Below are 115,343 nucleotides of genomic sequence, written 5' to 3'. Positions count from 1 at the left end.
TTGCAATTAGTTCTATATTGCATTCTCCACCTGCAGTAGATAAATGAAGATGTGCTAATTTATATTTTCTCATTATGAATCCTTCTATGACTTCTATATTTTGTATTCTATAAAACGGTATCATATCTGTTTCAACAGTTATGATACCTTTTCTAATATGAATCTCGTTTTCATCATAGTAATAACTGAAATAATGATATCTCAGAAGCGGAATAACAATAATAAATAGTATGATATAAAGCAATATAATGACTATAGAAATAATGATATTAATTGAAAGTTTTGATATATGAGTAAAATAAACATCTATCATATTGAGTAGAAATAAAAAAACAGTAATAATTATAAGCCCTATCAATGATGTGATTCTCATCACCTTTAGACCACTCGTGTTCATAAAACTATGTTCATTCAATCTTAGACCCTCCTAAATAGGTCTCAATATTTAATTGAACCTGTTTTTCAGAAGCATATTTAAGCTTAATATCTTCATTTACCGCACCCTTAGCTATAATAAAATGTAAATGTGCTAAATGGCTCTTTTCTAACAATGGATTTTGATTAACATTCATACCAATAATTTTATCCTTTTTAAAATAATAAGAATTAATATGCATGATACTTACTTGACGAAGTGCAATTTCATTTTTTCTATTGCATAATCCAGAAACAGATATATACACATACGCATGAATTGCCATAAAGATAATCATAATTATCGCTATCATATAACTCCATATACTCCAATAGTAAGCACCTATAGTTGCACCAAGAATTAATATGATACTAGGTATAAAAAAATGTCGATGATATCCTCGTTTTGGTACATTTTCAGTAATAGAGTTAAATTGCATTTCAGGAATTAATTTTCTAATAATAGAATATGCCTCTTTTTTATTAATAAATGGAAGAATCATAATTTTTCCATTTTCACTTACATCTTCATTAGATTTAACTTCTAAATCACTTGTAATAATAAAGTATATAGAGGTATATCCAAATAACTTTCTAATAAATGACTGTTTTTCTACAACTGCTTGTAATCGTTCAGTAGGCACTGTGACATTTTTTACATTTAGTAATCCATAAGTAATTTTCAACTCATTATCACGTTGTGTGATTGTATAGTTATAATAACGGAGAAAAACAATTAGAGTACCTATAACATAACAAAATATAAGTACAGTCAATATAATAATAGTCACTAAAAACGTCACTGACTGTATCCATTGAAAAAGACGAGACGTCCATTTTTCCCATGGGATAACATCTTCAAATGCACCTATAATAGGGGAAATAGTGGCGAATGCTACACCTATCACGCCACTGGTCAATGACATAAAAATCAACAGTTTATTAGACATTTTAAAAATTACTTTATTATTACTATTATCTTCAGATATTAATTCTTGTTCGCTATTATTGGGCTTATGATTAGTCTCTATTTCTTGACTATCTAACTGAAGTTGTCTTTTTTTAATTGTACGTTCAATCAATTCACTTTGTTGTTTCGAAATCGTTTCAAGTTCAATACCATCACTCGGCGTTTTAATTTGTAGTCGTACTCCACCTACTAATTGATTAATCAGTCCTTGTGTGGTATCTAAGGATTGAATTCGATTCAAATTTAATTCTTTGCGTTTTTTATTTAACCATCCAGATGTGACTATAAATTGATCATTTTCTATCCAATAACGCGTTAGACGTACTTTTTGAAATTGATTAATCATAGAAAAAAGAATAATCAATAAAAAGATACCTGGTCCAATATAATGTCTAATATTTGTAAAATCAAAATTCCATATATTAAATCCAATAAACACGATAATGACAAAAATGTTTTGCTTTATAACATTTATTAGACCCGTGAAATAAGAAATCGGATGTAGTTTTTGAGGTTTAAATATCATCATTACTACCTCGCATTTGTGATAAGATATGTAATATTAATCGTTCTGCTTCTTTATTAGAAACAACAGGTGTTGTGAGTTCATGACCTGCAGTTACAACAATGATTCTCTTAAGATTAAACTGTTTTAATAACGGATTTGTTTTAACCTTTAAAAGTTGTAACCTTTCAATTTTTGTTGTTTTGTACCTTTTAAAAATAAAAGTATTTAAAATTTCTATGTTCTTATTTTCTATATTATAAAATCTATAAGAGTATCTATTGATAGGTTGGAGAATAAAACGAATAAGAGAACAAATAGTTAACACAAGTAGAATATAAAAAATAAAATGTGGCCAGTGAAATGCTTTCCAACAACACAACCCACCACCCAAAATAATGAGCTCTATTAGTAACGTGACTCCACTTACTAACCAATGATATAAAAATGCGGATTTAGGACTTTTATGAAAAGAGTGATGTAATTGCACAATAAACTCCTTAACAATTTTTTTATATTATATCATACTATTTTTTAAAAATAATATGATAGATATTAATGTAAAAACCAAAACTGAATACTATCTATTTAAATACGATCAATTATCCTCTTTTTCTTTAAAATAATATTAGTATAAGCATTTATAAATTTAATAGGTAACTTATAATCAAAAAGAGCTTGAGACATATGTTTATATCTCAAGCTCAATCAAGCAAATTTATTCTTATCTATAACAACTATTTTTGTAAATCAGCAAACGTACGACCTTTGATAGATGTTTTTCTTTTATCTTGTCTATCTCGACGATCTTGTTTTTTACCTTTTTTCTTGTTGAAATTACCTTTTGATCGTTTATTTTTGTTATCAAATTTATTATTTCGTTTACCACCACGTCTTGATTGATTACCTTTATTATTACGACTCTTTCTTGCAAGTGGCTTTTCGAAAGTTAATTGAACTTCAACTTCATCGTTTGCTTCGACAAGTTCTTGTAATAATGAAGCTACTAATTCAGTACTATCATATTCTTCTAATAATTCACTAGAAATACGTTTTAAACGATCTTCACTCTCACGTGACATCCAGTTTTTAACTTTGTCTTTAATATCTTCTTCACGTGCTTTAAGCACTTCTTTACGATGAGGTGGTCTTAAAGCTTTCATTCTTCTGTCATTTACTTCTTCAATTTGACGAATGTAATCCATTTCAATTGGGTTAACAAACGTAACAGCAATACCTTCTTTACCTGCACGACCTGTACGTCCAATTCTATGTGTATAACTTTCAGTATCTTGAGGTATATCAAAATTATATACGTGACTTACACCTGAAATATCAAGACCACGTGCTGCAACGTCTGTGGCAACTAATATATCAATTTGATCGTTTTTGAATTTTTTAAGTACTTCTAAACGTTTGGCTTGTGTAATGTCTCCATGTAATCCTTCTGCTTTGTAACCCTTAGTAAGCAATGCACTTGTTAACTCATCCACACGACGTTTAGTTCTACCAAATACAATAGCTAACTCAGGTTGATGTACATCTAAGAAATTAGTAAATGTATCAAATTTTTCTAACTCTTTAACAATTGTATAGTATTCGTCGATTTGAGGATCAGACATTTCATTGTTCATTGTTTTAACAATTTGTGGTGACTTCATAAATTGTTGTACTAATGTCTGAATAGCTTTAGGCATTGTCGCTGAAAATAACATTGTTTGTCGTTGTTCAGCAGGGATTTTATCCATAATAAATCTCATATCATCAATGAAGCCCATGTTCATCATTTCGTCCGCTTCATCTAAAATTAAAGTATGAATATCATTCGTTTTTAATGTACGACGATTTAAATGATCGATAACACGTCCTGGTGTTCCTACTACAATTTGAGGCCCACGTTTTAACGCTTTAATTTGTCTATCAATTGGCATACCACCAAAGACAGTAACAACTTGAATATTTTGTCCACGACTGAATTCGCGTAATTGTTCAGCAACTTGCATTGCTAATTCTCTTGTAGGTGCTAAAATTAAAGCTTGAACGCCTGATTTTCCAACAACTTTTTCTATTAAAGGGATACCAAAAGCTCCTGTTTTACCCGTACCTGTCTGAGCTTGACCAAGGATATCTTTTCCTTCTAATGTATAAGGGATACTTTCTTTTTGGATCGGTGTTGGTTCTTTAAAACCCATTTCTTCTAGGGTTTTTACCGTTTTATCCGAAATCCCTAATTCTTTAAAATTTTGCAATATAATTCTCCTTTTAATTCTTTTATTTATCAATATACGTTTTTGTATATAAGGTCTTCTTATTACGTCAACTTCTATATAGTACCACCTAAAAATAGTTATAGCAATAAAGCAATTTTCATATCTACAGCAAATAACATTTTTAAGTAGAGTATTGGTTCTATTAAAATAATAAAAAGAAGTTGCTTTGAAACCTTTCATTTCTAAGCAACTCTTAATTATTATTAATAATTAAATTAAAGCATTTACTACTTCTTCAAGTTTATTACCACGTGACCCTTTAATTAACACTTTGTCATCAGGTTGTAAAATAGACTTTAAATAATGAGTCAGTTCATTTTTATCTGAAAAATAAGCTACATCTTCCACAAACTGGCCACCTGTACGACTTATAAACTTAGCATCATTACCGTAAGTAAGTAACGTATGAATACCTTTATTGTCCAAATAAGCACCTACATCTTCATGCATACGTTGACTATTTTCACCTAATTCTAAAGAATCAGCGAGTACAATGATTTTACGTCCATTCATATTACTTAATGTATCAATAGCAGCTTTCATACTTGTTGGACTTGCATTGTAAGCATCATTAATAACCGTAATTTGATTATTAGTAACATGTCGTTCCATACGCATACCTGTGAGTTGTACATTACTTATATTCTTTTGAATTGTGTCGTAATCTAAACCAAGTTCATGTCCAATTGCAATAGCGATAGTAGCATTTTTCATGTTGTGAATACCTAAAATTGGTAATTCATAATGTTCCTTGTTATTTATCGTAAATGCTATACCATCATTTTTACTATTTTCCACTTTACATACTAATGTATTGTCATGATTTAAACCAACACTAACAAGTTTAGCATCTTTCACATTTTCAACATGCGGTTTTAGAAGTGGTTCATCTCCATCATATATAAATGTGCCATCAGATTTAAGACCAATAGTAATTTCAGATTTGGCTTTAGCAATACCTTCTCTAGAACCTAAATCTTGCATGTGAGATTCACCAATATTTGTGATAACCGCAATATCAGGTTCCGCAATTTTAGATAACAATTCAATTTCATGGAATCCTGACATACCCATTTCCAAAATAGAAATTTCTGTGTCTTTGTCTAATTGAAGAATGGTTAAAGGTAAACCAATTTCATTGTTATAGTTACCTTGTGTTTTTTTGACTCTAAATTCGGTATGTAACACACTTTCAATCATATCTTTTGTTGTGGTTTTACCATTAGAGCCGGTCACTCCAATTACTTTTGGATTAACATGCTTTAAGTACGCTTTAGCTAATTGTTGTAAAGCAGTTAATGTATCATCTACCCATATAATAGGTCCTTGAATTGAATCGCTAATATCCTGTCCTTTTTCATAAAATGAAGCACCAGCACCATCTTTTAGTGCTTGTTCTACAAAACGATGACCGTCTACATTTTCACCTTTAAATGGAACAAATAACATCTCTTTTTCTACATGACGAGAATCGATAGTGACTCCTTTAATTTGATGTTCTAAATATGCTTCATCAATATCGCAAGATATCCATTTTTGAATTTGTTTTAAAGAAACTTCAATCATACTTAGGCTCCTCGCTTAATCGATAGTATATTTATTTTTCTTTTTATCTTCGTAACGTTCTTTAGCTAAATCAATTAGTTTAGTGATTAAATCAGAGTATGATAATCCCATATTTTCCCATAAACTTGGATACATGCTAAATGCTGTAAAACCAGGCATCGCATTTGTTTCATTAATGTAGATTTGATTATCTTCCGTCACAAAGAAATCGGCACGTACTAATCCAGAACAATCTGTAGCTTTAAATGCTTCTAATGCCATATTACGTAACGTCATTTGAACCTCTTCATCTAAATCTGCTGGAATTTGTAAACTGATTTTACCGTCTTTATATTTTGACTTATAGTCATAAAATTGAACATCTTTAATTACTTCTCCAGGCCATGTTGTTTCAGGATAATCATTACCTAAAACTGCGACTTCCACTTCACGTGCAATAATACCTTGTTCAATCACTAACTTACGATCAAATTGAAATGCTTCTTCAATCCCTTTTTTAAGTTCATCTTCATTATTACATTTACTAATACCCACACTAGATCCAAGGTTAGCAGGTTTTACAAATACTGGGTATGTTAATTTATCATTAACGAGTTTAATAATATTACCTTCATATTTTTCATATTCACTTCTTAAAAAACTAATATAAGGTAGTTGTGGTAAACCGCGATGTTCAAACAATTGTTTCATTACTAATTTATCCATCGAACTTGATGCAGCTAATACACCATTTCCTACATATGGTAAATCTAGCACTTCAAATAAACCTTGAATGGTACCATCTTCACCATTTGGTCCATGTAATAATGGGAAAATAGCATCATATTTACTTCCTTCCCCATTTTCTTTTAAAAGTAATGTAATTTCTCCAGGACTTATGTCTTCTAAATGTAATTCTTCAACAGTTTTAATATTTTTTGTAATATTTTCTTTTTTCTTCCATTGACCATCATTTGTAATATATATAATATCTACAAGATACTTGTCTTTATTAATCGCATTTAATACATTTTGTGCTGTTAAAATTGATACATCATGCTCAGCACTTTTACCACCATATACGATACAAATATTTTCTTTTACCATGTTTTATATCCTCCATCGAGAAAAATAATGACAAAAGCCATTTATAAATTGAAGTTTAATTACGCTTTTGTTTCTCTCATCATAATTATAATACTATAATGTATTAAGTTTAAATTGTTAATTATACTTTTCATTAACGATATGTAATTTAAATTATTCTTTCTAAATGTCCATATTATCACAGTATCAGTGTTTTTTGCATTTACCAATAAATAAAAATATGTATATTTCTTAAAGAATAGTCCATTCATGTTAATTGTTATTTTTTAGATTAAACTGCTTCGACTTTATATCATCTTCTATATTTTGTAGCATAATCATATAAAGTCATGTAAAATCTATATATACTATTCCATAGAATTTAAGGAGTTTTTTATGAAATATTCATCCCGTCAACAGCCTACAACACATTGGCTTCGAAAAATTGACTGGATACTTATAGCATTAATAATGATTTTAGCCATCATTAGTGTGACTACAATCAGTTCTGCTATGGGTGGCGGCCAATATAGTGCCAATTTTGGTATTCGTCAAATTATCTATTATATTTTAGGAGCAATACTAGCACTTATTGTGATGATTTTTTCTCCCAAAAAAATAAAAAATAATACATATATATGGTATATCTTCTTTTGTATCTTACTACTAGGTTTATTAATCATTCCTGAAACACCTATTACGCCTATTATTAATGGCGCTAAAAGTTGGTATGCTTTTGGTCCAATTAGTATTCAACCTTCAGAATTTATGAAGATTATTTTGATACTTGCATTGGCTAAAATCGTTTCTAATCATAATCGATTTACATTTAATAAATCTTTTCGTACTGATTTAATCTTATTTTTTAAAATCATTGGCATATCCCTGGTACCTATGATATTAATTTTACTTCAGAATGATTTAGGAACTACATTGGTTCTGTGTGCCATTATTGTTGGAATCATGCTAGTGAGTAGTATTACATGGCGCATTCTTGCTCCTATCTTTATTACTGTAGCCGTATTAGGAAGTAGCATTATTTTAGCCATTATATATAAACCCTCTCTGATTGAGAAAACGTTACATATCAAAATGTACCAAATGGGTCGAATCAATTCATGGTTAAATCCTTATGCTTATAGTAATGGAGATGGCTACCATTTAACGGAATCGTTAAAAGCTATAGGATCCGGTCAATTATTTGGTAAAGGTTATAATCACGGAGAAGTATACATTCCAGAAAACCATACCGATTTTATTTTTTCTGTCATTGGAGAAGAAATTGGATTTATTGGAGCAGTGATATTACTTCTTATATTCCTAGCTTTAATTTTCCATCTTATCCGTTTAGCTATAAAAACAACTTCATCATTTAATAAGGTATTTTTAATTGGTTATATTTCTTTACTCGTCTTCCATATTTTGCAAAATATCGGTATGACGATTCAACTCTTACCTATTACAGGTATACCACTACCATTTATTAGTTATGGTGGTAGCGCATTATGGAGTTTAATGCTAGGTATTGGTGTTATACTTTCTATTTATTACCATCAAAAGCCAGCGTCCAAAGATGCTTAGTGATAAATATATTTTAATTCAGTTAATAACATGAAAATAGTATAAAAGAGAATGGGACAAAACTCATTTTGACATTATCGTTCCACTTCGATAATGTATCTCCAACATATAAAAAAGTCTGAGACAACTAATAATGTCTCAGACTTTTTTCAATCACATATTATTTAAGTTCTTGAGTAACGGTTTTTGTGGTAGGCAAAGTATTAATAATGTCGAAACGAGATTTTGTTTTTTTGATATTGACGCCTAAAGATGATAATAATTTGACTACATTTTGTAACTTATCTGATTTGTTCATGGTATCTCACCTCGTTTTTTGACCTTCAATGATATACTACCCTAATTAGTCATGCTTTACTACCATATTTGAAAATTATTTTAAATTATTTAAGTTACACTAAAGCTTTTTATTATGAAAGTACTTTAAATCCAGCGTCATAAATTTCTTTTTCAATACTATTTAAATTAGTAGGTGTTTCATATTCAACATTAACCTTATTTCTTTCTATATCGATTGATACTGTATGTACTCCAATCATATTTAACAAACGTTCATTTAACATTTGTGCTTGTTCTTCTGTTTCAATGTTATCTATAAATACAATATTACTGTTTAACATATTACAATCTCCTAACTAATCTTTCACTAGTTTTTGAAATGTCACTAGTAGTTCTTCCATTGCTTCTTCTTCAGTACCTTGATTTATTTTTTCCATAATACAACTTTTCATGTGATGTTCCAGTAACTTAGTAGCAACACTATTAAGTGCTGAACGTGTTGCTCTTATCTGAGTTAATACATCATCACAGTAGACGTCTTCATCAATCATTCGATTAATTGCTTTAACTTGTCCTTCTATTCGATTTAATCGAGATTTTAAATTTAATTTAACTTGCTCAGAATGATGGGCATGATTTTGATTTTCCAACTAATTCACCCTTTCATAACTTCTATATCATCGTATAATTTCCTCTTTATTACGTCAATTATACATTTTTATTTTAAAAATTAATCATACCATTTATTATAGTGCATGGTACAATATTTGTTAGTACATTAATTTTAAATGATTTAGGAGGTTCAATTAATGAATATGGTAGAGATCGTGCAATTATCTTTTTTACACTCTTCTTTAATTATTAACATCATATTAATCACTGCCTTTATATTAAACTTGATTTTCGCATTTATCATTATCTTCATGGAACGTCGTAGTGCAGGTTCCATTTGGGCGTGGCTTTTAGTTCTTGTATTTCTACCGATAGTAGGATTTATTTTATATCTATTATTAGGGCGTCAAATACAACGCAAACATATTTTTAAATTAAAAAAAGAAGATCGTAAAGGTTTAGCTATGATCGTTGATGAGCAATTAAATGCACTTGAAAAAGATGATTTTTCTAAAGGTAATCATCAAATTGTTAAGTTTAAAGAAATGGTGCACATGTTACTCTATAATAATGCTGCATTTTTAACTACTGATAACAGTATAAAAATCTTTACAGATGGTCATGCTAAATTTGACGCATTAATTGAAGATATTCAGAATGCTAAAGATTATATACATATTCAATACTATATTTTCAAAAGTGATGGTCTTGGACGTCGTATTTTAAAGGCACTCGAAGACAGACTTGAAGATGGTATAGAAGTTAAAATGTTATATGATGATATGGGTTCAAGAACATTACGCAAGAAAGATTTGAAACAGTTTAAAGACAAAGGTGGACGCGCAGAAGCCTTCTTCCCTTCCAAATTGCCCTTAATCAATTTAAGAATGAATAACCGTAATCATAGAAAAATTGTAATTATAGATGGCAAGATTGGCTATGTTGGGGGGTTTAATGTTGGTGATGAATACCTTGGTAAAGGTAAAAAATTTGGTTATTGGAGAGATACTCATTTAAGACTTGAAGGTGATTCTGTCAATGCATTAGAATTAAGATTCATCTTAGATTGGAATTCACAATCAACACGTGACAATATCAGCTATGAAGATAGATATTTTCCTGATGTAGATTCAGGCGGCGAGATTGGTGTTCAAATCGCTTCAAGTGGTCCTGATGAAGACTGGGAACAAATTAAATATGGCTATTTAAAAATGATTATGTCAGCAAAACATTCTATTTATATTCAATCACCTTATTTTATTCCTGATCAAGCTTTTATTGATGCCATAAAAATTGCCGCTTTAGGTGGAGTTGAAGTTAATTTAATGATTCCTTGTAAACCCGATCATCCTTTTGTTTATTGGGCTACATTAAAAAATGCCGCTTCTTTATTAGACGCAGGTGTTAAAATTTATCAATATAATAATGGATTTCTACATTCAAAAACACTCATTGTCGATGATGAAATCGCTACTGTAGGTACAGCAAATATGGATAATCGTAGTTTTACATTAAATTTCGAAGTGAATGCGTTCATTTATGACGAAGATATTTCTCTTCAACTTAAAAAAGCATTTATTAAAGATATGAAAGTCTCATATGAGTTGACTAAAGAATTATATAATCAACGTAGTACTTGGATTAAGTTTAAAGAAGGCATATCTCAATTATTATCACCTATTCTTTAAACGCATTCAATACATGTTTTTAAAGGAGTAGTTTATGAATCAAGCAGAACAAATATTATTAGCTAAAGAATATATGTACCAATTTCATAAAAATGATTACTCTGGACATGATATTGCACATATTGAACGTGTCACATTATTAGCTAAATACATTGCCAAACAAGAACATCAAGGCGATTTTCTTACAATAGTATTGTCAGCTTTATTGCATGACGTCATAGATGATAAATTGACTGATAAACACCATGCTTTAAGCGAATTACATCAATTTTTTAAAAAAATAGAATTGGATGATACTGTTCAAAAGAATATTATTTTTATTATTAAACATTTGAGTTATCGAAATGGTAGAAATAACGATGTTACACTTCCAATCGAAGGACAAATCGTTAGAGATGCTGATCGCTTAGATGCTATTGGTGCTATAGGTATAGCAAGAACGTTTCAATTTTCTGGACATTTCAATGAGCCGATGTGGACAGAATCTCCCTATCATTCAATTCCTTCAGAAAAAGATATGGTTGATTTACCTCCTTCTGCTATTAGACACTTCTATGATAAGTTATTAAAATTAAAAAAATTAATGCATACACAAACAGGATTTCAACTAGCTGAAGAACGTCATCAATTTATGAAACTATTTTTATCTCAATTTTATAGCGAGTGGCACTTAGAAGAATAAAAAAAGTAGGAAAAGATCATCTATCTTTTCCTACTTTTTTATCGTATTATGCTTATATTATTTTTTCTTCTTATTATTTTTAGAAACAACTTGCGTATTTTTACCTTTTTTATTTGAATTATTTTCTTTATGTGCCTCAACCATAGGTCCAATTTCTTGTTTTGCAACTTTTTCATAATGTTTATTTGCAAAGAATGTTTGAATAATTAAGAATGCCGCACTGACAGACCAATATAAACCTAGTGCTGAAGCTGAACTTAATGAAATCCAAATAATCATAATAGGTGAAACAATCATCATCATATAAGTCATTTGACGTTGTTCTTCAGGCATTTGTTTACTTGACACCCATGCTTGAATAAAGTATAACACACCGGCAATAATAGTAATCCAAATATCAGGATGTACTAAATTAAACCATAAGAAATGTGGATGTTCTGTAATACCGCCACCAATACGATAACGCAATACGAAATATAATCCCATAACAATAGGCATTTGAATTAAAACAGGTAAGCAGCCTAAAGCACTCTTCATAGGATTGATATCATATTTCTTATAAACTTCCATCATTTCCTGATTAGCAGCCATTTTTTCTTCTTGAGTACGTGCACGTTTCACTTTTTCTTGTACACCTTCTACTTCAGGTTTAGCAATTTTCATTTTTTCACGCATCATATGGCTATTTTTATAGTTTGATAGCATGAAAGGCAATAAGATAATACGAATAACTAATACTAAAACGATGATTGCAATACCATAATCATCATGAAAAACAGAATGGCCTAACCAATGTAGAATTTTAGCCATTGGTTCAACGAATGTATTGTAGAAAAATCCATTTCTATTACTAGATTTGGAATAGTCACATCCAGCTAAAAAGACCATTACCCCTAATAACAAAGGTAGTAGCGCTTTCTTCTTCATTTTTACACCTCTATTGATATATTCACGTAGAAATAATTTTATCATAGATAGGGTGTACTAGAAAACAAAAACTGAAAAAAAGAGATATTTATTTGAAATAGTGCTTTAATTTATTAACAGTCTTGTCAATATTTTGACTATGTGTAATGACTGAAATAACTGACACACCATCAGCGCCTTCTTTAGCTATAGGTTCACAATTGTCTTCAGTAATACCACCTATAGCAACCATAGGTAAGCTTGGATTAATATTTTTTAATGTTGCAATCATTTCAGGACCTACAGGGGCACTTGCATCAGATTTTGAAGATGTCTCATACATTGGACCTACACCTATATAATCTACGTGTTCTAAATCTGATTGTTGATATTCCTTTACGTTTCCTACACTTAACCCTATAATTTTATTTTTAAAACGATTAGCAAAAGAAGCAATTATTTCGTCATCTTGACCTACATGTATACCATCTGCATCAATTTTTTCAGCTAAATCCACATCATCATTAATTAGAAAAGGTACTTTATACTCATGACAAAGTGTTTTTAATTCCTTAGCTAAGGCTTCTTTTTCATCCCCTACTAAAGCATTTGGCCCTTTTTCTCGAAATTGAAATAATGTAATTCCTGATTCTAATGCTGCTTTTAAAACATCTTTAATATTTTGATCACCGATGATGTCTTGTGTTCCACATATAAAATAGACTTGTAAGCTTTTTGAATCAAACATATTTAAACCTCTTCACGTTTTACAAATTGTTTATAAGTATCATAGTTAAGTTGATACATTTCATCAAGTAATTGAGATAAAAATGTTCCAGGTCCATTAACCTTTTCACTTTTTTCAGCAATCTCTGCAGCGATATTATAATAACTTACTGATTCTTCTAATACTTGTAATGATGGATGTGTATTTCTAAATAAAAATCCAGCAACTAAACCGCCTAATAAACAACCAGCGCCTGTGATTTTTGCCAGTAATGGAGAACCATTTGATAGTTTGACAATTTGATTATCTTGAATAATAACATCTTCTCTACCTGTAATAACAATTGCTGTTTGATATTTTTCATAAGCTTTTTTAGCAATTGTCACTACATCTAAGTCTGTTTCCCCATCAGTGCCTTTCATTGTAGTATTTGAATCTACTAAAGTAAGAATTTCAGATGCATTTCCTTTAATCACAGAAACATTTATTTCAGAAAGAAAAGTTTCACAGAATTGTTTACGATATGTTGATGCGCCTACAGCAACTGGATCAAATACAATGGGTGTACCTTGTTGATTAGCAATTTTTCCAATTTCTAAAATATCTTTTTCATTTGCTTTAGTTAATGTTCCAATATTTATAAGCAGTGCCCCTGCTACTTTATAGAACTCTTCTGCTTCTTCTGGAGCTTCACTCATTGCTGGACTTGCACCAATACTCAAGAGTCCATTCGCAGTGAAGTTTTTAACCACATCATTGGTATAACAGACTACTAGTGGATTCTCTTGTCTTATCTTTTCTAAACTATTCATCGTCTAAACCTACTTTCTTCATATAAGCAAAATGGTTTACCGGGCCGCGTCCTTGACCGATTTCAGGTGTATGTTCAATACTTAATGAAATAAATTTTTTAGCTTTTTTTACAGCTTCATAAATTGTTTTACCTTTAGCTAGTTCGGCTGTGATAACAGCTGAAAATGTGCAACCTGTACCATGAGTATGTGGCGTATTAAATCGCTTCTCTTCAAAAGTATAGACATCATCTTTAGTAAATAAAAAGTCTTTAGCATTATTTAAATCAGCAGAATGACCGCCTTTAATTACTACACCTTTACTTCCTATTTCATTTATAAATATATGACCTGCTTTACGAATATTATCTTCAGTATCAATTTTCAAGCCAGTAATTTCTTCAGCTTCTGGAATGTTAGGAGTAACGACATCCGCTAATGGTAAGAGCGTTTTCTGAAGATGTTTTTTTGTTTCATCATCCATTAAGGAATCACCACTTTTTGCTAGCATAACTGGATCGATAACATAGGGAATATTGCTATGATTTTTTAAATACGTTTGAATCAGTTCCATCGTTTCATGTGTAGCAATCATTCCAGTCTTAATTGCGTGAGGTAATTCATCATCAAATACGCTATCTAATTGTTCTTTAACCCAACTAGTTTCTAGATTATGGATATGTTGAACTCCTTTAGTATTTTGAGCCACAATACTTGTAATAGCAGCCATTCCATATACGCCACAAGCATGGAATGATTTTAAATCTGCCATAACTCCTGCGCCACCAGAAGGGTCAGTACCAGCAATTGTTAACGCAATCTTAGGTTTATTCATGATTTGCTCCTCCAAAATCCCATTCTTCATCAATGTATGCCATATTAAAGAAGTGACGTTCATGTACAGTACTTTGTAAAAATGCTTCTTTAATTTCTCTTTTTTCCTGTTCGGTACAATGTTCTGTAAGTTCATTTAACAAACGGTCAAATACTTCAATTAAAGGTGCCATTTCAGTGCTATAAAAATCAAACCACTTAGCAGTAAGTGCATCTCTATTAAGATTTGAATCTTCTAATCCCCATTTAGCAACCACTTCATATACGTAAGGACATGGTGCCATTGCAGCTATAGTGTATGCAGCATTTTCGTGTGTATAAGCATGATAATACATATGTTTAATGTAATGATCTCCACTAGGTGGCCACACTTTTTCTTTTACAATTTCTTCATAAGGTTCATTAATATAGTCCGCTAAAATTTCATGGGCTTCTACTTCGCCGTCTAACATAAATTCAATTTGCTCTACTAAGAATTTCACTTCTTTCATAGTAGGTGCTTTAGGAATAAGTAAAGCATATAAATTAGTAAATTCTTTTAAATAAGAAGCATCAGCACGTAAGTATTGGCGTACTGCTTGTTTTGATAATTTTCCCTTTAATAAATCTTGAATAAAACCATCATTATAAATCTCTTCAATAATTGGCTTTGACGCTTGCTTTAATTCATCTGAAAAACTCATTAACTATTCCTCCTTAAATAAAAAAACTACATTTCAACGTAGAAATGTAGTCAATATTCAAAAAAATAGAATGAATGAATATGTATTACTACTTTCCTACGTTGGCATTAACCAAATCAGGTTATAAGGGTCTGAATGCTTCATCTCAGCCATGTTCCATGGCTCCCCTAGTAGTCTTTAGTTTAATTTAACCATAACAAAACCATTGTTATAATTCAAATAAAAAAGATATTCATTGAAATAAGTTTAATTCATACAACTATTATTATAAATATAATAAATAAAGAATAGTACAGAAATCTTTCTAAATTCAGTCATTACTATCAATATATATAAAAATGCCTAAGACAACTCATATTGTCTCAGGCACTAGTAAATTATTTATTAAGTTTTACGCTGTAACCCATTGAGATGGACCTGCAGTATTATAAAGTTTTACTGCCGCAGCATCTTGAACACTTTCAGGTACTTGTGCTGGTGATACACCTTTATATTGTGCTGGTGCTACTGAATCCCAAGTAGATTGTAAGAATTGATATTTACCTGCTGCACCAGAAGAAGGGTTGATGGCATGAATATCTCCACCTGATTCGCGTTGAGCGATTTGTTGTAAATGACTATTTACATTTACAGATGAACCACTTGTTGATTGTTTAGGTTGATTTGTAGTTGCATTAGCAGGTGCTTGTTGTGTTTGAGTTGCTTGTTTAGTTTGTGTTGTTTTTGGTGCTTGTTGTGTTTGAGCTTCATTTGCATAGTGTTGACTTACATTTGAAGTTGAAGCTGATTGATTTATATGATTATAATTATTATTTTGGAAAGATACATTTTGTGCTGATTGAGTTGAAGCTACATTTTGATTAGCACTATTTACAGTTGAACCGTTTGATGGATAATATTCCCATTTAAAATATGTTCCATCTGACCAAAAATGATAAGTTTTACCATTTAAATTAAATTGGTAATTATAAGCTCCTTCTTGAATAGGATGTTGATTTAATGATTGATCGTTAGATTCCGCTAATTGAGCTAATTTTTCTTTATTAATTTGATTTTCACTTGCATCAGCATGACTTACGTTTCCTGCTACTAATCCTAAGCCTACTGCTAATGAAGATGCAATAATTGTCTTTTTCATAATAGTATAATCCTCCTAAGTCATTTGTTTTCTTAAATATTTTACGGATACTACTCTAACATCTAAAAAAGCTTAGCAGGTTACAGTGAAATAAAAAAAATATACTTATTTTACATTAAAATTACATAGATTTGTAAATAATTTTTCTTATATATATACTATAAACACTTTAATGGCAGTGTTTATTAGATATATAATAAAAGAACCAACTGTAATTACTTTGTAATATTTCAGAAAAATACACTGTCTTTTTTATCATTCAATGAATGAGTTGTATCTAATGTCTTATACATAGTTAAAGAGGTCGGAATATTTATACCGACCTCTTGAGTATATTTGAGTATAATTGAAAGACTTATTTTATATTAATTGGAAAGGTTTGGAGTATTAAAAATAGAGAGTTTTATTTTATATTCATTAATTCGAGATTATCAAATGGATAAGTGTCTGTATTTAGTGAGCTATCTGAGAGTTTTTCATTATTTAATTTAGGGGACATAAATTTAATTGTTTCAACATATAATTCTGTAACAAAGTGAGTTTGTTTTTCCTTTTCATATTTACGAGAACGCATTTGGCCAGTAATACCTACTAAAGATCCTTGAGAAGTATATTTTTCAATGTTGCTAGCCATCTTACCAAATGCTTTACAAAATATATAATCACACGCTATTTCATCATTTTCATCTTTATAATTACGTTCAGTAGCCACACTAAACGTTGCGATTTTCACCTCCTCATTATCATAAATTTTTGCATCTTTAGTCATACGACCAACGATTACTATCTTATTTAACATGTGTCACCTCCTTATATCGTTATATTAAATAGAATTGAATATAACGTCAAAAAGCTATTTTTTTAGATTTCTTCCCTTTTTAGTATTAATATCTGATATATTTAAGTAAAATATTAAGATATGAGACGACTTATTTAACAAAAAAACAATAATCATATAATTTAAAAATGTTTAAGAGTATGGGAGACATGTTATGAAGACTTTTAAAGCAGTTCGATTCCAAATAGTAAGCGATGATAACAGGATTTCAGAATTTGAACTTTATGATGGTGTTATTATAAATAAAGAGAATAGTGGTACAGGTTGGCTCCTAGAAATTGTAATTTCAGATACACATTATGATATCATGCAAAAATTTTATGAATCACAAACAGTATTAGATATCAGAGTGGTAATTACTAGACCTTCTAACGATCCAGCATTGTTTGATGCAACAATAAAACATATCTCTCTATTTGAAAAGAAAATATCAATTATTTTCGATTGTCATATTTATACACATCGTCAGGTATACGCAGAAACACTATTAGAACAACTTATTGATGAAGGATTATCAGGAGAAGAATTAAAAATTACATTTAACAGAATGATGCAATCTAAACCGAAATTAAAAGAAGAAAAATTTGAAAGATAAAAATAGAGTAGTAACGAAACGAATGATTTCGCTACTACTCTTATTTTAATTACGCATCTTGAATAGCAAAAGTAAGTTCACAACTACAAGCAAGTTGTCCATCAACAGTAGCTTTTGCTGTACCTTTTCCAATAGGACCTTTAATTTTTGTAATTTCAACTTCTAACATTAAAGTATCACCAGGTGTCACTTGTTTTTTAAATCTACATTTATCAATCCCAGCAAATAATGCAATTTTACCTTTATTTTCTTCACTATTTAACATAGCTACCGCTCCAGTTTGTGCCAAAGCTTCTGTAATGAGAACACCAGGCATAACTGCATAATCAGGAAAATGTCCTTGGAAAAACGGTTCGTTTCCTGAAACTTGTTTTAAACCTACACAACGCTTTCCTTCTTCATATTCAACAATACGATCAATAAGTAAAAAAGGTTGTCTATGAGGAATGATTTTTTTTATTTCATTATAATCAAAAATTGTTTCCATAACTATTACCTCAAATCTATTTAAAAATTAGTCATCGACTCTTTTGATATCTGCACCAAGTGATTTTAACTTCTCATGGAAATTAACATAACCACGATCTAAGTGTTTAAGTTCTGTTACTTGAGTTGTACCTTCTGCCACTAAACCAGCCAAAATAAGAGCTGCGGCTGCTCTTAAATCCGTAGCTTTTACTTGAGCACCTTGTAGTTGACTTTTACCTTCTATTTTAGCACTTCTACCTTCTACATTAATATTAGCATTCATTCTTCTAAATTCTGCAACATGCATAAATCTATTTTCAAATACTGTTTCAGTTACCACTTTATGGCCTTCAGCTGTTAATAATAATGCCATCATTTGTGATTGCATATCTGTAGGGAAACCTGGATGAGGCAGTGTTTTAATATCTACAGGTTGAAGTTCACCATTTGTAGTAACATGTACACCTTCCTCATTAAAATCGAGGTTAACTCCCATTTCTTCTAATTTATAAATTAAACTTGTCATATGTTCTTTAACAGCACCTTTTACAAAAACATCTCCTCTTGTAATTGCTGCTGCGATAATAAGTGTACCTGCTTCAATACGATCAGGTATAATTGCATGTTCAACGCCCGTTAATTTTTCAACACCATGGATAGTAATGGTATCTGTACCAGCACCAACAACGTTACCACCCATTTCATTGATATAATTAGCTAAATCTACAATTTCAGGTTCTTTAGCTACATTTTCGATAACTGTTTTTCCTTGTGCTAAAGAAGCACCCATTATAATATTTTGAGTTGCACCTACACTTGGAAAATCTAGATGAATATTTGCACCTTTCAATCCCTCTTTAGTGCTTGCGTATATATTTCCGTTTTCTAAATGAATTTCTGCACCTAAGGCTTCAAAACCTTTGATATGTTGTTCAATTGGACGAGCACCAATTGCACAGCCACCTGGTAATGCAACGATTGCATGACCTAAACGTGCTAATAAAGGTCCCATTACTAACACACTTGCTCTCATTTTACTCACATATTCATAAGGCGCTTCTTCATTTAGTGTAGCAGAAGCATCAACTGTAACTGATCCGTTTTCTTTATCATAATCCACTTTAGCATTTAAAGTAGATAAAACATTATTGATAGTAACAACATCACTTAAATCTGGCACATTGGTTAATTTACTTTGTCCTTCAGACGCTAATAACGATGCTGTAAGGACAGGTAATACAGCATTTTTAGCTCCTTCTACTTGAACTTCACCAGTAAGGCGATTGCCTCCATTTATAATTATCTTATCCATATTAATCCTCCACATTAAACTCCTATTTCTTATAACATTTCCCATTTTGAATTACTTATTTAATTAGTATATCTACATTTTTAGTTAATTAGTAGAAATTCATTTTTTAAAATAAATATTTAATTTGTGTAGAATACTGTAATAAATCCACGATAAAGTTACTTACTGCAGTACCCATTAAAATTGCTAAGAAAATCATACACACTTGTAGTTGTGTTGAATATCCTTTTTTAAAAAATTGATCTAATCTGAGAGAATGTAATGCCCAGTACGCAATACATATACATATTACATGTAAAAATAGATGTATTATTGCAAATTGTCCAACATATTCCATTCTTTTCTCTCCTTAAAGATTTCTGTAATATATTGTACATTAAAAAAGTTAATAATGATACATAAGAACGTTACGATATTTAATAAAAGTAACTAAAATAAAAATTTAAAGTTATTATCATTCTAAGTTCTTTTATGTACAATAAAAAAAGAGCTTGAAACACCATTAAATGTCTCAAACTCTTTTAATATATTAAGAATAATTAACTAAACCAATAATATTTTAATATCTGTTACTTTTTCATTAACCATTCTCACTAAATTGAAATAATATATTCATCATAAATATTATCCCACATCATTTAATTTAATCATTATTTTAATTCAGCTACACGCAGACGGTTTTCCGCTCTAGCTAATGCGCGTTTAGCTCGGTTAATGTCACTGTTATCCTCTTCATCTAAATGAGACTGAGCTCTTTGACGAGCCAACTTAGCTCTTTCTACATCAATCTCACTAGCTGTTTCAGCTGTTTGAACAATGACAGATACTTTATGTTGTCTAATTTCAACAAAGCCACCACTAACAGCTATATACTCAGTACCATTCTTAAACTTAACTTTAATATGGCCTATCTTTAATGCGGCAACTGTCGGAATATGTCCACTCATGATACCTATTTCGCCCGCAGTAGTTTGAAATACAACGAGTTCAACATCATCTTTTTCGTAGACTGAACCATTAGGAGTGACAATATCAAGATTTACTGTGTTCATTATCTTTACCTCCTAATTAGTTTAAACTTCAACACCCATATCTTTAGCTTTAGCAATAACATCATCCATACTTCCAACTAAACGGAACGCATCCTCAGGAATATGATCATATTTACCATTTAAGATATCTTTAAAGTCCGCTACAGTTGTTTTAACTGGAACATAAGAACCTTTTTGACCAGTAAATTGTTCAGCCACATGGAAGTTTTGTGATAAGAAGAATTGAATTCTACGCGCACGTTCTACTGTTAATTTATCTTCTTCAGATAATTCATCCATACCTAAAATTGCAATGATATCTTGTAATTCTCTGTATTTTTGTAATGTAGATTGAACTTCACGTGCAACTTCATAATGTTCTTGTCCAACAATAGATGGTTCTAAAGCTCTAGAAGTTGAAGCTAATGGGTCTACCGCAGGATAAATACCCATTTCAGTTAATTTACGTTCTAAGTTTGTTGTTGCATCTAAATGCGCGAACGCAGTTGCTGGTGCTGGGTCAGTATAGTCATCGGCAGGAACGAATACTGCTTGAATTGAAGTGACTGAACCTTTATTAGTAGATGTAATACGTTCTTGTAATTGACCCATTTCAGTTGCTAATGTTGGTTGATAACCTACAGCTGAAGGCATACGTCCTAATAATGCTGAAACTTCAGAACCAGCTTGAGTAAAGCGGAAAATATTGTCAATGAATAAAAGTACATCTTGACCTTGTTCATCACGGAAATATTCAGCCATTGTCAATGCAGATAAAGCAACACGCATACGCGCACCTGGTGGCTCATTCATTTGTCCAAATACCATGGCAGTTTTATTGATAACGCCACTATCGCTCATTTCATAGTATAAGTCGTTACCTTCACGAGTACGTTCACCTACACCAGCGAATACAGAAATACCACCATGTTCTTGAGCGATATTATTGATTAATTCTTGAATTAATACAGTTTTACCTACACCGGCACCACCGAATAAACCAATCTTACCACCCTTAATATAAGGTGCTAATAAGTCTACAACTTTGATACCTGTTTCAAGGATTTCTACTTCAGTAGACAATTCATCAAAATTAGGTTGACGACGATGAATTGGATCACGTCTAACAGAACTATCTATTTTTTCATTTAAATCTATTGTTTCTCCTAAAACGTTAAACACACGTCCAAGTGTTTCTTCACCTACAGGAACACTAATATCTTTACCAGTATTCACAACCTGCATACCACGTTGAACACCATCAGTTGAATCCATTGCAATAGTACGAACAACATCATCACCTAATTGCAATGCAACTTCTAATGTTAATTTGAATGTGCCATCATTTTTAGGGACTTCAATAATTAGGGCATTATTAATTTCAGGGACTTCATTATGTTCGAATCGAACATCAATTACAGGACCCATAACCTGAGTTACACGGCCATTACCCATGTTGTTTCCTCCTTTAAAATATTATTCAAGTGCGGCAGAACCACCAACAATTTCTGTAATTTGTTGAGTGATTTCAGCTTGTCTCGCTCTATTATATTGTAATGATAAGTCATCAATAAGTTCAGTTGCATTATCAGATGCATTTTTCATTGCAGTCATACGTGCTGCATGTTCACTAGCCTTAGCATCAAGAATCGTTCCATAGATTAAACTTTCAACGTATTGTGGAAGAATAACTCTTAAGATTGAGTCTTTATCTGGTTCAAATTCATATGACGACATTTGACCTTGGCCTTGACTAGAATCTTCTTGAGATAATGGTAGAACTTGTTTAACAGAAGGTTTATTTTCAAGAACACTAACATAGTGGCTATAATAAATCTTAAGTTCATCAATATGTTCTTCACTGAATAAGTCAATCGCATGCTTAGCGATAGCTTGTATTGATTTAAATGAAGGTTGATCAGGTACATCAACAAGTGAACTTTCAACTTCATAACCTCTATTTTTAAGGAAATCAACACCGGATTGACCTAAAACAATGATGCTATATTCATCACTATTTGTATGTTTTTCTTTAATGTCATTGACTAGTCGTTTAAGCACATTCGAACTATAAGCACCCGCTAATCCTTTGTCACTTGTAATAACCAGGTAACCACTACGTTGAATGTGTCTTGGTCTTAACATTGGATGACTTGAATTTTTACTTGCGCCTGCAATAGCAGTTATCGCATCTTGCATTTTTTCCATATAAGGTTCGAATTGCTTAGTATTTTTTTCAGCTCGACGTAATTTAGAACTTGAAACCATGTTCATCGCTTTAGTAATCTGTTTCATTTTTTTCGTCGATTTAATACGACTATCTATCTCTTTAAGAGAAGCCATTATCTCACCACCTTTTTGATTTAAAGTTTAGTTATTCAGACTTGCTAAAACTTTTCTTAAATTCATTAATAGCTGATTCAAATTTAGCATCATCAGGAAGGTTACCAGTTTCTCTGATTTCTCCTAATAATTCTGAAGCATTTGATTTAGACCAACTATTTAATTCATCTTCAAAACGTGTAATGTCTTCTACAGGAATGTCATCTAAATAACCTTTTGTTAAGGCATAAATAATTAACACTTGATTTTCAACAGGAAGTGGTTTGTTTTGATCTTGTTTTAAAACTTCAACCGTACGTTTACCACGTTCTAATTTTCTAGCAGTATATTCGTCTAAATCAGAACCAAATTGTGCAAATGATTCTAACTCACGATAAGATGCTAAATCTAAACGTAATGTACCGGCAACTTTTTTCATTGCTTTAATTTGTGCTGAACCACCAACACGTGATACAGACTGACCGGCATTGATCGCAGGTCGTACACCTGAGAAGAATAAATCAGATTGTAAGAAAATTTGTCCGTCAGTAATTGAAATTACGTTAGTTGGAACATATGCAGAGATATCTCCAGCTTGTGTTTCAATGATAGGTAAAGCTGTAATTGAACCGCCACCTAATGCATCGCTTAATTTAGCTGCTCTTTCTAACAATCTACTGTGTAAGTAGAAGACGTCCCCTGGATATGCTTCACGACCTGGAGGTCTGCGTAATAATAATGATAATTCACGATAAGCTGCTGCTTGTTTAGTTAAATCATCATATACAACAAGTACATTTTTTCCATTAAACATGAACTCTTCACCCATTGTTACTCCTGAATAAGGGGCAATGTATAATAATGGTGCTGGTTCCGCTGCTGATGCAGATACAACAATTGTGTAGTCTAAAGCACCAGCTTGACGTAATTTTTCAACGTTTGCACGTACTGTTGAATCTTTTTGACCAATAGCTACATAAATACAAATTGTATCTAAACCTTTTTGGTTTAAAATTGTATCAATACCAATCGTTGTTTTACCTGTTTGTCTATCACCAATGATTAACTCACGTTGTCCACGACCAATTGGTACTAATGCGTCAATCGCTTTAATACCAGTTTGTAATGGTTCATCAACTGATTTACGATCCATAACACCTGTTGCTTTTTGCTCAACAGGGCGTGTCTTAGTTGAATTGATAGGACCTTGTCCATCAATTGGTTGACCAAGTGGATTTACAACACGTCCGATAAGTTCTTCACCTACTGGCACTTCCATGATACGGCCAGTACGTTTAACTTCGTCGCCTTCTCTAATTTCACTATAAGGTCCTAAGATTACGACACCCACATTTGATTCTTCAAGGTTTTGTGCTAAACCAAGCACTCCATTTGAAAACTCTACAAGCTCACCAGCCATACAATCATTTAATCCGTGAATTAATGCAATACCATCACCAATTTGAAGGACGGTACCTACATCATCAACAGACATTTCTGACTCATAGTTTTCAATTTGTGAGCGAAGTAATGCACTGATTTCTTCAGCTTTGATGGCCATCTATGTCACTCCTCTTTTTTAATTAACTCTTTTAAATTTACGCTCTATTTGTTCTAAATCATTTTTTATACTGCCATCTAATACAGTAGTCCCAACTTTTGCTCTAAAACCGCCAATTAAGTTAGGATTTATTTTAGTTGTAATATGTACTTTAGACAATTTAGTTTTGTTAAGAATTACTCTTTCAATACGAGATAATTCTTCTTCATTCAATTGATATACAGATTCAACCAAAGCATCACCTTGATTATAATGATGGTCATACAAATGTTTAAATTCTTTAAAGATAGAATGGATAAGCGCTAAATGACGATTATTTGCTAAAATCATTAGCATATTTTTTAAGTAATAGTTCGCATCCCCAAATACAATACCTGCGAATTTACGTCGTTCAGAAGCAGGCTGATTAGGATTTGAATCAATTGCTTTTAAATCATCAATGTAATTTAAAGTTGCATGACTAACTTCTTGTAATTCTTCATACATTAAATCTAATCGATCTTTATCTATAGAGACATCAAATAAAGCTTTAGCATATTTTTTTGCTACATCTGCCATTATTTATCGCCTGCCTCTTTAAGATACTTATCAACGAGACCTTTTTGATCTTGTTCTGAAATTTCTTTTTGTAAAACTTTAGAAGCTATTAAAACAGATAACTCAGAAACTTGATTATTAATATCTGCAAGAGCGCGTTCTTTTTCACTGTTGATTTCACTTTGTGCTGTTTCAATCATACCGTTTGCACGTTCATGTGCATCTTTAATAATTTCTTCATGTTGTTTACGTGCTTGAATTCTTGCATCTTCAAGAATATGATGAACTTCATCTTGTGTTTCTTTAAGTGTCTTTTTATTTTCTTCTTCAAGTTTTTGTGCATTCAATTTTGCTTCTTCAGCTTCGTCAATATCTCTATTGATATCGCGTTCACGTTTATCCATTACTTCTTTTAATGGACCCCAAGCAAATTTTTTCAATAACGCTAATAGGATTATAAATGTAATAATTGTAACAATTGTTGTTCCCCATTCAACGCCACCTGTAGTTGCACCTAAAACAAATGAATTAGTTAATGCGTTCACTGGCATTTGACACTCCTTTCATTATTAATCATCACTTTGCCACTAAATAAAACGAATGGCGAAGATCAAAGAGACTTCGCCTCGAACATTTCTTATCTGAATAATGTCATGAATGAGATAACAACGCCGATGATTGGTAATGCTTCAACTAAACCAATACCAATGAACATAATACTCATTAATTGACCACGTGCTTCTGGTTGACGTGCTACACCTTCAACTGTTCTAGAAACAATAAGACCGTTACCGATACCAGCACCTAATGCTGATAAACCGATTGCAATTGCTGCTGCGATTAAACCCATATTAATAATTCCTCCTAAAATGTTTGTTTATGTTAATGTGCGTCCGCAACTTTATGGGACATGTAAACCATAGATAGCATAATAAAGATATATGCTTGGATTGTACCGACAAAGATTGAGAATCCTTGCCATATAATTAAGCCAGGAATACTAATTATCCAGCCCCAGCCGTTTTGGAAAAACAGGCCAGCTAATAGTGATAATAGTAACTCACCAGCAAAAATATTACCGTAAAGACGTAAACCTAGTGTTAATGTTGAAGAGAATTCTTCAAAGACATTAATAATTGCTAATGGCCAGAAAGGTTTAAAGTAATTACCAACATATGCTTTTGTTCCACGCATTTTAACACCATAGTAATGTGTTAATAAAATCATCATCGTAGATAACGTCAACGTTACAGTCGCGTCAGCAGTTGGAGATTTCCACCATAAATAATGATCATGTGTAACAATTGCAAATGGTAAACCTAGCATATTGGCAACAAAAATAAATAAAATTAATGTTACCGCCAAGAAGTGAAATTGACCACCTTTTTTCCAAGCCATGTTACTCTCAATAATGCCTCTTACAAAATCGAAAATCCATTCGATAAAGTTTTGTTTGCCACTAGGTCTTTTCTTAAGATTACGCGTACAAACAATAGCTATTATAAAAACAATAATAGCAGTAATAATAAGCATCATAATACTTGCTAAGTTGAAAACAATATCAAATCCAAACACATTCCAACTTACGAGTGGGGATTTGTGATCCATGTACTCACCTCTTTCTGTATATAGTTTACTATTTTAGCAAGAGAGGGCGAAAAATGATTAATACATAAGAAATCATAAGGCCTATCATTATACCAATGATATTTACATTCTCTTTAAAGACAACCCATACTATACATGCAATAATTGCGACTAAGTATCTCCATACATTACCTGTAGAAATATGTATATTATCTGGTTGTTTTGCCCTAGAAAGATATATCTCAAAAATGTATGTGTTGATTAGAGACCCAAGTGTCCCAATTATTAAGCCTAATAAAAAAGAATTAGATTTAATAAAATACAAAATACTTAACAATATTAAAAAATAAATGTAATATTGAATGAATTGTCTAAATATGATGCTGAACCGTTTCATTCTTTGTGCCTCCAAAACTTATGACAATCATGGAAACCGTTCCACTCATACAATTTCAATAATAATATAGGGTAATTTATGTGTCAATTCTATTCAAATTGTTGTTTAAATTAACACCAATATTGTCATAAAATGTTCACAAATAAATCAACAATTTTTTAACTTTTCAAATTCTTTAGGTATTTCTTCAGTTAATCCTAAATAGTATTTAATACTATCACATATACGTTCAGATGCCTTTCCATCTCCATAAGGATTTTGAGCATAGGCCATATTATTATAAACTTGTTTGTTCTTTAATAATTTTCTTATTTCTTGATACACATGTGTATACTCTGTTCCAATTACTTTTAATGTTCCAGCTTCTACACCTTCAGGTCTTTCAGTTACATCTCTAAGAACTAAAACTGGTTTATTTAATGATGGTGCTTCTTCTTGAATGCCTCCAGAATCAGTCAAAATTAAATAAGCATGATTAGCAAAATTATGAAAATCGACAACATCTAATGGTTCAATAAGCTCTATCCTTGGATGATTTTCTAAATAAGCGTATGATAGTTTTCTAACTTCGGGATTCATATGTAAAGGAAAAACTACTACAACGTCTTCAATATCTTCAACGATATCTCTAACTGCTTTGAAAATATGTTCCATAGGTTTTCCAATATTCTCTCTACGATGAACGGTCAGCAATACAATTTTTTTATTTTTATGCTTTTCTATCAACTCAGAAGTATAATTTTTATTAATTGTAAAATTTAGTGTATCAATGGCAGTATTGCCAGTAATCACTATAGATGTCTTATCTTTATTTTCTTGAATTAGATTGCGTTTTGCACCAATAGTAGGAGCAAAGTGTAAATCGGCAATGTTACTAACCATCTGCCGATTTATTTCTTCTGGAAAAGGCGCATATTTATTCCCACTTCTAAGACCAGCTTCTACGTGGCCTACAGAGGTATGATTATAAAATGCTGCTAATGCGCCAGAAAAAGTAGTTGTTGTATCACCATGAACAAGTACCATATCTGGACATTCTTTTTTCATAATTTGCTCAAGTTGAATAATAGATTTAGCTGTTATTTCTGAAAGAGTTTGCCCTTTTTTCATAATATTCAAATCATAATGTGGTTTTATGTTGAATGTTTTTAAAACTGAATCAAGCATTTCTCTATGTTGAGCAGTTACAACAATAATTGGTTCTAGCATTGAATCTTTTTCAAGTGCTTTAACTAAAGGTGCCATTTTAATTGCTTCCGGTCTTGTACCAAAGACTGTCATAATCTTTCTCATAATATTTACTCCTATAGTACTATTTAGTACCAAATAATCTATCCCCAGCATCTCCTAAACCAGGTGTAATATATGCTTTTTCATTAAGTTTTTCATCTAAAGCTGCAATATAGATATCAACATCTTCATGCGCTTCTTGCATTTTTTCAACACCCTCAGGTGCGGCAATTAAACACATAAAACGAATATTCTTTGCACCTCGATTTTTTAGTGAATTGATTGCTTCGATTGCTGAAGCGCCTGTAGCTAACATTGGATCAACTACTATAATTTCACGTTCATCGATATCTTGAGGTAATTTAGCAAAATATTCTACTGCTTTTAATGTTTTAGGATCACGATACAAACCAATATGTCCTACACGAGCAGCTGGAACTAAGCTTAATACACCATCTGTCATCCCTAATCCTGCTCTTAAAATAGGTACAATTGCTAATTTTTTTCCAGCTAATCGTTTTGCTGTCATAGTTGTTACAGGTGTTTCAATTTCTACATCTTGCAATTGTAAATCTCTTGTAACTTCATATGCCATTAGCATACCTACTTCATCAACAAGCTCTCTAAATTCTTTTGTTCCAGTATTTTTATCACGAATGTAACTCAATTTATGTTGAATGAGTGGGTGATCAAATACATGTACTTTACTCATAATTCATTTCCTCCATTTATGTTGTTATTCATATAGCGGATATTGTTGAGTCAATTGTTTTACTCTATCACTAGCTTCTTTCAATTTTGCTTGGTCATTTGAATTTTTTAATGCTGTACTGATAATTAAAGCAACTTCTTTAAATGCTACTTCATCAAAACCACGCGTCGTTGCAGCAGGAGTGCCTAGTCTAATTCCACTTGTAACGAATGGTTTCTCCTGATCAAAAGGTATTGTATTTTTATTACATGTAATACCAATTGAATCTAATGTTTCTTCAGCCTGTTTACCCGTTAAATTAACTGATTGTTTCACATCTACTGAAATTAGATGATTATCTGTACCTCCTGAAACAATTCTAAATCCTTCATTTTGAAGTGTTTCAGCTAAAGTTTTAGCATTTTTAATGACTTGTTCTTGATACACTTTGAAATCTGGTTCTAAAGCTTCTCCAAAAGCAACAGCTTTTGCAGCAATCACATGTTCTAGTGGTCCACCTTGAATTCCAGGAAATATTGTCTTATCTATCTCTTTTTTATACTTTTCCTTGCAAAGAATCAGGCCTCCACGTGGTCCTCTCAACGTTTTATGAGTTGTACTGGTAACAAAGTCAGCATATTCTACAGGATTAGGATGTAATCCAGTTGCTACTAAACCTGCAATGTGTGCCATATCAACCATTAATTTAGCACCAACTTCATCAGCAATTTCTTTAAATTTCTTAAAATCTAATTGTCTAGAATACGCTGACGTACCAGCTACAATTAATTTAGGCTTATGTTTCTGTGCCAATTCACGAATTTCATCATAATTAATTCTTTCAGTTTCTTTATCTACGCCATAATCGATAAAGTTATAAAACTTACCACTAAAATTAACTGAAGCACCGTGAGTTAAATGACCACCATGACTTAAATTCATTCCAAGCACAGTATCTCCCATCTCTAAAGCAACTAAATACACTGCCATATTAGCTTGAGAACCTGAATGGGGTTGTACATTTGCATGTTCAGCTCCGAATAAAGCTTTGATACGTTCAATAGCTATTGTTTCCGTAACATCAACATATTCACAACCACCATAGTAACGACGACCTGGATAGCCTTCTGCATATTTATTTGTCATTACAGATCCTTGCGCTTCCATTACCGCTTCTGAAACGAAGTTCTCTGAAGCAATGAGCTCAATATTATTGTTTTGACGGTTGTATTCATTTTGAATCGCTTCATAAATAATGTGATCTTGTTCTTTAATATAAGACATATATTCCCCTTCTTCCTTTAGAACTTATTCATATTTAGCTCTTTCTCCACCAATTTTTTTTGGTCTTGAAGTAGCGATTGTAACTGTAGCTTCACCAACTTTTTTAACGCTTGTTCTCAACGGAACACAAACATGATTAATGTGCATTCCAATAAGCGTTTGACCAATATCAATACCTTTAGGCACTTTTATATATTCAATGACTATTGGATCTTTCATATGTTGATAGGCATATGTAGCAAGACTTCCTCCTGCATGAACATCTGGTACAACAGTTACTTCTTCCATAGTAAATGGATTATAATCTTCACGCTCAATTGTAATCGCCCTATTAATATGTTCACAACCTTGAAACGCAAATGAAACGCCCGTTTCACGTTTTATACGTTCCAATTCATTAAAAATAGTTTCAGCAACTTCCATTGAACCAACTGACCCAATTTTTTCCCCAATTACTTCAGAAGTTGAACATCCTATCACACAAATCTCATCTTTTTTGAAAAACGATTGAGTTTTCAATTCATCCAGTAAAGTTGTAAGTTCTTGCATATTATTTCACCTCACTTACAAAGATAAAAAGAAGCATAGCTGACAAGCTATACTTCTTTATTATAACTTATTTATTACTCAACTTATACTATTAGCGTAATATTTCTCTTTATTCTTCGTGTTTCAATTTGCTAATAAGAGAATATAATTGATTAAATGTGTGACGATAGGTATCTATGCTACCGCCAAATGGATCATCTATTTCACCTGTTTCTGATACATACTCACATAATGTATAAATAGGATATTCTGTCCCAAATTGACTGATTAACTGTCGTTTATGACTATTGGTCATCGTTAAAATTAAATCACTTTTTAAGTCATCTTGACTGAATATTTGAGATACAGAGGGTTCTGGTAAATTATTTTCTAAAATAACTTCTAATGCTTCAGGAGTAATGGATTGTCCATTCATTGCAAATAATCCACGTGATTGAATAGAATCGTTAGGTAGAAGCGCTGTAGCTATACTTTCAGCAATAGGACTTCTACAAGTATTTCCAGTACATACAAATATTATCTTCATAATTCTCTTCCTTTAACTATTTGATTTCCCGTTGCTTTTAGCATACGATTCATAACTGCTTCAGAACCTTCAATATTATCAAAAGTATAAATAAATGCTTTTTTTATTCGTTCATCATCATCAATGTCATGTAAAATTTTATATAAGTTATGATTAGCCCCTTTAACATCTCTTTGATTTTCACAAAGAGAGATAAATATACCATCTTTAGGTACATACTTTTTCATACTAGAAGGTAAAACAAATGCTAACCCTGATTCATTTAACTCAGAAATAGGTTGTGTCAATTCAGTTAACATATATACAGGTGTTTTAGGTGCATAGTGTTTATATTTCATACCTGGTGCTATGGGACGTTCTAATTGATTATAATCATATTGAATGACGCAGTGAGGTACCACCTGATTAAGCATTGTTTGAGTAATTGATCCTGGTCTTGCTATTCTAAAAGGAAATTGGGTACAATCTAAAACTGTACTCTCCAAGCCTTCTTCACTTTGATCGCCATTCACAATACCATCTATTTTTCCATTTAAATCATTATAAACATGTTGAAATGTCGTTGGAGAAGGTCTTCCACTTATATTTGCACTGGGTGCTGCGATTGGTAAATCAACATATTCTAATATTGCTCTTCCAATTGGATGACTTGGCATTCTTACAGCAATAGAATTAAGACCACCTGTCACTTTCTCACATAAATATCCTTGTTTTAAAGGAAGAATAAACGAGATTGGGCCAGGCCAAAATGCATTCATTAATTTCTTAGCTTTCTTAGGGATAGTTGATACAAATGCATCCATTTGTGATTGCTTGTAAATATGAACAATCAGTGGGTTATCAGACGGGCGTCCTTTGGCTTTATAAATGTTTTCTACTGCCTGTTCATTTTTAGCATTGGCACCTAAACCGTACACTGTTTCAGTAGGTATCGCAATTAGGCCACCATTTTCATAAATAGTTTTTATTTCTGCTAATTGAGAAAACGTGTGGGGATCTTGACTATAATCTTTCATATTCCATATATTTGTTTTCACTTTGATCACACCTTTCACATATGTGAAATTATTAAAGAAAAAGAAGTGGGTTAGAAAATAATACATTTCTTTCCCACTCCACTATTACCACTTAAATGAAATCATTCTATTTAATCCGTTAATATCTTTCAAGAGATTTACATTCACATGCGGATATTTATTTATAATACGTGCTTTTAATATTTCTCCTTGATTATATCCAATTTCAAAAGTTACATAAGCCCCTTTATTAAGTACTTTTGGTAAATCATCTAGAATCATCTCATAAATTTCATACCCTTCATCCTCAGCAAATAACGCGATATGAGGTTCATACTTTACTACCGTATCTTCCATATCTTTCATCTCAGTTTGATCAATATAAGGAGGGTTTGAAATTAAGCCATCTAATTTAATATTTTCTTTAATAAGTGGTTTAAGGGCGTTACCTTTTAGAAATCTGATATCTGCTTTTAATTGATGTGCATTATCAGATGCTACCTCTAGAGTATCTTCAATAAGATCTGTGGCTATTACATTTAAGGTTGGATTTAGTTTTTTAAGTACAATTGCAATCGCTCCACTGCCTGTTCCTATATCAGCAATTGTACTTCCATCTTTACAATGCTCTAAAAAATGAAGCATAACTTCTTCTGTTTCTGGACGTGGAATAAGACATTGAGAATTTACTTGTAATTGATATCCATAAAATGATTGAAAACCAACAATATATTGAATAGGCTCTCCTAATAACATACGGTCTAATGCAAGTGAAAATTTTGCTTCTTCAGCTTGAGACATCTCATCATACATATGCATTAAATAATCTGTCCTAGACCATTTAAATAAGTCTAACATCAGCCATTCCGCTCTAGATTGCTCAAATCCTTTTTCTTTTGTTAATTCAATCGCTTCTTGTAAGGTATCTTTAAAGCTCGCCATTATTTAGTTCTTTCAGTTTTTCAGTTTGCTCAGAAAGTGTTAATGCATCAATAATTTCATCCAATTTACCTTCCATAATTTGGTCGAGCTTTTGTAAAGTTAAGCCAATTCGATGATCTGTCACACGACTTTGAGGATAATTATAAGTTCGTACACGTTCAGAACGATCTCCTGTCCCTACAGCTGATTTACGTTGAGCTGCATACTTTTGCTGTTCTTCTTGTAATTTCATATCATATAATCGTGCTTTTAATACTTTTAATGCTTTTTCACGGTTTTGAATTTGTGATTTTTCTGAAGACGTTGCAATAATACCGGTTGGAATATGCGTAATACGCACAGCAGAGTCTGTAGTATTAACGTGTTGACCACCAGCACCACTTGAACGATACGTATCAATTTTCAAGTCTTCATTACGCACTTCAATTTCTACATCTTCAACTTCAGGTAATACAGCTACAGTCGCTGTAGATGTATGAATACGTCCTCCAGATTCTGTTTCGGGCACACGTTGTACACGATGAGCACCATTTTCAAATTTCAACTTACTATAGGCACCATTACCTGAAACTGAAAAACTGATTTCTTTATATCCACCATGATCACTTTCTGCCGCTTCAACAATTTCAGTTTTAAAATTTTGAGATTCCGCATATTTTGTATACATTCTTAATAAATCGCCTGCGAAAATAGCTGCTTCATCTCCACCAGCTGCTGCTCTAATTTCGACAATAACGTCTTTTTCATCGTTTGGATCTTTAGGAATTAACAAGAATTTAAGTTGTTCTTCTAATTCAGGAAGTTCACTTTTTAATCCAGATGCTTCTTCTTTTAACATTTCAATTTCTTCTTTATCATCTGTTTCAGTTAGCATTTCATCTATTTCTGCTACTTCTTCTTTTTTACTTTTGTAATCTCTATAAACATCTACTGTTTTCTGTAAATCAGCTTGCTCTTTAGAATATTTTCGTAATTTATCTGGATCGTTGACGATTTCTGGATCACTTAACATTTCATTTAACTGTTCATATCTTTCTTCAACAATATCTAATTGATCAAACACTATATTTCCTCCTTGTCATTGATGCTAGGTGCTACAATATGATGTGCTCTGCATCTTGGCTCATAACTTTCATTTGCTCCTACTAATATAATTGGGTCATCAATTCTTGCTGGTTGTCCATCGATTAAACGTTGCGTCCGACTTGATGACGAACCACATACTGCACAAACGGCTTGTAATTTGGTCACTTGTTCACTTACAGCCATAATTTGAGGCATGGGGTCAAAAGGTTCACCTCTAAAGTCCATGTCTAAACCTGCTACTACAACTCTATGACCCTCTTCAGCTAGCTTTTCTACTATATGTACAATTTCATTATCAAAAAATTGAATTTCATCTATCCCTATGACATCAAATTGAGATAAATTTTGTAATAGTATTTCTCTAGCTGTTGAAATATTAATGGCTTCTAGTTCATTACCATCATGTGATACAACTTTTTCTTTATGATACCGGTCATCAATAGCCGGTTTAAATACGATTACTTTTTGTTTAGCATAAATTCCTCTTCTTAATCGACGAATTAATTCTTCCGATTTACCACTAAACATACTTCCAGTAATGCATTCAATCCAACCAGAATGGTAAGTTTCATACATTATAAGTTCCACCTTTTTCAAAACATAATCGCTTAATTATATCATATTTTCGTTTATTATAAATGAGTTTATTACTGGGTTATCATTGAACAAATGAATAAAATAGTTTAGAAATAAAAAAATACCTGCTTAATTCTATACATAATAGATTAGGCAGGCATTTTAAGTTCAAAATTAATTGTTGTTTGATTTGAGACCAAACTTTTTGTTGAAACGTTCCACACGACCATCCGCAGCAGCGAATTTTTGACGTCCTGTGTAGAATGGATGTGAATCAGATGATACATCTAAGCGAATAACTGGGTATTCGTTACCATCTTCCCATTCCATTGTTTCTGAAGAAGTTTTAGTAGAACCACTTAAGAATTTAAAGTTAGTTGTTGTATCTAAAAAGATGACTTTGTGGTAATCAGGATGAATTCCTTGTTTCATTTTTTTCAGCTCCTTTGCCCTGAACCATCTGGAACAGAGTTATTTGTGAGTTTTTACCCAATACTGTGTAATTATAATAGTTATTGAAGGAAAACGCAACCCTCAATCATATATTTTAGATAATTGGTTTTCCTGTTTTTGTACTTTCAGCGGCTGCCTTTTGCAATTGTTCAAAAAATTCTTTGTTATTTTCTGAACGTTTTAATTTTCTTATAAAACGCTCTGTAAAATCGGTAGAATCAGTAAACATATTTCTAAGTTGCCATAATGAGTCTAATTCGGACTTGCTAATTAATAATTCTTCTTTACGTGTAGAACTACGTCCAATATCAATAGCTGGGAATATTCGACGTTCGGATAATTTACGATCAAGATGAAGTTCCATATTACCTGTACCTTTGAACTCTTCATAAATCATATCATCCATACGTGAACCTGTATCTACTAAAGCTGTTGCTAAAATAGTTAGGCTACCACCTGCTTCAATATTACGCGCAGCACCGAAAAATGCTTTAGGCTTATGTAAGGATGCTGGATCCAAACCACCTGACAATGTTCTACCACTAGGCGGGATAACAAGATTATATGCTCTTGCTAAACGCGTAATAGAGTCCATCAAGATAATGACATCTTGTCCTATCTCTACAAGACGTTTTGCTCTTTCTAGTAATAACTCTGCTACCTTAACGTGGTGTTGAGGAGGTTCATCAAAAGTGGAATGTACTACTTCTGCTGACTCTACTGAACGCTCTATATCAGTTACCTCTTCAGGTCGTTCACCTACTAATAATATAAATAATTTAGCATCTGGTTTATTTGTACTAATTGCATTTGCAATTTCTTTAAGTAATGACGTTTTACCAGCTTTAGGAGGAGCAACAATAAGACCACGTTGACCTAAACCAATTGGAGTAACTAAATCCATAATTCGAGTAGAATAGTTTTGAGGCTCTGTTTCAAGAATAATTCTTTCCTCTGGGTATAACGGAGTAAGTGCTTGGAAATGAGGACGTTTTTTTACAACTTCTGCATTTTCATCATTAACAAAGTCAACTTGTAGAAGTCCATAGTATTTTTCATTGTCTTTAGGCTTTCGTACTTTTCCAGTTACTTTATCGCCTCGTTTAATTTCAAAACGTCTAATTTGACTCGCTGATATATATATATCTTTTTCACCTTTAGAATAATTAACGGTTCTTAAGAAACCATATCCATCAGGTTGTATATCATCTAAAACACCCTCCATATAGTAATTTCCATCTTTTTCCATTTGAGCTTCCATAATTGCCAAGACAAGCTCACTTTTATTCAATTTACTATAATTAGTTAGTTTTAATGATTTTGCTTTTTGCGTAAGTTCTTTTGTCGTATAATTTTTATACAATTCATGAAAAGATTCATATTGTGGTGATGTTCGTTCTCTTTCAGGCATAAATTGCACCCATTTCTTATATTTTTATAAAAATCATCTAGCTACTAGCATTGTCAAATCATCTAAATGATTATAACTTAAATGTTTTAAACGTTAGCATCTTAAATACTAGAATTAATATAGCAAATTTTTAATTTAATTACAAAATGATTTTATTAAATTTCAAAAAATAAAACAGCTCATGGAACTAAAACAATTCCATGAACTGTATTTATATTAAAATATTTCATTATACTTAATTATTTAAAATAACCAGCAATTGATTTTACTTCTAAGAACTCTTCAATTCCGTAGTCGCCCCATTCACGACCGATACCAGATTGTTTATAACCACCAAATGGTAAATAAGGTTCGTTTGGAGATTCATTAATTTGAATTCTACCTGCCTCAATTGAACGTGCTACTTTTTGAAGTGTTTCTTTATCTTTACCAATTACATATCCTGCTAAACCATATTTAGTATCATTAGCAATTTCGATTGCTTCGTCTAAATCATTATATGTGATTACTGAAACAACTGGACCAAAAATTTCTTCTTGTGCAATAGTCATATCATTTTTAACATTTACAAAAATAGTTGGTCTAGCAAAATAACCTGTATCTAATCCTTCTGGTTTACCTGGACCGCCATATAATAATTCAGCGCCTTCTTCAATACCTTTATCAATATAAGATTGTACTGTGTCGAATTGTTTTTTACTAATGATTGGTCCTACTTGAGTATTTTTATCAAGTGGATCGCCAACTTTAACATTACTAAACTCTTCTTTTAAGGCAGTTAAGAATTCTTGTTTAATACTTTCTGGAACTAAGATTCTTGTTCCTGCAGTACATACTTGACCAGTATTATTAACAACCTTTCCAGTTGTAGCTTTTGCAGCTTCTTTAATATCTACATCGTCAAGTACGATATATGGTGATTTGCCACCTAATTCAAGAGATACTTTTTTGATATCTTTAGCTGCTTTTTCCATAATTTTAGAACCTGTAGCTCCAGAACCAGTGAATGACATCATTCTAACTTTAGGATGTTCGCTTAATGGATTACCTACACCTTCACCATCACCATTAACTAAGTTAAATACACCTTTAGGAACGCCTGCTTTTTCAAAGATTTCAGCTAAAATTATTGCAGCAAATGGTGTTTCTTCAGAAGGTTTTAACACAACTGGACTACCTGCAGCAAATGCTGCTGCTAATTTAAGAGATGTTTGATTAGTTGGGAAATTCCATGGTGTAACTAATCCAGAAACGCCAATCGCTTCTTTAGTTACCAAATCATCTCCACGACGTTCTTCAAATTCAAATGAATCTAAAGCTCTACGTGCTTCTGAAAAGTGTTGTAAACCCATTTGATAATGAACATTTTCTGAAACAGTTAGTGGAGCACCTAACTCTGCAGTAATTGCTTCAATAATATCTTGTTTTCTATTTTTATATTCTTCTACTATTCTATCTAGTAGTTGTTTTCTTTCTTCAACTGAACTATGGCGAAATTCTAAATATACGTCATGAGCAGCTTGAACCGCTTTTTCTACGTCTTTTTCATTACCTTTTGCAACTTTTCCAATAACTTCTTCTGTTGCTGGATTAATTACATCAATTGTTTCGTTACTTTCACTATCAATCCATTCACCATTAATATATTGTTGAGTATAATTTCTCATCAATGATTCACTCCTTAAGAATGTGTATGTCTAATATATATCCGATTTGATGTTATTTAAACATAATTAAAAGGTTAAAGTTTATATAAACTCCAACCTTTTAACTATATTATTTAACTGAATCGTTATGTTCTAATGTGACGTAATCTCTAGCCCATGCTTCAATTGGTCTTAAAGCCTCAGCAAGTGCTTTTCCTTTATCGGTTAACTCATAAACGATAGAAACAGGACGTGTAGAAATGACTTTTTTGTCTACTAATTCCCACTCACCTAATTCTGTAAGCTTAATACTTAATGCACGTGGAGTAATTGTTTTTAAATCCCTTTTCATATCGGAAAAGTGTGCAGTATAATCAGCGCATCGAGATAGGTAATTAATGATTAAACCGTTCCAACTTCTACCAACAATTTTAAAGGTTTCTTCGAGATATGGACAGATTTCCATTGTCTTCACCTCTATTCAAAACTTCTTAAACATTGCAGGTATTTAATATACTTCAGCAATTAATATATTTAAGTATATCAAAAATAATTAAACTTGTTCAGTCCAAATATCCGCACCTAAATCTTTAAGATGTTTAACGATATCTGTATATCCTCTATAAATATGTTTAACATTATAAATTGTTGTAACACCTTCTGCTAGTAATCCAGCAATAATCAAGCAAGCTCCTGCACGTAGATCACTCGCATATACTTTGGCACCTTGAAGTTTAGAAGGTTTAATTGTTGCAGTACCAGTAGACGTATCTGCTTCAATACTAGCTCCCATATTTTTGAGCTCTTCTACATGGCGGAAACGAGCTGGATATATCGTTTCTGTAACGAAAGATGGACCATCTGTCATAAATAATAAAGGCGTAATAGGTTGTTGTAAGTCAGTAGCAAATCCAGGATATACTAATGTTTTAATATCTACATTTTTATATGATGATTTACCTTTAATTACTATTTGTTCTTTATCATCATCGATATCAATATCAACACCTAATTCATTTAGTTTAACTGTGAGCGCTTCTAAATGTTTAGGTACAATATTTTTAATTGTTACTTCGTCACCACAAGCAGCGGCAATACACATATACGTTCCCGCTTCAATTCTATCAGGAATCACTTGATATTCAGCTCCATGTAACTCTTCAACACCACTGATTTTTAGAGTACTCGTACCGGCGCCTTTGATATTTGCGCCTAAGCTATTTAAAAAGTTTGCTACATCTACTACTTCTGGTTCTTTGGCAGCATTTTCAATCGTTGTTTGCCCTTTTGCATGAACAGCTGCAAGCATAATGTTGATGGTTGCACCAACACTTACCATATCTAAAAAGATGTTGGCTCCGTGCAATTCTTTTGCTTCTATTTTCATTGATGTATCACTTGATTCATCAATTTCAGCACCTAAAGCTTTAAATCCTTTAATGTGTTGATCAATTGGACGTGGGCCCAATGGACAACCACCTGGTAAACCAATCACACATTTTTTAAAGCGACCTAACATGGCTCCCATCATGTAATAAGAAGCACGTAAAGATTCAACTTTGTTATTTGGTAACGGTGCATTTTTAATGTCTGTTGTATCAACTTCTAATGTTTTACCATTAAGATTTGTTTTAATATTTAAATCTTCTAATAAACTCACTAGTGTTTCAACATCTGAGATTTGCGGTAAACCGTCAATTTTCACTTGTCCTTGCGCTAATAGAGTAGCTGGAATAATAGCTACGGCACTATTTTTTGCACCACTAATTGTAACTTCACCCTTTAGTGGTTGACCACCTCGGATTTTAATTACTTCTTGACTCATTTATTTTTTCTCCTTTATTCGCCTTTTGTAAAATTATACATAATTCGCATTATAAATTATATATTATTTATTTGTAAAATACTAACTTTTAAAAAAACTTAGCAATTATAATATTAATATCCAAAAATCTAATATTTCATATAACGGATTGATAACACTATTATAAATCAATTTAAACAATTATTTAATTCTGTTTTTTCATAAATTTTAAAAAGAGATAATTTATTTTTTATAAATCATGAGTCAGTAATTGATTAACATTCAGCATGACTAACTTTATACAAATACTTTAATAATATATCGTAAAATTTTTGTATAAAATAAAAAAACTGTCAACAAAGCGAACACTTTGCTGACAGTTCAGGTTGCCTTAACCTTTAATAATAATTATTTTATTTAGCGCGATTAGACGTACCAAACTCTCTAATTTTGCCTTTTACTGTTTCTTTAATAGCTTCACGTGCTGGACCTAAGTATTTGCGAGGATCGTAAACTTCTTTATCATTGTTCAATACATCTCTAACAGCTTTAGCTGAAGCAATTTGATTTTCAGTATTTACATTAATTTTTGCAGTACCATAAGGGATTGCTTTTTGAATATCTTTAGTTGGAATACCTGTACCACCATGTAAAACAAGTGGTAATCCAGTTGATGCACCAATTTCTTCCATTTCTTTGAAGCCTAATTTAGGTTCGCCTTTATAAGGACCATGTACTGAACCTAATGCTGGTGCTAAAGTATCAATACCAGTTCTTTCGACTAATTCTTGACATTCTTTAGGATCAGCATAGATGATACCGCCTACAACATCATCTTCTTGTCCACCCACTGTTCCTAATTCAGCTTCAACTGACACGCCATGTTGATGTGCATATTCTACTACTTTAGAAGTAATTTCAATATTTTCTTCAAATGGACTATGTGAAGCATCAATCATTACTGAAGTAAATCCAGCATCAATAGCTTCTTTACATTTTTCAAAACTTGAACCATGATCTAGGTGGATAGCTACTGGTATAGTAATGTTTAAATCATGCATTAAACCTTCTACCATTTTAACTACTGTATAAAAACCACTCATATAACGTGCAGCACCTTCGGAAACACCTAAGATCACTGGCGCGTTCTCTTCTTGAGAAGCTTCTAAAATAGCTTGTGTAAATTCTAAGTTATTTAAGTTGTATTGACCAACCGCATAACCATTTTCTTTCGCATCGATTAACATTTCTTTCATTGAAACTAATGGCATGAAAGTTCCTCCTTGTATCCAATTACATAAATTTTCAAAAATTATTATAGCAGATAATATTTTTTATTGCATGCTTAATTTAAAAATAATTGATAACTTTTGAAGCTTCATTGCATAAAATATTATATTTCATTACAATACTAATGAAATGGAGGATAATCATGTCAAAGATACTACAAACACAATTAACGGGTATATTTAATCGTTTAGAAGACCAAGCGTTAGACATACAAATGGCTGCTCAATGTTTAATCCAAGCTATTGGTGGAGAAGGATATGTATATATTAATGGTTATGGAGATTTAAAATTTTTTGAAACTTTTATATTAGAAAGTGATGAAAAATTAAATTCTAGTAAAAAATTGAGTGAATTAAACAGTTTAAATGATTTAGACACAACTGATCGTGTATTTTTATTCTCTCCTTTTTATACTAAGGAGGTTGCTCAAGATGTTCAACAATTAATAGACAAAGATATTGATTTTGTATTAGTATGCAATCGTCCTAAACAAGAAGATTTCCCTGAACATCTTATGCATTTTGTAAACTTATCAACTCCGCGTCCGATTGTATATACTGAGGATTACGATAAAATTGTACAACCTCATACAATGGCGTTTAATTACATTTACTATGATATATATACACAAATGATTGAAATGACTAGAGACTTGGAATTATAAATTAACTTTATAATCATTAGCGCCTAACATGTACAACCTTTATCTTCTATATAAATTGATATAAATGAAGCGGAATAGACTACTTTTAAAGTCTATTCCGCTTCTATTTTGATATTTTAATTTTGTTGGTGTTTATAAGCAGCTTCTACAAAAGCTTTGAAAATTGGCTGTGGTCTATTAGGTCTAGATAAGAATTCCGGATGGAATTGACAAGCAATGAAGAAATCATTTTCTGGAATTTCTACCATTTCCACTAAACGACCATCTGGACTAGTACCAGAAAAGACCATTCCTTTATCTTCTAATTGTTCTCTATAAGCATTATTAAATTCATAACGATGACGATGACGCTCTTCAATATTTGTTTCATTATAAATGTCATGTGCCAAAGTATGATCTTTAATAGTACATGGATAAAGACCTAAACGTAATGTGCCACCTAAATCTTCGATATCTTTTTGTTCAGGTAACAAATCAATAATTGGATATGGTGTATTTGGATCAAGTTCTGCTGAATGAGCATCTTTAAGTCCTACAACATTTCTTGCAAATTCGACAGTTGCTAATTGCATTCCTAAGCAAATACCAAAATAAGGTATATTATTTTCCCTTGCATATTTGATAGCTGAAATTTTACCTTCACTTGCTCTAAAACCAAAGCCACCAGGAACTAAAATTCCATCAACATCACTTAAATAACTCTCTACATTTTCGTCTGTCACTTCACTTGAATCAATCCATTTTACTACAACATCTTTTTTCAATGGATAACCTGCATGTTTTAGTGATTCCACCACTGACAAGTATGCATCTTGTAAACTTACATATTTACCAACTAAGCCAATAGTAATCGTACCATCTAATGAATTAACGGTATCTAATAAATATTGCCATTCATCTAATTGTGTATCGTATTTAGCATCTAAATCTAAGCGTTTAATTACAATATCGTCCATATTTTGAGCACTTAATTGTAATGGGATTTCATATAATGACGATGCATCTCTACATTCAATAACACTTTCTTTATCTATATCACAGAATAAAGCAATTTTATCTTTTAAATCTTGAGTCATTTCATATTCTGTTCGAACAACAATTAAATCAGGTTGAATACCTAAACCACGTAATTCTTTTACACTATGTTGTGTTGGTTTAGTTTTCATTTCTCCAGCTGCTTTAATGTATGGAAGTAATGTACAATGAACATACATAACATTCTCACGGCCAAGGTCACTTCTAATTTGGCGAATAGCTTCAATAAATGGAAGAGATTCAATATCACCTGTTGTACCGCCTATTTCGGTAATGACCACATCCGCATTTGTACTTTCTCCAGCTAATAATAAGCGTTCTTTAATTTCATTTGTAATGTGTGGAATCACTTGAACTGTTCCACCTAAATAATCTCCACGACGTTCTTTTTTTAGCACATGTGAATATACTTTACCTGCAGTGACATTCGAATATTTATTTAAATTGATATCTATAAAACGTTCATAATGTCCTAAGTCCAAGTCAGTTTCAGCGCCATCATCTGTAACAAATACCTCTCCATGTTGATAAGGACTCATTGTACCAGGATCAACATTTAAATATGGATCAAATTTTTGAATTGTTACTTTAAGTCCTCTGTCTTTTAACAATCTTCCTAGAGAAGCGGCTGTAATACCTTTACCTAAAGATGAAACTACTCCGCCGGTTACAAAGATAAATTTTGTCATTGTCTGACCTCCTAATTTATTAAGGGTTGCTTCCTTACTCTATCTCTACAAAATTTAAACATTTCCTAAAAATAAAAAAATCGCTCCCTCTCACAAATTTGTAAGGGGAGCGTATAACATTTATACACGTGTCCTAATTAAAGGAGCCCGAATAAAATTTTAACATTTTTCATTCAAAAGTCAATTAAAACTAATATTTAGTCATTAAAATCTTCTGCGTCTTCAAATGCTTCTTCTTCACCTTCAGCGATGTCATCATCTTCATCTTCTTCAATAACGATATCTGAACCGTCAATATCTTCTTCATCATCATCAGCATTATCTAATGTTTCTTGGTCATCCGTTTGAGCTGGAATATCATCATCATCATCCATTTCATCCTCACCAAGTAACTTAAGATTTTCATCTTCTTCATCATCGTCATCAAGAATATCAAATTTTTGAATTGTTGGTGCAATTTTTTCTTCAATATCATCTACTGAATACCAATCACGTAATCCCCATTGATTTTCACCAACATTTAAGAAACGTCCATCTGTATTTAAGTCAGTATAAAATTGTACAATACGATTTTCAATTTCATCATATTCATAATTACCGAGACTTTTAAATTCGTCAATAATATCATAGAGATTCATTGTTGACCCTTTATCGTGTAATAAAGTATAAGCCATATCGATAAATGATTTTTCATCAACCATTTCTTTAGTATAATCTTGAATTTTCATTATAACTAAACTTCCTTTCAAAGGATTTTATTATCTTTACATTGCTTTTATTAATAGTAACAAAGATAAATTATAAATGACATTTTATGATTTCGCAATTGCTATTCAATTAGTAATTAATATATTTTTTGAAAATAACTAAGTCATCTGATTGATCTGTCTCAACAAAGCCGCTACTAATACATAATGGCTTAAGTTCATTATTTTCCCCAAATAATGTAATACCTATACTTCTTATTTCTTTAAAATGTTTACGTACATATGTAGGAAGTTGTCTTAAAGCACTCCCAGCAATCCCCTCTTTTCTTTGATCTTTATAGACTTCTATTGCAGCGATGTTTAGATGAGTATCTAGATGTTCGAGTGCAATAAATCCAACTTTTTGATCATCTTTTAATAAATCAATAATTTGATACATTGCAATATTTGAATTTTTATTCTCAACTAATTTCAATGACGATACATGTTTAGAATCCAAATCTAAATAGTATAAACGTTCTTTACCGATGGGTCCTTCTTCTTTAGTAGCAGTATGCATGAATCCAGCACGTTCATATACATTCCATGCCCCTTCATTTTCAGTATCAACAACTAAATATAAATGATTGAAATCTGGAAATAATAGTTGAACATATTGAGGTAAATACATCATCATAGTTGTACCATAGCCTTGTCCTTGAAATTTTTCATTAATAGACAATGATCGAACATAAACGACATGCTCAGGTGTATCATATCCTTCATGTTGATAATACTGATGAAGTATGAAGAATCCTACTACATCTCCATTTTCATTAATGGCAATATTAGCTACTCGATTTTCATCTTTTAAAGCATCTTCTAATACAGATTTAGGTAATGATGAATAAATTTGTTGTCGTTCGCTTAATTCAAAGTTTAAGACATCATCGCGATATTGTTCTTCAAATTCCTGAATTGTAATATTTTCAAATTGCTTTACTATACTCATAAAATTAACCCCTATATCTCAAAGTTGTTTTAATAATATCATATATAACCTTTAAATCTTATAAAATAATCTATTTACTCTAATATTTACTATTTATTTTATAATATTGTAAAATAATTGCAATTCGTCAAAATTATTATAGTATTAACATGTCATATATTAATTTTAGAGGTGAAAAAAATGAGAGTAGGTATCGATGCCGGCGGTACATTAATTAAAATAGCAATGGAAGATGATACACACCGTACATTGTCAACTGAATTAACAACAGATATAAATAAAGTCATTCAATGGTTAAACCAAAATGAATTCGAAAAAATCAATTTAACAGGTGGTAACGCAGGCGTTATTGCTGAAAACATCAAACAATCATCCCAAATATTTGTTGAATTTGATGCTGCTTCAAAGGGATTAGGTATTTTACTTAAGGAGCAAGGCCATCATATTAATCAATACATATTTGCAAACATAGGTACTGGTACATCTTTACACTATTATAATGGTCACCATCAAGAACGTGTAGGCGGAATTGGTACGGGTGGCGGAATGATTCGAGGTTTAGGTTATTTATTGACTGAAATATCTGATTATGAAACACTTACAAATCTCGCTCAATCTGGAAATAGAGATATTATCGATTTAAAAGTTAAACATATATATAAAGATTCTGAACCGCCTATTCCTGGTGAACTCACTGCTGCAAACTTTGGCAATGTACTAAATAATATGAATGAACATTTTACTAACTCAGATAAATTAGCATCTGTCGTGGGTGTCGTTGGCGAAGTGATTACAACGATGGCGATTACAGTAGCTCGTGAATGTCAAACAAAAAATGTTGTTTATATTGGGTCTTCTTTTAATAATAATCCCTTACTACGAAAAGTTATTGAGGATTATACTGTTTTACGAGGATGTCATCCTTTTTATATTGAAAATGGTGCATTTTCAGGTGCAATCGGTGTCCTTCATTTAAGCTAATTCAAACTAAAAACATTAACATAAAAATCCCAATAGATTTCTTAAAAAAGAAACCTATTGGGATTTGATTTAAAATGATAATTCATTAGATACTTTTTGTGGAGAAACAATGGTGCCTACGACTCCAGGTTTTAAGTCTACTGCGACAGCTTGATCATTATCTCTTAATTTATCAAGCCATTCACTAAATACACTACCTTCAATTTCGATTAAATCACATTCTTCAAAATCTTTATCACGAACTTTTCGTGCCCGATTTTTAATACTCCATACAGGCATAATATTAGGTTTTTGATTTTCTTTATCACTAATAAGAATAAATCTTTTTTCCCCTTTACGTGTTAAGCCAAAAACATGATTTTCTTTTGAAATATCTTTTGCAAATTCTTTAAGACGAATTTTGTCTAATTCAGACATGAGTTCATTCATCATGTCTACAACTTTGACAATATGTCCCTCTTCTTTACTTGAAGTATTGATTAAAATTTTATCACTTTCATCAAACAATTCATCCATATCATACGTAACGAACGTATCAATATCAATATTTAATAGTCGATCAAATTGAATGTCTGAGTGATTTAAATACTCTTTTGCGATGTCTTCATTCGTCCACATTCCTGTGTAATCACCATCTTCATGATGAATACGAATTAATTTTTTATTTTTACTAGCCAAAATAATGACTTCATTAATTAATATCTCTTTGAAATAGTCATTATGCTTATATTCCATTACAAACCCTCTCTCTTAATATACTAATTAAATGTTAAATTATATTAAAATTAACGTCAAACATCCATATTTTTTTTTATAATTAATTTAACCTATACTCTAACTTAATTAGTATCATCAAGTTCACTAATAAATGCTTGTTCTAATTGTTCAACTTCTTCTTTAGAATCAGCATTCCATATACATCCAAAGCGAGAATTCACTTCATCTTTACCAAACCAATCACCGTCATAATACGAAAGAGGATAAAGCACGCCTTGTTTAACATATTTTAAAATAACATTGAAGAAACGAGTATTATCTCCTCTTGAAAAATAACTATAAAATTTTTGATAGTTAGGATTTAATTCATCTTGTAATAGTAGCATGCTTGTCGAACCATTTTGTCTAAAATTCAAATCTATAGCAAATACATTATCATTTTCATCTAATAATAAATCAAATCCTGCCACACCAATAAAGCCTAAGTTCACTCCATTTTGCATAATTTCACGACCAGCTTGAATCACTTTTTCTGGAACATCATGCACATTTTCATTTCCTGCGTATAGACCATATTTATCAGTAATTTGATGGGCAGTACCTAGATAGGTGATACCTATTTCTTTAGAATATGCAAATTGGACACAATAATTTTTAACTGCTTCTATTTTTTGTTCAATGATTAAATTATCGGTAGCATGGGCCGCTTCAAATATTCGTTGAGTTGCTTTTTCTAAGTCTTCGTCGTTATAGCAAATCATTACGCCATAACCACCTGCAGTTGGTAATTCATCTCCTGGCTTAATTACAAAAGGATAATCCCAATCTTTGATACGACCTTTGAAATCTCTAATTGACACAATTTCACGGTCTGGTAAATATTTATGATTTGTCCATTCAGGAATACGTGATTTATTATTTAAAGCTACAAAAACGTCTTTATCAATGGCATACGCTTCGTCATCTACTATGTCATTGTTTTCGATATATTGAAAATATATTTTTTTCCCTTCTTTATTGATAATCTCTTGTAACAAGCGTTCATACGTTTCACGATCTCTAAATGTATAAAGATGCTTTGGTATTTTTTTACCAATAAAATCAAATAGTTGTTGTAACTTATCTGTAATACTCGCTTCGTGTACAACAATCGGCATATCCTTAGCGATAATCATTTCACGACCAGTCAAAAAATTAGACTGATGCTCTTCTGTTGTGAGCCAAGGATTCAATGCATAAGAAGGCCTTGAATTATATACAATATTTTCATTATACAAATCACTTAACGTTAACTTTGGAACACTATATTCATTTTTCATTTATTTACCCCTTTATTTGAGAATGTTGCTCTACAACCTCATCAAATAGTTTTTTATTTTCAATTAATTCTAGTCCCATAAGAGCAATAATTTTTGCGCCTCGAATCAAAGCTTGATCACCATGAACACTTGCAGCTGCTTCTCTAAAACGGTGTGTATGACCTACTAAATTTCTTGAACCAATTTTAACATGTGGATGAATCGTAGGAACTATATGACTAACATTTCCTGTATCTGTCGAACCAAAACCAAAATCATCATAACTTACTTCTTCGCCAACTTCTATGGCGTATTTTTCAAATAATTCGTCTAGTTTAGGTGTTTTTATAAATTCATTTACACCATTTTGAATAGGACCAAATTCATAGTCACAACCCGTTTGGATGGCTGCACCTCTTGCAATTTGATTAACACGTTCTGTTAAAATATCAAGTTCTTTTCTAGTAGTGGCACGTGTATAAAATCTCGCATGTGTATAATCAGGTATAATATTAGCAGCTTTACCTCCATCTAAAATTACACCGTGTACACGATGACTTTTCTTAATATGTTGACGTAATTGAGCTACACCATTGAAATAAGAAATCATCGCATCTAATGCATTTAAAGCCTCATCCGCATTTTCTGAAGCGTGGGCGCTTTTACCATAAAATTTAATATCAAGCACATCAACGGCTAATGTATTTATCGTTGGATATGTTTCATTTCCAGGATGAATCATAAGTGCAATGTCAATATCATCAATCACACCGGCTTTTACATATGAAGCTTTTGCACTTCCATTTTCTCCACCTTCTTCGGCAGGACATCCTAATACAACTACTTTTCCACCAACATGATCGATGACTTGTTTAAGTGCTATTCCTGCTAATACACTTGCTGTCCCAATGATATTGTGGCCACATGCATGACCTAAACCAGGTAAAGCATCATATTCAGCTAAATATCCTATAGTTGGTCCTTCTTTTTCAGACTGGTAAGTTGCAATGAACCCAGTAGCATGTCCGGCAATATCCGTTTCTATCTCAAAATCATTTGCTCTTAATTGATCAATCAATGTTCTTGATGCAAATATCTCTTCATTGCCTAACTCAGGACGCTCGTGTATACGATGGCTTATTTCGACATAATCGTACTTTTTATTCTCTATATAGTCTAATATCTCTTGTTTACTACTCATCAATCTATACTCCTTTTATACACGAATATTAATATCCATATTTATTTAGACATCAAGTCAATCCATTTCTTGATGTATCTTTAAATTTAATTATTACTTATTTTATCGGATTTACTATAGATTGTCATCACATTCATTTGAATTTACAAAATTTTCTTACAATAAGCATTTGAATTACTTGATTAAGAAAATTGTAAATGATTAGCACTCTTGTTACAATCATATTATTCAAGCAATGTATTTATAGGAGGAAATAAATATGACTAAAATGAACGTTGAAAGTTTTAATCTTGACCATACAAAAGTAGTTGCACCATATATTCGCTTAGCAGGCACAATGGAAGGGATTAATGGAGACGTTATCAAAAAATATGATTTACGTTTTAAACAACCAAATAAAGCGCATATGGATATGCCAGCGCTACATTCATTAGAACATTTAATGGCTGAAAATATTAGAAATCATTCTGATAAAGTTGTAGATTTAAGTCCTATGGGTTGTCAAACTGGTTTTTATGTTTCATTTATTGATCACGATGATTATGAAGATGTATTAAATATTATTGAAAAAACTTTAAATGATGTGTTAGAAGCTACAGAAGTTCCTGCTTGCAATGAAGTTCAATGCGGTTGGGCTGCTAGTCATTCTCTTGAAGGTGCTAAAGCACTCGCAAAAGAATTCTTAGATAAGCGTAATCAATGGGACGACATTTTTGGTGAAGGCAAATAATTAATAATTAAATAAACAATACCCTACCTAAATGCTTTAGGTAGGGTATTGTTTATTTAAGTTTTATTATAATTTTTTTACAATAGCTATTAAAATGAATTGAAGTGGTAATCTTAAGTATAATGCCCACTTAGGAATAGATTTATTTCCTAATGGTAATTGCTTTCTTGCCATGTAAATGTTTCCTGGAAAAACCGCAAGTAAAAATGCATTAATACCTTTTTTCAACCAATCCGCAGGTTTTTTAGCTAATAACATAACTCCAAAGAACATTTCAAATACGCCTGTCACTAAAACTGCTGTTTTTCGTAATGGTAAATACTCCGGTACAATCGATCTAAATTGACGTTCCTTTGTAAAATGTAGTATTCCTGCTGTTCCAAATGCTAAACCTAACAAATATCTCATTATTTTCATAATTATTCAACTCCCATTTCTTTTAAATAACTTTTTCCGTATTTTGGCAATTCAACATTGAAATTATCTGCAATTGTTGCACCAATAGAACTAAATGTTGTATCTCCTGATAATTCATGGTATGCATCTATTTTAGGGCTAAACATAAGCACTGGAATATATTCTCTAGTATGATCTGTTCCCTCTGCAATTGGATCATTACCATGATCAGCAGTAATAATCACTAAATCATCTTCTTGTAAATTATCAATTAATTCTGGTAAGCGTTCGTCAAAATCTTTAATGGCTTGTGCATAACCTTCTTTATCACGACGATGACCATATAAAGCATCAAAATCAACAAGATTTAAGAAACTTAATCCATTAAAGTCTTTTTTGACAACTTCTATTAACTTATCCATTCCATCCATATTATTTTTTGTACGAATGGCTTCAGTTACACCTTCGCCATCATAGATGTCATTGATTTTACCAATAGCAATAACATCATAATCACTATCTTTTAATGTATTCATAACAGTTTTACCAAATGGTTTTAAAGCATAATCATGACGATTAGATGTACGAGTAAAGTTTCCTGGTTCACCAACATATGGACGTGCAATAACACGGCCAATTAAGTACTTAGGATCCTTAGTTAATTCACGAACCTTTTCGCAAATATCATACAATTCTTCAAGTGGGATAATATCTTCATGTGCAGCAATTTGAAGTACTGGGTCTGCACTAGTATAAACAATTAAATCCCCTGTTTTCATTTGATGTTCGCCTAATTCATCAATAATTGCAGTACCTGAAGCAGGTTTATTTGCTACAACTTTTCGACCTGTCATTTCTTCAATCTCTTGAATTAATTCGTCAGGAAATCCATTTGGATAAACTTTAAATGGTTGCATGATATTTAGTCCCATAATTTCCCAATGTCCTGTCATCGTATCTTTTCCAACAGAAGCTTCACTTAATTTAGTATAAAAAGCACCTGGTTGTTCAACTTTATTGACTACTGGCAAATCTTCAATATTACCTAATCCTAATTTTTCTAAATTAGGTAATGATTGGTTAAAACCTTCTAACGTGTGTTTTAATGTGTGTGAACCTTCATCATTAAAAGCTGCAGCATCAGGTGCTTCACCAATACCTACTGAATCCATGACAATTAAATGTACTCTTTTAAATGGTGTCGTCATATTTAACACTCCTACTCTGTAATTATTTTATGAATTAATGTTGGTGTTTTTGCTTGCGCTTTAATTTCGATACTTTCGTCAAGTTTCTTAATTACATCATCAACATTTTCACGATTACTGTGAATCGTTAATAAAGACTCTCCTTCATTGACGTTGTCTCCTACTTTCTTATTCAACACAATGCCAACACTTAAATCTATGTCATCTTCTTTCGTTTGTCTTCCCGCACCTAACATCATTGAAGCAACGCCAATTTCATTAGCAATAAGCTCTGAAACTACACCACTTGATTTTGCTTTATAATCAATTTGATATTCGGCAGTCGGTAATAACTCCGGTGAATCGACAACTGAAGCATCGCCACCTTGATTTTCTAAAAATGTTTTGAATTTATCTAATGCTGAGCCATTTTCAATGGCTTCATTGAGCAATTGACGCGCCTCTTCAAGTGTACTTGCTCTTTCAGCAAGTACGACCATTTGTGAACCAAGCGTTAATACTAATTCAGTTAAATCTTCAGGTCCTTGACCATTTAATGTATCAATCGCTTCTTTTAATTCTAAAGCATTCCCAATCGCACGACCAAGTGGTTGGCTCATATCTGAAATAATAGCCATTGTATTTCTACCAACATTATTTCCTATGCTAACCATAGCATGTGCTAAAGCCTCGGCATCTTCTAATGTTTTCATGAATGCACCATTTCCAGTTTTAACATCTAGGACGATTGCATCAGCACCCGCGGCAATTTTCTTACTCATGATAGATGATGCGATTAGAGGAATAGAGTTAACTGTTCCTGTAACATCTCTTAATGCGTATAGTTTCTTATCTGCAGGTGTTAAATTGCCTGTTTGTCCAATCACTGCAACTTGATCTTCATTAACAAGTTTAATGAAGTCCGCTTCAGAGATTTCAACATGAAACCCATCAATAGATTCTAATTTATCAATCGTACCACCCGTATGTCCTAAACCACGGCCACTCATTTTGGCAACTGGCACTCCCACTGCAGCTACTAATGGTGCCAACACTAATGTCGTCGTATCTCCAACGCCACCAGTTGAGTGTTTATCTACTTTAATACCATTGACTTTTGATAAATCAATAACATCACCTGAATTAACCATTGCCATAGTTAAAGCTGCACGTTCTTCTTCATTCATATCTTGGAAGAAAATCGCCATAGCTAAACTTGAGGCTTGATAATCTGGGATATCTCCTTCCGTGTAGCCTTTGATAAAGAATTCAATTTCCTCTTTAGATAATGATTTTCCATCGCGTTTCTTTTCAATAATATCTATCATTCTCATCATTCTGAACTCCTCTCAAAATAAGCTGTTGTATCTGTATGCTGTTACATCAACTGCATGATTAATAATCAGAATCTGACTCTAAACCTTGAATAATTTGGACACCAGCACTCGCACCTATACGTGTAGCGCCTGCGTCAATCATTTTATTGAAATCTTCTAAATTACGTACGCCACCTGAAGCTTTAACCTCTAATTCGTCTCCCACAGTGTCTTTCATTAATTTCACATCTTCTGGTGTAGCGCCTCCCCCAGCAAAGCCAGTTGATGTTTTAACGAAATCTGCACCAGCAGCTTTTGCTAGTTCACTTGCTTTCACTTTTTCATCGTCTGTTAAAAGAACAGTTTCAATAATAACTTTCACTATTTTTCCATTAGCTGCGCCAACTACGCCTTCGATATCTTTTTGAACGTCTTCATATCTTCCATCTTTAAGTGCGCCTATATTGATAACCATATCAATTTCTGACGCGCCATTTTTAATCGCATCTTCTGTTTCAAAAATCTTTGTAGCGGTTGTTGTAGCTCCAAGTGGGAACCCAATCACTGTACATACAAGCACATCAGAATTCACAAGCTGTTCAGAAGCATACTTAACGTGGGTTGGATTAACGCAAATCGATTTAAAATGATACGCCTTAGCTTCAGAAATAATTTTATCAATCTGTTGACGTGTTGATTCCGGTTTTAAAAGTGTATGATCAATATATTTTGAATATTCCATAAAAATTTCCTCCAATGTATTGCTCGAAAGCCAACTGTATTAACATAATTTATATGTTTCTCTCATTTATATAGTACAAAAATTCGCAAAAATTTTAAACAAATGTTATCTTTATTTTGAATAAAAATGTTAAGGAGAAGATATTCATGACAAACGGTACACCTCATATTCAACCTAATGGAACTAAAATTGCTAAAACAGTATTAATGCCTGGGGATCCATTACGTGCAAAATATATTGCTGATAACTTTTTAGAAAATGTTGAGCAATTTAATGAAGTACGTAATATGTTTGGATACACTGGCACATATAAAGGTAAAGAAATCTCAGTAATGGGTTCAGGTATGGGTATTCCAAGTATTGGAATTTATTCGTATGAGCTTTATAATTTCTTTGATGTTGATACAATTATTCGAATTGGTTCATGTGGTGCATTACAAGAGAATGTGAATTTATATGATGTCATTATTGCTCAAGCTGCTTCAACTAATTCAAATTATGTAGATCAATTTAATATTCCTGGTCACTTTGCTCCAATTGCAGATTTTGAGTTAATTACTAAAGCTAAACAAGTTGCTGATGATATCGGAGCAGTTACACATGTTGGAAATATTTTATCATCAGATACGTTTTATAATGCCGATAAACATTTTAACGATAGTTGGAAGAACATGGGTATCTTAGGTATTGAAATGGAATCAGCTGGCTTATATTTAAATGCAATTCATGCTGGTAAAAAAGCATTAGGTATTTTTACTGTAAGTGATCATATCTTAAGAGATGAAGCTACATCAGCTGAAGAACGTCAAACATCATTTACTCAAATGATGGAAATTGCTTTAGAAATCGCTGAATAATCACTTATCAATGTTAATATTAAAAGTTAAAAGAGCCATTGTAGACGTTTTATCGTCCACAATGGCTCTTTTTAAAATAGAATATTTAAACTAAATAAGATTTAAACATCCAATTATGTTTATCTACTGATGTTTGCATGCCAATAAACATATCTTCTGAAACATCGTCTCCTGCTTCTCCTGCAACTTCAATTGCTTTTCCAAGTTGTTTAGAAATTTGAGTTAAATCTTCAGAGAAAGCTTTAACCATTTCTTCAGCAGTGTAATGTGTTTCTGCTTCTTTTACAATTGAAAGTTCTAAACTTTCTTTTAATGTTGCTACTGGGTTACCTCCAATTGCTAAAATACGTTCTGCTAAATCGTCTACATATTGACTAGCTTCATTGTATAATTCTTCAAATTTTTCATGTAATGAGAAGAAATTAGGACCTTTAACATACCAATGGAAGTTGTGTAATTTTGTATATGCTACTGTCCAGTTTGCTACTTGTTGATTTAATTCTTTTACTACATCTTGTTGAGTCATCGAATCTCTCCTTTTTTGTACTTTTATACAGTCAAGTCTCTCTTTTACAATCATAATTATATTATAATAATTATAATCTGTAAAGTCATTTTACACACGCAATTAAAAAACATTAATACTTATGAATAAATATATAGAATCATTATCAAAAGCTTTATAATATATAATCAAAATATATAGATATTATCAATTAAAAAATAGTTTTCTCATTTATTGTCTATCATCATCAATAAAGAATGATTTTTCATATGCGTTTGGTTTATGCCAATGTGTTTTCCACATTTTATCTCTATTATTAGCAAACAGTCGATAACCTAAATTTCTTATTGGTAATGGCATTACTCTAAGTAGTATGCCTAACCATTTTTTACTACTTAATGTTGTGATTAATTTTGCTACTGCAGTAGTCTCGTAATATAAACGATCTCCTTCTTGTAGTATCACACTATTTTTATTTTTAGCTTCGGGATGTTGTTTAAATAAATGTTGTCCCGCCTCTCCTTTTAAAGTCGCAAACTCATAATTTTTAGGTAAACCATGTTGTATTAGCCAAATACAATAATTATAACAATACACACAATTTCCATCGTAATAAACGATTGGCATGTTCCGTCACCTTCCTTTTTAACCTATTTAATATATTCCTTTTACAAGGACTCATTAAACACAGAAAAAGTGGATATAGAATTTATTTCAAATTCTATATCCACTTTAACTAATTATACATTATGCTGTTTTTATCTAACTTGTTTGACATTATGCATCATGGTTCACTTTTACAATACGTGTATATTTTAAAAATTGTTGTGAATATTTATTTTTGATATCTTCTAACTTTTCGTATGTTACGCCAATAATATGCCAATTAGGATTAAAATGATAAAAAGAATTTTTTTCACGAGACCAAGTAATCATGTTACCGTCTTTATTATATCTAGGTAATGTAACTTCGTACCCTTCTAAAACATTAATATAAGTTTGAAATATATCTGGATCAAGTCTATTAAAGTTATCAATCACTAAGTAACTTTTGTCATTTTTAGGCATAAGTTGTGTAATAAAACCTTCTCTATAATATAAAGCACCTGTCTCATTAGGTAGATATTTGCCATATAACATATCTTCACTAAAGTCAGGGTGACCACTAGTAATAACTGGATTAGCATTCGTTTTTTGTAAAAGATTATTGGCTGCTTTCAAACCTTCTTCACGTTTATCTACAACGAGTAAAATAAAAGGTTTAATGGTCTCATCATGATCCGTATTGAATCCTGGTTTTTTAATAGTCTCAAATGGTGTTCTAATCCCATCATTTTCACTCATGTCTATAATAGCATCGTATTGTGCTTGACTCATACTTGCTATTGCTTGCTTAGCATTTTCTTGTAAAAAGTATAAGTTCTTTAATTTAGGATGTTTATTTAGTGCTCCTAATGTAACAGGAGTGATATTCTTTTCATAATAAATCTCAATTGCAGTACTATTAGTACGACCAGGAATTGGAGGTTTTTCATGAATATGACGAGATACTTCACCAATTCCTACGACCGATTGATTACTATTCTTATCATAAAATATTAAATTATCCCCTACTTCTAATTGGTTATAAAAATGATAACCATTCCGTTTAATTCCATTATAAGTATGTGTAAAAATCGTATAATGGGTATCAGGTTCAAATTTTTCAGTTTCAGATAAAAAGAAATATCGAGGTAATTGAATGTTACCTTTTCCTAACTCAACGATTAATTGAAACTCCTCTTTTGTGAGTTGATTTATTAACGTTTCTCGCATATTATTCATTCGATAATCTAGCACTTCACTACGTTTTAAATAGTCAGTAGTTAAAGGCTTTAACTCTTCATTAAATTTAAATTCAACTCTAATTTTATTTTGTGCTCCTGTTTGAACACTAATAATTTCCCCAATTCCTAATAATCCAGTATCTGTTTGTACTTGATAAAAAATCACTTGATCGCCAATTTTAGCTTTTTTGAACGCTCGAAAACCCTGAGTAGGATTGAACTGTGCTCCAGACTCAAATAAAGTTGTTTGTCCAACTAATGGTTCATTATGGTTCCATCTTGTATATCCACAATTTAACCAAAAGTAATTTACTTCTTCTGCCATCTAGAATCTCCTTCTTACTTATTTTAAATTTAGCATCTTTATTCATGTATATATTAATATTAATTTTAGCACCTATTAGTCATTTTTAGATCGCTTAAATTTAAATATATGAATAGTCTATAAGATTTCGTTTTTTTTATTTTATCATATTTTTTTAATAGAGTTGACGTATTATTAAATCACTTTTTAAATTCAAAAAAGTGAAATAGAATCATATGAATCCTCACAAAATTCCATTTCACTATTAAAATATACTATCTCATTATTTAAACATTATTAGATTTCCGATTAACAGGAAGCGGAAGATAAAAAACTTCTAGATTCAGCTATCACACAAGAAAATCATGCTAGATATAGAAATTATTCCAACACGTCTGCTTATAAATTAAATTGATTAACTAAATATAACTTATAATTAGAGTGAACTCTCCTTCAAATACGCTATCTAAATCTTCAGAAGTTAAAATAAAATTAGATCCCTTTTCTAGCTTAAAGATTTCACCATCTGTAATCACTTGTCCACGACCTTCTAATACAGAAATAAGACAAAATTCACGAGGCTTCATATAATTAAGCGTTCCACTTATTTCCCATTTAACCATTGTAAAAAAGTCATTAGATACAATTTGGCTACGTTTATGATTTTCTACAATTGTAGTTTCAGGTACTATAGTAGGTGCATTTGCAGTAAATTGAATCACGTCTAATGCTTTGCTAACTTCTAATGATGATCCATCAGTTCGATTACGTTCATAATCATATACTCTATATGAAATATCAGATGATTGCATTGTTTCATATACTAAAACGCCAGAACCTATAGAATGAAGCATTCCAGCTGGTATAAAATAAAACTCACCTGGTTTAACTTTGATTCTTTCTACTGCATCCAACACCGCGTCTTCTTTTATCTTATTCTCAAATGTTTCTTTTGAATCAGCAGAAGTACCGAGTATAATTTCAGCGTCTTCTTCTGCATCAATAATATACCAACATTCAGACTTACCATATTGACCATTTTCAAATTCATATGCATACGAGTCGTCAGGATGAACGTGAATAGATAGAGGATGTCTTGCATCCACTATTTTACATAATAAAGGGAAATCTTTACTTGGAAAGTCTCCAAATAATTCTCTATGATCATTCCATACTTGATCTAATGTTTGACCAGCATACTGACCATTTTCAATCATATTTTTTCCATTCGGATGTGCAGAAATACCCCAGCATTCTCCAGTTTGTTCACTTGGTATGTCGTAATTAAATTGATTTAACTTATTACCGCCCCATATTTTTTCAAAGAAAATAGGCTTTAAAAATAATGGCATGATTGCACCTCCTAAAACACGGTTATTGCTTCTCTCTTTATTTTAAAGTGAAATATCGTATTTAAATGATTATGTATAATTAGAACAATTGATGACCCACTTTATCTTTAAATTACTATCTATTTAAGCTTTTAATATATCAGATAACTAATTCTATATGAAAGCTGTTTCGCTTCTATCGTTAAACAAAAATTTTCACTCATATGTTTATTATATCAATTTCATTATTAATTTAATAGAAATTATATATATTAATAAAAAAGAATAGAACAGCAAGTTTTAAAACTCACTGTCCTACTCTAACACAGAACTTTTCATTTGTAATTAATTATCTAACTTAACTACTCAAAACGAGATAATGCTTCTTGAATAGATTGATGCCCTGAAAGAATTTGAAATTCTTTATTTTCAAATTTATTTTCAGAAGTCGCTACGTGTTTTAATACAGAAGCCACATCTTCGCGTGGAATTGTACTTCCTTCATCAAAATACAAGTCAGCTTTAATTTCACCAGTACCTGATTTATCTTCTAAACCACCTGGATGAACGATTGTATAAGTTAGTCCAGAATTTCTTAAATGATTATCTGCATAGTGTTTTGCAATTGTATAAGGTTTTAAATCTCCACTTGCATCAAATGCTTCACGACGTGAATCGTAAGTAGAAACCATTACATAATGTTTAACATTTGCTTTTTTACTTGCTTCAATCGTTTTCACTGCACCATCTAAATCAACAATGATTGTTTTATCAGCACCTGTGCTACCACCTGAACCAACTGAGAAAATAACTTTATCAAAGCCTTTGAATTTCTCAGTTAAATCATCAATACTATCTTTTTCTACATCTATTAAAATGGCATTAACACCTTGATCTTTTAACGCACTTTCTTGTTCTTCTTTACGAACACCGGCTGTAAAATCAACTTGATCTTCTTTTAATTGGTTAACCAATTTAGAACCTACGCCACCATTAGCACCAATAACTAATATACTCATAAACTTATTTCCTCCTTCAATTCATTTCATAGTTTATTAATACCACTTAGTATCATTTTTAAACTTATTTACTATATATCATTGACACTTAGACAAGGACACTATATATTAATATATGAATATATATTAATATATTAAAGAGGAGGTCTCATGTGATGTCCAATACAAATAAAGATAGAGATATATTTATAGATGAATACATGCTTAACCGTTTAACTGAGACATTTAAAGCGTTAAGCGATTATAACCGTTTACGTATTTTAGAATTGTTATATAAAGGTGAAGCTAGTGTTGGGCATATTACGCATACATTAAAATTAACTCAATCAAATGTATCGCATCAATTAAAGAGTTTAAAACAAGCAGGCCTCGTTAAATCGTCACGTCATGGACAATCCATGATTTATTCTATAGACGATCAACATGTTTCTACTTTATTAAAACAAGCCATTCAACATGCTCATCATCAAAGAGGTGAATAATAAATGTCTAATCACACACACCATCATAACCATACTCATAATCATGTCCATACCAATAACAAAAAGGTATTAACAATTTCTTTTATTATTATAGGCTTATTTATGATTGTTGAAATTTTAGGAGGAATAATAAATGTCTAATCACACACACCATCATAACCATACTCATAATCATGTCCATACCAATAACAAAAAGATATTAACAATTTCTTTTATTATTATAGGCTTATTTATGATTGTTGAAATTTTAGGAGGATTTATCGCTAATAGTCTTGCGCTATTATCAGATGGACTTCATATGTTTAGCGATACTGTTTCACTAGGAGTTGCTTTAATCGCATTTATTTATGCAGAGAAAAATGCTACTTCAACTAAAACATTCGGTTACAAGCGTTTTGAAGTCTTAGCTGCCTTATTTAATGGTATAACTTTATTAATTATTAGTGGCGTCATTATCATCGAAGCGATTAGAAGATTTTTCAATCCTATTAAAGTGCAATCCACTGAAATGTTTATTATTAGTGTGATTGGACTTATAGTGAATATTATCGTTGCAATAATCATGTTTAAAAGCGGTGATACGTCACATAACTTAAATATGCGCGGTGCTTTTATTCACGTTTTAGGAGACTTACTTGGTTCATTAGGTGCCATTATAGCATCTATTCTTATATACGTATTTAACTTTACAATTGCTGATCCTATCGCAAGCATTCTAGTTTCCATTATTATATTGAAAAGTGCAATCGGTATTTCACGTTCGTCACTTAATATTTTAATGGAAGGTACACCAAGTGACGTCAATTTAGATAAAATCATTAGTACAATTATAAATCATAATGAAATTTATAATGTCCATGATTATCACGTTTGGACTATTTCAAATGATATGAATGCGTTAAGTTGTCATGCAGTCGTCTCTGAAACTATGTCTGTTCAGGACTGTGAAGGACTTCTTAAAAAAATAGAACATGAATTACTTCACTTAAATATACAACATATGACAATTCAATTAGAAACAGCCCAACATGATCACGATACTTCAGTACTATGCTCTGGATTACATAAAGAGCACGCTCATCATTAAGACTACACAAACAATGTCCGCAGTTTACAATATAAGTAAAAAGTCGAACAGAATTCATATTAGTTTCTGCTCGACTTTTTTTACTTATATAAAATAATCGAAAATAAATTGTTTGCCTGGTACATGTTTTTCATCAAATCCTTGAAGAAATTCTTCATTATCATACGGTAATTTTACTCTTTCAACACTAAACTCATTTTCGTTAATTGTGACGATTCCATATACGGCATATTTACCATTATTAAGTCCTACTGAACCAGGATTGAAATAGGTTTTGTTATTATCATCATACAAGTGTAATTGATGATTATGTCCAAAAGCTATAAAATCCGCATCCTTATCTTCAAATAATTTAACTATCTCTTCTTTTTGATTATCTACAATAGGTTCAAATGGTTGTTTATCAATCCCCTCTTCTAATCTTTGATTTTCAATTTCATAATGTATAAATAAACATTTTTTCCCACAAATTGTTTTTTCTAAATATCTTGGTAGTGTATTTAATACATCATAGTAATCTTCATCCATTCGACTTTCAATCCATTGATGGTGTTCATAAAATTTATTTTTTAAATCTTCTGGATACGGTGTACCATTAACAATTGACATAATGGCTTCATCGTGATTACCAGCAATAATTTCCATATCATCTCGATCGAAAATCATATCTAATACTTTATTGGTTTCATGGCCAATTCCAATATTATCACCTAAGTTAAAGATTTGATCGATATCTTCTCTATTATCAATATCATCTAAAACAGTTTGTAAGGCATCAAAATTACCATGAACGTCGGTTAAAATTGCAAATTTCACCATAAAGTCTCCTTTCATTATTAAATCATTAGCATATTTTAACACTTAAAACATAATATTGTTAGATATTAATTTAAAAAAATCACAAATTCTGATATTGTGTATTATATTAACGTAAAGGAGTGCTTATTTTGTTTAAATTTCATAGTTTAGCATTTAAAAATGCTAAGTCACAACTCATAAAAACAATACTATTTAGTTTAGTAAGTTTTATTATTGTATTTGTGGCATTTGTGATTGCTAGAACTTTCTTCGTTCAAAACTTTATGCAGATGCAACTAGCAGCACAATTTCAACAGTCAGCTGGCGCGTCATTATCTATGATAATACTCGTCCTAGTCTTAGGATTATTATTCTTTATACTTGCAGGTTATCAATTACTTGCGGGGGCTTTTAATATTATGGCTAAAGCCATTGAAAAAGAAGCTGTTCAATTTTCTGATTTATTTTTTGCTTTTAAAAAAGGAAAATATGTTAAAGGTCTTCTTTTAGCTTTTATTACTATTATTGTTTATGCTGTATTATATTTAATCACATTAGGATTAAACTTTTTATTTAATAAAGCATTAACACCATTATTCACATCTATTCAACAGTCAGTAAGTACATCTGATCACGCTATTGGCATTTTACTTACTGTACAAATTATCTTAATTATCATTATGGGATTCATTCTTTCAATCGTATATTGGTTCTTCTTTATATTAATGATTAATTATACTGTATCATTTGCACGTAAAAATGACTTAAGTGCTATAGGTCATTTTAAAGACGGCTTTAAAGGCATTAAAAATGGACGTAAAACTTGGTTCAAATTCTTTTTAGCTATCTTATTAATTAACCTACTCATTATTATCATTACACAACCACTTGGTACAATATTAACTGTATTAACCGGAAATATGTCCCAAAATGTAGCACAAGTGATTTTAATTATTGCTCAAACGCTTATTATTATTGTACGTTTAATTCTATATTTTATAATTCTAATGGGTATTGTTCAATATTTCTTACGTCGCGGTGAGAATGTGAATAGACCTGTAAAAGAAAAGAAAAAAAGTAAACGAAAAGAAAAAAATCATAAAAAAGAAGCGTTAAAAAACGACCCTTCATCTTTTAATGAGACAAAAAATCATATTAAAGAAGACTTAAATCATCAAAAAAATTTGAATAACGATAAATAAATCACTATTTAACACAAAAGGTAAGAAAGCAGGTTTCTCCTACTTTCTTACCTTATTTTAATTTAAAAAATGTTGTTCTAAATATAAAGCCGCGCCATCCTCTTCATTTGTATATTGTGTAGTATCATCAGTAATAGACTGAATTTCTGGACGTGCATTTTTCATTGAAACAGTGTATCCTCCAAATTCAAACATTGCTCTGTCATTATCGCTATCACCAATAACAAGTGTTTCTTCTTGTTTAATATCGAAATGATCTATCATTTCTTTAATTCCAGTGCCTTTATCCACTTGATAAGCCATCGTCTCAGCATTAAACCTTGAAGAATTAGATACGCTAATATTTAATAACACTTTATTTTGTATTAATTCATCTCTAAACGTTTTAATTTTATTTAACTTTTTGTTGAATAGATAAATTTTAGAATAGTCGTCATTTGGAATATCTTTTCTCCAATTAATTTTACCATTCATGGCATCTCGACGTGATTTCCATTCACTTTCACTCACTTCATTTTGTGGATGTTCACTATCAATCATATCTTCCATCCATGATTGATCTTCAATTAATGAAATTCTATCTCCTTCAAAAGGAAAAACTTCATAATAAATGTGTTGTTGTTGAGCTAGTTGCACGATTTTTTTTACACTATCTATTGTCAAACTATGTTTAAATAAAATTGTATCTTCAATATCGCCTCTTGTTCCATTAGAACTAATCATACCATCTACTTTAAAACCTTTTGGTACTAGACTATGAATTTCAGAATAAGAACGTCCTGTTGCTAGAAATACCTTATAATTTTTTTCTCTTAACTGATCAATTACTTCTTTTGTTTTTACAGTCGCTTTATTATCTTCATGCAATAGTGTTCCATCCATATCTAAGAATATTGCTTTAATATTTTCTAATGCCATCGTGATACCCTCCATCTAACTCTTTCTTAAAATTGTGACATTTATTTAACCAAAGTGCAAACTCAATTATGTTTTATATAAAGATGATATCGATTTCTATATTGAATAACTTCAATTTGGTTATTAAAAAATTTAGACATCATCGAATCAGTTAAAATATCTTTTGTTATTCCTTTACCAAAACAACTACCCTCTTTTAATAAAAATATCTTACTAAATAATGGAATAATTTCCTCTATGACATGAGTCACGTAAATCATCGTCAAATGAGCGTATGTCTTATTTAAATTTTCTAATAAATATAATAACTGTTCTCTAGCCAAAAAGTCTAATCCTGATGCTGGTTCATCAAGAATAAGTACATCAGGTTGATGTATAAGCGCGCGAGCAATCATTACTTTTTGTTTTTGTCCTGTTGAGAGATATCCTAAATATTGATCTTTATATGATAACATTCCTACTAAATTTAATAATTTTTCTGCTTCTTTAGTATGTTCATCAGAATATTCTTTATATAGACCGATAGATTTAAATATGCCACTTAATACGACATCAATCACTTTCTCACCGTCTTGAAATTTTTCTAATAAACTATGCGAAACAAATCCAATATGTTGACGAACGTTTTCTGCAGAATATCCTTTTTTACCTGGTATCATTTCAAACAATTCTATTTCACCCTGAGATACACTTTCATAAGAATTCATGATATTTAATAGTGTTGTTTTTCCTGCACCATTCAACCCATAAAGAATCCAATTATCTCCCGCTTCAATATGCCAATTTAAATCATTAATGATTGTTTTTCCGTGTTTCTTTTTATAGATATGTTTTAAATTTATCAAATGATCACCTCTACTTAAAATAATTGTATGATGATTCTGATTATTTAACAAATCAAATAAAAAACTGAGACATGTCATCCATGTCCCAGCTTTTTGAATTATTCAACTGTAACTGATTTAGCTAAGTTACGAGGTTTGTCAACATCTAATCCTCTGTGTAAAGCTGCATAATATGCGATTAATTGTAGCGCTACTACTGATACTAAAGGCGTTAATAATTCGTGTACGTGAGGAATCACATATGTGTCTCCATCTTTTTCTAAACCTTCCATTGAAATAATACAAGGTTTAGCGCCACGTGCTACTACTTCTTTAACATTACCACGAATTGATAAATTCACATTTTCTTGCGTAGCTAACGCAATGACTGGCGTATCATCTTCAATTAAAGCAATAGTACCGTGTTTTAACTCTCCACCAGCAAATCCTTCAGCTTGAATATATGAAATTTCTTTAAGTTTTAATGCTCCTTCTAAACTTACATTGTAATCCATCGCACGACCAATAAAGAAAGCATTTCTAGTCGTTTCTAAGAATTCTTTAGTAATTTTTTCCATTACTGGTGCATCATCTACAATCGTTTCAATTGCAGTTGTTACTTTTGCTAATTCTCTTAATAAGTCAATACCGTTATTGCGTCCATGTGCTTTAGCTACAACTTGAGAAAGAATTGATAATACAGCAATTTGAGCTGTATAAGCTTTAGTTGATGCAACAGCAATTTCAGGTCCTGCGTGTAATAATAACGTATGATCAGCTTCACGAGATAACGTTGAACCTGCTACATTTGTAATTGTTAAAGACTTATGGCCTAATTTATTTGTTTCAACCAATACTGCACGGCTATCAGCTGTTTCTCCTGATTGAGAGATATAAATAAATAAAGGTTTTTCAGATAATAATGGCATGTTATAAACAAATTCTGATGCCACATGAACTTCAGTTGGCACTCCAGATAGTTTTTCAAGGTATTCTTTACCAACTAAACCAGCATGATAACTTGTTCCTGCAGCAATAATATAAATGCGATCTGCATTCGATACATCTTTAATAATTTCAGAATCAATATTTAAATCTCCATTTTCATCTTCGTATTCTTGAATAATACGACGCATTACTGCTGGCTGTTCATTAATTTCTTTTAACATATAGTGATCATAAATACCTTTTTCAGCATCTGATGCATCTATTTGAGCAGTATACGTTGGGCGATCTTGAATATTTCCATCTTTATCTTTAATTGTTACACTTTCTTTTTTAACAATAACAATTTCATGATCGTGAATTTCTTTATATTGATTTGTAACTTTAATCATTGCTAATGCATCTGAAGCAATAACATTAAAGTCGTCACCAATACCAACAAGTAAAGGTGATTTATTTTTAGCTACATAAATAGTGTCTTCATCCTCAGAATCTAACATACCTAAAGCATACGATCCATCTAATAAAGATACTGCTTTAGTGAATGCTTCTTCAGTTTCTAAACCTTTATTTGAAAAATATTCTACTAATTGAACGATAACTTCTGTATCAGTTTCTGATTTAAACGTTACATCTGATAAGTATTCGCTTTTTAGTTCTTCATAATTTTCAATTACACCATTATGCACTAAAGTGAAACGTCCATTATTTGATTGATGAGGATGTGAATTAATATGACTAGGTACCCCATGAGTAGCCCATCGAGTATGACCAATACCAATGTGACCATCAATGTCATTGCTATCTGCTACTTTTCTTAATTCTGCAATACGACCTTTTTCCTTAAATACAGTAGTCCCTTCATCATTGACAACAGCAATTCCTGCTGAATCATATCCTCTATACTCTAATTTTTCTAAACCAGATAGTAATAATTCTTTGGCATTATCAAAGCCAATATATCCAACAATTCCGCACATATTTCTTTTTCCTCCATTACATAGTCATATGATAATTTTATCTGTTATATAAAATTTTTTAATTAGACATTGCTCGTTTTATTGTATTGGATTCTAAACATCATATTTCTATGTTTTCTATTTGGCGTTCTTATTATATTTGTACATCTAGTTACCTATATGTTTTAAATAATAAGCTAACGAATGTGCCACATCCGGAATAGCATCCGCCGATTATATCGATAACTATTCTCCTCGTCTACAATATAATTAATATGTCTATTAGCATTCTCTTAATTAATACTAAATGGTTAACATTTTAATTATTTGTCCAGGCGCTTTATTTTATTTTTATTACATCTATCCTCCTTTCTTCCAATACTCTCTATTTTACCCTTTTCTAATAATTATTTGCAAATATTATTATATTTAATTCATAAACTTATAGTTATAATTTGATATTTAATTTATATTTTTTGCTAAAAAAATACTCTCTTTAAAGTTTTCAGTTCTACGGCTTTAACTTTAAAGAGAGTGTATTCTTGTTTTTAAATGGTACTATTAATTTAATCCCATTTTTTCTTTTACTTTATCAGCAATTGTTTGAGCATAACGTTCAGCATCTTCATTTGTTGCTGCCTCAACCATTACTCTTACTAATGGTTCAGTTCCTGAAGGTCTAACTAATATTCTTCCTTCACCATTCATTTCATTCTCAACTTCATTCATAACAGCTTTAACGTCTTCATTTTCAGATACATGATGTTTATCTGTTACTTTTACATTAATTAATGATTGTGGATACTTTTTCATTTGTGCTGCTAACTCACTTAAAGTTTTACCACTTGATTTAATAATAGCAGCAAGTTGTACTCCAGTTAGTAGTCCATCACCAGTCGTGTTATAGTCCATCATTACTATATGTCCAGATTGTTCTCCGCCTAAATTATAATGGCCTCGTCTCATTTCTTCAACGACATATCTATCTCCAACTTTTGTTTTATTTGATTGAATGCCTTCTGTTTCAAGAGCTTTATAAAATCCTAAGTTACTCATTACAGTAGATACAATCATATTATTATTTAATTCATGATTTTTATGCATTTCTTGACCAATAATAAACATAATTTGGTCACCATCAATGATGTTACCCTTTTCATCAACAGCAATTAAACGATCTCCATCTCCATCAAAAGCTAAACCAAAATCACTTTCAGTTTCTACAACTTTTTCAGCTAAATGTTCAGGATGAGTAGACCCACATTCATCATTAATATTGTATCCATCTGGATTACAACCAATTGTAACTGTCGTTGCCTCTAAATCACCAAATAAGAAAGGCGCAAGTGAAGAAGTTGATCCATTCGCCCCATCTAAAGTAATTTTAAGTCCATCTAAATTTATATCAATTGTAGATTTAAGATAACTTAAGTATTTTTGTGCACCTTCATAATAATCTGAAAAATGCATAATGTCTTTGCCTGCTGGACGTGGTAAGTCAGGTTGTTCTTGATCTAATAATTGTTCAATTTCTTCTTCCTGCTTATCTGAAAGTTTAAAACCATCAGCACCAAAGAACTTAATACCATTATCAGCTACAGGATTATGAGATGCAGAAATCATTACTCCTAATTGTGCTCCCATTTCACGTGTTAAATATGCAACACCTGGAGTAGAAATAACTCCTAATCTCATTACTTCTGCACCTATTGATGCTAATCCAGCGATTAAAGCTGATTCTAACATTTCACCAGACACACGAGTATCTCTACCAACTAAAACTCTAGGATGTTTCTCTCCTTCATTATGTGCTAATACATAACCACCATAGCGACCTAGTTTAAACGCTAATTCAGGTGTTAATTCTTTATTAGCTACTCCCCTTACACCATCTGTTCCAAAATATTTTCCCATTTTCATTACTCCTTTATTATCTAGTTTACTATTTTAAATTGACATGTGCTGTGACTTCATTAAATTCAGATTTCTTAACCTGTTTAGGTATCTTGAGTTGAAGTGTTTTATCAGTCGATTCAGTGATATCATCTAAATTGACATCGGCTTCTATGTCATTAATATCCTTCAAATCATCTTTATTACCATAAATTTCTACTTCATTCTCATTTAGTTTAATGCTATCTAAACTTTCATCATCAGGTAATGAACCCTTTTTAACGGTTTTAATTTTTACTTTTTTACTGTAAGGTTCAAGTTTCACTGACATTTTAATATTATTAGGCTTGATTTGAACGTTTAATTTATTCAATTGCTTGTCAAATGCAGTAATTTCAGCTACATCAGTAGTATTCTCACTGATATTAGTCGCATTTTTAAATGTCGCTTTTAAATATGCAATTTTGTCTAATTGCTTTTTACCACCAGTAACTTGAACAGTGTCTTTATTCAAAGAAGTTTCACTTACTTTATAATTTGAATCTACATTGTTTTGTGAAATATCAGGCTGAACATGCATTGTTTTAGTATCTTTATCCTCCAAGGTGATATAAGCGTGTTTAGGTTTAACATTATAACTAATATCGTTACTTAATCCTTTAACAATATAATCTTCTTTATAATTTCCAGATTTAGCATTAGATAAATTAACTGTGACCTTGATATCGTCTGAACTTTCTATTTTCAATAACTTTGATTGTGGTCCTGAAATAGTAACATCAACAGTATCTGGTGATTTAGTAACATGTAAATTTTTGGTATTATAAAGAATTTCTACAGGTACATCTTCAATTGTTTTAGAAGAATTCTGAGCTAGATTATCATTGTTAAAAATATTGCCAAACACATTATTAACAGAAAGATAAAAAAAGATCGCTAATATTAAGGCAAAAAATCTTAATCCCCACTTACTTTCTAACATGCTATTTCACACCCTTCTTTTGAGCGCGAGTTCCAAACCAATGTTCAGCTAATAACTCTTCGAATACTTCATCAGAAACATCACGTCTTAATTTACCATCGAAAGTAACTGATATTGAACCGGTTTCTTCAGATACTACCACAGTAAATGAGTCCGAAACTTCAGAAATTCCTACGGCTGCCCTATGTCTTGTACCTAAACTTTTAGAAATTTTATTACTATCTGAAAGTGGTAAATAACATGCAGCACTAGCAATTTTAGTGTTTTGAATAATCATAGCCCCATCATGTAATGGTGTATTAGGTATAAAAACATTTATCAATAATTCTTGAGATATTGCAGAATTCATTGATATACCAGTTTCAATATAGTCTTGCAATCCAGTTTCCTTTTCAAAAACAATTAATGCTCCAATTCGTCTTTTAGCCATATACTGAACAGCCTTTGATACAGATTGGATTAATTTTTCTTCATCATGACTGTAAGTATTAGTATAGCGTTTAAATAGGCTCCCTCGCCCTAATTGCTCAAGTGCTCGTCTAATTTCTGGTTGGAATATCACAATTAAAGCTAAAACGCCCCATTGAATCACAATATCAAATAACTTTGAGGTAGCAGTTAAATTGAGAAGTTTACTTACTTGTTGTCCAATAACTATAAATAATATACCTTTAAGCAATTGAATTGCTTTAGTTCCTTTAAATACAGTAATGAGAAGATAAAGGACATACCAGACAATAAGTATATCTAATATACTTGTAATAATCTTCAAAGTACTAAGATTATTAAAAAAGTTGGAAAAATCCATAATCTCTCCTCCGTCTATAACTTTCATACTCATAATTATACCAATGAAAGGTGTAACTGTCATACTATGAAAGTCATACTTATAAATTTTTCATGAAAATCACTACTAAAAATGGATAATAAAAAAGCACCCCATTAAGGAGTGCTTAAAGTGAGCCATAGAGGATTCGAACCTCTGACCCTCTGATTAAAAGTCAGATGCTCTACCAACTGAGCTAATGGCTCTTATGGCTGGGCTAGCTGGATTCGAACCAGCGCGTGACGGAGTCAAAGTCCGTTGCCTTACCGCTTGGCTATAGCCCAATAAGATGGTGGAGGGGGGCAGATTCGAACTGCCGAACCCGAAGGAGCGGATTTACAGTCCGCCGCGTTTAGCCACTTCGCTACCCCTCCGATATTTAAATGGTGGAGAATGACGGGTTCGAACCGCCGACCCTCTGCTTGTAAGGCAGATGCTCTCCCAGCTGAGCTAATTCTCCAAATAAATGACTCCTACGGGACTCGAACCCGTGTTACCGCCGTGAAAGGGCGGTGTCTTAACCGCTTGACCAAGGAGCCATGGCTCCGCAGGTAGGATTCGAACCTACGACCGATCGGTTAACAGCCGATAGCTCTACCACTGAGCTACTGCGGAATAATATATATGCCTGGCAACGTCCTACTCTAGCGGAACGTCAGTCCAACTACCATCGGCGCTAAGGAGCTTAACTTCTGTGTTCGGCATGGGAACAGGTGTGACCTCCTTGCCATTGTCACCAGACAAATGAATGATTATACATTCAAAACTAGATAGTAAGTAAAGATTTGCGTCGCAAAACTTGAAAAAATTGATTAAGTCTTCGATCGATTAGTATTCGTCAGCTCCACGTGTCACCACGCTTCCACCTCGAACCTATTAACCTCATCATCTCTGAGGGATCTTATAACCGAAGTTGGGAAATCTCATCTTGAGGGGGGCTTCATGCTTAGATGCTTTCAGCACTTATCCCGTCCATACATAGCTACCCAGCTATGCCGTTGGCACGACAACTGGTACACCAGAGGTATGTCCATCCCGGTCCTCTCGTACTAAGGACAGCTCCTCTCAAATTTCCTACGCCCACGACGGATAGGGACCGAACTGTCTCACGACGTTCTGAACCCAGCTCGCGTACCGCTTTAATGGGCGAACAGCCCAACCCTTGGGACCGACTACAGCCCCAGGATGCGATGAGCCGACATCGAGGTGCCAAACCTCCCCGTCGATGTGAACTCTTGGGGGAGATAAGCCTGTTATCCCCGGGGTAGCTTTTATCCGTTGAGCGATGGCCCTTCCATGCGGAACCACCGGATCACTAAGTCCGTCTTTCGACCCTGCTCGACTTGTAGGTCTCGCAGTCAAGCTCCCTTATGCCTTTACACTCTATGAATGATTTCCAACCATTCTGAGGGAACCTTTGAGCGCCTCCGTTACCTTTTAGGAGGCGACCGCCCCAGTCAAACTGCCCGCCTGACACTGTCTCCCACCACGATAAGTGGTGCGGGTTAGAAAGCCAACACAGCTAGGGTAGTATCCCACCAACGCCTCCACGTAAGCTAGCGCTCACGTTTCAAAGGCTCCTACCTATCCTGTACAAGCTGTGCCGAATTTCAATATCAGGCTACAGTAAAGCTCCACGGGGTCTTTCCGTCCTGTCGCGGGTAACCTGCATCTTCACAGGTACTATGATTTCACCGAGTCTCTCGTTGAGACAGTGCCCAAATCGTTACGCCTTTCGTGCGGGTCGGAACTTACCCGACAAGGAATTTCGCTACCTTAGGACCGTTATAGTTACGGCCGCCGTTTACTGGGGCTTCGATTCGTAGCTTCGCAGAAGCTAACCACTCCTCTTAACCTTCCAGCACCGGGCAGGCGTCAGCCCCTATACATCACCTTACGGTTTAGCAGAGACCTGTGTTTTTGATAAACAGTCGCTTGGGCCTATTCACTGCGGCTCTTCTGGGCTTGCACCCTAAAGAGCACCCCTTCTCCCGAAGTTACGGGGTCATTTTGCCGAGTTCCTTAACGAGAGTTCGCTCGCTCACCTTAGAATTCTCATCTTGACTACCTGTGTCGGTTTGCGGTACGGGCACCTAATCTCTATCTAGAGGCTTTTCTCGGCAGTGTGAAATCAACGACTCGAGGAAACAATTTCCTCTCCCCATCACAGCTCAATCTTAAGAGTGCCGGATTTGCCTAACACTCAATCTCACTGCTTAGACGTACAATCCAATCGTACGCTTCGCCTATCCTACTGCGTCCCCCCATCGATTAAAACGATTATAGGTGGTACAGGAATATCAACCTGTTATCCATCGCCTACGCCTGTCGGCCTCAGCTTAGGACCCGACTAACCCAGAGCGGACGAGCCTTCCTCTGGAAACCTTAGTCAATCGGTGGACGGGATTCTCACCCGTCTTTCGCTACTCACACCGGCATTCTCACTTCTAAGCGCTCCACATGTCCTTGCGATCATGCTTCAACGCCCTTAGAACGCTCTCCTACCATTGTCCAAAGGACAATCCACAGCTTCGGTAATATGTTTAGCCCCGGTACATTTTCGGCGCAGTGTCACTCGACTAGTGAGCTATTACGCACTCTTTAAATGATGGCTGCTTCTAAGCCAACATCCTAGTTGTCTGGGCAACGCCACATCCTTTTCCACTTAACATATATTTTGGGACCTTAGCTGGTGGTCTGGGCTGTTTCCCTTTCGAACACGGACCTTATCACCCATGTTCTGACTCCCAAGTTAAATTAATTGGCATTCGGAGTTTGTCTGAATTCGGTAACCCGAGAGGGGCCCCTCGTCCAAACAGTGCTCTACCTCCAATAATCATCACTTGAGGCTAGCCCTAAAGCTATTTCGGAGAGAACCAGCTATCTCCAAGTTCGATTGGAATTTCTCCGCTACCCACAGTTCATCCGCTCACTTTTCAACGTAAGTCGGTTCGGTCCTCCATTCAGTGTTACCTGAACTTCAACCTGACCATGGGTAGATCACCTGGTTTCGGGTCTACGACCAAATACTATACGCCCTATTCAGACTCGCTTTCGCTACGGCTCCACATTTTCTGCTTAACCTTGCATCAGATCGTAACTCGCCGGTTCATTCTACAAAAGGCACGCCATCACCCATTAACGGGCTCTGACTACTTGTAAGCACACGGTTTCAAGTTCTCTTTCACTCCCCTTCCGGGGTACTTTTCACCTTTCCCTCACGGTACTGGTTCACTATCGGTCACTAGAGAGTATTTAGCCTTAGGAGATGGTCCTCCCAGATTCCGACGGAATTTCACGTGCTCCGTCGTACTCAGGATCCACTCAAGAGAGAATATATTTTCAACTACAGGATTATTACCTTCTTTGATTCAACTTTCCAGATGATTCGTTTAATATATTCCTTTGTAACTCCGTATAGAGTGTCCTACAACCCCAATAAGCAAGCTTATTGGTTTGGGCTCTTCCCGTTTCGCTCGCCGCTACTCAGGGAATCGAATTTTCTTTCTCTTCCTCCGGGTACTAAGATGTTTCAGTTCTCCGGGTCTGCCTTCTGACAAGCTATGAATTCACTTGTCGATAACACAACATAACTTGTGTTGGGTTCCCCCATTCGGAAATCTCTGGATCAACGCTTACTTACAGCTACCCAAAGCATATCGTCGTTAGTAACGTCCTTCATCGGCTTCTAGTGCCAAGGCATCCACCGTGCGCCCTTAATAACTTAATCTAATATAGTTATTAATCTGTGAGTGTTCTTTCGAACACTAGCGATTATTTTTTATGAATTCAAGCTTATTTAAAACTCTATTCACTCGGTTTTGCTTGGTAAAATCTATTTACTTACTTATCTAGTTTTCAATGTACAATGTCATTAATTAATAATCACAATTAAGTATTATAACAAAATATAATAGTCAATGCAATATTCAATTAATCATGAATGTTTAAAAATAAACATTCAAAACTGAATACAATATGTCACGTTAATCCGTATCATCTCTATGAGATGTTCCGAATATATCCTTAGAAAGGAGGTGATCCAGCCGCACCTTCCGATACGGCTACCTTGTTACGACTTCACCCCAATCATTTGTCCCACCTTCGACGGCTAGCTCCAAATGGTTACTCCACCGGCTTCGGGTGTTACAAACTCTCGTGGTGTGACGGGCGGTGTGTACAAGACCCGGGAACGTATTCACCGTAGCATGCTGATCTACGATTACTAGCGATTCCAGCTTCATGTAGTCGAGTTGCAGACTACAATCCGAACTGAGAACAACTTTATGGGATTTGCTTGACCTCGCGGTTTCGCTGCCCTTTGTATTGTCCATTGTAGCACGTGTGTAGCCCAAATCATAAGGGGCATGATGATTTGACGTCATCCCCACCTTCCTCCGGTTTGTCACCGGCAGTCAACTTAGAGTGCCCAACTTAATGATGGCAACTAAGCTTAAGGGTTGCGCTCGTTGCGGGACTTAACCCAACATCTCACGACACGAGCTGACGACAACCATGCACCACCTGTCACTTTGTCCCCCGAAGGGGAAACTTCTATCTCTAGAAGGGTCAAAGGATGTCAAGATTTGGTAAGGTTCTTCGCGTTGCTTCGAATTAAACCACATGCTCCACCGCTTGTGCGGGTCCCCGTCAATTCCTTTGAGTTTCAACCTTGCGGTCGTACTCCCCAGGCGGAGTGCTTAATGCGTTAGCTGCAGCACTAAGGGGCGGAAACCCCCTAACACTTAGCACTCATCGTTTACGGCGTGGACTACCAGGGTATCTAATCCTGTTTGATCCCCACGCTTTCGCACATCAGCGTCAGTTACAGACCAGAAAGTCGCCTTCGCCACTGGTGTTCCTCCATATCTCTGCGCATTTCACCGCTACACATGGAATTCCACTTTCCTCTTCTGCACTCAAGTTTTCCAGTTTCCAATGACCCTCCACGGTTGAGCCGTGGGCTTTCACATCAGACTTAAAAAACCGCCTACGCGCGCTTTACGCCCAATAATTCCGGATAACGCTTGCCACCTACGTATTACCGCGGCTGCTGGCACGTAGTTAGCCGTGGCTTTCTGATTAGGTACCGTCAAGACGTGCACAGTTACTTACACGTTTGTTCTTCCCTAATAACAGAGTTTTACGATCCGAAGACCTTCATCACTCACGCGGCGTTGCTCCGTCAGGCTTTCGCCCATTGCGGAAGATTCCCTACTGCTGCCTCCCGTAGGAGTCTGGACCGTGTCTCAGTTCCAGTGTGGCCGATCACCCTCTCAGGTCGGCTACGTATCGTTGCCTTGGTAAGCCGTTACCTTACCAACTAGCTAATACGGCGCAGGTCCATCTATAAGTGATAGCAAAGCCATCTTTCACTATCGAACCATGCGGTTCGAAATATTATCCGGTATTAGCTCCGGTTTCCCGAAGTTATCCCAGTCTTATAGGTAGGTTACCCACGTGTTACTCACCCGTCCGCCGCTAACGTCAAAGGAGCAAGCTCCTCGTCTGTTCGCTCGACTTGCATGTATTAGGCACGCCGCCAGCGTTCATCCTGAGCCAGGATCAAACTCTCCATAAAAATTTATGATGTTTGATTAGCTCATAATACTAAATAGTGTTTGTAACATTTAAGTTACTTTATTGGAATTAACGTTGACATATTGTCATTCAGTTTTCAATGTTCATTTAAAATATAATCTATTAAATTATATCAACTTCAATTTCGAAAGTCAATAACTAATTTCGATTACTTTTAATATTTTATATCGTTTTTCAAGATTTTGCAATGGTAAATTTTACACCGAATTTACATTTTTTAAAATGTATTAACACTTCTTGAAAACGACTTTTATATCTTATCAAACAATTCATTTAGTGTCAACAAATTATTTTAATAATTTTATTTTTGTTTTAAGCAATTCTTCTAACTTGCTCACAAAAAGATATTCTATCAGAATTTTTATATTTTGCAATAGAAAAAGCGCTCGAAATGATATTTTTTTCGAGCACTTTTACACTAATTTTTATTTATTATTTTATTGTTGCAGCAATTACTTTTTGCGCAATTGTTTTATAGATTTTTCCTAATCGATCTTCTTCTTGATAAATAGATGGTGAAAAGTCATTAGGATTCCAAGAAGGTTGTTCAAGAGGTAGTTCTCCTAACAATTGGGTATTGAGCTCGTCCGCAAGTTTACGTCCTCCACCTTTACCAAATACATACTCTTTTTTTCCAGTTTCTTTACTTTCGAAATAACTCATATTTTCAATAACACCTAAAATAGAATGCTCTGTATGCTTAGCCATAGCTCCAGCTCTTGCTGCTACAAATGCTGCTGTTGGATGTGGTGTAGTTACTATTATTTCTTTACTACTTGGTAACATTGAATGAACGTCAAGAGCTACATCCCCTGTTCCAGGAGGTAAATCAAGTAATAAGTAATCTAACTCTCCCCATTTAACTTCAACAAAGAAATTCGTCAACATTTTTCCTAACATAGGACCACGCCAAATAACTGGTGCATTTTCTTCAACGAAAAATGCCATTGAAATCACTTTAACACCATGACGTTCTACAGGAATAATCTCTTTTCCTTGAACACCAGGCTTTTCATCTATCCCCATCATATCTGGAACACTAAAACCATAAATGTCAGCATCTATGAGACCTACTCTTTTACCCTCTCTCGCTAATGCTACTGCTAAGTTTACGGCTATAGTTGATTTCCCTACTCCACCTTTACCAGAAGCAATTGCAATAAACTCCACTGGATTATTCTGTGATAATAATCCCTCAATTGTCTTAGGTTTCTCTTTTTCTTTTCCTGTATATTTTTCCACAACTTCAGCAGGTAGTTCCTCAAAACGAATGCCCACTGTATTTGCTCCGTTTTCTTTTAAAGCTTTAACCACTGACATTTGCAAATCAAGCTGTGGTTGTCCTCCTAATTGAGCCATAGCAACTTTAACACTTACATGTTGAATTTCTTCTTTTATTTTTACTTCTACAATTCCCTTTGTTTCTTTTAAAGGCACATTAATAATTGGGTCTTTTAAGTCTCCCACTATTTTTTTTACTTGTTCTACCGTTAACAACTCATTATCCCCCTTAAGTTTCTTTATATTTACATTTTAACAAATTTACTTATAATCTGTGTTGAATTTATCAAGAATTTATAGCTTATGTTTACTTCTTATCATTCAAGTCTTCGCTATCTGGATAAAAAATCATTTTACATAAATATAGTATTCCAATAATTAATGCAATAACCCAAAATTCAATTTTAATATATACGTAATGAATATGAATAACAAAATAGAATAGAATAGTCGTAATCACATATGAAATTAAATGAAATAGTGTTCCATTAAAATATGGATTATTAGGTAATTGCTTTCTAAAATAATCCATTAAATGCTCAATAGCAAATAGCAAAAAGTATCCAAATACTATATAGCTACCGTAATATACTAAATTGCTGAATAAATCCTTATTGTATGTAAAGAATCCTAATTTTAAAAAAATAAGAATTCGACTTAATCCAAATAACCCAAATCCTAAAAATATTAAAAATATACAACCTGATAGAATAAAAATAAGAAGAATAAGAAGAGTCGGAAAGATACCATTAAATTTTTGATTAGAAAATTTCATTTCTCTCTTTCCTCCTCTTTTCATCCATACTTTATAATGCCACTTTATCATTTATATATAGTAACTTAAAATTATTATTTTATACCTTCTTTATTCTCTTCAAATAAAAATACCCACATTAAAATTAATATAAGCGCAACAATTGTGCTTACAGTTAATATATTATAGAAGTTACCTCCTAATAAACCAAATTGAAGTGCATATAATGACCCCATCAATGTAGATCCTATAGATGATCCTAAATTTTTAGTTAATGCATAGAATGACATCATTTTTTTCATATATTTAGGACTTGTTTCTTCTTGAACAATCACACTGTCTTTAGTATAAACAAAGCCAAAACTCAATCCTGCAAGAATCACAGCTCCCGCAATAATAAGAGGAATATGAAGTCCAAATACTAAAATCATATTACTTAAAATTAATGATATGAAAGCTCCGATATATAGTTTTTTTCTTGAAAATTTTGATTCTACTTTAGCTAAGTTGAAGTTTAAAGCTAACCATGCAACAGAAAGTGGAAATATAACTAATCCACTTTGTATTGGAGATAATTTTAAATAATCTTGTAAATAAACAGGTATATATAAGTTATACCCCATTAGACATATTGCTATAAGTAAATCAGTTATAAATACCAGTGTAATTGATTTATTAAATTCATTTATTGGTAAAAAAGGCATATCTGTTTTATTTTCATATTTGAATAAAACGAATAATATAACTATTGCTAGTATTAATGCAATAATATTAAAAGTAACACCTGTTTTATTTAATAAACTAAACATAAGAAGTCCGATAAAAATATAAAACAAAGATAATCCTTTTGCATCAAAGTGTATATGTTGTACTTCCGCTTCTTCTGGAAAATGAAAAGTAAGAAAAGCTAAAACAATAGCTATCAATGCTATTGGTATATTGATATAAAACAACCAATGCCATGTTGCAACTTCTAATATTCCACCACCTAATAATGGTCCAAGAATACTTGAAATTCCCCAGACACTTCCAACGATGCCCATTATTTTGTAACGAAGCGGAATTTCAAATGCTAGTTTTGGTACAATTTGAGTCAAAGACATCATAACTCCTGCGCCAAGTCCCTGGATGGCTCTTGAAATAATTAACATTATAAACGTCTCACTCATGCCTGACATAAAACTTCCAATACCAAATAATAGTATGCCGACTACAGCTATATATAGAATCTTAAATCTTGTGAGAAGTTCACCCACAATAGGATTTGCTACTACAAGTGCTATAAAATAAACGGTAAAGACTAATGGCACTGCTGTACCAGCATTCAAATCTTTACGAATGGTAGGCAATGCTAGTGAAATAATTGAACTTTCAATTGCTGCCATAAACATTGTTAAAACCAAAGTCACTACAATACCTATTGATTTTAATTTCATCTTTGCCCTCCTATATATTTAAAAAGTTCATAATATAGAATATCCTTAATTATATTCATAAACAATTTTAATGTATTATTAAAAAAAGAAAAAACAGGATAGAATTCTTTTTGAATTCATAGTCCTGTTTCTAAATAAGCACTTAATAAACTAAGTTATTCTCAATGATATAACCTTTCAACTAGGTCTACATAAAATATACGATTCCTATAAAATGAAAGAGTGATGCAATAACGATAAAAATATGCCATATCATATGAAAATATGGACGGTTTTTTTGTGCATAAAACCATGCTCCAATAGTATAAGAAAGACCACCTAATACGATAAATAAAATAAATAACCAAGATGTTCTAATAATAATCACAGGTAAAAATATAATACCAACCCATCCCATAACTAAGTAAACAATTAAGCTTAATTTGGAATTTACATGAGTTGAAATTGACTTATATAGAATACCCCATATTGTTGTTCCCCATAATAACAAAAAGACCAGCCATCCTAACCAACCTCCAACAACTGTTAGTAAGACTGGTGTATACGTTCCAGAAATTGCTACATATATCATACTGTGGTCAATAATTCTTAATATATACTTATGCGATGTATTATTTTTCATTGAATGATATACAGTAGAGGAAATAAACATCATGAAAATACTAATAACAAAGATAGAGACACTAATAGAACTTAGTGTTCCATACTCATTATAACTATGTACTGCTGCATAAGGCAGTAAAAATAAAGTCATTAGTGCAGCAACACCATGTGAGGTTGCATTACCAATTTCCTCGCCAAAAGATAGTGGAATGATGTCTTTAAATGATTCAATTACATTATCTTTTGTATGCTGAGATGATTTAGACATCGTATTCCACCATCCTTTAAATTACATTCATTCGTTTTAAATCATCAGTTGCAGTTTCTACACTGTCTTTTCCCTCTTTATTTTTCAAGGGTGAAAATTCTTCTTTTCTTGGAACTTGTAATGTAATAAAACTATTCGCATATCGGAAAATATCAAAATAAAATAGTTCAAATTTTAAAGATGTTTTTTCAATCAAACCAAAGTCATCATCCAGTTGTTTCAATTTTTTAATGGCTAAATGATATGGTAAATCATTATTTACCGCTTGATTTATAAATGATAACTTAAATGCGTGAATGCCAATATTTGCATTATCAAATGTATTCGCTACATTTTCATCAAGTTCTGAATATTCAAGTACAGTATCTTTATTATCTTTACTAACTAATCGTCCAACACTTTCACCCTTTTTAGGTTGAATAGATTTAGATGTGATATCTTTATCATTTACTACTGTAAATCCTACAAATACTGGATCAAGAACTTTTACTAACACATTGTCAATATTATTTAAGAAAATGAACTTTACGCCATCTTTCTCCATTTTATCTAAATAACCTTTATGCTCTAGCGATTTAAATATCCCACCATTACCATTAGGTGTTTCCATAATATAGCCTTTTTCATTAAAAATCAGTCTACCATTTTCACTTAGAGCCACAATGTTGTCTTGTTTAAAAAAGTGAATACGTTCTGGGTTATAACCAAAATAATCATGGTTTTCAAAGTAACGTAATGTTTCCTCATGATTAATATCACTAGTCATAATATACCAATTAATACAATGTCCTGTTTCATTTTTTAGATGCAATAGTTGTCTTGCTTGAAGTTCAAATAAGCTTACACCTTCAATTTCAAAAGAACCTTTAGGTCCCTTATAACCTAAACGTGTGCCTTGACCACCAGCCATAAGAACAACAGCAAATTCTCCATTTCTTATTGCTTCTATTCCTTTATGTTCATAATATTCACGATCTTGTTCAGTGAATGCTTCCTTAATTTTATAATCAACTTCAGAAACTGCAGTAACATCTGTAATTGTTTTACGATTAACATATAAACTTTGATAAAGTTCTTGAATAAATTCTAAATCTAATGAGTTCACTTTTTCATCTAATTGCTCTTTTTCATTACTACTCATCATTTTCTCATATTCAATTAAATGTTCTTGATTGTATTTTTCTAATTTACTTTGATCTAGCATTTATAACTCTCCTTATAGATAGTTCGTGTCATTCAAATATATTTATCATATTAATTATAAATTTGATATTAAGACAAGAAAGATGATCCATCATATTCATTGATATCATCCGGACAATGAATGGCTCACATATTTCAAAATTTCATTTATAAACTCTTGAAATATTATGTATATTGCTCCAATACTAAATGCTGTTGATAAGGATGCATCTAAAAAACCACCAGTTTTGAAAGTAAAAGGAAACTTAATCGCTAAAGGTATTGGATAAAGTAACTTTACCCCTCTAGGTGTCAACATATCTAGTATAACATGAGAAGCCATTGCACCGATAATAGTAACTAAATAATAAGTCGGAGTTTGAATTAAAATAAGTAAAAAACCTATCATACCTAAGAATAACAATGAATGCGTAAATGTTCGATGCCCAAAGATAGTACTAACGAGCAAACTAAGAATTTTAAATTGTCTTCCAATCTTACTTCTTGTATGACAAATATCTGGAAGTAAACTTCCTGCTATTGCTAAACAAATTACTGTTACAGTAGAAAATAGATCTGTATGATAATGGTCAACTGTTATTGCTCCTACAAGCAAACCAGCAGCTACATGCGTTTTTCCTGTCATTTATCTTCTCCTTTATTAAAGATATATTAACATAAATAGTCTTAAAATACGAACATATTTTCGGTATATAGATACCTTTCTTTAAACGTTTATTTTTCTTATTTATTACATGTGTTTTATTTGATATATCTTTGAATTTGTATATTATTAAAATAAATAAGCAAGGAGGTCTGACTATGTTTGTTGTTACAAATCGTATTACTGTAAAAAAAGGATTTGCTGAAAAAATGGCACCACGTTTCACTAAAGGTGGTAAGATTGAACAACTAGACGGTTTCAGAAAAATTGAAGTTTGGCAAATTGACAATACTAATGATACTGAAGATATGTATGTTAATACATGGTGGGACAATGAAGAAAACTTCAAAGCTTGGACCCAAAGTGATGCGTTTAAAGAAGCACATAAAAATACTGGAAAATCTTCAACAGAAGATTCACCAGTAGTAACAAGTGAAATTGTAAAAGCAAACGTACTATCAACTTTAGAATAGAAAAAGAAGCAGGAAGGAATTGGAATTGCATTCATCAATCCTTACCCTGCTTCTTTTTTATAGTAATAAATGTGCCATTAAAGCAATAATTGGTAATGTGATTGCAGTTCTAATTAAAAATATCATAAATAACTTTCCGAGACTGACTGGAATTTTAGAACCTAAAATCACACCGCCCACTTCAGATAGATAAATTAATTGAGATATACTTAAAGCACCAATCACAAATCGTGTCAATTCACTGTGCACCGTCGCTATTAAGATAGAAGGTAAAAACATATCTGCAAAACCAATAAGTAAAGTTTCGGATGCTTTTGCAGCTTCAGGAATTTGAAGTAATTGTAATATAGGAATAAATGGCTTTCCTATGATTTCAAATACTGGTGTATAATTTGCTATTATCGTAGCAATAGTCCCTATACTCATAACTACTGGTAAAATAACAAACCACATATCAATCACCGTTTTAATTCCCGTTTTAAAAAATTCTTTAACTCCTGGTGCTTTTAGCCCTACAATTGTAGCTTCATCAAAACCGTGAGCTAATGCAGTTTTTCCTTCTGGAAGTTTTTCAAGTCGTGTACTTTCAGATACTTCTTTCGTAAAATCATCCGGAATTTGATTTAGTGGCCATATTCTTGGCATGATCATCGCTGCAACTAAGCAAGAAACAATTACTGTTAAATAAAATACAAAAAACTTTTGTTGTAATCCAATAGTTTGAGCAATAACAATAGCAAATGTGATCGATACAACACTAAAAGTTGTAGAAATTACTATTGATTCTCTTTTTGAATAAATACCTTTTTCATATTGACGACTTGTAATAAGCACGCCTACTGTTCCATCTCCTATAAATGAGGCTAAATTATCAACTGCTGATCGTCCTGGTAAAGTAAATAATGGTCTCATGATTGGTCTAAACAATGGTCCTAAAAATTCTAATAAACCGTATTCCATTAATAAAGGTAAAAATAAGGCAGCAAAAAGGAATACTGCTACTAATGTAGGTAATAAGTCATTAAATACTAATCCGCCCGTATCTTCTGAATAGATCACTTTACTTCCAATTTTAAAATAAGTCATCCAAGCAAATACAACTGCAAGTACTCTTAATATCATCCACACTGGGCCTACTTGAAATGCATTCGCGATAAGACCACCTGGTTTTACTTTATCCTTTAAAATTGTTGAAAATAAAATAGTCAAAATAGTCGATAACGTAATGATTGTAATAATGAGAATTGACATTGCAGGTCCTAATAAATCTTTTAACCAATTTGCCAAAAATGCCACTGGTAATGTTGTTTGTTTCTCCCCATCTTGTACATTTGGAATAGGTATTAAAAATAAAATAATACCAATGATTGACATCGATATAAATTTTATTCTTCCTTTTATTTTTTCCTGTTTGTTATAATTCTCCAATATTCACCCTTCTCTCTATTTGTATAGGTAATTGTATTTATTCATTTATTTTGTATTTTCATCGAAATTAACGTCTATTAATTATATAAATATAACTTTATATGTATTTTTATAAACAATATGTACTTTACTATATCTTATTTTCAAATAACTTGCAATATACAAAAGTTTAAAATTCCACAAAAAATGTGAGATAGCATTCACTGTGAATACGATCTCACTCTTTTAACATTTAAATTCTTCTAAGTAACAATAAAAAGTATGGAACACCAACAATGGCAATAACTACGCCTACTGGTATATCAAGTGGCGGATGAATACCTCTTGCTAATCCATCACTAAATAAAATGAGGATTGCTCCAATTAAACCAGACATCATTACGACGTGAACATGACGATATCCGACGATTTTTCGAGCTATGTGTGGCGCAATCAATCCAAGAAAACTGATTCCTCCAACTATTGAAATAGATGATCCTGCTAACATCACTGATAAAATCAACAGTATCATTTTAATACGTTTTATTCGTGTACCTAATGCTATCGCTATTGAATCTCCTAGGTTTAAGATATCGAGTTGATGACTTAAAGCAATGACGATTGGAATCGTAATAATAAACCAAGGTAAAATTGAATATACATTTTCTATCGTATGACCATAAAGACTACCTGTTAACCATATAAGCGCATTATTTGCATCCATGGGATTTCGTATTAGTAAAAATTGTACAATTGCTGTACATATAGCACCAATTGCTAAGCCAATTAATGCCAAGGTAGATCCTTTAATATTAAATTGAGATATTAAAAAAGATAAAATTAAACTGATTATTAATGCACCAACAAATGAACCCATAGGTAAAATGATTAAAGGAGCATTGGGAAAAACCATAATAATTATAATCGCTGCTAAACTTGCACCTTTAGTCATTCCAATAACATCTGGAGAAGCGAGAGGATTTTTTACTACCCCTTGTATGATTGTTCCTGAAATAGCTAAACTACTTCCTACTATTAATCCTAAAAGTGTTCTAGGTATACGATATTCATTTAGAATAAAATCATCTTGTATCAATAAACTATTTATTACTTTAACGGGATTATACATTGTTGCGCCGACGCATAAGCTAATAAATATACTTATGATTAATATCGTAACGACAAGTGCATAACGAATAGCTAATGAGTGGTGTGTCATATTCGTTTCACTCTCCTTAAAGTAATAAATAAGAAATAAAATGCTCCTATAAATGAAGTAACAATTCCAACTGGTGATTCATAGGGATATGTAATTAAACGACTCAATGTATCAGATAATAACAATAAATTTGCGCCAACTATAAATGTTAACGGAATTAAAATGAAGTAATTATGCGGTGCATAACGTTTTACTATATGTGGCACGATTAATCCTATAAATCCAATAGGTCCTACAATAGAGACAGATGTCCCAGCAAATATAATAACAAGTAATCCGATAATGATTCTTATCACTTCAGTTTTTTGACCTAAACTTTTGGCTAGTGTATCACCTAATTCCATTATTGTAAGTTGTCTTGCAAATGCAATTAGTATGATAAGTCCCATAAGAATCCAAGGACAAATTATCATTACATCTTTCCATTTCATTCCATTTAAAGAGCCAACTAACCAAAACATAACAGTAGAATTAGAATCTTCATTAAGTAAAATAATACCTTGTGTAAGACTACTAAAAAACAAATGTACTGCCATTCCTGCTAAAGCTAATTTCACTGGTGTTATTTTTTTCGTAGAACCAGATAATAAATACACAGTTAACCCACCAATAAATGCCCCAATAAACGCTAAATAGGTTGCATAGTTTCCCATCGTAGGCATTAATACTGTCACTAATACGATAATAAATGAAGCACCCGCATTTACCCCAAATATTTGCGGAGATGCTAATGGATTTCTAGTTATAGATTGCATGAGTAAACCAGCCAGAGCTAAGGCACCTCCCACAAGTATGGCAACAATCATCCTTGGCATTCTAACACTTTGAATGATAAACGTCTGCTTGTTTTCAATTGAAGTAAAAAAGTAATGATACATATCTTTAGTTTGAATATTTAAAGTTCCAGTGGCTAAATTAAGATAAACAAAAATAACAAGAAGGCAAACACTCACTGAAAAGGTGAGTGTCATACGCTTCTTGATTGATCTTTTATTAGCAGAAAGACGATTACTTTTTTGTATAGTCATTGTCAATCCATCCTATTTATTTCTATCTTTTTTTGAGATTTCTACGATTTCTTTAGCCATTTCTTCTGAAGAGATTAAACCACGTGCGCGGGCCCATGTATCACGATCAACCACATCTATTTTATGATTTTTAACTGCATCAAGTTTGTTCCAAATAGGATCTTTTTTCAATTCTTGATAAGAAGGTTCATTAGAACTTGCACCATTTGTCATAATAAACATGCGTTCTGGATTGATTTCAGATAATGTTTCTGAATTGAGTTGTAAATAAGGTCCTTGTAAATATTTACTTAATCCTTTCGTCACATCTTTATTTAATGCTTCTTTAAAACCTAATTCACCTAATAACTGTCCCACATAAGATTCACTTGGATGCGCTAGTAACCCAGACTTAGAAGCTACAGCTGGAAGTACTTTTTCATTTTTATCAAATTGAATCTCTTGTTTATATTGAGCTATTTTTTTCTTATGTTCGTCTAAACGTTTTTTACCCTGTTTCTCTTTATTAAGAGATTTAGCTATAACTTTAAACGCTCCGATATTTTCATTATAGTCGCCGTCGAAGCTTTTTAATTCTATTGTTGGAGCAATTTTACTTAATTCCTTATAAATTCCTTTATGTCGATTACTGTCAGCAATAATTAAATCAGGTTTTAATTTACTTATTTCTTCTAAATTTGGTTGTTTACGCGTACCAACAGATGTATAATTTCCAATTTTATCTCTTAACGGTTTAATTATTCTATTCTTTTTATTATCGTCTGCTATTCCTACAGGCTTAACATCCAAAGCTACTAATGCATCAACAAATGAAAATTCTAAAGCTACTACTCTCTTAGCATCTTTAGGTACTTTAGTTGTTCCTAAATCATGTTTAATCTCAATAATATCTTTAGATGACGAAATTTGATTAGATGAATTTGAACCATTGTTACTTACCTTTCCACATGCAGTTGTTAATACTAAAATCAGTAATATTGAAATAATTCCAAAAATTGTTGTTCTTTTCATGATGACACTCCTTAATATGTATTGAGGTATATCTTCATTTTATTGATAACGATTATCATTGTCAATAAAATATAAAAATAAAGATTGGCACAGAATTTATTTTGAATTCGTTGGCCCATCACGAAAACGTTGACTGCCAACGCCAACGCATAAAGAAATCTGAGACACTATTGATGTCTCAGATTCTATATAATGCGTTATTTGTTGTTGATATATTTTGATTGATTCAAATTGTTAATACGTTGAGAAATAGTATGTTCTTCACTATAATATTTTTCCATTCTCTGATGATACATTAGTTGTGATAGCGCTTCGTATTCTAATGAAAATGGTATGCAATCTCCTACTTTATAGTTAATTTCTTCTTTTAAATCTATCATTAAATGATCACTTGAAGCACCCATAATTTCTATTCGATGATTGAGTGGTTTTATTTTTTCAATCACAGTATCAATATATCCCACATCTACAATAGCTTGTAAGTAACTTTCTTTTGTCTTCGTATACCTAGGTTTAATTTCAATAATTTCCGCTTCAAGTAATATTGCATTTTGAAATAACTCAGGTATATTTTGATTAGTAGTTGTATCCACACCACGAAATAATGTTTCTCCTATTCTCAACTCATTAATACATCCTAAATCATATTGTTTTAATAATGGAAGCATACTTGAGTTACCTCCAGAAATAACTTCAAATGATACTCCTGTTTCGTATTGTACATGATGAACAAATTGATTTATTTCGTCAATATCATTTAATGTTGGAGCTTTAGACTTAAAACACATGAAATTAAATGCAAGACCTAAAAGTTTTATATTATTCATTAGTTTTATTTCATGAATATATTCAACTATATCATAAGGTAATACACCTTCACGTTGATCTTTCCAATCGACCATCAATATAACTTGATGTTGATGACTCATTTCATTTGCAATATGATTTAACTGATGTATTGTTGCCATTTCTGTTTGAATACTTACGTAACTCTTTTTAATCAAATCTTCATACTGATGCTTTAAAGGAGATCTCAAAAGTAAAAATTGACAATCTTTTGTAAATTGCTGAGGAATATTTTCTAGTCGAGATTCTGCAAAGTAGTTAAATCCTACTTTCATTAATCGTTTAATGATATGTTCATCTCCAGCAATACTTTTTATCACAGGTATCATGGCTATATTTTTGCTGTCAAACAACATTTTTAATACATGTGCATTATATTCAATCTTTGATAAATTGATTACAATACGAGACACTTAATTCACCTCTCTTTTTATTGGATTATCTAAACTAATATTCAGATATTTTTTCACTTTCTTTTTCATTCTCATTTTCAACAATGCTTTTACTGTAATTGTAGGTCCAAATAAAACTTTTCTTAATGTATCTGCATGAGGCTTAGTATCATTAATTGCTACTTCTATTTCTTCTTGAATTATATTAAAAAGTTCTTCTTCTTTTATAAATTCATACTTTTTAAAATGAAAAATTAATTCTGCTAGTTGATTTTGAACGACTGCGTGTTGAAATTTCATAATGACTTCTTCAATTGAGTCTGCAAGTAAACTTTTATTTTCCACTTCTATATGCTTTAATCTTTGACTTAGGGTTTTAATATCTATTCGAGAGCCACCGAGATCTCGCACTATAAATTGTATTTGATACTTTGGTCCTAAATGCACTAGTGTATTTTGCATATGTGCTTCTAAAGCTATACCATAATCTTGTATTAAAGCTAATAAAGGTGTTACCAGCTGACGAGTATAATTTCGCATAAACTGATGAATGGTATGTTGATTGATATCATCATTAATCCATTTAAGGTAACTATCTACTGTGATTTCATTATCTACTACATTTTTATTTACTAATGCACCTGTAACTAATAAAATACCATCGTTCTTTATAAAAGGCTTTTCACGAATAATACAAGCAAGTTGTCTAGCATCGTCACTATCTGTTTTAGCAAATAAACCATAGGGCTCAAGTACAACATCTAATTGTGTATACTGATTTAATTCACGATGTAATGCTTGACTTAATTTGGGTCCATCAATTGTTGTTTCTGGAGATACTGTCCTAACTGCACTAGTAGCTTGAACATTGACTGGTAATTTCACATGATAAGGATGATTGATTAGCGACATTGTTCTAAAAGAAGATGTTGCTTTAGATGGAACATGAAATGGAGTAGATATCAAAATGTGATTTTGTAGCCACTCCTTAAATTTATTACGAATAGTATGTTCATATTGCCATGGGTGAACTAAAATGACTTTATAGTCTTTAAGCAAACGTTCTCTATCATTCATGAATGTATGTAATTCATCAAGATATTCAGGAATAACCTCATTTAAAATGAACTGAGAATGATCAAGAATGGTTGTAACATTTACATACTCATTATGTATTAGCATCACTTTCAAATTAATAATCTTTTCAAATTCTGGCGAATAGGTTCTCACTTCTTCCATTGATAAAGGTAATTTTGTTTTAGTAAGTGGATGTGTAGGATGACCTTCAAATATTAAGCTTTCAGAATATAGTACGTCATCTATATCATTATTTTTTTTCAACTTTTCTAGCCAAGTAAAAAAATTTAATCGTTCTGAGTCATTTATATATTTATCATGTCTTTGAAGATACTCATGACGTGTATCAAATTCTTTATATACTTCAATGAAACTATCTCTGCTATGAATAAGTTCACTTTTTAAATGGAATGGGATATCAATATGAAAGTCTGTTACTAGTATGTCTAATAGGTTTTCTAGACTATCCACTGATTCTTTATGTTGATGATTCATATATATTATCGGCCCATCAAATTCATATCGAGATAATGCACTTTCGTATTTATAATGAACGTTTAGAAGCACTTGTTCAAACTCAATCGTTATATAATAATTTTCTTTAAAAATGGTAGTTGAATGAGTCCATATATTTTCCTTTATTAGAGCATTTACTACTCTATATTGCATATTTCGATCTGCATGCTTCCACTCGTTTAACATTTTTAAATCCTCCGCCTTATCATTCGTTTTCATAATTAAGTTTAACTAGTTTAATAATTATAAATTTAATTAAGGTTACTAGCAATGACATGAACTTAGAATTTATTAAAATATTGTGTCTTAAATTTAAACTATCTTTTAAAAAGGTTTAATTTTAGAGTTAGATATTATACAAACTATTTATAATTTTGTAGAATGTGGATGAGGTGTTATATGAATAAAAATACAACCATTAATAATCATAACTTACAACTTACTAATGAAGAATATGATGTTTATACATATTTAAATGAATTTTATCCTGATTTAATCGATCATTTTAAACAATATATTTTAATAGGTAGAGATAAAATTTCTCAACGTCTTATTACATCTTTATATCGTGAAAACTTAATACACGCTAAAGATAATAGTCAGATTATTAGACCTAACAAATTAACCGTATCTATGTTTTCTAAAGATAAAGACGTATTATGTATTCATTTTCCAAAATCAAATATCGATATTTACAGTCAAATAAAAGGGAGATATGCCTTCGACCGGATAGATGTGGAAGGCCCCTTTTATATCTTAAAACATCATAATCATGAATATGAAAGAATCCAACATCCAAATGATATTCTAGATTTAATTTTAGCTGAAGAGCCAAAACTTGATAACGCTGCTAGTGAACAATTTAGAGAAGATTTAAATAATAGTGCTGCTAATATGATTCTGGCACTAAGTTATCAAGCTAAACATATGCATTCAAACTACGAATCCTTATGGGAATTAATTGCAAAAAGTGACGATAGTTATTTACGTTCGGAACAATCAGTTATAGAAGGTCATCCTCTTCATCCAGGCGCAAAGCTTCGTAAAGGGATGAGTGCTAAAGAGAATATTCATTATAGTTCAGAATACGGTCAAGAAATCCAGTTAAAATGTGTATTCATACATAATAGTATAGCAAATGTTCAATCCTTATCTTCAACCTATAATGATATGCTTCAACAATCTTTTCATAAATTATTTACTCACCTTTTAAATAAATATAATGATATAAGAATTGAAGATTATCATTTAATGGTTGTCCATCCTTGGCAATTCGAACATATTTTACTTAGTCAATATCAACAAGAACTAGATGAACAACTTATTATTCCTATTGATATGACCTTACCTTATTATGCTGGCTTATCATTCAGAACATTAATGCCAAAATATCCTAAACTATTCCCGCATATTAAACTTTCTACAAATGTTCATATTACTGGGGAAATACGTACGCTTTCTGAACAAACAACGCATAATGGACCTTTAGTTACTAAAATTGTGAATGATATTTTAAAAAACGACACTGATTTTCAACCTTATCGCATAGAAACCTTAGATGAAATTGCTGGCATTCATTTTTATAATTCTAAAGATCATTCAACAATCCAAACTGAACGTAGTGAACAACTGGGAACATTATTTAGAGAAAATATTTATACATTAATCGAAGAAGATACAATACCTGTCATACCGTCTAGTCTTGTTGCTTATTATCCAAACAATACTGAACCGCCGATTGAAAGCTTAATAAAACGATATCAACATACACATCAATTTAAGACATTTGAAAAAGCGGCTTATGCATGGATTCAAGATTATGCGACTCAATTATTAGGACTAGTTATTCCACTATATGTAAAATATGGAATCGCACTAGAGGCACATTTACAAAATTCTATTGCTACATTTAATCAAGATGGTAGTTTAAGTAAAATCTATATTCGAGATTTCGAAGGATTACGTATTGATGAAACTCAATTAAACAAAATGGGGTATAAAACATCACATTTCCATAAGAAATCTAGAATTCTTACTCAATCTACTACCTCTGTTTTTAATAAAGTATTCTATTCAACTGTTCAAAATCATCTAGCTGAATTAATATTAACAATTACTGAAAAAGTAGAAAATATAAATTTTGAAAAAATAACGTGGCATCATATCAGTCATACTATTCAAGATATATTAGCTAAGTTGACTGATGTTGATACAGAACGTATGCAAAAGATTACTCATACTTTATTTGCTGCAACAATTGATTATAAATGTGTAACCACTATGCGTTTAGAAGATGAAGCACATCATTACACTTATATTAAAGTTAATAATCCACTACATTAAAATTAAGAAGCAGAATAACATTCAATTTGAATGTTATTCCGTCTCTTGTTAAAAAATGATATTAACTATAAAAAGACCTTGGAACATTCCAAGGTCTTTTTTCAATAAGATTATTGTAAATCTGATCTTTCGAAATTATTGTTGTTGTTATTATTGTTATTGTTGTTGTTATTTTTTTGGTTTTTTTGTGCCCATTCTTTTTTAGTCATTACGTCGTCAACTTGCATGTTAACTTCAACAACATCTAAACCAGTAATGTATTTAACTTGTTCTTTAACTAAGTCAGTTACTTTACGGAAGATTTTTGGAGCTGATTCACCATATTCTAAGATGACTTTTAAGTCTACAGCCGCTTGTTTTTCACCAACTTCAACAGAAACACCTTGTGTTACGTTGTTACCGCTTGAGAATGCACTAGAAATACTGTCAGTGAATCCGCCTTTCATATCTAAGATACCTCTTACTTCACGAGCAGCGATACCAGCAATTTTTTCGATAACTTCATCAGAGAACGTTAATTTATTTTCAAAATGTTGTTGATTATTTTGACGTTCTTCTCTGTATTGTTGTGCTTGTTCTTGACGTTCTTCTCTTTCTTTTTCATTTACTCCAGTTTGGTTATTATACGCTTGTTTAGCTTTGTTATTATCTACAGCCATGTGAATTCTCCTTTTTAAATAAAATTTAATTTTTAATACTTAATTTTTTAATTTATATGAATTCTTAAATAATGAATGTTAACTCCATCGATTTAAGAAGTTCATGAAATCTTGTGTACGGTCTTTCATATACCCAACGCCAATTCCGATTAAACATAAAACAATAATTAAAATTGTTTTCCAGAACCCTAAAGTCAGGAATAAGATTGCAATAATTAAGAATGCAAAGAAACCTATAATTCGCCATTTATACGACTTTAGGAAGTCGATAATTTGTTGAGTAGAATCTTGACTATTTTGATTATTATCAGCCATGTTATCCCTCCCTTATAGTACGCGTTGTCCGGCAGATTTTTGATCTCTAACATTAATTTCTAATTTTCTAACAGGCATTTCAGTAAAATGCTCAACATTATGTTTAATGTCAGATCTAATGCTTTCAGTTAATGATTTTACTTGCACATCATTAGGTACTAAGAAATCAGCTTTAATATCAATGTAAGAATTGTTTTTCTTATTGTAAAGTTTAGTAACCACGTTTGGTTGTCTGATTTCATCGTATTTAGTTAATGTATCGTATGCAGACTTTTCGACTGCTTTACGTGATACATAAATATGTCCATCATTATAATCTTTATAAAGACCTGGTTTTCTATATGTTGGTTTAAAGATGCTAAATACCAATATAATACCAATTAATACGAGTAAAGCAGATAAACCAATTAATAGTGGTTGGAACCAATTGAATTGTAAGAAATAGTCTTGATAACGCTTAATACGACTATCATCTATGTACATAAACAATAAGAAACCAACAATCGCAACTATTAATAGGCCAAGGATAAAGTTTTTAAATCTATGCACCTCTAAACACACCTCCTTAGTCATTGTTGAAATTATTTAATTATAAAATTTAAGTACCCTTTAAAAATTTTTTAAAACGTTAACATTAAAATTTTTTATTTAATTTTTTTAAATTTATTAAAGTTTACCTTCTAGATTAAATATTCCCAAATTTAACACAATAAAAACCTGTTTTTCATAATTATTTTCGTTTTTTTATATTATTCGTTTTTTTGTATTTTAAATTATCTTTTTTCATTAAAACATCTTTCTTTGATACCCGCGGATGATCTGAACTCAACGTTTTAAATAAAGACCATATCATAAGAATAATAACTACGGAAAATGGGAGTGCTGCAATAATTAATAAGTTCTGAATTGCTTGTGTTCCTCCGGTGTAAATCATTATCATCGCAAATAAGGCCATAATAATACCCCAACTTACTTTAACGAAAGAGTTAGGATTAATATCTCCTTTACTACTTAACATTCCAAGTACATAAGTAGCCGAATCTGCAGAAGTTACAAAGAAAATCATAACAACGATTAAAGTAACAATACTTAATACAAATCCCAATGGAAAATGCTCTAAAGTGGCAAATGTTGCAGTTTCTGCTGCTTCTTTAGCAATATTAGCAATTCCACTATGCTGAAGATACACTGCTGCTCCTCCGAACACTGCAAAGAAAAAGAAAGATACAAGAGCTGGAGCAAATAACACTCCTAAAATAAATTCTTTAATTGTTCTACCACGTGATACACGTGCAATGAATATTCCTACAAATGGTGCCCAAGACACCCACCATGCCCAGTAAAATATAGTCCAATTTTGTACCCATTGAAATTTTGCGCCACCATCCATTGGAATACGCAAACTCATACTAAAGAAATTAAAAATATAATTTCCTAATCCGTTAGTAAATGTATTTAAAATATATAAAGTAGGTCCTACTAGAAATAATCCTATTAATACAATAAAAGCTAAAATCATATTAATATTACTTAAAGTTTTTATTCCCTTATCAATTCCGGACCATGCAGACCAACTAAATAAAATAGTTGCAATAATAATAATGATGACTTGTGTGCCGAAATGACTCGGTACTTTAAACAAGTAGTGAAGACCTTCATTAATTTGTAAAGCACCAAAACCTAAGGTAGCTGCTACACCTGTAACCGTTGCAATAACAGCTAAAACATCTATAGCACTTCCGATTGGTCCTCTCATTCTTTTTTCTCCAAAAATTGGAACAAGCGTTGCGCTTACTAAACCTGGATACCCTTTATGAAAATTAAAATAAGCAAAAACTAATGCAACAATGCTATACACTGCCCACGCATGAATTCCCCAATGGAAGAAAGCAAACTGGAACGCATCATTAATTGCTGCTTGTGTACCAATTTTATGTATAGGCGTTGCTTTATAGGCATGACTAACTGGCTCAGCTGTAGTCCAAAACACTAATCCTATTCCCATTCCTGCACTGAACAACATAGCAAACCAAGAAAGTAATGAAAATTCTGGCTCTTCTCCTTCCACACCTAACGTAATGGATGCATATCTTGAAAATAATAAGTATACGCAAATAAAAAATATAATTAAAACTAGTAAAAGATAATACCAAGAAAAATTAACTGCAATAAACGATGTAATATTTTGCGTGATTGCTTCTAATTGCTTAGGTAATATCGCTCCATACACTACAAATAATGTACAGATAGCTAATGCAATCCAAAATACAATGCTTATAGATTTTTTTCGCATTATATTATTCTCCTTTCTGATAGTTAGAAATTCTATACCCTATTCATGTTATATCTAACGATATATTGGAATTTTTATAATTAATCAAATTGATATATTATAAAATAATAAAAACGCCTCTTAATGTCTTATTTATAGACACTAAGAGGTGTTAAATCATTCTCTATTCTTCTACATTTATAACAAGTTTTCCTATCATGGAATTGGATTCTAATATTTGATGTGCTTCATATAAATGTTCTGCTGTTAAGCCATTGATGACTTTTGTCGTTGTATTTTGATACGTACCATTCTCAATTTTTTTAGCAATATCCTCTAAATAATAATGATGTTTAATCATGTCTTCTGTTTGAAAAATAGGTCTTGTAAACATAAATTCATGTGTAAAGGAAACACTTTTTGTTTTTAATAAATTTAAATCTTGTGATCCTTTAAAAGCTACAATCGTAGCAACATGTCCTCTTGGTTTCACTATATCTATCATTGTTTCATAATACATGTCTGTATCAAACGTGCAAAATACGAAATCTACCGCTTCAATGTGCTGTTGTTCTAATTGAGATTTTAAATCTTCTTTATGATTGAGTACGATATCTGCACCCATCTTTTTTGACCAATCGATTGTTTCTTGACGTGACGCAGTTGTAATGACTTTTAGACCATATGCCTTAGCAATTTGAGTCGTAATGCTTCCAACACCACCTGCGCCATTGATAATAAGTAATGTTTTCCCTTTATTTTGATTTGGATTCTCTGAAATTTTAAACACATCAAATAAAGTTTCTGACGCTGTAATACCAGTTAACGGAAGACTAGCAGCTTGTTCTGCCGAAAGATTTTTAGGTGCTTTTGCGACTAATCGTTCATCAATAAGTTGATATTCCTGATTTGAACCATGTTGATTAGGCGCACCAGAATAAAATACAATATCGCCTTCCTTAAACATTGTAACCTCTATTCCAGTTTTTTGAACCGTCCCTACTGCATCAAAACCTAAAATTCTCGGAGAATTTTTAACTTCAGTAAGGCGTTGTTTTGTATCAACCGGATTTACACTTATACTTTGTATTTTAACAAGCAACTCTCTAGAAGATGGCTGGGGCATATCTAATTCAAATGGTTCAAATACATTTCCTTCTTCTAATTTAAATGGTTGTTTAAATCCTATAGCTTTCATAAGTATATACCTACCTTTTACTGAATTTTAAATTATACATTCTCTGACACTTTAACGATCTGTTTGCCAAAGTTTTCACCTGTAAATAAGTTTCTGAACGCTTTTGGTAAATATTCAAATCCTTCTTCTATAGATACTTTTGTTTTAATTTTTCCTTCTTGTATCCACGTTGCCAGTTCTTTACTTGCATGTTCAAAGTCATCGGAAAATTCCGCTACCAAGAAACCACGCATCAGTGCTTGATGTTTAATTAATGTGCTTTGTACACGTGGACCTTTTTCTTGTTCAGTATTATTATAATTAGAAATCGTACCGCAAACAGGAATACGTGCATGACGGTTGAGATGTTTCATAACTTCATCGGCTATTGTGCCACCTACATTTTCAAAATAAACATCTACGCCATTCGGTACGGCTTTTGCTAATGCTTCTGCAAAATCATCCTTTTTATAATCAATGCCTGCATCAAAACCCAATTCTTCTGTTAGATAATTCACTTTTTTATCTCCACCAGCTATACCTACTACTGTAGCACCTTTGATTTTAGCAATTTGACCAACCACAGCACCTACTGCACCAGAAGCTGCTGAAACTACTACAGTGTCGCCTTCTTTTGGTTGACCAATCTCTAATAAACCGTGATAAGCTGTTTGACCTGTCATACCTAACGTACTTAAATATAAATAAAGTGGTACATCTGTATTAGATATTTTACTTACATTCTCTTCATTTACTGTATTAATACGCTTCCATGGTAACATACCTACAATAATGTCATCTTCATTAAATTTTTCAGAATTTGATTTAATAATTTTGCCTACAATGTGACTTTGAATAGGTTCGCCAATTTTAAAAGGCTCCACATAAGAATCAGCTTGAGTCATTCTTCCACGCATATATGGATCGACAGATATATATAAAGATTCAATTTGAATTTCATTTTCTTTCGGATCAACTATGTCAATATTTTCATATTTAAATGTATCATCTTGGGGGATACCTTCAGGATATTTTGCTAATAAAACTTGCTCATTATTCATTATAAAAGACTCCTTTCAGTATTCAAAAACAGTGTCATATCACAAACAATTTTATCGCAATTCAACTGCTTTCACTTTATAATGTCTAGTATGATAACACTTAATACTTTATTATACCAAGCAAAGTGAGGTCTTAAACTTGAAATTAAGTATCTTAGACTATGTACCACTCTTTGAAGGTGATACACCACAAGAAGCTTTAAATCATTCAATTGAACTTGCTCAACTATCAGAGAAACTTGGTTATGCACGTTATTGGGTAGCAGAACATCATCAAGTTCCTTCTGTTGTATCAAGCGCTCCTGAAATCGTAATGGCTATGTTACTTGAACATACACACTCTATTCATATTGGAAGTGGCGGTGTGATGCTCCCCCATTATAGTGCTTACAAAGTTGCAGAACAATTTAAAATTATGGAAGTCAAACATCCTGGCCGAATTGATATGGGAATTGGGCGATCTCCTAGCTTCAAAAATGTAAACGAAGCGCTAAATGAATTTAAAACTCAAAAACCCAAACTATCTCAACAAATAGATGATTTGAACAAATACTTTACGAATGACACTATTCATTCACATCGTTTCAAAACTTTAGAAGCCACTCCATACACAGAGCATTCACCTGAGATGTTTATTTTAGGAATGAGTGAACAAAGTGCTGAGCTTGCCGCAAAAAAAGGCTTACCTTTTGTGATTGCTCATATGGGTCAATCGCACGCAAATTTAACACATGTCATTCAACATTATAAATCGCGTTTTACAGAGTATCATGGTCATTCGCATTCACCCTATATTATTTTAGCTACTTTTGTCGTTACGGCAGAAAATGAATTAACGATTAAGCAATTAGTAGATACATTAAATTTGTGGTTAATACGTATTAATTATCTTAAACAACCTAAAGTATATCCTTCTATTGAAACAGCACAGCAACGTCATTATTCTGAAAGAGATCGAGAAAAAATAGAAAAAAATAAACGTCGAATGATTAGTGGCTTACCACATGAAGTAGCTCAGCAGTTAATACAATTACAAAACGAATTAGAAGTCGATGAAATCATGATTCTTCCTAATGTATACGGACATACTCATCGTACTAAATTAATTGAACTTATAGCTCATGCTTGTCTAGATAATTAGGAGAGTCAGTATTATGAACGCTCCTAATTTTTATTTGTTTCATAAACTTTAATGTTTTTATTTGCAACATCTTTATTTTCATGAAGTTGGCTATGTTGAGTCGTTGATTCTATATATTAAGAATTTTTATACGTTTTTGGACTTGCTTCTAACAAAGATTTTAATGGCCGAGACGAGCTATTAGATACTTTAACGTCAAAATGCATACCATTTTAATTATCTTCATAAATGTTTAAATCTTCTATTTGTTTACCTTTATAAATAGTTTTTAATCCAAGTCACTTTTTATCATCTTCACTCATTTTGTTTGGTTTGCCATTTTGATCAACTTGAATTTCATTCACCTTTTCATTTAAATTAAGAATGCCATTATATGTTCTAGCAATATTGACTTCTTTTTTAGTGTCGGAAATAGCAGATGATTATCATCATTTTTCTTAAAATACGTGAAAGATAAATACTCCATAGAATATACGAGAAAATTATACTCCTTATTTTTTAATACTAGTATCTCAATAAAATAAGAAACAGGACAGAAATGAAAATTTCTGTCCTGTCAAATTTATAAAATTACTTAATTTCTTTAGATTCAGCTAATGCTTTATACCAATATGCACTTTTTTTCGGATAACGTTCTTGTGTGTCAAAATCAACGTAGAATAGACCATAACGTTTTTCATAACCATTAGACCATGAGAACACATCCATAAGTGACCATAAGAAATAACCTTTTACATTGGCACCATCACGTATCGCATCAGCAATGACTTCAAGATGTTTTTTAACATAGTCGATACGTGCATCATCATCAACTGTCTTACGTTCTTCGTCGAATTCATCTTTATAACCAAGTCCGTTTTCAGTAACATAAATTTTGTGATAGTTAGGATAATCTTTTATAACACGCATAATTTGATCATAAAGACCTTGTGGATAAATCATCCAATCCCAATCAGTACGAGGAACATCTATGTCAAATTCACGTTGTCCTACACCTTTAAGTTGATACTTAGAGCCACCTTTATCTCCAGTAGCATTGTGTGTAATTTCTGATTCTCCTTCATATCCTCTCATCCAATCACTCATATAGTAATTGATACCTAAGAAGTCATTTAAATCTTTTGCAGCATCTAATGTAGCATAATCTTCATCGGTAATATCTAATTTACCGCCATTGACAGAAAGAATATGTTGTACACCTTCCATAGTTTCACGAGAATATTTTCCCAAATATGTTGCATCTAAGATAAATTTATTATGAATAATATCTTCAAGTTCTGCTGCTCTTACATCTTTCGGATTTGAAGGATCATATGGATACTTAGTTGGTAATGCATGAACTACTCCAATTTCCCCATTATATCCATTATCTTTAAATAATTTAACTGCTTTTGCATGTGCGACCATCATATTATGATGAGATTGGAATACTTTTGCAAAATCATATTTAATTCCTGGTGGGAATTTACCGACTAAATACTGGCCATCACCAATAGGACCAATTTCATTAAAAGTAGTCCAATAGTTGACTTCAGTAAATTCTTCAAAGCAGAATTTTGCATAGTCTACAAAATAATCAATCGTTTTACGGTTTAAGAAATCTCCATCACTGTGAAGTGTTTCTGGAGTATCAAAATGATGTAATGTAACAAACGGTTCAACGTGTCGTTTATGACACTCTTTAAATAAATTGTGATAGAATTCTACACCTTTTTGATTAACTTCTCCATAACCTGTTGGAAAAATTCTTGACCACGCGATAGATATACGGATACCATTAACACCAAATTTTTCACTTAATTCTAAATCAACTGGATATTTATGATAAAAGTCACTTGCAGGTTCAGCTGTATACCAATAGTTTTCTTCTAGATAAGTGTCCCAGGCTACACGACCTTTTCCGTCTGTTTGAGTCGCACCTTCTGCTTGATAAGCTGCTGTTGCACCACCGAAAATAAAATCTTCTGGTAATTTTTTCATTATACTTTCATCTCCTAATTATTTTTCAAATTGTTGTTGAACGAAGTCTAATGCTGCTTTGCCATCACGAGTTAAGTTAATGTATTCAACACCTTGAGTTTTTGCTAATTTAATACCTAATCGATCTGTATCTTGTTTTATATCTTCATAGTTAGAAGCAACTTGAGGCGCTAAAATAATTAATTGATAGTCTTTCATAATATCCATATGTGCACCATAACCACCAGCTGCCGCTTTTACAGGTACCTGATATTCTTCAGCAGCCTTGTTTAACGCATTTGCAAGTAATCCACTTGTACCGCCACCGGCACATAAGACTAAAACGTTAGTTTGTTCGTTAATTGAATTTGATGACTCTTTAGCCGATACTTCCTCATCGGAAGGTGCTGGTTCAGTTGTTGTCGCTTCATTTGCACCAGCAGTTGCTAAAATTGCATCTGCTTTTTTCGTATCAAAGTTTGCTGATACTTTTTCTTTTAATTCATTATTTACTTCTTTATTGCCTCGTTCTTCTTCAAGAATTTGTTCATCATATACTTTTAAAAATGGATAATAAATCATAACGTCAACTACGATTAATACAATCGCTAACACAAATGACCAAAAAGCAAAGCCTGTACCCATCACAATACCAAGAGGCCCTGGTGTCGTCCATGGTAAGAAGATGCTAAAACTATTCATTTTAAGTACATCAACAAAGAATTTAAAGATCCATACGTTTACTATTGGTGCAAAAATAAATGGTATGAAAAATACTGGATTTAATACGAGTGGTGCACCAAATAAAATTGGTTCATTTACTCCAAAGAATGTTGGTACAACCGATGCTCTACCAATGGCTTTATTTCTTTTTGATTTAGTTAACCACATAAACATAAATGGTACGACTAATGTAGCACCGGTACCCCCCATAGTTGCAACGAACATTTGTGTACCAGGTGTAATAATTTTATCTGCATGTTCTCCTGCTTGAATCAAATTTAAGTTTGTTTCAAGATTTGCATAAGTAATTGCAGCGATTGCTGGTTCAACAATAGATGGACCATGTATACCTACAAACCAGAAGAATGCGAAAGCACCGAAGATAAGTGTGACACCAATCCAGCCATCTGCCGCAGTAAATAATGGTTCAAAGATTTTTAATACGGCGTTCGCTACATTTGTATGAATAAATGTTCTTGATAATAAATCTAATGCATAAATAATGATAATAACCGCTGACAACGGGAAGATATCTTTAAATACCTGAGAAATATTTGGTGGTACTTCTTTAGGCATTTTTATTGTAATATTTCTTTTAATAAAGAAATTATAAACAATTACGGTAATAAAGGCTGAAATAAAGGCTGTTAATAATCCTTTTGTGCCCATAAATGCACTTAAAAATCCACCCTCTTTAATAGGATCTGCTGCTAAGAATAAAAATCCACTCATCGCAGCCATCATTGTAGAAATAAAGTTAATTTGATTGGTTTTATCTAATTTCCTGTTGTAGGAATCGGTTAAAGACTTCGCTGTTGTTCCAGCTACAATCAAACCAACTATTCCCATGGTATAGTTATATGGTTTCATCAATATACCTTCCATCGTTTTACTCCAAGTAAAGCCAAACACGTTAGGTACATATGTGATTAAAATAAATATACTTGAGAACAAGATAATTGGAATTGCTGCAATAAATCCATCACGAATCGCTCTTAAATAAATATTACGAGATATTTTTTCAAAGAACGGCTTTCCTTTTTCTATCCATGCTATTAACTTATTCATAGGGGTCAGCTCCCTTTTTTGTATAATTCAATTAAATGCTTCATTAAATCTTTTAATAATAACGTTGTCATTAAATGGTCTTGACCATGAATCATTGTAATACTAAATGCAATGTCATCACCTTGCGCTTCTTGAGCTAATAAGTTTGTTTGAGCTTTATGTGCATTTGCAATACATTCATTTGCTTCCTCCGTAAGTTGTTCAGCTTTATCAAAATCACCTTCATTAGCAGCGTTTAATGCCTCTAATAATTTTGAACGTGCATCTCCAGCATATGCGACAATTTCAAAACCAAGTAATTGTACTTCTTCTCTGTTCATATGAATAACCTCCCCTAAGTTATTTTGCTTTCCAAGATGTTGCAGTTGTTTTTAGTACTTTATTTAAATCATCAATGTTTTTATAACCAGTTGTACGTAACCATTCTCTTGCAGCTTGTTCTCCTTGTTCAATATAAACTTTAACTGCACCAGACCATGTCGCACGTCCACATAACACACCATTGAAATGTGCACCTGCATCATGTGCAAATGTTAATGTGTCTTGGAATAATTTAGCTGATACACCAGCACTTAAATAAATATAAGGTAAATGTGTCGCTGCTTCTTGATCACGGAAATGTTGTGCTGCTTCTTCTTTTGTGTATACAACTTCACCCTCTGTAAATCCTTCGACAAAATTCATATTTACGGGTACTTCAACTTTAAGCACATCAACATTGAATCGCTCTTCTGAGAATAACTTCATTGCTTCATTTACTTTACGAGGTTTTACTTTTGCAAATTCAGCACTTTTATTATCTGGAATATTATCATCATAAGTTAACACTTCTAAGAAAAATGGAATGTCTTCAGCAACACATTCTGAACCAATTCGTTCAATATAAGCTTTCTTTTGAATGTTAATCTCTTCTGAATCATCTACATCATAATAAAGTAAGAATTTAACTGCATTGGCACCCTGTTCTTTTAAACGTTTAGCAGACCATTCTACTAAGCAATCTGGTAAACGACCTTTTGCATTCACGTCATATCCAGTTTTTTCATATGCAAGTAATAAACCACACTCTTTATTACGTGCATCAGAAGCAGGTAAGCCATATTCAGGATCTAAAAGAATAGAAGATGCATATTGTGTTAACTCTTCTGATACAAGTACTTTTAATTGTTCGATTTGTTCAACTGTAGGAGGTTCTGTTTGATGTTCAGCCATCATTCTTTTTAATGCCCCACGTTGATCAAATGCTAAAGCTGAAATAATCCCATCTTGATTACTTAATTGTTCGATTGATGCTAGTTTTTGTTGTGATTTTGTCATGAATTACACCTCTATAACTTCAATTTGTTTGAATAGTTCTTTAAATTTATCTACATTGATATGACCTGTTTGATGCTCCATTGCATTTAACATTCCAAATGCATTCGCTTTTTTCAGTAAATCTTCATCGGATTGTTGATGAACAAGACCTGATGCAATACCTGCCACTGTAGAATCACCAGACCCTACAGGATTAACGACTTCTATTTTTGGGATATTTACTTTATAAAATGTTTGATGATGTTTAGCGAAAGCGCCATCGCCACCTAAAGAAACAATAATCCATTCAATACCTTTGAAGATGGGTTGAGTAACCGCTTCTTTTAAACTATCGATATCTGTAGTGACAGTAGTGTGTAATAATTGAGATAATTCATCAATATTAGGTTTTATCACTGAAGGCTTACTTTCGCTCAACAATACATCCATTAATGATTGACCAGAACTATCTAAAATCGTGAGTAGCCCTTGTTCATTTGCTAATTTCACAATATCAGCGTAGTAATTGGTATTAAGACCTTTAGGTAAACTTCCAGACATCGCTATAACATTGGCTTTTTTAAATAGTTCTAAAAGATGTGCTTTATAGCTGTCTGCTTCTCTCTTGTCAATAGTTGGTCCTTGTTCGAGTATTTCAGTTTGTTGTCCTTCATGTAGAATAGCGATACAATTTCGCGTTTCTCCTTTTATTTTGAAGAAAGACTGTTCAATTTGAGCATCCATTAATTGTTCTTCAATAAATTGACCTAATGCGCCACCTAAAAAGCCACTTGCTAACACATTTTCGCCAAATTCTGATAATACACGTGTTACATTTAATCCTTTTCCTCCAGCAGTTTTACTCGTCTTTTTAACTCTATTCACAGTATCTAGATGAAACTGTTCTAATGGGTAAGAGATATCAACTGAAGGATTTAAAGTTAATGTTAGAATCATTTCACATCTTCCTTAATCGTGATATTCACCTTTGTCCCATTTTTCTAAGAATTCATCAAAGAAGTGAGGATTAGCTTGATTATCGTTATGTGCTTCTAAATGATTAATTTTAGCAATTAATTTTTTATTTTCTTCAGTAGGTTTGTATTCCGCTTTAATAAATGCATCAACGATATCGAAAATAAATAATTCACCTGCTACTTTACCGCCGAAACTAACAACATTAGCATTCAATTCTTCTTTTGAATAAAGTGCTGATGTCATATCACGTACTAATGCTGTTCTTACACCTGGGACTTTGTTTGCTGCATTACTAATACCAACGCCAGTACCACAAATACATACGCCTAAATCTGCTTCTCCACTAGCAACTTTTTCTCCTACTTTTTTACCGAAGATAGGATAATGTGTACGTGTAAAATCATACGTACCTACATCAATAACTTCGTGTCCTTGAGCTTTTAAGTGTTGTGAAACTTCCATTTTTGTATCAGTTACAATGTGATCGCAACCTATAGCAATTTTCATTATTTATTCCTCCAATTAGCACATTTTATTTAACATATCTACACGGATTTGGTGACGTCCGCCATCATAGTGTCCATTTACAAATTCTTTAGCAATATTTTTAGCTAATGTATCGCCTACAATTTCAGCACCCATTGTAATCATGCGTGCATTGTTGTGACTACGTGTCATATATGCTGAACGTTCATCTGATACTTCAGCAGCAATCATTCCTTTTACTTTTGTAGCAACAATAAAACTACCTGCACCATAAGCATCCACTGCAATTCCTAAATTATCATCGTTCTTTTGTACTTCGTGTACAACTGCTAATGTTGAATCAACAAAGTCTAATTCTTTTCCTTCTGTTACATCTACTACATCATGGTTATTTTCTTTTAAAAATGTTTTTACAACATCTTTAAGACGTTGACCAGCGACATCTGAACCAATAAAAATTGTCATAATGATTCTCCTTTGAAAATAAGATAATTAAACACATGTGTTTGAAAAAGCGCTTTCAAATCTTTACACCTAAATTATAAACATAAATAAACAAATAATCAACAATAAATGTTGGAATATTGTTTGAAATTTCATTTTTTTAAACAAAATATTTTGTTTTTATGTTTAATTGCGTTCAATTATCTAAAAAAATACCAAGATTGTTTATTTAAACAATCTTGGTATCATTCAATTAATATATCACTTCTGTGTAAGCTTTTAATTTTTGTACATTATCTTCATCATTTTTATCAACAACTACTGCTGTTAAATCTTCTAAATGACATAATTGAGTAAAATCTTCTTTTCCAATTTTTGAAGTATCAATTAATAAGTATTTTTCAAGTGAACGATGAAGTGCAAGTTGTTGTGTATACGCTTCGTCAATTGTAGAAGTGAGTACATCTGCATCTTTTATTCCATTACAACTAAAAAACATTTTACTAAATCGTTTTGTTTTAAGAAGCGTATTTGTCATTTCACCTACAAATGATTCAGTAAGTTCTCTCATTTCTCCACCTAATAAGTAAACTTTAAAATTTAGCGAACGCTTTTTAAATAATATTTGAAATACTGGAAAACAATTCGTAATCACTGTTAATGACTCTCGTTCTATTAATTGAGCTAGTAACTCGATTGTTGTTCCAGGTCCTAAAAAAATCGTATCATTTTCTTCAATTAAGTTAACAGCTTTCCTTGCGACAGCACGTTTTTCTTCAATATTCTCTGTGTGCTTTTCTTGATGAGACTTTTCTTTAATTTGAAAAGTTGAATTACTACGTGCACCACCATGTATTTTAGTTAGTAATCCTTTTTCTTCTAGTTCAGCTAAATCACGACGCACTGTCATGTCAGATACATTAAGTTCCTCAACGATTTCATTTGTCCTAACCGTTCCTTTTTGATTTACGAGTTTAGTAATTTCTTCTAAACGATCGTATTTATTCATTCAAATTCTCACATCCAACTTATTTTATTAAACATGTCCATATAAAATGAACACATATATCTCATAAAGATTTTAAACGCAATTTCATTCTATACTATTACTTGTTTTAAAACTAGAAAATAAAGGTAAAAATATGTTGTAATAATAGTATAAAATTCATTTTAAAAAAGTTATATTAGTCATTATTATAAACGAGGTGCTCAGATTGAGTAATAAAATTGAAAAATTAAAAGAAATTGTTGATAAATCAAACAAAATTGTATTTTTTACTGGTGCGGGTGTATCAGTTGCAAGTGGTATACCTGATTTCCGCTCCATGGGTGGATTATTTGATGAAATTTCAAAAGAGGGTTATTCACCTGAATATTTATTAAGTATTGATCATTTAAATGATAATAAAGAAAGCTTTATCGACTTTTATCATAAACGACTACTAGTAGCAGATAAAAAACCTAATATCGTCCATGAATGGATTGCAGAGTTAGAAAAAGAAGGCAAATCTTTAGGTGTGATTACTCAAAATATCGATGGGTTACATGAGGATGCTGGAAGTGAACATATTGATGAAATTCATGGTACACTGAATCGCTTTTATTGCATCAATTGTGGGAAAGAATATACGAAATCATATGTTATGGAACACAAATTAAGATATTGTGAGAACTGCGGTGATGTCATTCGTCCTGATATCGTATTATACGGTGAAATGCTCGATCAGCCTACTGTCTTTAGAGCATTAGATAAAATCCAAAAAGCAGATACTGTCATTGTGTTAGGTTCATCCTTGGTCGTACAACCTGCTGCTGGCTTTATTTCTAACTTTACAGGAGACAATCTTGTAATTATTAATAGAGACGCTACACCGTATGATAGACAAGCAAGTTTAGTTATTCATAATGACATGACAGAAGTGGTTGAAGAAGTTATGAAAAATAAATAGATATACATGTGGCTAGTGTTTTTTAGAACTACTAGCCTTTTTATATAAAAAAGCACTTCTCAACTTTGAGAAGTGCTTTAAACATTTTAATTGAACACAAATTGCTGACGCAATTTGCATATTGAACTTGTAAGCAAACAAGTTTGCAACAATTCCAATATTAACGTTTTGAGAATTGTGGAGAACGACGTGCTTTTTTAAGACCTGGTTTTTTACGTTCTTTCATACGTGGGTCACGAGTTAATAAACCTGCGCGTTTTAAAGAACCTCTGTATTCTGGATCAGCTTCTAATAATGCACGAGCGATACCATGACGGATAGCTTGAGCTTGTCCAGTGAAACCACCACCGTATACGTTAACTAATACATCATAGTTACCTTTAGTTTCTGTAACATCGAATGGTTGGTTTAAGTCTAAGATTAATGATTCGAATGGTAAGTATTCGCGTACGTCACGATCGTTAACAGTGATATTACCTTCACCTGGTACTAAACGTACACGTGCTACTGAGTTTTTACGACGGCCTGTGCCTCTATATTCAACTTGTGCCAATGTAATTTCCTCCTTCTAATTAACCACGTAATTCGTAGTTTTCTGGTTGTTGTGCAGCGTGTGGGTGTTCAGCGCCACTGTATACAAATAATTTTTTACCTTGTTTTTCACCTAAACGTGAACTTGGTAACATTCCTTTGATAGAAGTTTCAAGTAAACGAGCAGGGTTGTTACGTTTTAATTCACCAGCAGTCACTGATTTAATACCACCTGGGTGATTTGAGTGACGGTAGTAAACTTTATCTTGTTCTTTTTTACCAGTTAATTCGATTTTTTCAGCGTTGATGATGATTACATAGTCACCAGTATCAACGTGTGGTGTATAAGTTACTTTATTTTTACCGCGTAAGATAGATGCTACTTCTGATGATAAACGACCTAATGTTTGGCCTTCAGCATCGATAACATACCATTTGCGCTCAATGTTTGATTCATTTGCCATAAATGTTTGACGCATAATAATTATCCTCCTAAAAATAAATGCTTCGTCTTAGATTACAGGTACTCATCGCAGTCGAACCTACGAACGAGGCCTGCAATCTAGGTCATTCTGTTACGATTTCAAAGCGTAATGTTCATTTATTTTATTCCTGTCTAATCTGCTTATATATCTTGTAACACAATAAGTTTCCGGGGCTTATCGTGGGATGATATAAAACAATACCGTTAACTATCTTATATTTTATAAGCCCATTTGTCAATGCATATTAGTCATTTTGTAATGATTTTTTGTAATGTATTTTTACATCCTCACCAAAGTCATTTTTAAGTGCTTCTGGATCTAAATATATCTTTTCAAGATATAATCCTTCAGCGGGTGCTGTAAAAGGCACATTATCTCTATTTTTAGCTTTAAGCAGTTCAGGAACTTCGTTAGGTTGTCGCTTCCCTTTACCTACTTCTATTAAAAAAGCTACAAGAACACGCACCATATTATATAAGAAACCAGAACCTGTGACGATATAGTCAAAACCTTCGTCCGTTTTTACAACTTCACTTTGGTATAGTGTACGTTCTTTACTTTCAACTTCAGTCTTTTGTGAACAAAATCCAGTAAAATCATGAGTTCCAATAAAGTGTTTAGCCGCTTCATTCATCTTATCTAAATCTAAGTCATCTTTTATAAATGTCTTAAGACCACTTTCAAATGGATTGCGATGTTCCGCTTGATACACTTTATAGCGATATCTCTTACCTACACAATCATAACGACAATGAAACGTGTCATCTACTTGTTTTACACTATTCACGTAAATATCCTCAGGTAACGCACTATTCATCGCATATTTCCATTGTTTAGGCTCAATATTCAATTCTGTGTCAAAATGAAAATACTGTTCATAAGCATGCACACCACGATCTGTGCGACTTGATGGATGTATACGCACATGTCGGCGATGCATACGTTTTAAAATTTTTTCAAATTGTTGTTGAACAGTTCTACCTTGTTGTTGAATTTGAAAACCAAGAAATCCATGTCCTTGATACGCAATATTTACTAGTATGCGCAATGTCTTACACTCCCATATATTTTAATATAAATAATATCATTCCAATAGGTATCAGACTGAATAGACTCAAAGTATCTCTCTTATGCCATGACAACTTACGATAACTTGTACGTTGTACATTAGCATCATATCCTCTAACTTCCATTGCAATGGCTAATTCATCAGCTCTTTGAAAGGCAGAAATAAATAGCGGTATCATTAATGGGATGAAAGCTTTAATTCTTGTCATTAAACTCCCCGAACTGATTTCAGAACCTCTTGATTTTTGAGCAAGAATAATTTTATCTAATTCATCCATCAATGTTGGAATAAACCTTAAAGCAATTGACATAATCATACTTAATTGATGCACAGGAATTTTAAATAGTTTCAATGGGGCCATTAACTTTTCAAAAGCATCAGTCAAGTCAATTGGACTTGTTGATAATGTCATAATTGTTGCAACCATAACAATCGTTATTAATCTTAAAGAAATAAAAATACCTTCTAATACCCCTGTACTATCAATTTTAATAAAACCTATTTCTAATAGCGTAGTCCCGCCGTGAGTAAAGAAAATGTGCATTAAAAACGTAAAGATTAAGAAGAAAAATATCGGTGTTAATCCTTTAATTAAAAACCAAAATTGAATTTTAGCCATTTTCATAAAACATAGAATTAATAATATTACCCAAGCGAATGTAGCAAAAGAATGAGCAAAAAAGATAAAAATAATAAATACAAATACAAAAATCAACTTTGCTCTAGGATCAAGACGATGTATCACAGAGTTATTAGGTAAATAACGTCCTATAATAAGTTTATTTTTCATGTTCTTGCCACTCCTGATACAATGTTACAAACTCATCTTCATTTAAGGCAATATCATTAAACATGGTTTGATATTTATCTTCAAAATCATATTGCAGTTGTACTACATCAGGCAATGCAATATGCCAATCTTTCAGTTTTTCGTGTTGTCTGAATAATGATTTAGGAGAGCACTGTTCTATTACTTTCCCTTGCCTCATTACAATGATTTCCTCTGCATATCGCGCCACATCATTCATATCGTGTGACACTAATATGACAGTTTTATGATGATTGACCTGAATTGATTTTATTAATTCCATCACTTGTTGACGACTTTTTGGGTCAAGTCCAGCAGTAGGCTCATCAAGAATAATTATATTCGGTTTCATTGCAAGGATAGAAACTAATGCAATTTTACGCATCTGACCACCTGACATTTCAAATGGCGATTGTTCCATAATATGATGATCAAAACCTAAATCTAAGAGTAACTGATACGCATATGACTTAACTTGTTCCACATTCATCTTAAAATTTTTAGGACCAAATGCCACTTCTCTTTCCACACTATCTTCAAACAATTGTGATTCAGGAAATTGAAAAACCAAACCTACTTGTTGTCTTAATTCTCGTAGATGCTTGTCTTTTGTTTTATGAGTAATCTCCTTATTATCAAAAGTAATACTACCTTTTGTTGGTTTTAATAGCCCATTAAAATGTTGAATGAGTGTGGATTTACCACTTCCTGTTTGACCAACAATCGCATAGTATTTACCTTGCTCAATTTTGAGATTGATATCATTTAAGGCTTGATATTCATAAGGAGTGCCTTTTTGATAAATATATGAAACATGATTAAATTGAATGGTCATAATTTATCAACCAGCCCTTCATATGTAGTGAATTCATCTTTAAAGCCTAGCTTTTGATTCATTTTCATTGCAAATGGTAAATCTAAACCAATCTCTACTAAATACTGTGTATTTAAAAAAATAAAATTTGGCTTGCCTTCTTTGTAAACTTTGCCTTTATTCATAATGACGACATGATCACTTTCTAACGCTTCACTTAAATCATGAGTAATAGAAATAATCGTTAAATTTTTCTCTTGTTTAACTTGTTTAATTAATGAAAGTAAAGACTGTTTACCTTGGGGATCTAACATAGAGGTTGCTTCATCAAGAATGATGACATCTGGACTTAGTGCTAAGACTCCTGCAATAGCCACGCGTTGCTTTTGGCCTCCCGATAAAGAATGTGGTTCATATTCCATATATTCTTTCATATCTACATTATCTAAAGATTGAATGACGATTGCTTTCATTTTGTCATGAGATACTGCGTGATTCTCGAGTCCAAAAGCTACATCATATTCCACAATTGAACCTACAAATTGATTTTCTGGATTTTGAAAGACAATACCAATATGGCGTCTAACCTCTCTTAAATAATCAGGCGTAACTAAATGATTGTTATAAAAAATTTCTCCTTCAGTTGCTTGTTCTATTCCAACTATAAGTTTTGCAATTGTAGATTTCCCCGAACCATTATGTCCTACAATGGATGTCCATTGATGTTTTGGTATATTAAATGACACATCTTCTAAAGTGAAGGCCGCATCTTTTTGATATTGAAAATGTACATGTTTAAGTTCGATGATATTGTTATTATCAGTTTTCACAGCCTTCCTCCTTTATTAATAGTTACTACATTAGTTTACATGAATAAAAACTAGATGTACATGAGTAAACGTCTTTTATATATAAAAAGAGTCATGCCTCAAAAGCACGACTCTTTTTAATCATTATAGATTCATTAAAATTAAAAAAGCGCGCACCCCATCACATTTTAGTTGAGTTCACGCTTTATATTAGTATTTAGTTGATGGGGTACTCTGAGCTAGACAATATTTGTATGTGGCAAACATTATCGTTGCACTCATTTGCTTTAAATACAAGTAGTTAGTGTATTTATATATAAAATTAATCTACTAATTCGATGATAACTGATTCAGCACCGTCACCACGACGAGGACCTACTTTAAGAATACGAGTGTATCCACCTTGACGTTCTGCATAACGTTCAGCAATTTCACCAAATAATTTTTGAAGTGCAGTTTGTGTAGTTTCATCTTCATTTAAGATTTCAACATTACGTAATGTTTTAGCAGCATTACGACGAGATGCTAAGTCACCTTTTTTACCTAAAGTGATTAATTTCTCAACAACACTACGAACTTCTTTTGCACGAGCTTCTGTAGTTTCAATACGCTCACTTACGATAAGTGATGTAGCTAAGTCACGTAACATAGCTTTACGTTGATCAGAAGTACGACCTAATTTTCTGTAACCCATGAGTTAACCTCCTTTAACTTATTAATCTTCTTTTCTTAAACCTAATCCTAAATCTTCTAATTTATATTTAACTTCTTCAAGAGATTTACGACCTAAATTACGCACTTTCATCATATCAGCTTCAGACTTGTCCGCTAATTCTTGAACAGAATTGATGCCTGCACGTTTTAAACAGTTGTATGAACGTACTGATAAGTCTAATTCTTCGATAGACATTTCAAGTACTTTTTCTTTTTGATCTTCTTCTTTTTCAATCATGATTTCAGCATTTTGCGCTTCATCTGTAAGACCAACGAAAATATTTAAATGTTCAGTCATAATTTTAGCAGCTAATGAAACAGACTCTTGTGGAGTAATTGAACCATTAGTCCAAACATCTAAAGTTAATTTATCAAAATCACTACTTTGACCTACACGTGTATTTTCAACTGTATAGTTTACACGTTCAACAGGTGAATATAGTGAATCTACAGGAATTACACCAATTGGTAAATCACTAGTATTATTTTGTTCTGCTAATGCGTAACCTCTACCCTTATTAGCAACAAGACGAATTTTTAAATGTCCACCTTTAGACACTGTTGCAATTTTAAGTTCTGGGTTTAGAACTTCAACATCACTATCGTGAGTAATATCACTTGCTGTTACTTCGCCTTCATCTCTCACATCAATTTCTAATGTTTTATCTTCTTCAGAATAGATTTTTAATGCTAATTTTTTGATGTTCATAATAATTGTAGAAACATCTTCAACAACATTGTCTATAGCTGAAAATTCGTGTAAAACACCTTCAATTTCGATGTACTTAACGGCTGCACCTGGTAATGAAGATAGTAGGATACGACGTAAGGAGTTTCCTAGTGTAGTACCGTAGCCACGTTCAAGTGGTTCAACAACGAACTTACCGAATTTAGCATCTTCACTAATTTCAATTGTCTCAATTCTAGGTTTTTCAATTTCTATCATTTACAAAATCCTCCTTAATAACGTCGAATTAATTTTAAAATTGTTTCGCTCAGTGATTTGTAACAATAACAATCAATAAAAATTATACGCGACGACGTTTTGGTGGACGACAACCGTTGTGAGGTACTGGAGTAACGTCTCTGATTGCTGTTACTTCTAAACCAGCTGATTGTAATGCACGAATAGCTGATTCACGACCTGGTCCAGGTCCTTTTACTGTTACTTCAACAGTTTTCAAACCATGTTCCATTGCTGATTTTGAA

Annotated in this window: 116 protein-coding genes, 6 tRNA genes, 3 rRNA genes, 1 pseudogene and 1 riboswitch (2 of these 127 only partly in view); of the genes and pseudogenes, 16 read left to right on the top strand and 110 right to left on the bottom strand. The window is 32.2% G+C overall.

Annotation, left to right across the window (positions count from 1 at the left end; genetic code table 11):
- The 6 genes from MHI13_RS03945 to MHI13_RS03920 form a co-directional block, all read right to left on the bottom strand.
- Window positions 1–415 carry the 5' portion of a PH domain-containing protein gene (locus MHI13_RS03945; protein ID WP_017174795.1) on the bottom strand. The gene continues 62 nt to the left of window position 1, outside the view, so 415 of the gene's 477 nt are visible here — the first part of the coding sequence; it begins with the start codon at window positions 413–415; its stop codon lies off the left edge, out of view.
- Window positions 408–1,910 carry a PH domain-containing protein gene (locus MHI13_RS03940; RefSeq protein WP_048787779.1) on the bottom strand — a complete coding sequence of 501 codons (1,503 nt, stop codon included), beginning with the start codon at window positions 1,908–1,910 and terminating at the stop codon, window positions 408–410. Before MHI13_RS03940 ends, MHI13_RS03945 begins: the two co-directional genes overlap by 8 nt.
- Window positions 1,900–2,379, bottom strand: coding sequence for a PH domain-containing protein (locus MHI13_RS03935; RefSeq protein WP_017174793.1), 480 nt, complete (start codon window positions 2,377–2,379; stop codon window positions 1,900–1,902). The genes MHI13_RS03940 and MHI13_RS03935 overlap by 11 nt, the downstream gene beginning before the upstream one ends.
- A 247-nt stretch (window positions 2,380–2,626) precedes the next feature.
- Entirely contained in the window at window positions 2,627–4,138 is a 1,512-nt protein-coding gene (cshA, locus tag MHI13_RS03930; protein WP_048787780.1) for a degradosome RNA helicase CshA, read from the bottom strand.
- Window positions 4,139–4,369: 231 nt separating this feature from the next.
- The gene (locus MHI13_RS03925; RefSeq protein WP_017174791.1) at window positions 4,370–5,725 is read right to left on the bottom strand and encodes a UDP-N-acetylmuramoyl-tripeptide--D-alanyl-D-alanine ligase; all 1,356 of its coding nucleotides are present in this window, start codon (window positions 5,723–5,725) and stop codon (window positions 4,370–4,372) included.
- A 15-nt stretch (window positions 5,726–5,740) separates the two neighbouring features.
- Window positions 5,741–6,811 carry a D-alanine--D-alanine ligase gene (locus MHI13_RS03920; protein WP_017174790.1) on the bottom strand — a complete coding sequence of 357 codons (1,071 nt, stop codon included), beginning with the start codon at window positions 6,809–6,811 and terminating at the stop codon, window positions 5,741–5,743.
- Window positions 6,812–7,186: 375 nt separating this feature from the next.
- Here MHI13_RS03920 and MHI13_RS03915 point away from each other — a divergent pair, with 375 nt between their 5' ends.
- A complete protein-coding gene (locus MHI13_RS03915) occupies window positions 7,187–8,371 on the top strand; it encodes an FtsW/RodA/SpoVE family cell cycle protein (RefSeq protein ID WP_048787782.1) in 1,185 nt (394 codons plus the stop codon).
- Between the two features lie 160 nt (window positions 8,372–8,531).
- Here MHI13_RS03915 and MHI13_RS03910 read toward each other — a convergent pair whose 3' ends face one another.
- The 3 genes from MHI13_RS03910 to csoR form a co-directional block, all read right to left on the bottom strand.
- Window positions 8,532–8,669 (bottom strand): Lmo0850 family protein, encoded by a 138-nt coding sequence (locus tag MHI13_RS03910; protein ID WP_002437525.1) that lies wholly within the window; start codon window positions 8,667–8,669, stop codon window positions 8,532–8,534.
- A gap of 112 nt (window positions 8,670–8,781) precedes the next feature.
- A complete protein-coding gene (gene csoZ, locus MHI13_RS03905) occupies window positions 8,782–8,991 on the bottom strand; it encodes a putative copper chaperone CsoZ (RefSeq protein WP_048787783.1) in 210 nt (69 codons plus the stop codon).
- 15 nt (window positions 8,992–9,006) lie between these two features.
- A complete protein-coding gene (gene csoR / locus MHI13_RS03900; protein WP_002437530.1) occupies window positions 9,007–9,300 on the bottom strand; it encodes a copper-sensing transcriptional repressor CsoR in 294 nt (97 codons plus the stop codon).
- 165 nt (window positions 9,301–9,465) lie between these two features.
- Here csoR and cls point away from each other — a divergent pair, with 165 nt between their 5' ends.
- A complete protein-coding gene (gene cls / locus MHI13_RS03895; protein WP_049379485.1) occupies window positions 9,466–10,950 on the top strand; it encodes a cardiolipin synthase in 1,485 nt (494 codons plus the stop codon).
- Between the two features lie 34 nt (window positions 10,951–10,984).
- Window positions 10,985–11,632, top strand: a complete 648-nt coding sequence (locus MHI13_RS03890) for an HD domain-containing protein (RefSeq protein ID WP_002448635.1) — start codon at window positions 10,985–10,987, stop codon at window positions 11,630–11,632.
- A 57-nt stretch (window positions 11,633–11,689) separates the two neighbouring features.
- Here the strand turns inward: MHI13_RS03890 and yidC are convergent, their stop codons facing one another.
- The 7 genes from yidC to MHI13_RS03855 all read right to left on the bottom strand — a co-directional run bounded on the left by yidC (window position 11,690) and on the right by MHI13_RS03855 (window position 17,510).
- Window positions 11,690–12,559, bottom strand: a complete 870-nt coding sequence (gene yidC, locus MHI13_RS03885; RefSeq protein ID WP_002455066.1) for a membrane protein insertase YidC — start codon at window positions 12,557–12,559, stop codon at window positions 11,690–11,692.
- An 88-nt stretch (window positions 12,560–12,647) separates the two neighbouring features.
- A complete protein-coding gene (gene thiE, locus MHI13_RS03880) occupies window positions 12,648–13,286 on the bottom strand; it encodes a thiamine phosphate synthase (protein ID WP_048787784.1) in 639 nt (212 codons plus the stop codon).
- A gap of 2 nt (window positions 13,287–13,288) precedes the next feature.
- Entirely contained in the window at window positions 13,289–14,077 is a 789-nt protein-coding gene (gene thiM, locus MHI13_RS03875) for a hydroxyethylthiazole kinase (RefSeq protein ID WP_017175143.1), read from the bottom strand.
- Window positions 14,070–14,891 carry a bifunctional hydroxymethylpyrimidine kinase/phosphomethylpyrimidine kinase gene (gene thiD / locus MHI13_RS03870; RefSeq protein WP_017175142.1) on the bottom strand — a complete coding sequence of 274 codons (822 nt, stop codon included), beginning with the start codon at window positions 14,889–14,891 and terminating at the stop codon, window positions 14,070–14,072. The genes thiM and thiD overlap by 8 nt, the downstream gene beginning before the upstream one ends.
- The gene (tenA, locus tag MHI13_RS03865) at window positions 14,884–15,573 is read right to left on the bottom strand and encodes a thiaminase II (protein WP_019835613.1); all 690 of its coding nucleotides are present in this window, start codon (window positions 15,571–15,573) and stop codon (window positions 14,884–14,886) included. Before tenA ends, thiD begins: the two co-directional genes overlap by 8 nt.
- Window positions 15,574–15,649: 76 nt before the next feature.
- A riboswitch (TPP riboswitch) is annotated at window positions 15,650–15,752 on the bottom strand.
- Between the two features lie 212 nt (window positions 15,753–15,964).
- Window positions 15,965–16,711, bottom strand: coding sequence for a transglycosylase family protein (locus tag MHI13_RS03860; RefSeq protein ID WP_340761022.1), 747 nt, complete (start codon window positions 16,709–16,711; stop codon window positions 15,965–15,967).
- Window positions 16,712–17,114: 403 nt separating this feature from the next.
- Entirely contained in the window at window positions 17,115–17,510 is a 396-nt protein-coding gene (locus MHI13_RS03855) for a single-stranded DNA-binding protein (protein WP_017175139.1), read from the bottom strand.
- 193 nt (window positions 17,511–17,703) lie between these two features.
- On the opposite strand from MHI13_RS03855, the gene MHI13_RS03850 reads away from it, so the two are divergent.
- Window positions 17,704–18,144 carry a YwpF-like family protein gene (locus MHI13_RS03850; protein ID WP_049420261.1) on the top strand — a complete coding sequence of 147 codons (441 nt, stop codon included), beginning with the start codon at window positions 17,704–17,706 and terminating at the stop codon, window positions 18,142–18,144.
- Between the two features lie 49 nt (window positions 18,145–18,193).
- Here MHI13_RS03850 and fabZ read toward each other — a convergent pair whose 3' ends face one another.
- From fabZ to fdaB, 27 genes are all read right to left on the bottom strand, one after another.
- Window positions 18,194–18,631, bottom strand: a complete 438-nt coding sequence (fabZ, locus tag MHI13_RS03845; protein ID WP_002448673.1) for a 3-hydroxyacyl-ACP dehydratase FabZ — start codon at window positions 18,629–18,631, stop codon at window positions 18,194–18,196.
- A gap of 27 nt (window positions 18,632–18,658) precedes the next feature.
- On the bottom strand, window positions 18,659–19,924 hold the full coding sequence (gene murA / locus MHI13_RS03840) for a UDP-N-acetylglucosamine 1-carboxyvinyltransferase (protein WP_017175137.1): 1,266 nt from the start codon (window positions 19,922–19,924) through the stop codon (window positions 18,659–18,661).
- A 106-nt stretch (window positions 19,925–20,030) separates the two neighbouring features.
- Window positions 20,031–20,261 (bottom strand): DUF1146 family protein, encoded by a 231-nt coding sequence (locus MHI13_RS03835; RefSeq protein WP_017175136.1) that lies wholly within the window; start codon window positions 20,259–20,261, stop codon window positions 20,031–20,033.
- Between the two features lie 313 nt (window positions 20,262–20,574).
- A complete protein-coding gene (locus MHI13_RS03830) occupies window positions 20,575–20,976 on the bottom strand; it encodes a F0F1 ATP synthase subunit epsilon (RefSeq protein ID WP_002448708.1) in 402 nt (133 codons plus the stop codon).
- A gap of 21 nt (window positions 20,977–20,997) precedes the next feature.
- A complete protein-coding gene (atpD, locus tag MHI13_RS03825; protein ID WP_017175135.1) occupies window positions 20,998–22,410 on the bottom strand; it encodes a F0F1 ATP synthase subunit beta in 1,413 nt (470 codons plus the stop codon).
- Between the two features lie 21 nt (window positions 22,411–22,431).
- On the bottom strand, window positions 22,432–23,298 hold the full coding sequence (atpG, locus tag MHI13_RS03820; RefSeq protein WP_017175134.1) for an ATP synthase F1 subunit gamma: 867 nt from the start codon (window positions 23,296–23,298) through the stop codon (window positions 22,432–22,434).
- Window positions 23,299–23,329: 31 nt separating this feature from the next.
- Window positions 23,330–24,838: a F0F1 ATP synthase subunit alpha gene (atpA, locus tag MHI13_RS03815; RefSeq protein WP_017175133.1), complete on the bottom strand. Its 1,509-nt coding sequence runs from the start codon at window positions 24,836–24,838 to the stop codon at window positions 23,330–23,332.
- Between the two features lie 18 nt (window positions 24,839–24,856).
- The gene (locus tag MHI13_RS03810; protein ID WP_017175132.1) at window positions 24,857–25,396 is read right to left on the bottom strand and encodes a F0F1 ATP synthase subunit delta; all 540 of its coding nucleotides are present in this window, start codon (window positions 25,394–25,396) and stop codon (window positions 24,857–24,859) included.
- Window positions 25,396–25,926, bottom strand: coding sequence for a F0F1 ATP synthase subunit B (locus MHI13_RS03805; protein ID WP_017175131.1), 531 nt, complete (start codon window positions 25,924–25,926; stop codon window positions 25,396–25,398). Before MHI13_RS03805 ends, MHI13_RS03810 begins: the two co-directional genes overlap by 1 nt.
- A gap of 86 nt (window positions 25,927–26,012) precedes the next feature.
- On the bottom strand, window positions 26,013–26,225 hold the full coding sequence (gene atpE / locus MHI13_RS03800) for a F0F1 ATP synthase subunit C (RefSeq protein ID WP_002448651.1): 213 nt from the start codon (window positions 26,223–26,225) through the stop codon (window positions 26,013–26,015).
- Window positions 26,226–26,257: 32 nt separating this feature from the next.
- Complete coding sequence (gene atpB, locus MHI13_RS03795) at window positions 26,258–26,983, bottom strand: F0F1 ATP synthase subunit A (protein ID WP_002448665.1); 726 nt, start codon at window positions 26,981–26,983, stop codon at window positions 26,258–26,260.
- A 28-nt stretch (window positions 26,984–27,011) separates the two neighbouring features.
- Window positions 27,012–27,359, bottom strand: a complete 348-nt coding sequence (locus MHI13_RS03790) for an ATP synthase subunit I (RefSeq protein ID WP_017175130.1) — start codon at window positions 27,357–27,359, stop codon at window positions 27,012–27,014.
- 147 nt (window positions 27,360–27,506) lie between these two features.
- Window positions 27,507–28,652: a non-hydrolyzing UDP-N-acetylglucosamine 2-epimerase gene (wecB, locus tag MHI13_RS03785; protein ID WP_017175129.1), complete on the bottom strand. Its 1,146-nt coding sequence runs from the start codon at window positions 28,650–28,652 to the stop codon at window positions 27,507–27,509.
- A 19-nt stretch (window positions 28,653–28,671) separates the two neighbouring features.
- Entirely contained in the window at window positions 28,672–29,301 is a 630-nt protein-coding gene (gene upp / locus MHI13_RS03780) for a uracil phosphoribosyltransferase (RefSeq protein WP_017175128.1), read from the bottom strand.
- Between the two features lie 24 nt (window positions 29,302–29,325).
- The gene (gene glyA / locus MHI13_RS03775) at window positions 29,326–30,564 is read right to left on the bottom strand and encodes a serine hydroxymethyltransferase (RefSeq protein WP_017175127.1); all 1,239 of its coding nucleotides are present in this window, start codon (window positions 30,562–30,564) and stop codon (window positions 29,326–29,328) included.
- Window positions 30,565–30,588: 24 nt separating this feature from the next.
- Window positions 30,589–31,113 carry a TIGR01440 family protein gene (locus MHI13_RS03770; RefSeq protein ID WP_019835610.1) on the bottom strand — a complete coding sequence of 175 codons (525 nt, stop codon included), beginning with the start codon at window positions 31,111–31,113 and terminating at the stop codon, window positions 30,589–30,591.
- A 109-nt stretch (window positions 31,114–31,222) separates the two neighbouring features.
- Window positions 31,223–31,639 carry a low molecular weight protein arginine phosphatase gene (locus tag MHI13_RS03765; RefSeq protein ID WP_017175125.1) on the bottom strand — a complete coding sequence of 139 codons (417 nt, stop codon included), beginning with the start codon at window positions 31,637–31,639 and terminating at the stop codon, window positions 31,223–31,225.
- On the bottom strand, window positions 31,636–32,676 hold the full coding sequence (locus MHI13_RS03760) for an L-threonylcarbamoyladenylate synthase (protein ID WP_049379482.1): 1,041 nt from the start codon (window positions 32,674–32,676) through the stop codon (window positions 31,636–31,638). The genes MHI13_RS03765 and MHI13_RS03760 overlap by 4 nt, the downstream gene beginning before the upstream one ends.
- A gap of 84 nt (window positions 32,677–32,760) precedes the next feature.
- The gene (prmC, locus tag MHI13_RS03755; RefSeq protein ID WP_017175123.1) at window positions 32,761–33,597 is read right to left on the bottom strand and encodes a peptide chain release factor N(5)-glutamine methyltransferase; all 837 of its coding nucleotides are present in this window, start codon (window positions 33,595–33,597) and stop codon (window positions 32,761–32,763) included.
- Entirely contained in the window at window positions 33,584–34,660 is a 1,077-nt protein-coding gene (gene prfA, locus MHI13_RS03750; RefSeq protein ID WP_019835608.1) for a peptide chain release factor 1, read from the bottom strand. The genes prmC and prfA overlap by 14 nt, the downstream gene beginning before the upstream one ends.
- Window positions 34,660–35,259: a thymidine kinase gene (locus MHI13_RS03745; protein ID WP_017175121.1), complete on the bottom strand. Its 600-nt coding sequence runs from the start codon at window positions 35,257–35,259 to the stop codon at window positions 34,660–34,662. The genes prfA and MHI13_RS03745 overlap by 1 nt, the downstream gene beginning before the upstream one ends.
- A 174-nt stretch (window positions 35,260–35,433) precedes the next feature.
- Window positions 35,434–35,691 carry a type B 50S ribosomal protein L31 gene (locus MHI13_RS03740; RefSeq protein WP_002448672.1) on the bottom strand — a complete coding sequence of 86 codons (258 nt, stop codon included), beginning with the start codon at window positions 35,689–35,691 and terminating at the stop codon, window positions 35,434–35,436.
- A gap of 115 nt (window positions 35,692–35,806) precedes the next feature.
- Window positions 35,807–37,123 (bottom strand): transcription termination factor Rho, encoded by a 1,317-nt coding sequence (gene rho / locus MHI13_RS03735; RefSeq protein ID WP_017175120.1) that lies wholly within the window; start codon window positions 37,121–37,123, stop codon window positions 35,807–35,809.
- A gap of 239 nt (window positions 37,124–37,362) precedes the next feature.
- The gene (locus MHI13_RS03730; protein WP_017175119.1) at window positions 37,363–38,790 is read right to left on the bottom strand and encodes an aldehyde dehydrogenase family protein; all 1,428 of its coding nucleotides are present in this window, start codon (window positions 38,788–38,790) and stop codon (window positions 37,363–37,365) included.
- 109 nt (window positions 38,791–38,899) lie between these two features.
- On the bottom strand, window positions 38,900–39,235 hold the full coding sequence (locus tag MHI13_RS03725) for a winged helix-turn-helix transcriptional regulator (RefSeq protein ID WP_002488141.1): 336 nt from the start codon (window positions 39,233–39,235) through the stop codon (window positions 38,900–38,902).
- Window positions 39,236–39,322: 87 nt separating this feature from the next.
- Window positions 39,323–40,594, bottom strand: coding sequence for a UDP-N-acetylglucosamine 1-carboxyvinyltransferase (locus MHI13_RS03720; RefSeq protein ID WP_019835606.1), 1,272 nt, complete (start codon window positions 40,592–40,594; stop codon window positions 39,323–39,325).
- 392 nt (window positions 40,595–40,986) lie between these two features.
- Window positions 40,987–41,844 (bottom strand): class IIb fructose-bisphosphate aldolase FdaB, encoded by an 858-nt coding sequence (gene fdaB, locus MHI13_RS03715; RefSeq protein ID WP_002448638.1) that lies wholly within the window; start codon window positions 41,842–41,844, stop codon window positions 40,987–40,989.
- Window positions 41,845–42,005: 161 nt separating this feature from the next.
- On the opposite strand from fdaB, the gene MHI13_RS03710 reads away from it, so the two are divergent.
- Window positions 42,006–42,527, top strand: a complete 522-nt coding sequence (locus tag MHI13_RS03710; RefSeq protein WP_019835604.1) for a DUF2529 domain-containing protein — start codon at window positions 42,006–42,008, stop codon at window positions 42,525–42,527.
- 116 nt (window positions 42,528–42,643) lie between these two features.
- On the opposite strand, the gene MHI13_RS03705 is transcribed toward MHI13_RS03710, so the two are convergent.
- From MHI13_RS03705 to MHI13_RS03695, 3 genes are all read right to left on the bottom strand, one after another.
- On the bottom strand, window positions 42,644–44,251 hold the full coding sequence (locus MHI13_RS03705; RefSeq protein WP_019835603.1) for a CTP synthase: 1,608 nt from the start codon (window positions 44,249–44,251) through the stop codon (window positions 42,644–42,646).
- 197 nt (window positions 44,252–44,448) lie between these two features.
- Complete coding sequence (gene rpoE / locus MHI13_RS03700; RefSeq protein WP_049414159.1) at window positions 44,449–44,979, bottom strand: DNA-directed RNA polymerase subunit delta; 531 nt, start codon at window positions 44,977–44,979, stop codon at window positions 44,449–44,451.
- Window positions 44,980–45,088: 109 nt separating this feature from the next.
- On the bottom strand, window positions 45,089–45,949 hold the full coding sequence (locus tag MHI13_RS03695; protein ID WP_049414157.1) for a GNAT family N-acetyltransferase: 861 nt from the start codon (window positions 45,947–45,949) through the stop codon (window positions 45,089–45,091).
- 180 nt (window positions 45,950–46,129) lie between these two features.
- Between MHI13_RS03695 and coaW the strand changes: the two genes are divergently transcribed.
- A complete protein-coding gene (gene coaW / locus MHI13_RS03690; protein ID WP_017175114.1) occupies window positions 46,130–46,930 on the top strand; it encodes a type II pantothenate kinase in 801 nt (266 codons plus the stop codon).
- A gap of 69 nt (window positions 46,931–46,999) precedes the next feature.
- Here coaW and MHI13_RS03685 read toward each other — a convergent pair whose 3' ends face one another.
- The 3 genes from MHI13_RS03685 to MHI13_RS03675 form a co-directional block, all read right to left on the bottom strand.
- The gene (locus MHI13_RS03685) at window positions 47,000–47,665 is read right to left on the bottom strand and encodes a DUF2750 domain-containing protein (RefSeq protein WP_017175113.1); all 666 of its coding nucleotides are present in this window, start codon (window positions 47,663–47,665) and stop codon (window positions 47,000–47,002) included.
- A gap of 104 nt (window positions 47,666–47,769) precedes the next feature.
- Window positions 47,770–48,966, bottom strand: a complete 1,197-nt coding sequence (gene ldmS, locus MHI13_RS03680; RefSeq protein ID WP_037541099.1) for an L-aspartate--L-methionine ligase LdmS — start codon at window positions 48,964–48,966, stop codon at window positions 47,770–47,772.
- A 4-nt stretch (window positions 48,967–48,970) separates the two neighbouring features.
- Window positions 48,971–50,146 (bottom strand): M20 family metallopeptidase, encoded by a 1,176-nt coding sequence (locus tag MHI13_RS03675; protein ID WP_017175111.1) that lies wholly within the window; start codon window positions 50,144–50,146, stop codon window positions 48,971–48,973.
- A 259-nt stretch (window positions 50,147–50,405) separates the two neighbouring features.
- On the opposite strand from MHI13_RS03675, the gene MHI13_RS03670 reads away from it, so the two are divergent.
- The gene (locus tag MHI13_RS03670) at window positions 50,406–50,876 is read left to right on the top strand and encodes an S-ribosylhomocysteine lyase (protein ID WP_049419941.1); all 471 of its coding nucleotides are present in this window, start codon (window positions 50,406–50,408) and stop codon (window positions 50,874–50,876) included.
- A 66-nt stretch (window positions 50,877–50,942) separates the two neighbouring features.
- On the opposite strand, the gene MHI13_RS03665 is transcribed toward MHI13_RS03670, so the two are convergent.
- The 4 genes from MHI13_RS03665 to deoC all read right to left on the bottom strand — a co-directional run bounded on the left by MHI13_RS03665 (window position 50,943) and on the right by deoC (window position 54,517).
- On the bottom strand, window positions 50,943–51,293 hold the full coding sequence (locus tag MHI13_RS03665; RefSeq protein ID WP_017176095.1) for a DoxX family protein: 351 nt from the start codon (window positions 51,291–51,293) through the stop codon (window positions 50,943–50,945).
- Window positions 51,294–51,295: 2 nt separating this feature from the next.
- Window positions 51,296–52,480, bottom strand: a complete 1,185-nt coding sequence (gene deoB / locus MHI13_RS03660) for a phosphopentomutase (RefSeq protein WP_019835529.1) — start codon at window positions 52,478–52,480, stop codon at window positions 51,296–51,298.
- A gap of 11 nt (window positions 52,481–52,491) precedes the next feature.
- Window positions 52,492–53,793 (bottom strand): pyrimidine-nucleoside phosphorylase, encoded by a 1,302-nt coding sequence (locus tag MHI13_RS03655; RefSeq protein ID WP_017176093.1) that lies wholly within the window; start codon window positions 53,791–53,793, stop codon window positions 52,492–52,494.
- A gap of 61 nt (window positions 53,794–53,854) precedes the next feature.
- Window positions 53,855–54,517 (bottom strand): deoxyribose-phosphate aldolase, encoded by a 663-nt coding sequence (gene deoC / locus MHI13_RS03650; protein WP_017176092.1) that lies wholly within the window; start codon window positions 54,515–54,517, stop codon window positions 53,855–53,857.
- A 146-nt stretch (window positions 54,518–54,663) separates the two neighbouring features.
- On the opposite strand from deoC, the gene deoD reads away from it, so the two are divergent.
- Entirely contained in the window at window positions 54,664–55,374 is a 711-nt protein-coding gene (gene deoD, locus MHI13_RS03645) for a purine-nucleoside phosphorylase (protein WP_017176091.1), read from the top strand.
- Between the two features lie 85 nt (window positions 55,375–55,459).
- Here the strand turns inward: deoD and MHI13_RS03640 are convergent, their stop codons facing one another.
- From MHI13_RS03640 to MHI13_RS03620, 5 genes are all read right to left on the bottom strand, one after another.
- Entirely contained in the window at window positions 55,460–55,900 is a 441-nt protein-coding gene (locus MHI13_RS03640; protein ID WP_017176090.1) for a Dps family protein, read from the bottom strand.
- Between the two features lie 210 nt (window positions 55,901–56,110).
- Window positions 56,111–56,506 carry a thiol-disulfide oxidoreductase DCC family protein gene (locus MHI13_RS03635; RefSeq protein WP_019835530.1) on the bottom strand — a complete coding sequence of 132 codons (396 nt, stop codon included), beginning with the start codon at window positions 56,504–56,506 and terminating at the stop codon, window positions 56,111–56,113.
- Between the two features lie 150 nt (window positions 56,507–56,656).
- Complete coding sequence (locus tag MHI13_RS03630; protein WP_049382646.1) at window positions 56,657–58,030, bottom strand: EVE domain-containing protein; 1,374 nt, start codon at window positions 58,028–58,030, stop codon at window positions 56,657–56,659.
- A 398-nt stretch (window positions 58,031–58,428) separates the two neighbouring features.
- Window positions 58,429–59,361: a type I phosphomannose isomerase catalytic subunit gene (locus tag MHI13_RS03625; RefSeq protein ID WP_017176087.1), complete on the bottom strand. Its 933-nt coding sequence runs from the start codon at window positions 59,359–59,361 to the stop codon at window positions 58,429–58,431.
- A 341-nt stretch (window positions 59,362–59,702) separates the two neighbouring features.
- On the bottom strand, window positions 59,703–60,359 hold the full coding sequence (locus tag MHI13_RS03620; RefSeq protein WP_002448697.1) for an NAD(P)-binding oxidoreductase: 657 nt from the start codon (window positions 60,357–60,359) through the stop codon (window positions 59,703–59,705).
- 155 nt (window positions 60,360–60,514) lie between these two features.
- Here MHI13_RS03620 and MHI13_RS03615 point away from each other — a divergent pair, with 155 nt between their 5' ends.
- From MHI13_RS03615 to czrB, 3 genes and pseudogenes are all read left to right on the top strand, one after another.
- Window positions 60,515–60,841: an ArsR/SmtB family transcription factor gene (locus tag MHI13_RS03615; protein WP_002448641.1), complete on the top strand. Its 327-nt coding sequence runs from the start codon at window positions 60,515–60,517 to the stop codon at window positions 60,839–60,841.
- A gap of 3 nt (window positions 60,842–60,844) precedes the next feature.
- A pseudogene (locus MHI13_RS03610) lies at window positions 60,845–60,973 on the top strand (cation-efflux pump); the annotation flags it as partial.
- A gap of 1 nt (window position 60,974) precedes the next feature.
- Window positions 60,975–61,928 (top strand): CDF family zinc efflux transporter CzrB, encoded by a 954-nt coding sequence (gene czrB, locus MHI13_RS03605; RefSeq protein ID WP_017176085.1) that lies wholly within the window; start codon window positions 60,975–60,977, stop codon window positions 61,926–61,928.
- Between the two features lie 84 nt (window positions 61,929–62,012).
- Here the strand turns inward: czrB and MHI13_RS03600 are convergent, their stop codons facing one another.
- Window positions 62,013–62,747, bottom strand: a complete 735-nt coding sequence (locus MHI13_RS03600) for a metallophosphoesterase family protein (protein WP_002448650.1) — start codon at window positions 62,745–62,747, stop codon at window positions 62,013–62,015.
- Between the two features lie 128 nt (window positions 62,748–62,875).
- Between MHI13_RS03600 and MHI13_RS03595 the strand changes: the two genes are divergently transcribed.
- Complete coding sequence (locus tag MHI13_RS03595) at window positions 62,876–63,928, top strand: lytic regulatory protein (protein WP_017176084.1); 1,053 nt, start codon at window positions 62,876–62,878, stop codon at window positions 63,926–63,928.
- Between the two features lie 57 nt (window positions 63,929–63,985).
- Here the strand turns inward: MHI13_RS03595 and MHI13_RS03590 are convergent, their stop codons facing one another.
- The 21 genes from MHI13_RS03590 to MHI13_RS03490 form a co-directional block, all read right to left on the bottom strand.
- Entirely contained in the window at window positions 63,986–64,846 is an 861-nt protein-coding gene (locus MHI13_RS03590) for a Cof-type HAD-IIB family hydrolase (RefSeq protein ID WP_017176083.1), read from the bottom strand.
- 62 nt (window positions 64,847–64,908) lie between these two features.
- Entirely contained in the window at window positions 64,909–65,769 is an 861-nt protein-coding gene (locus tag MHI13_RS03585; protein WP_017176082.1) for an ABC transporter ATP-binding protein, read from the bottom strand.
- Window positions 65,770–65,789: 20 nt separating this feature from the next.
- Window positions 65,790–67,595, bottom strand: coding sequence for a glutamine--fructose-6-phosphate transaminase (isomerizing) (glmS, locus tag MHI13_RS03580; RefSeq protein ID WP_017176081.1), 1,806 nt, complete (start codon window positions 67,593–67,595; stop codon window positions 65,790–65,792).
- A gap of 540 nt (window positions 67,596–68,135) precedes the next feature.
- Window positions 68,136–69,488, bottom strand: coding sequence for a phosphoglucosamine mutase (glmM, locus tag MHI13_RS03575; protein ID WP_017176080.1), 1,353 nt, complete (start codon window positions 69,486–69,488; stop codon window positions 68,136–68,138).
- 28 nt (window positions 69,489–69,516) lie between these two features.
- Entirely contained in the window at window positions 69,517–70,449 is a 933-nt protein-coding gene (locus tag MHI13_RS03570; RefSeq protein ID WP_017176079.1) for a CdaR family protein, read from the bottom strand.
- A 1-nt stretch (window position 70,450) separates the two neighbouring features.
- Complete coding sequence (gene cdaA, locus MHI13_RS03565; RefSeq protein ID WP_017176078.1) at window positions 70,451–71,257, bottom strand: diadenylate cyclase CdaA; 807 nt, start codon at window positions 71,255–71,257, stop codon at window positions 70,451–70,453.
- A gap of 151 nt (window positions 71,258–71,408) precedes the next feature.
- Window positions 71,409–71,481 (bottom strand) — tRNA-Lys (locus MHI13_RS03560).
- A 3-nt stretch (window positions 71,482–71,484) separates the two neighbouring features.
- Window positions 71,485–71,559 (bottom strand) — tRNA-Gln (locus tag MHI13_RS03555).
- A gap of 6 nt (window positions 71,560–71,565) precedes the next feature.
- A tRNA-Tyr gene (locus tag MHI13_RS03550) sits at window positions 71,566–71,649 on the bottom strand.
- 10 nt (window positions 71,650–71,659) lie between these two features.
- Window positions 71,660–71,735: transfer RNA gene (locus MHI13_RS03545), tRNA-Val, on the bottom strand.
- A gap of 7 nt (window positions 71,736–71,742) precedes the next feature.
- Window positions 71,743–71,814, bottom strand: a tRNA-Glu gene (locus MHI13_RS03540).
- Window position 71,815: 1 nt separating this feature from the next.
- Window positions 71,816–71,890 (bottom strand) — tRNA-Asn (locus tag MHI13_RS03535).
- Between the two features lie 11 nt (window positions 71,891–71,901).
- A 5S ribosomal RNA gene (gene rrf, locus MHI13_RS03530) occupies window positions 71,902–72,016 on the bottom strand.
- Window positions 72,017–72,083: 67 nt separating this feature from the next.
- A 23S ribosomal RNA gene (locus MHI13_RS03525) occupies window positions 72,084–75,005 on the bottom strand.
- A 300-nt stretch (window positions 75,006–75,305) separates the two neighbouring features.
- A 16S ribosomal RNA gene (locus MHI13_RS03520) occupies window positions 75,306–76,856 on the bottom strand.
- Together the 16S, 23S and 5S rRNA genes with 6 tRNA genes alongside form the textbook arrangement of a ribosomal RNA operon.
- Window positions 76,857–77,308: 452 nt before the next feature.
- A complete protein-coding gene (locus tag MHI13_RS03515) occupies window positions 77,309–78,373 on the bottom strand; it encodes an Mrp/NBP35 family ATP-binding protein (protein WP_048762029.1) in 1,065 nt (354 codons plus the stop codon).
- 91 nt (window positions 78,374–78,464) lie between these two features.
- Entirely contained in the window at window positions 78,465–78,932 is a 468-nt protein-coding gene (locus MHI13_RS03510) for a SepA family multidrug efflux transporter (RefSeq protein WP_017175365.1), read from the bottom strand.
- A gap of 74 nt (window positions 78,933–79,006) precedes the next feature.
- Window positions 79,007–80,347: a multidrug efflux MFS transporter SdrM gene (gene sdrM / locus MHI13_RS03505; RefSeq protein WP_070547845.1), complete on the bottom strand. Its 1,341-nt coding sequence runs from the start codon at window positions 80,345–80,347 to the stop codon at window positions 79,007–79,009.
- A gap of 187 nt (window positions 80,348–80,534) precedes the next feature.
- On the bottom strand, window positions 80,535–81,218 hold the full coding sequence (gene trhA / locus MHI13_RS03500) for a PAQR family membrane homeostasis protein TrhA (protein WP_019835206.1): 684 nt from the start codon (window positions 81,216–81,218) through the stop codon (window positions 80,535–80,537).
- Between the two features lie 16 nt (window positions 81,219–81,234).
- Window positions 81,235–82,422 carry a UTP--glucose-1-phosphate uridylyltransferase gene (locus tag MHI13_RS03495; RefSeq protein ID WP_019835205.1) on the bottom strand — a complete coding sequence of 396 codons (1,188 nt, stop codon included), beginning with the start codon at window positions 82,420–82,422 and terminating at the stop codon, window positions 81,235–81,237.
- Window positions 82,423–82,527: 105 nt separating this feature from the next.
- Window positions 82,528–83,046, bottom strand: coding sequence for a metal-dependent hydrolase (locus MHI13_RS03490; protein WP_017175369.1), 519 nt, complete (start codon window positions 83,044–83,046; stop codon window positions 82,528–82,530).
- 176 nt (window positions 83,047–83,222) lie between these two features.
- Here MHI13_RS03490 and MHI13_RS03485 point away from each other — a divergent pair, with 176 nt between their 5' ends.
- Window positions 83,223–83,537, top strand: coding sequence for a heme oxygenase (locus MHI13_RS03485; RefSeq protein WP_048680627.1), 315 nt, complete (start codon window positions 83,223–83,225; stop codon window positions 83,535–83,537).
- Window positions 83,538–83,594: 57 nt separating this feature from the next.
- Here MHI13_RS03485 and MHI13_RS03480 read toward each other — a convergent pair whose 3' ends face one another.
- The 6 genes from MHI13_RS03480 to MHI13_RS03455 all read right to left on the bottom strand — a co-directional run bounded on the left by MHI13_RS03480 (window position 83,595) and on the right by MHI13_RS03455 (window position 91,219).
- On the bottom strand, window positions 83,595–84,911 hold the full coding sequence (locus tag MHI13_RS03480) for a YjiH family protein (RefSeq protein WP_080983430.1): 1,317 nt from the start codon (window positions 84,909–84,911) through the stop codon (window positions 83,595–83,597).
- Window positions 84,912–85,197: 286 nt separating this feature from the next.
- Complete coding sequence (locus tag MHI13_RS03475; protein ID WP_017175371.1) at window positions 85,198–86,163, bottom strand: FecCD family ABC transporter permease; 966 nt, start codon at window positions 86,161–86,163, stop codon at window positions 85,198–85,200.
- Window positions 86,160–87,191 carry a FecCD family ABC transporter permease gene (locus MHI13_RS03470; protein ID WP_017175372.1) on the bottom strand — a complete coding sequence of 344 codons (1,032 nt, stop codon included), beginning with the start codon at window positions 87,189–87,191 and terminating at the stop codon, window positions 86,160–86,162. The genes MHI13_RS03475 and MHI13_RS03470 overlap by 4 nt, the downstream gene beginning before the upstream one ends.
- A gap of 12 nt (window positions 87,192–87,203) precedes the next feature.
- Window positions 87,204–88,202 (bottom strand): ABC transporter substrate-binding protein, encoded by a 999-nt coding sequence (locus MHI13_RS03465; RefSeq protein ID WP_017175373.1) that lies wholly within the window; start codon window positions 88,200–88,202, stop codon window positions 87,204–87,206.
- Window positions 88,203–88,399: 197 nt separating this feature from the next.
- On the bottom strand, window positions 88,400–89,461 hold the full coding sequence (locus MHI13_RS03460) for an alanine racemase (RefSeq protein ID WP_048682211.1): 1,062 nt from the start codon (window positions 89,459–89,461) through the stop codon (window positions 88,400–88,402).
- A complete protein-coding gene (locus tag MHI13_RS03455) occupies window positions 89,462–91,219 on the bottom strand; it encodes an IucA/IucC family protein (RefSeq protein WP_070547841.1) in 1,758 nt (585 codons plus the stop codon).
- A 213-nt stretch (window positions 91,220–91,432) separates the two neighbouring features.
- On the opposite strand from MHI13_RS03455, the gene MHI13_RS03450 reads away from it, so the two are divergent.
- Complete coding sequence (locus MHI13_RS03450) at window positions 91,433–93,376, top strand: IucA/IucC family protein (protein WP_145423086.1); 1,944 nt, start codon at window positions 91,433–91,435, stop codon at window positions 93,374–93,376.
- Window positions 93,377–93,486: 110 nt separating this feature from the next.
- Here MHI13_RS03450 and MHI13_RS03445 read toward each other — a convergent pair whose 3' ends face one another.
- The 6 genes from MHI13_RS03445 to MHI13_RS03420 all read right to left on the bottom strand — a co-directional run bounded on the left by MHI13_RS03445 (window position 93,487) and on the right by MHI13_RS03420 (window position 98,860).
- Window positions 93,487–94,035 (bottom strand): Asp23/Gls24 family envelope stress response protein, encoded by a 549-nt coding sequence (locus MHI13_RS03445; RefSeq protein ID WP_002448598.1) that lies wholly within the window; start codon window positions 94,033–94,035, stop codon window positions 93,487–93,489.
- A 78-nt stretch (window positions 94,036–94,113) separates the two neighbouring features.
- Window positions 94,114–94,350, bottom strand: a complete 237-nt coding sequence (locus tag MHI13_RS03440; protein ID WP_002448488.1) for a DUF2273 domain-containing protein — start codon at window positions 94,348–94,350, stop codon at window positions 94,114–94,116.
- A 12-nt stretch (window positions 94,351–94,362) separates the two neighbouring features.
- The gene (amaP, locus tag MHI13_RS03435; protein ID WP_002448415.1) at window positions 94,363–94,899 is read right to left on the bottom strand and encodes an alkaline shock response membrane anchor protein AmaP; all 537 of its coding nucleotides are present in this window, start codon (window positions 94,897–94,899) and stop codon (window positions 94,363–94,365) included.
- 181 nt (window positions 94,900–95,080) lie between these two features.
- A complete protein-coding gene (locus tag MHI13_RS03430) occupies window positions 95,081–96,643 on the bottom strand; it encodes a BCCT family transporter (RefSeq protein ID WP_017175377.1) in 1,563 nt (520 codons plus the stop codon).
- Window positions 96,644–96,806: 163 nt separating this feature from the next.
- The gene (locus MHI13_RS03425; protein WP_017175378.1) at window positions 96,807–97,820 is read right to left on the bottom strand and encodes a zinc-binding alcohol dehydrogenase family protein; all 1,014 of its coding nucleotides are present in this window, start codon (window positions 97,818–97,820) and stop codon (window positions 96,807–96,809) included.
- Window positions 97,821–97,852: 32 nt separating this feature from the next.
- Window positions 97,853–98,860, bottom strand: coding sequence for an NADP-dependent oxidoreductase (locus MHI13_RS03420; protein ID WP_048762038.1), 1,008 nt, complete (start codon window positions 98,858–98,860; stop codon window positions 97,853–97,855).
- A gap of 139 nt (window positions 98,861–98,999) precedes the next feature.
- On the opposite strand from MHI13_RS03420, the gene MHI13_RS03415 reads away from it, so the two are divergent.
- The gene (locus MHI13_RS03415; RefSeq protein ID WP_048762040.1) at window positions 99,000–100,001 is read left to right on the top strand and encodes an LLM class flavin-dependent oxidoreductase; all 1,002 of its coding nucleotides are present in this window, start codon (window positions 99,000–99,002) and stop codon (window positions 99,999–100,001) included.
- 278 nt (window positions 100,002–100,279) lie between these two features.
- Here the strand turns inward: MHI13_RS03415 and MHI13_RS23445 are convergent, their stop codons facing one another.
- The 9 genes from MHI13_RS23445 to MHI13_RS03375 all read right to left on the bottom strand — a co-directional run bounded on the left by MHI13_RS23445 (window position 100,280) and on the right by MHI13_RS03375 (window position 107,964).
- Window positions 100,280–100,414, bottom strand: coding sequence for an alpha/beta hydrolase (locus tag MHI13_RS23445; protein ID WP_171991291.1), 135 nt, complete (start codon window positions 100,412–100,414; stop codon window positions 100,280–100,282).
- A 157-nt stretch (window positions 100,415–100,571) separates the two neighbouring features.
- Window positions 100,572–101,984 carry a 6-phospho-beta-galactosidase gene (lacG, locus tag MHI13_RS03410; RefSeq protein ID WP_131565995.1) on the bottom strand — a complete coding sequence of 471 codons (1,413 nt, stop codon included), beginning with the start codon at window positions 101,982–101,984 and terminating at the stop codon, window positions 100,572–100,574.
- 15 nt (window positions 101,985–101,999) lie between these two features.
- Window positions 102,000–103,751, bottom strand: coding sequence for a lactose-specific PTS transporter subunit EIIC (locus MHI13_RS03405; protein ID WP_049420255.1), 1,752 nt, complete (start codon window positions 103,749–103,751; stop codon window positions 102,000–102,002).
- Window positions 103,752–103,756: 5 nt separating this feature from the next.
- Entirely contained in the window at window positions 103,757–104,071 is a 315-nt protein-coding gene (locus MHI13_RS03400; RefSeq protein WP_002448512.1) for a PTS lactose/cellobiose transporter subunit IIA, read from the bottom strand.
- Window positions 104,072–104,090: 19 nt separating this feature from the next.
- Window positions 104,091–105,068, bottom strand: coding sequence for a tagatose-bisphosphate aldolase (gene lacD / locus MHI13_RS03395; protein WP_049420254.1), 978 nt, complete (start codon window positions 105,066–105,068; stop codon window positions 104,091–104,093).
- A 3-nt stretch (window positions 105,069–105,071) separates the two neighbouring features.
- Window positions 105,072–106,004 carry a tagatose-6-phosphate kinase gene (locus MHI13_RS03390; protein WP_049420252.1) on the bottom strand — a complete coding sequence of 311 codons (933 nt, stop codon included), beginning with the start codon at window positions 106,002–106,004 and terminating at the stop codon, window positions 105,072–105,074.
- A 12-nt stretch (window positions 106,005–106,016) separates the two neighbouring features.
- The gene (lacB, locus tag MHI13_RS03385) at window positions 106,017–106,532 is read right to left on the bottom strand and encodes a galactose-6-phosphate isomerase subunit LacB (protein ID WP_002448324.1); all 516 of its coding nucleotides are present in this window, start codon (window positions 106,530–106,532) and stop codon (window positions 106,017–106,019) included.
- 15 nt (window positions 106,533–106,547) lie between these two features.
- Window positions 106,548–106,976 (bottom strand): galactose-6-phosphate isomerase subunit LacA, encoded by a 429-nt coding sequence (gene lacA, locus MHI13_RS03380; protein ID WP_002448540.1) that lies wholly within the window; start codon window positions 106,974–106,976, stop codon window positions 106,548–106,550.
- Window positions 106,977–107,208: 232 nt separating this feature from the next.
- Complete coding sequence (locus MHI13_RS03375) at window positions 107,209–107,964, bottom strand: DeoR/GlpR family DNA-binding transcription regulator (RefSeq protein WP_017174829.1); 756 nt, start codon at window positions 107,962–107,964, stop codon at window positions 107,209–107,211.
- A gap of 205 nt (window positions 107,965–108,169) precedes the next feature.
- Between MHI13_RS03375 and MHI13_RS03370 the strand changes: the two genes are divergently transcribed.
- Window positions 108,170–108,904, top strand: a complete 735-nt coding sequence (locus MHI13_RS03370) for an NAD-dependent protein deacylase (protein WP_048762071.1) — start codon at window positions 108,170–108,172, stop codon at window positions 108,902–108,904.
- 160 nt (window positions 108,905–109,064) lie between these two features.
- Here the strand turns inward: MHI13_RS03370 and rpsI are convergent, their stop codons facing one another.
- The 9 genes from rpsI to rpsK all read right to left on the bottom strand — a co-directional run.
- The gene (rpsI, locus tag MHI13_RS03365; RefSeq protein WP_002448344.1) at window positions 109,065–109,457 is read right to left on the bottom strand and encodes a 30S ribosomal protein S9; all 393 of its coding nucleotides are present in this window, start codon (window positions 109,455–109,457) and stop codon (window positions 109,065–109,067) included.
- A gap of 19 nt (window positions 109,458–109,476) precedes the next feature.
- Window positions 109,477–109,914 (bottom strand): 50S ribosomal protein L13, encoded by a 438-nt coding sequence (rplM, locus tag MHI13_RS03360; RefSeq protein ID WP_002448612.1) that lies wholly within the window; start codon window positions 109,912–109,914, stop codon window positions 109,477–109,479.
- Between the two features lie 250 nt (window positions 109,915–110,164).
- Window positions 110,165–110,968, bottom strand: a complete 804-nt coding sequence (truA, locus tag MHI13_RS03355) for a tRNA pseudouridine(38-40) synthase TruA (RefSeq protein WP_070508210.1) — start codon at window positions 110,966–110,968, stop codon at window positions 110,165–110,167.
- A gap of 4 nt (window positions 110,969–110,972) precedes the next feature.
- Window positions 110,973–111,779, bottom strand: coding sequence for an energy-coupling factor transporter transmembrane component T family protein (locus tag MHI13_RS03350; protein ID WP_070436460.1), 807 nt, complete (start codon window positions 111,777–111,779; stop codon window positions 110,973–110,975).
- Window positions 111,769–112,632, bottom strand: a complete 864-nt coding sequence (locus MHI13_RS03345) for an energy-coupling factor transporter ATPase (RefSeq protein WP_017174838.1) — start codon at window positions 112,630–112,632, stop codon at window positions 111,769–111,771. The genes MHI13_RS03350 and MHI13_RS03345 overlap by 11 nt, the downstream gene beginning before the upstream one ends.
- Entirely contained in the window at window positions 112,629–113,441 is an 813-nt protein-coding gene (locus MHI13_RS03340) for an energy-coupling factor transporter ATPase (RefSeq protein ID WP_049379213.1), read from the bottom strand. The genes MHI13_RS03345 and MHI13_RS03340 overlap by 4 nt, the downstream gene beginning before the upstream one ends.
- 301 nt (window positions 113,442–113,742) lie before the next feature.
- Window positions 113,743–114,114, bottom strand: coding sequence for a 50S ribosomal protein L17 (gene rplQ / locus MHI13_RS03335; protein WP_002448491.1), 372 nt, complete (start codon window positions 114,112–114,114; stop codon window positions 113,743–113,745).
- A gap of 21 nt (window positions 114,115–114,135) precedes the next feature.
- On the bottom strand, window positions 114,136–115,080 hold the full coding sequence (locus tag MHI13_RS03330) for a DNA-directed RNA polymerase subunit alpha (protein ID WP_002448356.1): 945 nt from the start codon (window positions 115,078–115,080) through the stop codon (window positions 114,136–114,138).
- Window positions 115,081–115,162: 82 nt separating this feature from the next.
- Window positions 115,163–115,343, bottom strand: partial view of a 30S ribosomal protein S11 gene (gene rpsK, locus MHI13_RS03325; RefSeq protein ID WP_000101625.1) — the end only. Its footprint extends 209 nt past the window's final position; only the last 181 of its 390 coding nucleotides appear in the window; the start codon falls outside the window, past its right edge — the gene reads right to left on this strand; it ends in the stop codon at window positions 115,163–115,165.

It is taken from the genome of Staphylococcus sp. FSL K6-0223, from assembly GCF_038008285.1.
This window is presented reverse-complemented; position numbering and strand designations above follow the sequence as displayed.

Coding starts and splice junctions, on each gene's coding strand:
- MHI13_RS03940 (WP_048787779.1), bottom strand. CDS start 1,910: ATGATATTTAAACCTCAAAAACTACATCCGATTTCTTATTTCACGGGT.
- MHI13_RS03925 (WP_017174791.1), bottom strand. CDS start 5,725: ATGATTGAAGTTTCTTTAAAACAAATTCAAAAATGGATATCTTGCGAT.
- MHI13_RS03920 (WP_017174790.1), bottom strand. CDS start 6,811: ATGGTAAAAGAAAATATTTGTATCGTATATGGTGGTAAAAGTGCTGAG.
- MHI13_RS03915 (WP_048787782.1), top strand. CDS start 7,187: ATGAAATATTCATCCCGTCAACAGCCTACAACACATTGGCTTCGAAAA.
- MHI13_RS03910 (WP_002437525.1), bottom strand. CDS start 8,669: ATGAACAAATCAGATAAGTTACAAAATGTAGTCAAATTATTATCATCT.
- csoZ (WP_048787783.1), bottom strand. CDS start 8,991: ATGTTAAACAGTAATATTGTATTTATAGATAACATTGAAACAGAAGAA.
- cls (WP_049379485.1), top strand. CDS start 9,466: ATGGTAGAGATCGTGCAATTATCTTTTTTACACTCTTCTTTAATTATT.
- MHI13_RS03890 (WP_002448635.1), top strand. CDS start 10,985: ATGAATCAAGCAGAACAAATATTATTAGCTAAAGAATATATGTACCAA.
- yidC (WP_002455066.1), bottom strand. CDS start 12,559: ATGAAGAAGAAAGCGCTACTACCTTTGTTATTAGGGGTAATGGTCTTT.
- thiE (WP_048787784.1), bottom strand. CDS start 13,286: ATGTTTGATTCAAAAAGCTTACAAGTCTATTTTATATGTGGAACACAA.
- thiM (WP_017175143.1), bottom strand. CDS start 14,077: ATGAATAGTTTAGAAAAGATAAGACAAGAGAATCCACTAGTAGTCTGT.
- thiD (WP_017175142.1), bottom strand. CDS start 14,891: ATGAATAAACCTAAGATTGCGTTAACAATTGCTGGTACTGACCCTTCT.
- tenA (WP_019835613.1), bottom strand. CDS start 15,573: ATGAGTTTTTCAGATGAATTAAAGCAAGCGTCAAAGCCAATTATTGAA.
- MHI13_RS03860 (WP_340761022.1), bottom strand. CDS start 16,711: ATGAAAAAGACAATTATTGCATCTTCATTAGCAGTAGGCTTAGGATTA.
- MHI13_RS03855 (WP_017175139.1), bottom strand. CDS start 17,510: ATGTTAAATAAGATAGTAATCGTTGGTCGTATGACTAAAGATGCAAAA.
- MHI13_RS03850 (WP_049420261.1), top strand. CDS start 17,704: ATGAAGACTTTTAAAGCAGTTCGATTCCAAATAGTAAGCGATGATAAC.
- fabZ (WP_002448673.1), bottom strand. CDS start 18,631: ATGGAAACAATTTTTGATTATAATGAAATAAAAAAAATCATTCCTCAT.
- murA (WP_017175137.1), bottom strand. CDS start 19,924: ATGGATAAGATAATTATAAATGGAGGCAATCGCCTTACTGGTGAAGTT.
- MHI13_RS03835 (WP_017175136.1), bottom strand. CDS start 20,261: ATGGAATATGTTGGACAATTTGCAATAATACATCTATTTTTACATGTA.
- MHI13_RS03830 (WP_002448708.1), bottom strand. CDS start 20,976: ATGAACACAGTAAATCTTGATATTGTCACTCCTAATGGTTCAGTCTAC.
- atpD (WP_017175135.1), bottom strand. CDS start 22,410: ATGGGTAATGGCCGTGTAACTCAGGTTATGGGTCCTGTAATTGATGTT.
- atpG (WP_017175134.1), bottom strand. CDS start 23,298: ATGGCTTCTCTTAAAGAGATAGATAGTCGTATTAAATCGACGAAAAAA.
- atpA (WP_017175133.1), bottom strand. CDS start 24,838: ATGGCCATCAAAGCTGAAGAAATCAGTGCATTACTTCGCTCACAAATT.
- MHI13_RS03810 (WP_017175132.1), bottom strand. CDS start 25,396: ATGGCAGATGTAGCAAAAAAATATGCTAAAGCTTTATTTGATGTCTCT.
- MHI13_RS03805 (WP_017175131.1), bottom strand. CDS start 25,926: ATGCCAGTGAACGCATTAACTAATTCATTTGTTTTAGGTGCAACTACA.
- atpE (WP_002448651.1), bottom strand. CDS start 26,225: ATGGGTTTAATCGCAGCAGCAATTGCAATCGGTTTATCAGCATTAGGT.
- atpB (WP_002448665.1), bottom strand. CDS start 26,983: ATGGATCACAAATCCCCACTCGTAAGTTGGAATGTGTTTGGATTTGAT.
- MHI13_RS03790 (WP_017175130.1), bottom strand. CDS start 27,359: ATGAAACGGTTCAGCATCATATTTAGACAATTCATTCAATATTACATT.
- wecB (WP_017175129.1), bottom strand. CDS start 28,652: ATGAGAAAGATTATGACAGTCTTTGGTACAAGACCGGAAGCAATTAAA.
- upp (WP_017175128.1), bottom strand. CDS start 29,301: ATGAGTAAAGTACATGTATTTGATCACCCACTCATTCAACATAAATTG.
- glyA (WP_017175127.1), bottom strand. CDS start 30,564: ATGTCTTATATTAAAGAACAAGATCACATTATTTATGAAGCGATTCAA.
- MHI13_RS03770 (WP_019835610.1), bottom strand. CDS start 31,113: ATGCAAGAACTTACAACTTTACTGGATGAATTGAAAACTCAATCGTTT.
- MHI13_RS03765 (WP_017175125.1), bottom strand. CDS start 31,639: ATGAAGATAATATTTGTATGTACTGGAAATACTTGTAGAAGTCCTATT.
- prmC (WP_017175123.1), bottom strand. CDS start 33,597: ATGGCGAGCTTTAAAGATACCTTACAAGAAGCGATTGAATTAACAAAA.
- MHI13_RS03745 (WP_017175121.1), bottom strand. CDS start 35,259: ATGTATGAAACTTACCATTCTGGTTGGATTGAATGCATTACTGGAAGT.
- MHI13_RS03740 (WP_002448672.1), bottom strand. CDS start 35,691: ATGAAACAAGGAATTCATCCTGATTACCACAAAGTCATCTTTTTAGAT.
- rho (WP_017175120.1), bottom strand. CDS start 37,123: ATGCCTGAAAGAGAACGAACATCACCACAATATGAATCTTTTCATGAA.
- MHI13_RS03730 (WP_017175119.1), bottom strand. CDS start 38,790: ATGAGAAATTATACTCAACAATATATTAATGGTGAATGGATTGATAGT.
- MHI13_RS03725 (WP_002488141.1), bottom strand. CDS start 39,235: ATGGAAATCTGTCCATATCTCGAAGAAACCTTTAAAATTGTTGGTAGA.
- MHI13_RS03720 (WP_019835606.1), bottom strand. CDS start 40,594: ATGAGTCAAGAAGTAATTAAAATCCGAGGTGGTCAACCACTAAAGGGT.
- fdaB (WP_002448638.1), bottom strand. CDS start 41,844: ATGCCATTAGTTTCAATGAAAGAAATGTTAATCGATGCGAAAGAAAAT.
- MHI13_RS03710 (WP_019835604.1), top strand. CDS start 42,006: ATGTCAAAGATACTACAAACACAATTAACGGGTATATTTAATCGTTTA.
- MHI13_RS03705 (WP_019835603.1), bottom strand. CDS start 44,251: ATGACAAAATTTATCTTTGTAACCGGCGGAGTAGTTTCATCTTTAGGT.
- rpoE (WP_049414159.1), bottom strand. CDS start 44,979: ATGAAAATTCAAGATTATACTAAAGAAATGGTTGATGAAAAATCATTT.
- MHI13_RS03695 (WP_049414157.1), bottom strand. CDS start 45,949: ATGAGTATAGTAAAGCAATTTGAAAATATTACAATTCAGGAATTTGAA.
- coaW (WP_017175114.1), top strand. CDS start 46,130: ATGAGAGTAGGTATCGATGCCGGCGGTACATTAATTAAAATAGCAATG.
- MHI13_RS03685 (WP_017175113.1), bottom strand. CDS start 47,665: ATGGAATATAAGCATAATGACTATTTCAAAGAGATATTAATTAATGAA.
- ldmS (WP_037541099.1), bottom strand. CDS start 48,966: ATGAAAAATGAATATAGTGTTCCAAAGTTAACGTTAAGTGATTTGTAT.
- MHI13_RS03675 (WP_017175111.1), bottom strand. CDS start 50,146: ATGAGTAGTAAACAAGAGATATTAGACTATATAGAGAATAAAAAGTAC.
- MHI13_RS03670 (WP_049419941.1), top strand. CDS start 50,406: ATGACTAAAATGAACGTTGAAAGTTTTAATCTTGACCATACAAAAGTA.
- MHI13_RS03665 (WP_017176095.1), bottom strand. CDS start 51,293: ATGAAAATAATGAGATATTTGTTAGGTTTAGCATTTGGAACAGCAGGA.
- deoB (WP_019835529.1), bottom strand. CDS start 52,480: ATGACGACACCATTTAAAAGAGTACATTTAATTGTCATGGATTCAGTA.
- MHI13_RS03655 (WP_017176093.1), bottom strand. CDS start 53,793: ATGAGAATGATAGATATTATTGAAAAGAAACGCGATGGAAAATCATTA.
- deoC (WP_017176092.1), bottom strand. CDS start 54,517: ATGGAATATTCAAAATATATTGATCATACACTTTTAAAACCGGAATCA.
- deoD (WP_017176091.1), top strand. CDS start 54,664: ATGACAAACGGTACACCTCATATTCAACCTAATGGAACTAAAATTGCT.
- MHI13_RS03640 (WP_017176090.1), bottom strand. CDS start 55,900: ATGACTCAACAAGATGTAGTAAAAGAATTAAATCAACAAGTAGCAAAC.
- MHI13_RS03635 (WP_019835530.1), bottom strand. CDS start 56,506: ATGCCAATCGTTTATTACGATGGAAATTGTGTGTATTGTTATAATTAT.
- MHI13_RS03630 (WP_049382646.1), bottom strand. CDS start 58,030: ATGGCAGAAGAAGTAAATTACTTTTGGTTAAATTGTGGATATACAAGA.
- MHI13_RS03625 (WP_017176087.1), bottom strand. CDS start 59,361: ATGCCATTATTTTTAAAGCCTATTTTCTTTGAAAAAATATGGGGCGGT.
- MHI13_RS03620 (WP_002448697.1), bottom strand. CDS start 60,359: ATGAGTATATTAGTTATTGGTGCTAATGGTGGCGTAGGTTCTAAATTG.
- MHI13_RS03615 (WP_002448641.1), top strand. CDS start 60,515: ATGTCCAATACAAATAAAGATAGAGATATATTTATAGATGAATACATG.
- czrB (WP_017176085.1), top strand. CDS start 60,975: ATGTCTAATCACACACACCATCATAACCATACTCATAATCATGTCCAT.
- MHI13_RS03600 (WP_002448650.1), bottom strand. CDS start 62,747: ATGGTGAAATTTGCAATTTTAACCGACGTTCATGGTAATTTTGATGCC.
- MHI13_RS03590 (WP_017176083.1), bottom strand. CDS start 64,846: ATGGCATTAGAAAATATTAAAGCAATATTCTTAGATATGGATGGAACA.
- MHI13_RS03585 (WP_017176082.1), bottom strand. CDS start 65,769: ATGACATGTCTCAGTTTTTTATTTGATTTGTTAAATAATCAGAATCAT.
- glmS (WP_017176081.1), bottom strand. CDS start 67,595: ATGTGCGGAATTGTTGGATATATTGGCTTTGATAATGCCAAAGAATTA.
- glmM (WP_017176080.1), bottom strand. CDS start 69,488: ATGGGAAAATATTTTGGAACAGATGGTGTAAGGGGAGTAGCTAATAAA.
- MHI13_RS03570 (WP_017176079.1), bottom strand. CDS start 70,449: ATGTTAGAAAGTAAGTGGGGATTAAGATTTTTTGCCTTAATATTAGCG.
- cdaA (WP_017176078.1), bottom strand. CDS start 71,257: ATGGATTTTTCCAACTTTTTTAATAATCTTAGTACTTTGAAGATTATT.
- MHI13_RS03510 (WP_017175365.1), bottom strand. CDS start 78,932: ATGAAATTTTCTAATCAAAAATTTAATGGTATCTTTCCGACTCTTCTT.
- sdrM (WP_070547845.1), bottom strand. CDS start 80,347: ATGAAATTAAAATCAATAGGTATTGTAGTGACTTTGGTTTTAACAATG.
- trhA (WP_019835206.1), bottom strand. CDS start 81,218: ATGTCTAAATCATCTCAGCATACAAAAGATAATGTAATTGAATCATTT.
- MHI13_RS03495 (WP_019835205.1), bottom strand. CDS start 82,422: ATGCTAGATCAAAGTAAATTAGAAAAATACAATCAAGAACATTTAATT.
- MHI13_RS03490 (WP_017175369.1), bottom strand. CDS start 83,046: ATGACAGGAAAAACGCATGTAGCTGCTGGTTTGCTTGTAGGAGCAATA.
- MHI13_RS03485 (WP_048680627.1), top strand. CDS start 83,223: ATGTTTGTTGTTACAAATCGTATTACTGTAAAAAAAGGATTTGCTGAA.
- MHI13_RS03480 (WP_080983430.1), bottom strand. CDS start 84,911: ATGTCAATCATTGGTATTATTTTATTTTTAATACCTATTCCAAATGTA.
- MHI13_RS03475 (WP_017175371.1), bottom strand. CDS start 86,163: ATGACACACCACTCATTAGCTATTCGTTATGCACTTGTCGTTACGATA.
- MHI13_RS03470 (WP_017175372.1), bottom strand. CDS start 87,191: ATGACTATACAAAAAAGTAATCGTCTTTCTGCTAATAAAAGATCAATC.
- MHI13_RS03465 (WP_017175373.1), bottom strand. CDS start 88,202: ATGAAAAGAACAACAATTTTTGGAATTATTTCAATATTACTGATTTTA.
- MHI13_RS03455 (WP_070547841.1), bottom strand. CDS start 91,219: ATGTTAAACGAGTGGAAGCATGCAGATCGAAATATGCAATATAGAGTA.
- MHI13_RS03450 (WP_145423086.1), top strand. CDS start 91,433: ATGAATAAAAATACAACCATTAATAATCATAACTTACAACTTACTAAT.
- MHI13_RS03445 (WP_002448598.1), bottom strand. CDS start 94,035: ATGGCTGTAGATAATAACAAAGCTAAACAAGCGTATAATAACCAAACT.
- MHI13_RS03440 (WP_002448488.1), bottom strand. CDS start 94,350: ATGGCTGATAATAATCAAAATAGTCAAGATTCTACTCAACAAATTATC.
- MHI13_RS03430 (WP_017175377.1), bottom strand. CDS start 96,643: ATGCGAAAAAAATCTATAAGCATTGTATTTTGGATTGCATTAGCTATC.
- MHI13_RS03425 (WP_017175378.1), bottom strand. CDS start 97,820: ATGAAAGCTATAGGATTTAAACAACCATTTAAATTAGAAGAAGGAAAT.
- MHI13_RS03420 (WP_048762038.1), bottom strand. CDS start 98,860: ATGAATAATGAGCAAGTTTTATTAGCAAAATATCCTGAAGGTATCCCC.
- MHI13_RS03405 (WP_049420255.1), bottom strand. CDS start 103,751: ATGAATAAGTTAATAGCATGGATAGAAAAAGGAAAGCCGTTCTTTGAA.
- MHI13_RS03400 (WP_002448512.1), bottom strand. CDS start 104,071: ATGAACAGAGAAGAAGTACAATTACTTGGTTTTGAAATTGTCGCATAT.
- lacD (WP_049420254.1), bottom strand. CDS start 105,068: ATGACAAAATCACAACAAAAACTAGCATCAATCGAACAATTAAGTAAT.
- MHI13_RS03390 (WP_049420252.1), bottom strand. CDS start 106,004: ATGATTCTAACATTAACTTTAAATCCTTCAGTTGATATCTCTTACCCA.
- lacB (WP_002448324.1), bottom strand. CDS start 106,532: ATGAAAATTGCTATAGGTTGCGATCACATTGTAACTGATACAAAAATG.
- lacA (WP_002448540.1), bottom strand. CDS start 106,976: ATGACAATTTTTATTGGTTCAGATGTCGCTGGTCAACGTCTTAAAGAT.
- MHI13_RS03375 (WP_017174829.1), bottom strand. CDS start 107,964: ATGAATAAATACGATCGTTTAGAAGAAATTACTAAACTCGTAAATCAA.
- rplM (WP_002448612.1), bottom strand. CDS start 109,914: ATGCGTCAAACATTTATGGCAAATGAATCAAACATTGAGCGCAAATGG.
- MHI13_RS03350 (WP_070436460.1), bottom strand. CDS start 111,779: ATGAAAAATAAACTTATTATAGGACGTTATTTACCTAATAACTCTGTG.
- MHI13_RS03345 (WP_017174838.1), bottom strand. CDS start 112,632: ATGACCATTCAATTTAATCATGTTTCATATATTTATCAAAAAGGCACT.
- rplQ (WP_002448491.1), bottom strand. CDS start 114,114: ATGGGTTACAGAAAATTAGGTCGTACTTCTGATCAACGTAAAGCTATG.
- MHI13_RS03330 (WP_002448356.1), bottom strand. CDS start 115,080: ATGATAGAAATTGAAAAACCTAGAATTGAGACAATTGAAATTAGTGAA.